This is a genomic window from Spongiimicrobium salis, from assembly GCF_043678055.1.
In the GTDB taxonomy this organism is placed as follows: Bacteria; Bacteroidota; Bacteroidia; order Flavobacteriales; family Flavobacteriaceae; genus Spongiimicrobium; species Spongiimicrobium salis.
The window spans coordinates 220,879-336,221 of record NZ_JBHEQA010000003.1; the positions used below are offsets into that span (position 1 = coordinate 220,879).

Sequence of the window (115,343 nt, forward strand, 5' to 3'; positions counted from 1 at the left end):
CCTTTGCCTTTCTTGTGGTATTTTTTGAATTCTCCTGCACTCGAAGTACTTGCAAAGGAGAAGTATACCAAGTCCCCATCAATGGCAATAACGCAAAAAGAACGGACATGAGCACGCCGAGAAGCAATCCCATAATTACGGGTTGCCATGCAAAGGACAAACTCACTTCAAAAGGAAGAAAGTCTTGTAGAATCAAAGGAAAAGATTGTTGCAATAAAAGTCCGATCAAGGTACCTATAATTCCTCCCAACAACCCCATACCTATAATCTGCAGAAGAAAAATAAAAAAGGTCTGTTTTCTACTTGCTCCCATACATTTCAATATGGCCACAGTAGCTAATTTCTCTCTAATGTAAATGTGCACCGAACTGGCTATCCCTACACAACCAAGAAGTAAGGCGATAAACGCGATTAAATTTAAAAACTTGCCCACATTGCCATAACGTTCCCCCATTTGCTGACTTGTAACCGTATGTGTATCCAAATCAGCATCTTCGGCATCCAAAATCGGATCTAAAACGGCATCCAACACTTCTAGGTCTGTAGTAGGTTCGGCCACAAAAAAATATTGATATTCCAAGCGACTCCCTACTTGTAAGAGTCCTGTTTCCTCTATACGGTCAAAAGGCATTAAAACAGGTGGGGCCACGGATGTAGATATGGCAGAACTTCCAGGTACAGATTTTAGTGCTCCGCTTATGGGTAAAATGGCATTCCCGATTTTGATACTATCACCAACTTTTAAATTGTATTGCAACATTACAGTGGCATCTACCAAAGCCCCTCCCTCTTCCTGATAGGTTTTGGCCGCGCTGATCGGCTCCGTGTCCAATTCTCCATAAAAAGGATATCCTCCTTCCATGCCTCGTATGCGCACCAATTTAGCTCCGTCATTTTTTGGAAATGCAGCCATAGAAGCAAAATTGACTTCCATGGCATCTGCTCCTCCCAAAGAGTCTATAATCCCTTGTACCCGTTCATTGGGAAGCTGTCGACTGTCAATAATGAAATCGGCCCCCATAAGGGCTTTGGATTGCGTTGCAATATTTTCCTTTAAGTTTTCACTAAAGGATTGTATAGATACTACGGCTCCTATTCCAAGGATGATCGATGCCATAAAAAGAAGAAGTCTACGACCACTGGCCTTCCCATCGCGCCAAGCCATTTTAAGCAACCATTGAAAACCCGCCTTTGAAGTTGTACTATATGCCGTCACAATTATATCGTACTTTCATTAACTACTATTCGTCCTCCTTTTAATCGTAAGATATGCTGTGTCCGTCCCGCAAGATCCAAATCGTGCGTAACAATGACCAATGTAGTTCCGGCCTCTTTATTCAATTCAAATAACAACTGGATGACTTTCTCCCCTGTTTCTTCATCCAAATTCCCGGTAGGTTCATCTGCAAATAGTATAGAAGGCTTATTGGAAAATGCCCTGGCCAACGCTACTCGTTGCTGTTCCCCACCAGAAAGTTGGGAGGGATAATGATGAAACCGATCTGCCAAGCCCACTTTATCCAACAACTCCATACTGGAACGAGAGGCATTTTTAACGCCCTGTAATTCCAAGGGAATACTCACATTTTCCAATGCAGTCAAGGTGGGGAGCAATTGAAAGTTTTGAAAAATAAACCCTACTTCCTTATTTCTCAATTGGGCCCGCTGATCTTCGTTTAAATCCTGTAAGGAAGTCCCACAAAGTGAAATACTCCCTGTTTCAGGTTTATCCAAACCGGCACATAGGCCCAATAAGGTCGTTTTCCCGCTTCCCGAAGGACCAACAATCGAAAACGTGGCTCCTGCATCTACAGCAAAAGAAATATCTTCCAATACTGTTAATTTTTTCGACCCGCTCGTATAGCTTTTTCCTAGGTGGTCAACGTTTAATATCTTTGACATCTAACTTATTTTCAACGAAAGGCAAAATAAGGAAATGATTTGAATATATACCACTTAACATGATACAGTCCTTCTTAAAGTTTCGTTATTTTTTTATGTTTCTACTTGCCTTATCCTGTAAGGATGCTACCGAGAAAAACGAAAATGTTACTACTAGCGTTGAGGGTGTACAAAAAGAAGCTTCTACCCCTACAAAAACAAAGACCATTCTTTTTTTCGGTGATAGCCTTACGGCTGGGTATGGTCTTGATCCGGAAGAAGCCTTTCCTGCCCTTATACAGCAACAGTTAGATTCGCTTCAACTGAAATATACCGTAATCAATTCGGGTTTAAGTGGCGAAACCACGGCCAGTGGCAAAAACAGACTGGAGTGGGTCTTAAACCAAAAAATAGATGTTTTTGTCCTAGAACTTGGTGCCAATGACGGACTTAGGGGTATTCCTTTATCGGAAACCCGTTTGAACTTACAACTCATCATCGATGCAGTTAAAGAAGAAAATCCTGAAGTCCAGATTGTATTGGCAGGTATGCAAATTCCTCCAAATATGGGCCAGGAATACACCTTAGAATTCAGCACTATTTTTCCTCAGCTTGCGGAGGCAAACAACATCCATTTGATTCCTTTCTTATTGAAAGATGTAGGAGGCATTCCCCAATTAAATCAGAGCGATGGGATACATCCCACCATTGAGGGGCATAAAATAGTAGCTACCAATATGTGGAAGACCTTAGGACCTATTGTCATGGAATAATTCCTAATTTAGGGCAATTTAAACAAGATATTGGGGTCTGGACAATTCTCTTTATAGAATTCAACATCCTTTTCAGCACACACTCCAGGGTAGTCTCCATGCATTCCCTCCATATCCACTATCAATTGAAAATGAAGATGGGGAGCATAATTCACGTTTACTTCAGGAGTCCCAAGACGAGCAATGGCAGCCCCCTGTGCTATTTCTTTCCCTATGTACAATTGATCCAAAGAATCCAGCGAAAGATGACCGTATAGGGTATGAAACTTACAGTTTGCATGTTCATGCGCTAAAATAATGGTAGGACCATAATCCCCTTTTTGGGAATTGTTCTTAAAACTATGCACTTTTCCTGCCATAGGAGCCACTATTGTAGTTCCTGCTTTTGCCCAAAAATCGACCCCTAAATGTATTGTCCTAGGTTCGGCATCCATCCCAGAGAAATTGGTGTTTCCTTGATAAAGATTACGCTTTTCCATATATCCGCCATATGCGACCAACGCCTTATTTTTCCGACAAACGGTATCTACGTATTTCTGACAAGATATAGGGTCGGTGATGTCAAAATCCGACAAGGCTAAATTTTGATTGGAAAGATCAATTGGAGTATATTTATCTAACTGTATATCAGCACTTAAAACGAATTTTCCCTTAATTTCACCAAGAACATCACGTAAGCAATTCATAGGATCAAATATAAGCTATCACTCCTTAAAAGTTGCAATCAACAACATTACCGTTCATCGAATATAAGGCTTCGAAATCATAATCTTTAGTAATAAAATGTAATTTAGATTCCTTGTTTTAAGGATATTACGAGAATTTTACTAAAAAAAACACGATTATGAAAAGCCCCTTATTTACACAAAAAAGTCCCAAACTTTTTGTTTTTTTGATGACCATCTTATGGTTTATTTCATGTGATAATTCTTCCTCGTTGGAAGAAGTTGTAATCTCAGATACGCCCACTGAGGAAGAAATGCCGCCAGAAGAAGAAACACCCCCACCTTCAGATACTACGAGCTTATTGCGCATTAATAGTGGTGGCGGTGAAGTTACTGTCGGCGACCGTGTGTTCCAAGCCGATCAATATTTCAGAGGAAATTCAGAACCTTTTACAAATCCAAGTGTTACCGCTATCGACGGTACCGAAGAAGATGAAATTTTCCTTACGGAAAGGAATGCGGAGATGGATTTGGAAAGTTTTGGTTATGAAATACCAATTACCGATGGAACGTATACTTTAAATTTATTTTTTGCTGAAATTTGGTTTGGAGCTCCCGATGGTGGCGCAGATGGCGCCGGAAACAGGGTATTTAACATCGATATTGAAGGAGAGACTCGACTAATGGGGTTTGACATCAATAACGAAGTTGGAACTACAACGGCCATTACACAGACATTTACCGTAAATGTGCAAGATGGTCGCTTAAATTTTGAATTGATCCCTTCCATAAACCGGCCTAAAATTTCAGGTTTTGAGATTATTGGTACCGGATCCATATTGGACGAGACCGCATCAGGTCCTTCTGACCCAGTTCGCATAAACAGCGGTGGAAATGAAGTTTCTTTCAATGGAGTTACATTTTTGGCAGACACCTATTTTATAGGAGATGGTGAACCTTTTAACAATCCAAGTGTAACAGAAATTTCCGGGACGGATAATGATCAAATTTATCTCACCGAACGCAACTCAAACAGAACTACAGGTTTTGGTTATGAAATTCCACTAAACAATGGAAATTATACCATCAATTTACATTTTGCAGAAATTTGGTGGGGTGCTCCCGATGGCGGTACCCCAGGTGGTCCTGGCAATAGAGTCTTTAGTGTAGCCATAGAGCGAGAAGTTCTTTTAATGGATTTCGACATCAGTGCAGAAGCAGGAAGCACGACCGCGATAGTAAAAACATTTGTTGTGGAGATACGGGATGGTTTATTGAATCTAGACTTTATTACCGATATTGACCGCCCTAAAATATCCGCAATCGAAGTTATTGGAAACCCATAAAAAACTTGTCATTCGTACACAATAACAAGTTGTGTATCAATACAATAAAAAAATCAGGAAATTAAAAAATTCAAGAGCAGCTTTGCTTTTAAACGAATTTAATTTCCTGATTAACCTATAAATTAACAAAATCTTCTTCTTTTTAGCTACTTTTGTTAATAACTATTAAATTATAGTTAATAAATCCCAATCCATTAGGCATGATACATTTCGAGTTTAAGAAATTTTACTGGATTTTAAGTATTGTATTTTTTACTATACTCGTTGCTTGTTCGGCTGATACGGATATTATGACATTTGGTGATGGAGTACCTCTGGAAGTACCTACCGACGGAGATACACCTTCGGATGATGAAACTCCATCCGATGATGACACGCCACCAGATGACGATACTCCGCCGGACGATGACACGCCACCAGATGACGATACTCCACCGGACGATGACACGCCACCGAATGATGATACACCTCCGGACGATGATATGCCTCCACCCGATCCTTCTTCACTCTTACGTATCAATTGTGGTGGTGGAGAAGTAAATTTTGGGGACCTAACGTATTTGGCCGATGATTTCTTTAGCGGAGGGGGTACGTTTAGCAACAGCAATGTCACCGATATCGCAGGAACCCAAATGGATGAAATTTATTTAAGTGAGCGCAGTGCTGATAGTGATTTGGGTTCTTTTAGATATACTATTCCCATTAGCAACGGCACTTATCAATTGGATTTGCATTTTGCCGAAATTTGGTTTGGAGCTCCTAATAGTGGCCCAGACGGACCCGGAAATAGAATCTTTGACGTTTTTATTGAAGGGGAATCGTTTCTTATGAATTTTGATATCAATAATGAAGTAGGCACAACAACGGCCACTATTCAAACCTTTACTGTTGAAGTGCAGGATGAACGTATGGACATTGTTTTTACCAGTAGTGTAAACCGTCCAAAATTATCTGCCTTCGAGATTATCGGAAATGGAGAATTATTGGAAGATGTTTGTGAGTTTACTCCGTTAGCAGACTCCGCACTTGAAAAATTAGAGGCCCAAAGTGCAGAAGTAAATGGCCGCATTTATGTTTTTGCCGGCTTTTTGGCCGACCTCATCATCACGGACGCCACCGAAATATATGATCCCAGTACGGATCGTTGGTTAAGTGGTGCTCCTATGCCTTTGGCGGTGACACACATGGGAACCACGGTAGTTCAAGATGAAATCTGGATTGTTGGTGGATTTGCCGGAGATCATCCAGGAGTTGCTACAGATCGCGTACAAATCTATAATACCGTTACGAATTCCTGGCGTGAAGGGCCTCCATTACCCAATCCAAGAGGTTCAGGAGCTGCTGTATACAATATGGGGAAACTCCATTTCTTTGGTGGTTTGTTGCCCGATAGAAATACAGATGTAGCTGAGCATGTTGTCCTTGACTTATCCGATCAGGCGGCAGGTTGGCAAGTAGCTGCTGATATGCCTGTAGCCAGAAACCATCATAGTGGCGCTAGTGTTAATGGCAAGGTATACGCCATTGGAGGGCAAACAGGGCATGACCTTAGTGTGAATGATAGGGATCTTTTACATGTCTACGATCCAGCTACGGACCAATGGACCCAATTGGCCAATTTGCCTTCTAGACGTTCGCATTTTGAGCCCGGAACTATTGTTCACAATAACAAAATCATCATTGTTGGAGGTAGGCGTGGGAATTTCTTTTTTGAAAATATCACCACCTATGACCCAGCAACCAATACCTGGTCTGAGAATTGTCCGCTCCCCAACAAGCTTTTGGCCCCTGTGGCTAAAGTTTTTGGAAATCAATTGATCATAAGTAATGGGGGTATTGATGGTATTAATGAACCACAAAATAGCACCATGTGGATTCCAATTCAGTAAGCACTTCGTGGTGCAGTGGCCTTTAACATTTTTTAACCTCTTATTCGTAAGGTTTACGGCCTTTGCCTACTAATTGTTAAAATACAGACAATGAAGTTGATCAAAATTACATTATTGACGGTCGCTGCACTATTTTCAGCAAGCTGTCAATCCAAAGCGAAACAAACTACGGAAATTGCCCAACATGCCAAAAAACAGGAAGTAAAAATCTCCGCACAGGATTTGCAACAATACGAAACGGCCTATTTTGCCAGTGGATGTTTTTGGTGTGTAGAAGCAATTTACGAAAGCGTAAAAGGGGTAAAAGAAGTAGTTTCTGGATATTCAGGAGGCACCGAAAAAAACCCAACTTATGAACAAGTGGGAGGTGGATATACCAGCCATGCCGAAGCTGTAAAAGTATACTATGACCCTAAAGTGGTTAATTTTACTGAATTGGTACAGGTGTTTTTTGGTTCCCATGATCCAACCACCTTAAATCGTCAAGGACCAGATAGAGGTCCGCAATACCGTTCGGTTGCTTTTTACAAGAATGATAAAGAAAAGAAAATCATTGAAGGCTATATGGCAGCTTTGGTAGAAAAAAATGTTTACGACAGGCCAATCGTTACCGAAGTAGTGCCGTTTACCACTTTTTACGACGCCGAAGAATACCATCAGGATTACGAAAAGAAACATCCTAACAATTCATATATCAGAGCGGTTTCTATTCCTCGATTGAAGCGGTTTCAGGAGAATTTTCCGGAGTATTTAAAGAAAGAGGCCCACTAGAAGAAGTATAGGAGTTAAAGTCATATGACCCAAGCTATAAAAATTACTGTTTTTATAGCTTTTTTTTGCCTCAAAGAAATTCACAAAATGCAAGTAAGGATGTCTTAAGGAGCTTTATTCTTTTAGCACTACATCGCTATATTTGGAATTTATTACGATAGATTTATCCGTATTCCGGGTTTTATAATATCCTTTGTGCAGTGTTTGATCACTTCCTTTTGTTTTGCTCAATACCAAACTTGCCGGACTGGATAATTTAGAGGCCGTGCCGTTCACATAAATAGTGAACGGCGCGGTGGGCAAGTTGCAATGTAATTCTCCATTTTCAATGTTGATGTCAACATCTTTAAAGTTTTTGGAGACATAGTTAATCTGTAAGGGTCCAAAATCATTTTGAATCAATGCACTCTGTAACAATCGATCAATAGTGACATGGGAGGAAGTAGCATCCAAAATTAAATTTTGTACCTCTTTTAACTTCACTTCCTCAGAATAGGCAGCTTTTAATTGCCCATAATTCCACTTTTCCACACTGATAGGCGAATATGAGGCTTCAATTTCTGTATGATCCCCATCAATGGCGTAAGCAAATAAACTGGCATAGGCTAAATTTGCTTTCATATTTTTGGTGTTTTCTGCCAACTTTACTTCTCCGTGGCGAACATTCATTTTTAAAGTGGTGGATTTTGGCATTTTTACCCTGACCGTCTTCTTAATTTTATGCTTTCTCTTCTTAGAAGGGTAATAGATTGTGCTAGGTGTATTCAGCAATAAGGTATCTACGTTTAACAATAGTTCGTGGACATTAGTGGACAAGCTATCTACATTGAAATACAGGGTATCAAGAGCACCTTTCAGGTATTTTTGTCGTTTTTTTAATTGTCTTTCCCTGCGTTTTACCAATTCTTCCCTGCGCTCCACATATGCTTTTCGCCGCTCTTTCTTACGTTCAAGCAATGCTTTTTTTCGTTCGGCCCTTAGTTTTTCATACCGTATGGCCTTCCTATTTCTCTCTTTTTTAACCTTGGCCTTATTCTCTTTCAATTCTTTGCGCACCGCACGTTGAATTTCCTTGAGTGTAGCTCCGTGTTCTTTCTTCCACTCCTCAAGATATTTATCCCCATGTTTTTCAAATTCCTTATAATCAAAACTGAAATCGGAAAGCGCACCCCAATCAAAATCCAGTTTTATATCAGGGAATTCATATACATCGAACACGCTTTCGTCTAAATCGGGCAATTCGGGAATCACAATATCGAATTTGTAATTTCCTTGATGATGGAAATCCCGAACAAACCAAGGGTTTTTCTTTCCACTGCGAATGCTTACTGTGCTGCTATTTCCCCAAATTTCAAATTTATTTTTTTCAAAATAGGAAGCAGCTTCGTCCTCTGACATTCCTTCTACCTCGATCGTAACCTCTACTTGTATTTGGTTTTTATCCCAAGTTTCAAATTCAATATCGGTATAGGTTGTGTTAATATCCAAAACGGCATTGGCGTCCACCTCAAAGCTTTCCTTAAAATTTTTCGTTTGCTTTTGAGCCTGTAGGCCATTTACAAAAAAGGATAGCAATAATAGGGTTATTCCTAAAGATTTATATGTCAACTGTTTCATTTCTTGATGATTTTAATTCGTTCAACTTCGCTTTTAACTGTTGTAACAACTGTAACCGTAATTGCAAGTTTTTAATCAAAGCGGTAATGGTCTGATCATTGGGGCCTATTTCATTCAATTCTTCATTCAATACTTCATAGTCTATATTGAGCTCTTTTAAGCGTTCCATAAAACTATCTACCAGAAGTTTGTTTTCTTCGGACACCTCCAATTGTGATAATTCAAGGCTGATATTGGCCACATAATAATTCTCAACTTTCTTAAGGTCGGGCGACAGATCACCCAAGGAAATCGTTTCATCCTCTTCCGCTGTTGTATTATTTACGACCTCCTCTTCGGGTTTCCCTTCCGTAGATGTCATTAATAAGATACCTCCAAGACTGATAAAGAGCACAAAAACCGCTGCAACTTTCAAGAGGCCACGATACGACCGCTTTTGCACTGGCAAATCGGCATCCAACCGATCCATAAACCGAGCCTCATGTCCTTCCTTCATGGAGAAATTCGTTTCTTTTTCCTTACCGAACATTTCCCTAAGATCCTGTCCCATATACTTTATTTTTAAGTAGTTCCTTTAAATGCCCTTTACCACGAAGCAAACGTGTTCTACAGGCCGTTGGTGTCAAGTCCAAGATTGCTGAAATTTCTTTATGATCATAGCCCTCCACCAAAAATAATTGAACAACGTACCTATACTTCTCTGGTAATTTTTCCATTGCAGATTTCACCTCCGCTATGGTTGTATCATCGGTAACCGTCCAATCTTCATCCTCTACGACATGCATATAAACTTCATTGAGTTCCACGTGCTGATGTCGTTTTGATTTTAAGAAATCGATACTCGTATTCACAACGATACGTTTTAACCAAGCTCCAAAACTCACATCACCTTTAAATTGATCTATCTTTTGAAAGGCCTTTACAAATGCGTCTTGCAGGACGTCTTCTGCATCATCTGTATTCTTCAAAAAACGCATAGCTACGCAGAACATCGCATCACAGTACTTCTTGTACAGTTTCAGTTGTGCTTTGCGATCATTTTTTTTGCACTGCGCTACTAAATCAATTTGAAACATGCTACTCGTTTCGTTGTTGGTTACAATTGTTATTCTTCTTAAAGACGATTCAAAAATTGTGATGTTGCAGAAAACAATTAATTTTATAAAAATTAATAAAATACGGGTATTTGAATCAAGTTACCATTAAAAACGATCATATCTCGCTTACTGTTTTGGATTATGGGGCCATAATTCAAAAAATGCAGATCAAGACACCTCAAGGAACCTATATAGAGGGGGTTTTAGGGTATGAAGATCCAGAAAATTATTTAATCGATCCTTTTTTTTTAGGGGCTTGTGTAGGTCGCTATGCCGGAAGAATATCAGATGGAGGTTTTACCCTTAATGGAAAAAAATACCCCTTATCCACGGAAAATGACGTACATCTTCATGGTGGAAAAAGCGGATTCAGTAAAAAATTCTGGACTATTGACCAAGTAGAACAGGGCCCTACCCCCTATATTAGCCTATCCTATCTAAGTGCGCATTTGGAAGAAGGTTATCCGGGGAATCTAAAAGTTAAAATTACCTACAAACTTGTTCGGAATGAGCTTCATATCATACAAGAAGCATATACCGATGAGACCACCGTTGTCAACTTAACCAATCACTCCTATTTCTCTCTGGACCCGCACCCCGCTATAGCGCATTATCAGATGAAGTTGGAATCCTCCCATATTCTCGAAACAGATGATCGTCTTCTCCCCACAGGAAAACAGATTCCCGTGAATGACTCCCAATATGACTTTCGTCAAGAAAGGAAAATTGGGAATACCCGCTTGGACACGCCCTTTGTTTTGGATAAGGTGCAAAAGGAAACGATTTCCGTTGCTTCCCAAAAATCAGGATTATCCATGCAAATTAAGACCAACCAACCCGCTGTGATCGTATATACCCCGAACAAACTTCCTGGGATTTGTTTTGAAACACAGAATTTTCCGGATGCCCCCAATAATGCCTCCTTTCCGTCATCGGTGCTTCACCCAGGGGAAACCTATAACAATACTAGTATATTTAAATTTGGTTTTATACATTAGATTATCCAGAAATCACAAAATACATCGCGTATGAAATTTTTAAAATGGACTTTGATCGTGATAGGGGTATTGGCACTTCTTTTCTTTTTTGTCATTGGCCCCTATATGAAAACGCAGACCAAAAAACATAGTCCCGAGCAATCGGCTACTTATGTTGATCAAGATTCAAAGCTTGATTTATTGGTGAATTATAACAGTCCTTCCAAAAAGGGAAGGGTCATTTTTGGGGAATTAGTGCCTTACGATCAAGTATGGAGAACCGGGGCAAATGAACCCACAACAATGACGACAAACAGCACTATCGCGGTAAAGGGAAAAAACCTCCCCGCCGGCACGTATTCCATATGGACCATTCCCAGGGAAAAGAAGTGGACCGTTATCTTTAATTCAAATATTCCCGATTGGGGCGTATCCTTGGGTGTAAATGGCATGGAGCCTTCTTGGGACGAAGCCCATGACGTGATCAAAGTGGAAGTTCCAGTGGAGGATTTAAAGGAGGTTGTGGAAAATTTTACTATCGATTTTACAGTAGAAGATCAATTGTACCTTACCTTGGCATGGGATACCACGAAAGTACGCGTCCCCATTAGCACAAATTAAATTTGGAAAATCAAAAGAACATAGGTACCGAAAGTGCTTCTAAAATACGTTCCTTTAGAAAGAAAAACCTTTCTGCAACTGCACTGGTGCAAGGCATTTTTGAGGGAGATAAAACGGCCTTAGGGAGAGCGATCACTCTAGTAGAAAGTACCAATGCAGCCCATTCAAAAAAGGCAAATACAATCATTGAAAAATGCCTGCAACAACAACATAAGAGTATACGAATTGGTATAACGGGTGTACCGGGAGTCGGTAAAAGCACCTTCATAGAGACTTTTGGAAAAACACTTACGGCTTTGGGTAAAAAGGTTGCCGTTTTAGCCGTTGATCCCAGTAGTTCCGTTACCAAGGGCAGTATCTTGGGCGATAAGACCCGGATGGAAGAATTGGTAAAAGATCCCAATGCCTTTATTCGCCCCTCCCCTTCCGGGGATTCCTTGGGGGGTGTGGCCCGCAAAACACGGGAAACCATTATTTTGTGTGAAGCAGCAGGTTTTAATATCATCCTAATAGAAACAGTTGGTGTTGGACAAAGCGAAACTGCCGTTCACAGTATGGTAGATTTCTTTTTGCTATTGAAACTGGCGGGGGCTGGAGATGAGCTTCAAGGTATTAAAAGGGGGATTATGGAAATGGCAGATGCCCTTGTCATCAATAAAGCGGATGGTGATAACCTAAAACGTGCTAAAATGGCAAAGGTAGAATTTACAAGAGCCTTACATCTATATCCTCCAAAGGTTAATAATTGGACTCCAAAGGTATTGGCTTGTTCCGCCATGGAGAAAACGGGTATTCTAGAGATTTGGGAAATGATTTCCCATTATATTGATGAGAATATATCCCTAGGTCACTTTCAACACAAACGCAATGAGCAAAACAGTTATTGGTTTTTACAGACGGTTGAAGATCGATTAAAACAACGCTTTTATCAAAATCCCAAAATTAAAGAAGCCCTGGATGCCTTGCTGGCAGAGGTTACCTCCAATACCTTGTCGCCTTTTCATGCAGCGGAAAAACTACTGGCCTTAGAACGCTCAAAATAATTTCTTTCTTCTTTCCTTGTATAAAACGATATTTTTCCCAGTTAAAAAAAAGACATTGGCTTTTATCATTTCAAGCTTCCGAAAAGAGAAAGTGGAATCGAAATAAAAATCCTAAATTTGCCCCATCGTAAATCCATTACATGAACCCAATTACTGATTCTCTCTTGTCCATTGTTGTACCCTTATACAATGAAGAAGACAATGTTGTTCTACTTACTCAGAAAATACATGAAAGCCTTAGGGGCTATCAGTATCAAATTATTTATGTAGATGACTTCTCCACGGACAATACTCGTAAAGTGGTGAAAGATATGCAAGATGAGAGGGTACATCTGGTGATTCTCAAAAAAAATTATGGACAAAGTCTTGCTTTAGCAGCTGGTATCGATCATGCCGAGGGAGAATATATCATTACCATGGATGGGGATTTGCAAAACGACCCCAGTGATATTCCCCAAATGTTGGAGCATGCCGTTAATGATGATTATGATGTGGTTACTGGGATTCGGCAAAAAAGAAAAGATTCCTTGGTTAAGAAAATACCTTCCAAAATTGCCAATTTTCTTGTTCGCCGTGTAACTAAATTGGATATCAAAGACAATGGTTGTGCTTTAAAGGTATTCACCAAAGATATTGCCAAAGAGCTGAACCTATATGGGGAAATGCATCGTTTTATTACCCTATTGGCACATCTTGAAGGAGGACAGATCAAACAAGTACCCGTAAAGCATCATGCAAGACATGCAGGAGTCTCTAAATATGGGCTTGAACGTGTTTTTAAAGTGGTGGCAGACATGATGTTGTTGCTCTTTATTCGCAAGTACTTTCAACGTCCTATTCATTTATTCGGAATCATTGGGGTATTGATGATTATCCTGGGCATCCTGATCAATACTTATCTCCTGATTTTAAAATTTGGCCTTGGAGAAGATATTGGTACGCGACCTCTTCTGGTTTTTGGTATGATGTTGATCCTTGCCGGTATTCAATTGTTCACCATAGGAATTGTGATGGAATTATTGATTCGCACCTACTACGAGTCGCAAAACAAACGTCCTTATCGAATCAAAAATATTGTGGTAGGTGGCAAAATATCGTAAAAAAGGCATTACCCTTCTAAAACTCCTTTTTAGCGCAGTACTGCTCTACTTTATCTTTACTAAAATACAATTAAAAGATATCGCAAGTACCCTAGAGGAAAGCGAGCTTTCCTTCTTGCTTTTGGCCTTAGTGTTTTTTGTACTTTCCAAAGCAATAGCTGCTGCCCGATTGAATCTTTATTTCCATCAATTGGCCATTTGCCTTACTCAAAAAAGCAATCTAAAACTGTATCTATTGGGTATGTTTTATAATTTGTTCCTTCCTGGGGGTATTGGTGGGGATGCCTATAAGGGTTATGTGATAAAGAAAAAATTTCAGGTCGCTACAAAAAAGGTGGTTGCCGTACTTATTTTAGATCGTCTCAGCGGCCTACTTTTATTATTCATCTATGCCTGTATGCTGATCTTTGGGTTGGAACCCCATCTTTTTGAGCACATTGAATGGCTTTCGGGAATGGCAATAGTCCTCGGAATTATTGTTTTTTGGTTTTTAAACAAGAGATTTTTTGGCTATGTTCTCCCTATTTTCTGGAAATCGTTTGGATACTCAGCATTGGTACAACTCGCACAGTTAGTCAGTGTTTTTTGCATTTTGAAAGCTTTGCACATTGAACTCTATACCCTTGCCTATCTATTTATTTTCCTGATTTCATCTATAGTGGCCGTATTGCCACTCACTTTTGGCGGTATTGGCAGTAGGGAACTTACATTTTTTTATGGAGCGGCTTGGCTTGATTTAGAGGAGAATACGGCCATAAGTATAAGTTTGGTCTTTTTCTTGATTACGGCATTGGTTTCTCTTTTTGGAATAGTCTACCATATGAAAAAACCCGCATTGCAGACAATATCAAAAATTCAGTCTTTAAACAACCCTTAATAAATGTGGATTAAATAACGCTTTCTAAGGACGCGATTCCTAGTTGCATTGTTTAAAAATTTTAACTGTAGGCGAGTTATTCTGAACTGATCTACTTCGTGTTCCCTATCCCAGTCAAATCCCTTTTCACGAAGTTCTTTACGTTCTTCTTCTGTAGTATAGACCCAGATACTGTGCATATCCTCTAAAGCTTCGGCAGAAATAATCTTTACCGGTTTTTTGTTGTAAAAATCAAGTGCCCAAGTATGTGCTTCGGATAATTTATAGATATTATCTGTTGAAATTTCTTCTTTTGCAATCACTTTGGCCATCGTTGAACCACCTTGATATTTTAATAGGGAAGGGTAAAAATGCAGGTTGAGTACCATATTCAAAAGAATGGCGCTATAGGCTGCTAGGGTGATAATTCTTAGGTAATAAGATTCCCTTTTTAAACTGTAATAGATGGCAATGACAGCCATACTTCCAAAAATTGCATAGTGCCAAATAGCCACCTTTTTAAAAACAAAAAATACAATGAATGCCGATACGATAAATACCAAGCTCAAAATAAAATATTGGGCTCCCAATATGAATTTAATACGCTTTTTTTTATCCAGAATATAAAGACTGTGCAAATAAGATGCCGCGAGTACGGCAAATAAAGGGATGGTGATATTTAAATAATGAGGGAGTTTAAACTGGGCAAAACTAATGATAATGAAGATTAACGTAATACCTCCCAAAGTCAAAAATTCGTAAACAGGGTTATGCTTAAATTTCAATTTAATGATCGCCTTGGCCCTATTGGCATAGGCAATAAGCCCAATGACCGTCCATGGTAGGAAAACCCATAAAAAGGTATGAAAAAAGAAGAAATAATCACTACTGTTCTTTCCAACCCCCTGACCACTGAGTCGTTCAAAACTTTGTTCCCAAAAAATAAAAAAGATTCCGCTGCGGTTTGTGGTTCCACGTATAATTTTTTCGGGGTGTAGGTCAAATTGAAGATAATAAGCATATAACATGGGAGCAATACTAAGACCAAAGACCACCAATGCGATTAAAACCTTCCAGTTAAGGAGTGTTTTCCACTTTCTGGTATAGGCTAAATGGCATAACAAAGGAAAGGCGATGACCAAAATAGCGATTTGCCCTTTGGTGGAAAAAGCTATCCCTGCTGCAAAGGCCCCTAAAACAATATGTTTTAGTCTTTTTGATTTGACGTAAGCCGCCAATTGCCAAATAGCCAAAATAGTAAAGCCAGTGAGCACTGCATCAGTACGCACATCTATATTGGACAATACAATAGTTTGGGCAGTAAGAAAAATTAGGGAAGCTAATTTCCCCACATCCGCGTTATATAATAATTTTCCCAATCCAAAGCAGCTATATGCACCGAGAATAGATGCTAGAATCCCTGGAATTCTATAGGCCCAATCGTGAAGTCCGAAGATTTTAAAGGATAAGGCCGCCAGCCAATAGTGCATATGAGGCTTGTCTAAATATTCTTCGGTTCCCTTAAATAGGTTGATGAAATCATTTTCCTGAAACATCCGCATGGCCATCACAGCAAACTGTGCGGAGTCATTTTCAAAAAGTATAGAAAACATTCCTGCTATATATACCAAAAAAACAAAAAGCACTAAAAACCAGTATCTGGTATTAGATATCATACTCTAAATTTCAGAAGTGCAAATATATACAACTTTACAAATAAATAACTTAAAAACAGTCCAATTACAATTCCGGTAAGCACATCCAAAGGAAAATGTACTCCAATGTATATTCTACTATACGAGACCAAAATCATCCATAAAAGAAGGAAAATTCCTAAATACTTAAATTTCGACCAAAATAGATGGACAAAGAAAAAAGCGATAGCCGTGCTATTTACCGCATGTCCGGAAAAATAACCAAATTTTCCTCCGCAGGAAGCTTTTACCAATCGCATAAGGCTATTGATTTCCGGGTCATGACAGGGCCTTAAACGAGCCACGCCATATTTAAAAAAATTAGCCAATCCATCAGTCGCAGTAATCATTAAAGCGACAAAAACAAGCATGATCACCGTTCTTTTTAGACCTAATTGCTTAAACGAAAAGAAGGCCAATCCCAGATATAAGGGAATAGAGTTCCACTTACCAGTAATGAACATCCAAAAACCATCCCAAGTGGTATTCCCAAGTCCATTGAGGTAAAGAAAGAGTTCCTTATCAAACTGTATTAATTCCTCCATTGAAAATCAATCTTCATATCGCGAAATTTCCCTATCATAAAAAGCTGTTGCCGCTGTAATAAGGGTTTCTGCTTCTTCAGATAGTTCTTTTTCATCTTCCTTTGAGAAATCTTCGAGCCATTCCACTTCATCGTTTTCCAAATTGATAATGAATCTTGGATATTCTGTGTGTATGATAAAAATTGCGGTGGGATAATCTGTATTATCCCCCAATAAAAACTTTGGAAACTCCATAATTCACATAATAAGGTTTATTCTTTATCCATTTCACTTCATCCGGGCGAATGGATCAATTTTTTGGTTAAATAATTAAATCGAATATACAACATAATGGCCGATGCCGTTAATCCGGCCAGCAAGCCAATCCATATTCCAGTACTTTTTAAATTTGTATGCAATCCTAAATAATAGCTTATAGGAAACCCTATCAGCCAATAGGCAATAAAGGTAATCACGGTTGGAATTTTAACGTCTTGCAGGCCCCTTAAAGCTCCGAGTACCACCACTTGTAATCCATCCGAGATCTGGAAGAATGCGGCCACCAGTATCAATTGTGCGGCCAAAAAAATCACTTCCGCATTATCCATTTGGTTAGCCACTTCAGAAGCATCAAGATACATAGTAGGCAACCCATTGCGGAATATCAAAAAGAGTGCTGCAAAAACTATTTCCAATAAAAAGGTGAGTAGAAAAATAGATTGCGCGATCCGTCTGAGATCTTCAAAACGCTTTAAACCTTTTTGGTTTCCTACCCGGACCATGGCCGCTACTCCCAGTCCCATACCGACCATAAAAGTCATGCTGGACAGGTTTAGGGCAATTTGATTTGCAGCTTGTGCATTTTTACCCAGAACACCACTCAACCAAATGGCCGCCGTAAAGATGGCCACTTCAAAAAACATTTGTAGAGCTGAGGGAAATCCTAACCCAATGATTTTTTGCATGACTTTTTTTTCAATATTCTTAAAATTGAATCGGGTAACGTAATCCTGGAATTTCTTCTTGCTTTTCAACAGACCCCAAATAAAAAGCACCATGATCAATCGTGATACCAGCGTGCCAATTGCCGCGCCTACAATACCCAATTTTGGAAAACCTAGCGCTCCGAAAATTAGTAAGTAGTTCAGAAGAATATTCACCACATTTGCTAAAATTGTAGCGTACATTGGGTATTTGGTTTGGGAAAGTCCTTCTGAAAATTGTTTAAACGCTTGGAAAATGATCAAAGGGACCAAAGAGAAGGCTACAAGGTCCAAATAAGGTAAGGCCAAATCTACCACTTCCGGTGGTTGCTTCATATAGTAAATCAATGGTTTACTCAAAAGGATAATTCCAAAAAGTACCAAACCCAAAACCGTGCACAACACCAGTCCATGCTTCAGGGCACTTTTTCCATTTTCCTTACTTCCGGCCCCATCAGCCTCTGCAACCAAGGGTGTGATCGCCGTAGAAAACCCTATGCCCAAAGACATGGCTATGAATACAAAACTATTCCCCAAGGATACGGCTGCCAGTTCTGCCGTACCCAGTTGCCCTACCATAATATTATCCGCAAAACCTACAAAAGTATGGCCCAGCATTCCAAGAATTACCGGAAAAGATAGTTTAAGGTTATAGCGAAATTCTTTGGTGTACTGCTGTAACAAGTTGGCGTATTTTTTAGCAGTGCAAAGATAGCGTATCCATACCGCTTCGAGAACATTGTATTTTGTTTTTATGGGGACTTTGATGAAAAGTGGGCATTTCGAATAAAGTTTCAAATTGATATCTTTACGGCTGTACAATTTGGATACCAATGAATGATATCGGCTTAGCCAGTAGTATAGGAATCATCACTGTTTTTATTGCTTTTCTTCTGGCCCTATTCCTGTTTACCCTTAAAACGGATAAAAAGTTAGGGAATCGGCTGTTTGCTTTTTTCCTTATTTTGATCGCATTGGATATCAGTGGTTGGGCCTTTCCCGAAGTCTTGGATACCAACTCCAACCTTACCTTGATCAAAAGCAACCTTATTTTTCTACAACTCCCCGTCTTTTACCTTCATATATTGGCCATGAGCTATATTGACTTTAAGCTCAAGACAAAACATCTTTTGCATGCCGTGCCCTTTGTAATTGCCAATATCATATTGATTCCTCGCTATTATAGTGTTGATGCCAGTGCGAAAATGGAATTTTTAAAGCGTAGCAAGGAAATGTGGGAGATACAGTTCTTTCATATTTTTATCCATCTTCAAATAGCCCTTTACCTGATCATCATATTCTTGCTTCTCCAAAAAATCCATAAGATCTATTTGGAAAATTACACCAATAGCGACACCAAAAGTTATTCTTGGCTCTTTAACATTACCGTATTTCTGGCACTATTTCATGGTCTGGCCCTTCTGAAAAATATTTTCAAATTTTCAACCTACGAAGCGGTAACGGAATGGATAAAAATAACACTTGGTGTTGCTGAGCTTCTTATTTTATGCTGGTACCTGTTTAAAGCATTGCAACATCCAGAGCTGTTCCGGAGCGTAGATTCCAAATTGCAATTGGTGGATAACATGCTCGATGAGGAAAAGAAGGTAATCGAGGTTGAGGATCAAAAAACCATAGATCGCCTTAGGGACCATATGGAAAAGGAAGCGCCCTTTCTGGATCCTTCCCTCACCTCAAAAAATTTAGCGGACGCCCTACAGCTACCGGTCAAAGAATTATCCATTTTGATCAATCATAAAATTGGAATGCATTTTTTTGATTTTGTGAACGAGTATCGCATCAAAAAAGCCATGGAAATTCTGGAGAATACCGCAAAAAGTGAGCTTACCATTTTAGAAATCTTGTATGAAGTAGGCTTTAATTCAAAATCTTCTTTCAATACTTCTTTTAAAAAATATACGGGCCTTACACCAACAGTTTATCGGAAACAACTTCAAAATCAACAAATTAACCAAAAGTCGAACGTCTCATAAATAAAAGTCGAACCTAGGTCATTTGTAGAAATGCGTTCGACTTTTTTTATTCCGTCGCAGCATTCGATCATCCTTTTCATATTTGCTCCGAATCCATTAAACATTCGTTATTATGAAAAACAACATTATTATTTTATTTATCTTTTTAAGTTTTGGCCACCTACTATCAGCACAATCCCCCAAAGAGAAAATACAGGCATTGCTTGATGAAATCCAAAAAGAACACCCCGAAACGGGAATCAGTATAGGTATTCGATACGAAGATAAAATTACGTACCATCATAGGGGAAACTTGGAAAGAAATGGCGCTGTGCCCATTGATGAATATTCTGTTTTTGAGATTGCCTCGATTACCAAATTATTGACTGGAAATTTAATCGCGCAAGCCATTCAAGAGGAAAAAATAAAGGCTACGGATTATATGGATGCCTATCTTCCCGCTGGATTTCAGTTGCAAAAGGGTATTCAGAAGAAGATACGTATTACGGATTTGGCCTCGCATCAATCTGGCCTTCCCGATATTGATTTTCCAAAACTTATTGCACAGAACCCGCAGCAACCGATACAGTCCATTACCAAGGATACCATCTACAAAATCATCAACGATTGTAATCGTTTGAAGGATTATGGCTCTTATCGCTATTCTACTGTAGGATTCGTACTATTGGGACAAATTCTGGAACAACTCTACGGCAAAAGCTACGAGGCGATCGTTAAAGAAAATATTATCGTTCCCTTACAATTGAAACGTACGTTGACCAAGGATTTCCAGGTGAAAAATATAACCCATGGCTATAATCTTGAAGGAGGGGAACAGGAACTTTTCCATTGGAACATTGTAGCTCCTGCAGGATTGATAAAATCCAGTGCTGCCGATATGATGACCTATCTCAATGCCATAAGCACGTCCAATGGTACTTTCCGGGAAGCGGCCATACTTGCCGAAAAGAAGTATTACCAAGACGAGAACATCATTATTGGCTTAGGACTCAATATTTTAGAAGACAGTTCCCATACGATCTATGCAAAAACAGGGGATTCTTTGGGGCAGTCATCAGTGATGGCTTATGATGGCAAAGGAAAGTGGGCAGTGGTTATATTGCTCAACCAACACAATTCCAAATTGCGCAGCGACTTGTTTAACGCCATTTACGAAATACTACAATAAACGACTTCTTAAGGTGGGCCAATGCCAATATCTTCATGGCCCGCCTATATTTTTTTGGCTTCTTCCCAATACACATCCATTTCTTCCAAAGACATTTCCTTTAAGGATTTCCCCAAATGTTTGGCCTGGGTCTCTAAATATTGAAAGCGTTTTATAAATTTCTTATTGGTGCGTTCCAAGGCATTCTCGGGATTAATATCGAGGAAACGGGCATAATTGATCATTGAAAAAAGTACATCCCCAAACTCTTCCTCCATGCGGTTTTTATTGGCAGTGTCCACTTCTTGTTTAAATTCCCGAATTTCTTCTTCTACCTTTTGCCAAACCTGTTCCGGCTGTTCCCAATCGAACCCTACTCCGGCAACTTTATCCTGTATTCTGTTCGCTTTTACCAAAGCAGGAAGGCTTTTAGGCACACCTTCCAATACACTTTTCTTACCTTCCTTGAGTTTAATTTGCTCCCAGTTTTGCTTTACATCTTCCTCATTTTCAACCTTAACATCACCATAAATATGCGGGTGTCTATTGATCAATTTTTCACAAATTCCATTAGCTACATCCGCAATATCAAAAGTATCGGTCTCTGATCCAATCTTAGCATAAAACACGATGTGCAATAAAAGATCGCCCAATTCTTTTTTTATTTCTTCCAAATCATCATCCAAAATAGCGTCTCCCAATTCGTAGGTTTCCTCTATCGTGAGATGCCGTAGGGTTTTCATCGTCTGTTTCTTATCCCAGGGACATTGGGCCCTCAATTCGTCCATAATAGTCAATAGGCGATCAAAAGCCGTGAGTTGGTGTTGTCGGGAATTCATCATTGGAAATATTTTTTCAAAAGTACAAATCTATATACTTTTTGACTTTCCCTTATTTCGCAAATGTTCCAAAAATTGTACATTCACAAAAAATACTTCGACGCAATATGAAATTGGCCTCTCTTCTTTTTTTTCTTTTGATGGTGTTCTCTTGTGCAAGGGAAGCAGCTTTTGAAGAAACACCGGTTTCCTTTGACCAGTATACCGTAGAACCGGGATTTGAGATACAGGCCTTGGCGGCAGAGCCTTTGATTGAGGCTCCCATCAATATTAGTTTTGATAATCAGGGGAGACTTTGGGTTCTGGAAATGCAGGGATATATGCGTTCTATTGAAGGCATTGACGAAGAAGCCCCTATAGGAAGGATTCTCATTCTGGAAGATTTGGATAAAGATGGACAGATGGATCACTCCAAAGTCTTTTTAGGGCATTTAAAATTGGCTCGAGCATTTGCACATGTATACAACGGTTTGCTCTATGCCGAACCTCCATATCTTTACTATACAGAAATCAAATCGGATGATACTCCCGGAAATACGATTGTCGTAGATAGCACCTATGCCGTTGGGGGCAATGCGGAACATCAGCCTAACGGCCTTGTGATGGGGATGGACAATTGGATTTATAGCGCAAAATCCAATAAGAGATATCGCATGCAGCATGGAATATGGAAAACTTCCATCACCTCGGCCCGTGGACAATGGGGCATTACCCAAGATCGTATCGGCAGGCTTATTTACAATAACAATTCCAATCAAGCTCAAGGGGATTGGACCTTTCCCAATATCTTAAATAGCAATGCAAGTTTTAAACCAAAAATTGGCATCAACAATCCATTGATTGCGGACCAACGCGTATATCCCAAACACGTAACGGTAGTCAATAGGGGGTATTTACCCCATATGCTCCATCCAGATGGAAAATTAAAAAACTTCACCAGTGCTTGTGGGCCACTCTACTATGAGGGAGATTTACTTCCGGAGGCCTATCAAGGGAATCTTTTTGTTTGCGCACCTGAAGCGAATCTGATCAAAAGAAATATTCTTGAGCATGGCCAACTGCGCATGACGGGAAAACAGGCATGGGAAGGCAAAGAGCTTCTCAGCGCAACGGATGAAGGTTTTCGTCCGGTAAACCTTCAAAATGGACCCGATGGAGGGCTTTATATTGTGGATATGCACAGAGGCATTATCCAACATAAAACCTATATGACCAGTTATTTACGGAAATTATATCTAGATCGTCAGTTGGATACCATCAAAGGAATGGGCCGCATATTAAAATTAACGACCATCGGAGCAAATTCCAACAATCCAATACATTTAGCCGAACTAGGGCCAGAGCAATGGGTAGATTCACTACAGTCTAAAAATATATGGATTCGGCAACGATCTCAACAATTGATTATCAATTCTGGAAGAACGCAATTCAAAACTGCTCTGGAAAACCTATTGGGTACCGCTCCGGATGAAGTCAGCAGAATTCATGCCTTATACAGTTTAGAAGGGCTCAACTTGCTCACCAATCAACATTTATCCCTCAAAGATTGGGGAGCTTATCCTGCCTTGGGAGCACATATCATAAAACTGGCCATACAACAAGGGCATGTATTCCCTAACGAAAGTCTTCAAAATATCTTGGATTATCGTCAAGAACAGTTAGATTATCATCTGGCTTTTTACCTATCCAAAACAATAAACAGAACCACCCTACCCTTTCTTCAAGAACTATTAAATCGCTATGAAGGCGAAGCTTGGTTTTTAGAGCCTATTTATGCTGGTATTTCAGAAAAACAAAATGTATTTTTGGAAGGAATTCTAGGATTTAAAGAAGTTAAAGATCGTATACGGACCATGCAGACTGAAAAAATTTCACCAAACAAGAGTATGGGATATAGCGATGGCCTGACACGCGGGGTACAACTCTACCGAAAGCATTGTGCTACATGTCATGGTCCTGATGGGGATGGTATTAAAGGGCTGGCCCCACCCTTGCTTCAATCGGAATATGTTTCAGGATCTACATCCAGGCTTGCTTCCATACTATTTTATGGATTAACAGGGCCCATAAAAGTTAACGGCACCTCTTACGATTTTCAAGCAGCAATGCCAGGTATCGGTGGGAATCAGGGTATTTCTGATGAAGAAATCAAGGATATTGGCAATTACATCAGAAATGCATTTACCACTGCCCCACAATCCTTGACCGTAAAAACAATAGACAGTCTGAGGCATTCTACAAGACCATTGGATCAGATGTACACTTCAAAAGAACTTCATGAAAAATATTAAGGGGGTATATGTGTTCTTTTTAGGTTTACTACTAGGGTCTTGTGCACAAGAAAAAGAGCCTTGGATAGCACTTTTTGATGGGAAATCTCTGGACAATTGGGAAATAAGGAACGGTACAGCTCCGTATAAAATTGTAGGTTCAGAAATTGTAGGAACAACAAAATTTGGGTCTCCAAATACGTTTCTCTGCACTAAAGAGCGCTATGGCGATTTCATTCTGGAATTTGAAGTCAAAGTAGATTCCAGTATAAATTCTGGAGTACAATTTAGAAGTCTCAGCCTTCCGGAATACCAAAATGGGAGGGTCCATGGGTATCAAGCAGAAATAGATCCTAGTGACCGTGCCTGGAGTGGTGGAATTTATGATGAAGGTAGACGAGGTTGGTTGTATGATCTTAAGAATCACCCAAAAGGGAAAAAAGCCTTTAAGAAAAATACCTGGAACCGATATCGTATAGAGGCCATTGGATCTCATATAAGCATTTGGATCAACGGTATCAATACCAGTAATATCATGGATAGTATGACGGATAGAGGCTTTATTGGGCTTCAAGTACACAGTATAGAAAACGCTAAGGATATCGGAAAGGAAATTCGATGGAGAAACCTAAGGATTATCACCGATCAACCCGAAAAATATGCCCTGAAAGCAGATGCCACCTTAAAAATTATATCTTTTAAATGAGCGTTGGCGCATCCTAGCATTACATCGTAATACAAAAAAAATCTTATGCAGATTCAAAAAAAACTTATTCTAGCCACTACTATTGCAGTCATAGGCTGTACTCCCACTTCAAAAAAAACAAATGAAGTGGTAAAAGTGGTCCAAAGTCCGCTTGCCGATAAGGAAATTATTGACCTCACCCATTCTTTTTCAGAAGAAACCATTTACTGGGTCACTGCCAAAGAATTTGAGTTGGAGGAAGTAGCCAAAGGCGATACTGAAAACGGGTATTTTTATGCCGCGAACAATTTTGCTACAGCGGAACACGGCGGTACACATATTGATGCTCCCATACATTTTGCGAAAAACGGGGAATCTACCGATGAAATCCCACTTTCAAAGCTCATAGGCGAAGCAATTAAAATAGATGTTTCAAAGAATGCCTTGGCCAATGTGGATTATCTTATCAGTATAGCCGATTTTAAAGCTTGGGAAGAAGAGCAAGGTACGGAAATCCCGGATGGAAGCATTGTATTGTTGGAAACGGGTTACGCCCAATTTTATCCAGATAAAATAAAGTATTTGGGAACAGATCAACGTGGTCCCGAAGCGCTGAAGGATTTACATTTTCCCGGACTCTCTCCAGAAGCGGCGAACTGGTTGGTCACCAACAGAAAAATCAGTGCCATTGGTATAGATACTCCTAGTATTGATTATGGGCAATCGCAACTTTTCCAGAGTCATGTAACCTTAATGACCAAAAACATTCCCGGATTTGAGAACTTAACCAATTTAGATCAATTGCCCAAAACCGGATTTCAAGTCATTGCCTTACCCATGAAAATCAAGGGAGGATCAGGAGGCCCATTGCGCATTATTGCCTTGAAGTAAAAACACAAACGTATCGGAATTAAATTATTTAAACGCAACAAATAAATGTCCTTAAAAGAGAAAAAACCTGCACTTGTATTAATAGATATCCAAGAGGGAATGGCCGGAGACCACCCGCATTGGGGAGGAAAACGCAACAACCCTGATGCCGAGCAGAAAGCGGCAAAGATCCTTGAAGCATGGCGGAATCTGAAACTTCCCATTTTTCATGTTCAACATAGTTCCAAAGACCCCAATTCCATGCTGCATCATTCCCATCCAGGCTTTGCTTTGCAGGAAATCACAAAGCCTTTGGAAGGAGAACCTTTGATCGTTAAGGAAGTGAACAGTGCTTTTATTGAGACCGATCTTCAAGAACGTTTGGATAAAGCGCATATAGATACCCTGGTTATTGTTGGTTTAACCACAAATCATTGTGTTTCGACCACCACGAGAATGGCAGGAAACTTTGGATATACCACATTTTTGATTTCTGACGCCACGGCTACTTATGACCGCATTGGGATTAATGGCGAAACCTATGAAGCAGAAATGATTCATTTAACAGCACTGGCCAATTTAAAAGATGAATTTGCTACCATACTAACAACGGATGTCCTGTTGAAAATGCTGTAAATTCCATAGGAGCTCGTAAGGTATAGCGGAATCGTGAGTCTATACTACTAAAGATGCTTATGTTGAAATGTTTTGGTAATTATCTCTTAGTGGGGATATCAGTATGCTGTTTGAGTGCTTATACGATCAATGATAATAGCGCGGAAAACTATGCTTACTACAGCGATTATTTTGTCTTTATAGCCGACGATGCCACTACTCCATTGGTCATCCCCTTGGATATTAATTGGTCGGTATCGGATACCGGCTATTCCAGTGAATTCAAAGCGTGGTATGGCACACCAAAAAATTGGCCTATTTCCTATCATACCGAAAACACTGCTGCTTCTCCTGCTAAAACCCCAAACGAATCTTGGGAGCATAAAAATGGCCCCTCTTTTCAGTTTGATTCGGTCCAAAGAAATATTACTGTAAAAATCAAGGGCGCTCCAAGGCTAGAAGTCACGGTTCCAGAAAAATCTACTTGGGTCCAAATGCCCGCAAAAAATACCCCTAAGGAAATTTATGGTTGCAGAACTACGGTAACCATAAAAACAAAAAAAAGAACAGGGTGGATGATCTATGAACGTATTCGTTGGACTAAAGAAACGGTACGGGAATTTGGCGATTTCGCTGCTTTTTTCTGGTTACCACTCATTGTAGACGGAGATTTTTATCATTTTGAACAACATCGGGGCGAACAAACTGCTACAAAATGGTCTTTGCAAAAGGAAAAAATTGTGGTGGAGACCCTTCCTTCTTTCACGTTAAACATAGTCCGAACGGTTAAGGATAGTCAAAGTGGGAGGAAAAATATTCCTAAAGAAGTGCAGCTCCTTGCAAAACCTTGGGATTTAGACCTTATGATGAGGAGCAAAGGGGAACAAGTAGGATATGGTGCAAAATTTCCCAATGGATTGGCGTATTATCGGCAAAGTCTGCTCACATCCACCAAAAGTTCTAGCCAAAAGGGTTATGGAATGTTAGAACTTATTTTAGAGGATGATTAATTGTATTTAGTATCTTTAGAGGCAGATAACTCCATACCATGAAAAATAGATTCCTCATAGCAGTGCTTTTTGCACTATTTTTTATTTCCTTTTCCCAAGGACAAATGGCTGCCGGTGTTTCCCAAGATCGCTTAGAACGCTACGATGACTTTTTGAATCAAGAAGTGAAAAGCGATAATATTGCCGGTGCCATTTCCTACGTTATGCGCCGAGGGGAAGTTGTACACCAAAAAACCTATGGATATAGTGATATTGCCGCTAAAACTCCCATAAAGCAGGATCAAATAATGCATATGATGTCTATGACCAAACCTATTATTAGTGTGGCCTTCATGATGTTGTACGAGGAAGGACATTTTTTCCTCAACGATCCCGTTTCAAAATATTTGCCCGAATTTAAAAATATGAAAGTTGCCAAAGACCTTTCCGAAGGGATAAACGGCACAACATCACCAAGTAACAAGGAGATTAGCATTCTTCATCTACTAACACATACTGCTGGTTTTTCGCATGGATTAGGTCCAACTAAATTAGATCAAGAATATAGAAACACCCTGTATTTTAAACCTTATGCTTCTATTGATGAACGCGTTTCGGCCATGTCCAAACTTCCTCTTGTGGGGAACCCCGGAGAACAATGGTATTATAGTGCTTCTCCAGATGTATTGTCGGTATTGATCGAAAAGTTCTCGGGGATGTCCACTGCCGAATTTCTCGAAAAACGCATTTTTGCCCCACTGGGAATGAAGGATACGGGTTATAATATTAAAAAGAATGCCCAGGACAGATGGATGCCCGTATACAACAAAGATGCTTCCGGAAAACTAATGCAATCTCCCAATCAGTTGCCTGTAGAGGGGAACGTAATATATTCGGGCACACATGGATTGTTTTCCACCGCAAAGGATTATATGACTTTCTGCCAAATGCTGTTGAACAAAGGAAAATGGAAAGGGAAACAATTCTTGGGCCGAAAAACCATTGAATTGATGACTTTAAATCATGTAGGAGATCTATTCACAGGCGACGGCCAAGGCTATGGCCTTGGTGTAGGGGTCACTATTGATGTTGCGGATGGAAAGGCCTTGGGTTCGGAAGGGCATTATTACTGGGGAGGAGCATATTCTACCTATTTTTTTATTGATCCCAAAGAAGAAATGATCGCTATTTTGCTCACGCAATTACAACCTTATAGCCGTTTCTATGAGCATAGATTTCGACAATATGTATATCAGGCCATCGTAGATTAGTTGATACTGTGGTAATATCCGAAACTATTTTGAACATGAAAAATACAATCTTCTTTCTTATTTGTTGTAGCATGACGCTAAATATAATAGCTCAAGAAATCATAAACGTACCTCATCAAAAATCCAATGAAGTGATTTGGGAAGGTGGCGAAAAAAAGTATCATTCCAATATTTGGAACAATGAGGTGGTCACCAACGTATCTGTTCCTACAATGAAAATGTTTAGACCCGAAGGGAAACCTAATGGAACTTCGGTAATTATAGCTCCCGGTGGAGGCTTATATGCCCTATCTATTGATAGTGAGGGAGAAGCTGTGGCAAAATGGCTCGTCAAAAAAGGGATTACGGCCTTCGTATTAAAATATCGTCTGGTCCCCACAGGAAAGGATGGCGTCCAAGAAATAACGGATGCTGCCCAGAACAACCCTTCAGAAATTGCGGTAAATGTGGGTAAAGTAATGCCCTTATCCATTGCAGACGGATTGGCCGCGGTTTCCTATGTTCGTGAGCACTCCACGGAATTAGGCCTCGCCTCCGATAAAATTGGATTTATGGGCTTTTCTGCAGGTGGCTCTGTAGCTATGGGTGTGGCCTATAATTATACCAAAGATACCAGGCCTGATTTCTTAATTCCCGTATATCCCTGGACCACAGCACTCCCCGTACAAGAAGCACCAGAAGATGCTCCTCCAATGGCCGTGGTTTGCGCTTCTGATGATCCGCTTGGGTTGGCCGCTGGTAGCGTAGCCCTATATTCTTCTTGGCTCAAAGCAGGAAAAAAACCAGAATTGCATTTGTATTCCAAAGGAGGCCATGGTTTTGGAATGAAAGGTGAAGGCTTTCCCGCTGCAAAATGGATTGAGCCCATTTATGAATGGCTAAAAGCGGAGGAATTGACCCTGGCCCAATGAAAAGGATATGGTAATGCTATTTTTAAATCTTAAAGCCCTTATTTTGTGAAGTACGCTGTTTTTTTATTTTTATTTTTTACTACTTGTATATACGCGCAAGGCTTTAAAGATGAAGTTCTTGCCATTCAAAAAAAATACGATACTATTTTAGATCGTTCAAAAGAGACCATTGTTTTTACGGGAAGTTCAAGTGTTCGTTTATGGCGAAGTCTGGAATCTGATTTTCCCAATCATCAGATCGTCAATTCAGGTTTTGGGGGATCACAAGCTTACGATCTTTTGCAATATACCCAAGAACTCATTCTACAATATCACCCTAAAAAAGTGTTTATTTATGAAGGCGACAACGATGTTTTTTCGCGTAAAAAAACGAAGGAAATCATTGCCACTACCCAAGAAATTATCAAAAAAATAAAAGCCCAGGATCAGAATACGGAAATCGTTCTGATTTCAGCGAAACCAAGTTTGGCCCGTTGGAAATTACGGCGGCGCTATAGAAGATTAAATAGAGCTTTTAAGGCATTATCAGAGACCGATGAACACATCACTTTTGCCAATGTATGGAACGTGATGTTGAAAGGAAAAGGAAGAAGGGTACGAAAGGATATTTTTGTATCCGATGGCCTACATATGAATCCCAAAGGATATGCACTATGGTATGACGTTATACGTCAATTTATGGATTAAAATCAATAGAACTCAACTTTAAACAAATTGCAAATGCTACATTCCAAAATTTCTAAGGCGCTTATGGTTATTATAGGAGTACTATATATAACGAGCTGTGAAGAAAATAAAAAAGTGGTGCTGAATTTTCCGGATACGGATCTGACCCAAGAAAGTATGATTCCCATGCCTTTGCAAATTAAGGCGACAAATTCTGCTTTTGCCTTAGATCAATTTACAGGGATTTATACTTCGGAATCTTCAGATGACCTTATAGCCGTAGGAGCTTTTTTGGCAGATAAGATCAAGTCCAAGACCAGTTTGCGCCTAGCGGTCAATGAAACCAATACCGAAACCGTTGACCGGGTAATTTTCATTCATCAATCTGAAGATGCAGCGTTCAAAAGTAAAGAGGGGTATCATTTGTCTATTGGAAAAGATACCGTAATGATTAATGCAAAAACAGCCGAAGGAGCCTTTAGGGCAGTTCAAACCATTCGCCAATTGGTTCCGGATGTGAGCAACGATACGATTACCGACCACAAAATGTGGCTCATTCCTACTGGAGATATTAAAGATGACCCTAACTTTGAGTATCGTGGCGCCATGTTGGACGTAGCCCGACATTTTTTTAGTGTGGAAGACGTAAAACGCTATATTGATCTACTTGCCTATTACAAAATCAACGTACTACACCTGCATTTGACAGACGATCAAGGATGGCGCATTGAAATAAAATCTTGGCCAAAACTTACGGAAATTGGCGGTAGTACAGAAGTAGGTGGGGAATCTGGAGGATTTTATACGCAGGAGGAATATACGGATATTGTAAATTACGCTGCGGAACGTTATATGATGATTATTCCCGAAATAGATATGCCAGGACATACCAATGCCGCCTCTGTTTCCTACCCTATTTTGAATGGAAACGGAAAAACACCCAAGCTTTACGAGGGAATGCGGGTTGGATTTAGCACTTTTGATGCCCGTAAGGATACCGTATATACTTTTATTGATGATGTAGTCCGGGAAATCGCAGCGTTAACTCCTGGCCCCTATTTTCATATCGGAGGCGATGAAAGCCATGTGACCAAAAAGAAGGACTACGTTCATTTTGTGAATAAAGTGGAAAAAATTGTGGAAAAACATGGCAAGCGAATGATTGGTTGGGATGAAATTGCCAATACGGACGTTAGCGCCAATTCAATTTCCCAATACTGGTCCAGCAAGGAAAATGCCCAAGCTGCGGTAAAAAAGAAGATGAAAGTCATCCTTTCCCCTGCAAAAAGAGCTTATCTGGATATGCAATACGATTCTTTGTCCAAACATGGACTGCATTGGGCTGCTTATATCCCGGTCGATGCAGGGTACCAATGGACGCCTGAAGGCTTCGATGATATTCCTTTAGATCAGATTTTGGGCATTGAAGCCCCTTTATGGTCCGAAACCATTAGTGATATTCATGAATTGGAGTATTTAGCATTCCCCCGAGTCATTGGATATGCCGAATTAGGGTGGTCTACCGAAGAAAACAGGGATTGGGAAAACTATAAAGTGCGCTTGGCCAATCAAGCTCCATTCCTGGATCGTATGGAAGTAAATTACTATCCTTCTAAATTGATCGATTGGAAAAAAAACAAATATACTTACGAGCCCATTCGAAAGGATTGAATGATTTCATGTGAAACAAAATTTAATATAATATCCAAACTTGCCCTATGAAAGTACGTGTTGCCGCAATAGCAATTTTAGCATTGATTGTAATGAGTTGTAATGATGAGAAAAAGAAGAAAGAAATGGACGATAATGCTGCTGTAAAAACAGAAAAAGGAGAAGGTGAATACCCATTTTATATTGGTACCTATACCGATGGTGATAGCAAAGGCATTTACAGATATGCCTTAAAAAACGATGGGTCTTTTCGCAAAATTGGTCTAGCAACCGCTTCCCAAAATCCTTCTTTTCTAAGCTTTAGTTCCGATGGCAATTATTTGTTGGCGGTCAATGAAATCCAAAATGAAGCGGGCATGGGAACCGTGGAATCTTACCAAATAAAAGCAGATACACTTACTTTTATCAGTAGAAGCCCATCTGCAGGAGCCCACCCTTGTTTCATCACCACCAATGAACAAGGTTATGTGCTTGTTGCCAATTATACAGGGGGCAATATCGGTTTACTACAAATGGCCGATAATGGTGTTTTAAGCGGACTATTGGATACACAAAACCATAAGGGAAAAGGTACAACGGATCGGCAAGAAGGCCCTCATGCCCATTCGGCATGGTTTGATAGTGATTCAAAGGTGGTTTCCATTGATTTGGGCACCAATGAGCTCTGGTTTTCGCAGTTGGATACTGCGCAAAAGAAATTAACCCCTTTGGATCCCAACACTTTGAAAATGGCCCCTGGCGCCGGCCCACGTCATCTGACTTTTCATCCGCAACAAGATTGGGCCTATGTCATTAATGAATTGAATGCCACAGTTACTTTAATCAAGAAAAATACGGTCGACACGTATGAAGTAATCGATAGTATAGGTACGCTTCCTGAGGACTACAAAGGAGAAAATAGTTGTGCGGATATCCATATTTCTGATGACGGGAAGTTTCTATACGCTTCCAATAGGGGGCATAATAGTATTGCGATATATCGCGTAAATGATCAGAGTGGAAAGCTTACTTTGTTGGGTCATGAATCTACCAGAGGGGATGGTCCGCGTAATTTTTCACTTTCCCCGGACGGGAGGTTTCTTCTAGTTGCCAATCAAAGGACAAACAATATTGTCTCCTACCGGAGGGATGCAGCAACGGGACTTCTCCGTTTTATAGCAGAAATTGATGCTCCCACACCTGTTTGTATTCTGTTTGATAAAATGTAAATCCTTAAAATACTAAACCCATTGTAGTAGCGTTAAAGCTTCTATGGTGGCAGGAAAAATAAGACAATCCAGAATTATCTTTTTCATCAGCTTGGGGGTGCTCTTAATAGCACTCACCCAAAAAACCTACTGTACTCCGGATTGTGGAAGTTATGGCTCTGGCTTTGTTGCCTTTGTTTTTGGGATACTCGGAATTTTCGTAGGAGGAGCCTATATTACATGGTTTGCCAACCCCTTTTTGATCTTATCCTGGTTATTCATTGGCAAAAGACCATGGGTATCTTTAGTGCTTAGTGGTTTTGCTTTAGCCATTGCATTTTCTTTTTTGCTGTACGATGAAATCATGATCAATGAAGCTGGTCATTATGGAGATATCATAGGATATGCCTTGGGATACTGGCTTTGGATCTGTAGTATTGGCATCATGTTCTTAGGAAGTCTGTTCTGCGTTGTACGCAAAAAATAGGATTTCTATCCACTTTAATATTTCCTTCCAATACCCCTGAAAACAGCCTATTAGTTTCACCTTTTCTAGGGTGTTCCCAAACACAATCTTCCTTCATCTTTGTAGTATAGTTAATCTAAAAATACAATGATGAAAAAAACAATTTTAAGAACAATGATGGCCCTTGCTGTGATGTTCGCAGTCGCTTGTAAAAATGAACCAAAAGCTACGTCTACGGAGGAGGGTAAATCCGAAAAAACGGAACAAAACAGTCCAACACAACAAAGCAAAGAGGAAACAGGTGAAGTGGAAAAAACCGCCCACACGCCCAGCTTTAGTAACAATGACGTACAGCAATACGTTAACGCCTATGAAAAATATATGGAAGCGTATAGAAAAGCTGTGGAAAATAAGGATATGACAGCCTTTGCGGCTTTGGGAACAAAAGGACAGGAACTGGCCACTATGGGACAGGAAATCGCAGGAAAACTATCTATAGATAAAGTGAAAAAATATACGGATTACATGACTGCCAAGGCTCAGGAGCTTCAAGACTTAAGTGCAAAAATAACACAGTAGGCTATCTTCCCAATACCACAAACTAAAAAACAGCTGTTGAAAAATTATTTTCCCAACAGCTGTTTTCTATAGTTCCATTCCCTATTTTTTAATTCCTAGAGACCCCATGGGGGTACGTATCCTTGCAGTCTAAAACTACGGTTTTAGCCTAAAATGGTTGTTGGTGAACGAACTTTAGAAAACCTTAAACTACCGTATGCTCAATTTACAAATCATATCCTAATCAGCTTACAATGAGACAATAAACAATTAAAATCTATCTATTTTAAATGGAAAATCAGTATATTTAGTAGGCCAACCTCATGCAAAGATGTTCAACCTGGTATATAAATCAAAGGTCAATCCTATTTTTGGACAAACTCAGATTCAAGATATGCTTGAAAAAGCAAGGGTATACAATACAAAAAATGGTATAAGTGGTTGCCTGCTATTTTATAAGGGAGAATTTCTGCAATATTTAGAGGGGAAGGAAGCCATGGTATTGGAACTTTTTGAAAAAATCAAAATGGACGAAAGGCATTCCGATATTCAGTTATTGTCCCAAAGTTTTATATACCACCGGGAATTTGATCATTGGTCCATGGCTTACGAAAATTTTTTAGGCGCAAATCATCAATTGGAGTACTTAAAAATTCTAATCAGTTCGTTCATAGATACTTCCCAAGAAGGAATAGATCCTAATCCCAGTACAAAGAGCTTTTGGGTCAGTGCCAAAAAATTATTGAAGTCCAGAAAAGATGGTATTGAATCCAAGAAGATAAAATAATGATTTAAACTTACAAATCATTAGGGCATAGTGCCTCTCATAGACAAAAACTCAAAGTTTTCCTAAATCAAAAAATGAATTCACTCTGTCAAAACAAGCTTGGCTGTAGCGTTCATTTTTGTAAGAGTATCCTAATATATCCTTACTACTCTTCTTCGGAGCTCACCACCGCTTTTTTTTCTTCGGTTTCCTTAGACGCTTCTTCGCTTGAAAAATCGGTAATACCCTGGTCGTGCAATAGATTATACCACTGAATTACTTTTTTGATATCACTGGCATAAACACGATCTTCATCATAATTGGGCAATACACTAAAAAAGTACTCTTCCAGTTCAATTTTTGGAGCTTTGTGTTTAATTGCCGTCTTTTCTCCTTTTTCTTTTTCCTGAATTTTTTGGAATACCTCAATCAATGGAATCTCCTCATCCAAGGTATATATGGCGATTTCCGAAAGTACGCTTACATTGTTTTTAAAACCTACGGTAACCTTTTTTCCGTCAATCAATGATTCCGCCACAAAACCCGTTCTGGTTTGTGTCATTAATCTATAAAGTCCCGGTTTTCCACCGATTGATAGTATTTTATCTAAGCTCATGCTGTAATTCTAAAATTATGGCGCAAAGATTGCGCTTTTATGGTAAATTAAAAACTTCTTTTAAGGAATTAACGGAAATCTTAACACATTAAAATTCTTGATTCTTTTTCAAAAAAATGAGAGTTATCGCGCTTTCTTCATATCAGGAAAACGCATGCGATAATCCACTCTAATCTTTCCTTTGGAAATATTGTTCAAACGTCCTTTTAACAGCCGTTTTTTCAAAGAAGACAATTTATCGGTAAACAAAATTCCTTCAATATGATCGTACTCGTGCTGTATCACACGTGCCAAAAGCCCGTCATAGGTTTCCGTATGCTCTTTGAAATTCTCATCGCAATAATTAATGGTCACGGTATCTTTTCGGGAAACATCTTCACGAACATCCGGAATACTAAGGCATCCTTCATTGAACGTCCACTCTTCTCCAGTTTCCTCAACAATATGTGCGTTGATGAATACTTTTTTAAAATTCTTGAGAAGATCTTGTTCTTCGTCCGATAAATCCTCATCATCCGAAAAGGGAGAAGTATCCACCAAAAATAAACGGATAGGGCGGCCTATCTGCGGAGCCGCCAAACCAACGCCACTTGCCTTGTACATGGTCTCCCACATATTTTCCAAAAGGCTTTCCAATTCTGGATAATCTTTTTGGATATCTTTCGCTACTTTTCGTAAAACAGGATCGCCATAAGCTACAATCGGTAATGTCATCTTTTTTATTTTCTATTTAGATATGCCTGTAAAATAATCGTTGCACTAATCTCATCCACAAGGGCCTTGTTTCTTCTTTGTTTTTTCTTCAAACCTCCATCCAACATGGTCTGAAAAGCCATTTTGGAAGTAAATCGTTCATCTTGCCTATGGATAGGGATATGGGGAAAAGCCTGAACCAATTCTTTTAAAAAGCCCTGAATCAAAACTTCCGACTCCGATGGAGCATTATTCATTTGTTTAGGTTCTCCCACTATGAAAGATGCTACTTTTTCCTCAAGGACATATGATTTTAAAAAATCCAAAAGCGTATTGGTCTTCACCGTTGTAAGCCCGGAAGCAATCAACTGCAGTTCATCGGTTACTGCTATTCCTGTTCTTACCTTTCCATAATCTAACGCAACAATTCTTGCCACTTGCATATTTTTGACAAAAATAAAGCATAAAATGTTATAAGTGTAAAATTGAAAGATGAATTCACTTTATACCCCGTATATTTGCCAAAATTTAATTGTTAGCTATGACAGAATTACAACAAATTATAGAAAAAGCTTGGGAAGATAGATCTCTTCTAAAAGAAGATGCTACCCAGGCTGCCATACGCGAAGTCATTGGTCTTATCGATGAAGGAAAATTGAGATGTGCCGAGCCAACGGCTGATGGATGGCAAATCAATGAATGGGTAAAAAAAGGTGTTGTGCTGTATTTTCCGATTCAAAAAATGGAAACCTTGGAAGCTGGTATTTTTGAGTACCATGATAAGATGCCCCTTAAAAGAGGCTATGAAGAAAAAGGGATTCGTGTGGTACCTAATGCAGTAGCGCGGCATGGAGCATATATTTCACCAGGAACAATATTAATGCCCAGTTATGTAAATATAGGAGCCTATGTTGATGAAGGCACCATGGTAGATACATGGGCCACAGTAGGGAGTTGTGCTCAAATTGGGAAGAATGTTCACCTCAGCGGTGGTGTTGGTATCGGTGGTGTCCTAGAACCTTTACAAGCGGCTCCTGTAATCATTGAGGATAATGCTTTCATAGGTTCCCGTTGTATTGTTGTTGAGGGAGTACGTGTAGAAAAAGAGGCAGTTTTGGGTGCCAATGTGGTTTTAACAGCTTCTACTAAAATTATTGACGTTACCGGGGATACGCCCGTAGAACGAAAAGGATTGGTTCCTGCAAGATCTGTTGTAATCCCGGGGAGTTATACAAAGAAATTTGCAGCTGGAGAATACAACGTTCCATGTGCTTTAATCATAGGAAAACGCAAAGAAAGCACCAACAAGAAAACCTCATTAAATGATGCCCTTAGGGAATATGACGTTGCCGTTTAAGCGGACAAGTCTTATACATGTCTTTTTAAAAAAATCCTTTCAAGAAATTGAAGGGATTTTTTATGCTCGCTATCGTTAAAATAGCCTTCTTTAAGAAGCAACCTTTTTGCTCCAAAAGTATCTAAACTATAGCATCAAAGTTAAAATTATAGTATGCTGATCAGGGTAAAATGTAAGAGTTTTATTTTTTAATATAATTTTTTCTCTTTTTTGCTGTTATAGTTTTAATAGTAGCTTAAATTTGTACCCTACAAGAAAAATGCAGACCCCAAAAGAAAAAATATCAGCCTTGATTATCACCTATAATGAGATAGGGTATATTGAGCGTTGTATTGCCTCTTTGGCCTTCGCAGATGAAATCATCGTGGTGGATTCTTATAGCACGGACGGCACCTATGAATACGTCTCGCAGCTTGAAAATGTTTCCGTCATCCAAAACCCATTTGACAATTTTACCTCGCAAAAATCTTTTGCCTTGAAACAGGCCTCCCATGATTGGATATTGTTCTTGGATGCCGACGAGGTCATTCCGGAAACATTAAAGTCAGAAATCTTGGCTACAGTACACCAAGATTCCCCACATGCCGCATATTGGTTCTACAGAAAATTTATGTTTCAAGATAAACCCCTAAATTTTAGTGGTTGGCAAACGGATAAAAACTATCGTTTATTTCGTAAAAGTCGGGCAAGTTTCTCCGATAAAAAAATTGTTCATGAAACCTTGGAAGTAAATGGTTCTTCTGGTATTTTAAAAGAAAAACTAATTCATTATTGCTACAAAGGTTATGAGGACTACAAGTCCAAAATGCTGAAGTATGGAAGACTTAAGGCCAAGGAGGATTTTTACAAAGAGAAAAGTTTTAATTATTTCGTTTTTGTCTTAAAGCCCTTATGGAAATTTTTTAACCACTACATTTTGCGCCTTGGGATTTTAGATGGCGAAAAAGGCATTACCATTTGCTACTTAAATGCATTGGGCGTGCTGGAACGCTATAAAGAACTTAGGCGTCTTGAAAACAAAAATGCACTTACGCATTATTTGATAATGCCATAATGCGTCCAAACACTATTTTCTTTTTTTGTGTCTTTTCGTATTGCCATATTTTTGGCAATGGATTCCGGAGTTTTGTATCCCCTTTTATGATCCAAGTGCACACAAACCGCACTGTATCGCAATTGCTTGGATTTGATTCCAAAATTAAATAAGCGCTCTCCCAGTTCTCTATCCTGTCCTCCGTATTGCATCCGCTCATCAAAACCATTGACATTCTCAATATCTTTTTTCCAACCAGAGGAATTATGACCGTTCCAACTGGCATTTGTAGGTGTAAAAGTGTTTAGTAATTTAGAAATAAAACCCTTTGAAGTCAGCTTGTTGTTTTTAAAGGTTTTTGGGATACCCTTTTCCTTCAGCCAAAGAATATTGAAACAACGTTGTTCCTCAATATCTTTTTGTGTTATGAGCTTTGAGATATTCATGGGAAGCATATAATACCCTCCTGAGATAAAATATCCTTTTTCTTTATTGATATAATGAACCTCAACAAAGTCTTCCCTTGGAATGCAGTCTCCATCGGTCATAATAATGTAATCCGCACTGCATGCCGTTACCGACTTATTCAAAATTCGGGATTTCTGAAAACCGTCATCCTCCTGCCAAACATGAACGATAGGGTAAAAAACTTCTTTTTGCAACTGTGTCAATACCTCCTTGGTTTTTGGACCGGACCCATCATCCGCTATGACCACTTCAAAATCCTTGAAGGTTTGATAGTTAAATCCCCACAGGACTTTCTTCAACCACTCTTCGGAATTATAGGTGCTTACAATAATGGATATCTTTGGTTGCTTCACAGTATCTTCTAATTGAAGGGACAAAAATATAAATATAAAAGCATTAAAACATATCTTTAATTTTAGTTGGGCTATATTTGGACATATTTTTTCGGAATAGGATTTAATTGAACTCATGAAAGTAAAAGAAATACCTACCTCTCTATTTCATACCTTACAGCTTTTGAGTCTTTCTACCAAAAAACTCAACCGTAGGACACATGAAATTCCCGTTGTGGTTTCTCTGGCTTCCATACCATCCAGATTACATATTGTGCATATCGTTATTCGGAGCTTGCTTTCGCAAAAAAGCCGTCCGGAAAAAATTATGTTATGGCTCCATGAAGATTTAAAAGACCGCATCCCAAAAAAACTTTCAAAACTAGAAGGGGATTGTTTCAAAATATATTACTCCAAACTCAGTTGTTCCCATAGAAAATTGGTACACCCACTAGAAGTTTATCCTGAAAAAGTCATCGTGACCTGTGATGATGATATGATTTATCGAAAAAATTGGCTCCGATTACTCTATGAAAAATATCAGGAAGATTCTGCTGTAATTTGGGCAAATCAAACGCGCGCTATAAGCTATACTGCAGAGGGAGAGCTTTTACCTTATAAAAAATGGCCCTTATCCCCTGTCAAAGGAGTCAATCCTATGGCTATTCTCCCTATTGGTGCCGGGGGTACATTGTATCCTCCGGAATCCTTGGATAAGGAAGTTTTAAATACGAATCTTTTTTTAAAACTTACGCCAAAGGCCGATGACCTATGGTTTAAGGCCATGGCACTAAAAAAAGGAACCATTTCCAAAAATACAGGTATCGCCGTAAAGCCTCCCATTCCAATCATTGACTCACAAAAAGAATCTTTAAAAAGTTCCAACATTGGCCATGATAAAAATAGAACGCAATGGCAGGCCGTCAGCACACATTTTAATCTTGTTCACCTCATAAAATAGCATGCAATGACCAACGAAATCAATAAATGTATAGAAGTACTTTCCAAAGGAGGACTTCTCCTCTACCCTACGGATACCGTATGGGGTATTGGTTGCGATGCCACCAATGCAGCAGCGGTTCAAAAAATTTACACCCTTAAACAACGGGCCAATACCAAGACCATGATTTGTTTGGTTGCCAATGATTTTATGCTTGAAAATCACGTAGAACAAGTGCCGGATGCCGCCTATGATATTATGGATATCAGTACAAAGCCCACTACAATTGTCTATGATAAGCCCAGAGGCATTGCGCCCAATCTTATCGCTTCGGACAACACTTTGGCCATTCGTGTCCCGAACTATAAGTTTTGCCAATATTTAATCAATAAATTCAAAAAACCCATTGTATCCACATCGGCAAATATTGCCGGAAAACCCACGCCAAAAACTTTCAAAGAAATTGATCATGCCATTTTAAAAGGTGTAGACTATGTAGTAAATTTGGACCGTGATAAAAAACCGGGCACACCATCAGCAATTATTAAGCTGAGTAATGATGGCACGGTAAAAGTGATTCGGGAATAACATGATGCAAGAACGCCACGAAGCGGCACTCCAAAATCCAATATTTTCAACAATTAAAGTAGCAGCAACTGCTTTGGCAGTAGATTGTTATGTCATTGGAGGTTTTGTACGCGATTATATTTTAAAGAGAGGTACTGCAAAAGATATAGACGTGGTAGCCGTAGGCAGTGGTATTGCCCTGGCCAGGGAAGTGGCAAAGCATTTGCCTGGAAATCCACAGGTATCCGTATTTAAGAATTTTGGTACGGCCATGATCAAATTAAATGATACCGAATTGGAATTTGTAGGCGCCCGGAAAGAGAGTTATCAAAGGAATAGCAGAAATCCAATCGTGGAAGACGGGAGTTTGGATGACGATCAGAAACGTCGTGATTTTACCATTAATGCCCTGGCCATATCCCTTAATGAAAAAGACTATGGCACGCTTCTAGACCCTTTCGATGGGGTATCGGACATCTCAGCCAAAGTCATACGAACACCTTTAGATCCCGGAATTACATTTTCCGATGATCCTTTGAGAATGCTTCGGGCCATACGTTTTGCCACGCAATTGAATTTTAAGATAGACGAAACAGCTTTAAGGGCCATTACCCAATATCACGATAGGATAAAAATTATTTCCAAAGAGCGCATTGTAGAGGAATTACACAAAATTCTAAGTAGCCCTAAACCTTCTATTGGTCTAGCCCTGCTGCACCAGACAAAGTTACTACAACATATTATGCCGGAATTGGTTGCGCTTCAAGGAATCGAAGAAATTGAAGGCCAACGGCATAAAGACAATTTTTGGCATACCTTGGAGGTTGTGGACAATATTGCACAACATACCAACGATGTTTGGTTGCGTTGGGCCGCCCTGTTGCATGATATTGGAAAAGCCCCTACCAAACGCTTTGATAAAAAAATTGGCTGGACTTTTCACGCGCATGAATTTGTTGGCGCCAAAATGGTCTATAAATTGTTTAAAAGGCTCCGTATGCCCTTAAATGACAAAATGAAATTTGTCCAAAAAATGGTATTCATGAGTTCTCGGCCCATTGTGCTGTCACAAGATTATGTAACGGATTCTGCGGTCCGAAGATTGATTTTCGATGCTGGCGATCACGTAGAAGATCTCATGACGCTCTGTGAAGCGGATATCACCACCAAAAACCCGAAGAAGCAAAAAAAATACCGAAACAACTTCAAGTTGGTACGCCAGAAAATCGTAGAAGTAGAAGAACGAGATCATATACGAAATTTTCAACCCCCCATCAGCGGAGAAGAAATTATGAAAACCTTCAAGCTGAAACCTTCCAAGGAGATCGGTATCATCAAAGATGCCATCAAAGAAGCCATTCTAGAGGGAGAAATCCCAAATGAACACGATGCGGCCCATGCTTATATGATTAAAAAAGGGAAAGATTTAGGGCTCACTCCGGTACCTGAATTGGAATAATACGTCTGAGATACAAGCAGTTGGTATTTAGGTATGAACTTCAGTCTTAAATGAATCCAATATCCACATCAATTTGGCTATTCTTATAAAAAGTTGACCCAATTACTTCCGTTTTAGTGTTTCGATGGTTACTTTTGAGTAACCATTAATTTTTTTTATAAACACTAATAACAGCCATGATGAAAATCGCTACGCCATAATACTTCAAAAAAAGCCTTGTACTTCATAAAAAAGGAAGGCTTTTACCTTTTCGGAAATTATAGAATAGGTTAGTTCCGTAGAAATTGCCTTGAAATGTTCAAGGTGTTTTTCTGCAAGTCACACATTATTTATCCAACGAATTTCGTCATTCAACTACAGAAAAGCGGCAATGACAACATTTTATCGTTAAATCAGTGGGTAAGCATGTACTTTTAGTTCTTTTATCGAGAACCGTTAACTACTCAAAACGCAAAATTTCTTTCTATGAAGATATGCACAATTTTCCCTAAGTTCAGAATTCATATTAGCATCTGCCTTTTCTTTCTTGCTTTAACAACAGCTTTTGGCCAAACTACGCCCACTTTTGCAGGGACACAAGGACCAACGCTATTGTCCGGAACAGATAGGACCACGGGCGCCCGATACCTCTATACCAATGTTGCCTTAAATGTAAATGGGGGCACTATCAATGCAGATGCAGTCCTTAGCATTATTGAAGTGAACAACATTACGATTGACAATGTGGATACCGCTTTGGGTGTTGACAATAGGTTTGAGCCCTCTACGACAACCACGGCCGCAGGAGGTTATGTAGAATGGGAAATTCTATTTGTAGAATCGGGCACGGCTTCTGCTACGGAAAATGGTGCCCCGATCTTAATAGATTCCTACACGCTTGAGGCCATTGATGTGGATGGTCAAGAATTTTTCGAAGTATTGGTTCCAGATAGTTTTACGATTGAAGGAGGAAATAGTCCAGTTCCTGCCGCTTGTCCCCAGCCTTCCAATGCTACGGACAATAGTGTTGGTTGTCCTTCAGATTTGGTCGCTTCTGTGAATGGAGACTTTATCCGTTTTCAGAGCGATGCCGATTTTTCGCAGGGGGTCCTTACGGCGCGCACGGAATATATTGTATCTGTAACCTACAATAACGTAAGTAGGGTACGCTTTCGCAATGGACAATCCATCGTCGGAAATTCAAGACAAAATTCAATCTCCTTCCTAGGAGAAGTCAACTTTATCAATCCACTAACAGTTCCTGTAAATACCCCTCCGGTTGTCATTGACAATAGTGGAGGACAAATGATACAGAACGTTACCCCTAATATTTCAAGAAATGTATTAAATGGATCTTCAGATGCCGAAGGAAATATCGATCTTGCGACAGTAATCCTTATCGACCCCAATGATTCTTCCAATACTGCCGTTGCAGGAGGAACTTTAATAGTTCCCGGTGTTGGATCTTATGCGCTCGACGCTTTAGGAAATGTTATTTTTACCCCTGTACCAACTTTTTCCGGAGAGGCCGTAGTTAATTTTAGAGTAGAAGATACCGCTGCCGCTTCTTCCAATATTGCCGCACTGCGAATTGTAGTTTTCGCCAATGCCGATGGAGATGGACTTTTGGATGCTGAAGATACCGATGATGATAATGACGGTATTCCAGATAGTGAGGAGGATACCAATTGCTTATTGGTCACTGATTTAAATACGCCCAACTTTACGGAAAATACCAATTTGGTCTCTGGAGGTGCTACGGGCACGGCTACACTTAATGGATTGGATGCCGGGGTCATTAATTTCTCTGCCAGTGTTGGGGGAACAGCAACTTGGAATGGCGGCATACAAATACAGAACAATCCCGCGGTGGGCGATTTTATCTTTGCCCAACCCCAGAATACAGACAATACAGGAACAGCCAATGTGGCAACCTATGTTTTTGACTTTACAACACCGATATCCAATTTTACTTTTGTCCTTGGCGGCCTGAACAATGATGACGAAGTCAGTATAACTGCAAGTATTGGAGGTACGCCAATTCCCATTGATGCCCAGAATTTCAGTGGCTTGGACGCTGGAATCGTGGTCACAGGCAATTCGGTGCGTGGGACAACATTTGACAATGACCCCAATCCCCTGATCAATTTATTTACAACCACCATTTTTGGTGCAGTGGACCAAGTGATCATTACTTCAGGAAAAGCCAATAACAATAATGGCAATGTCACTGTAGGCATGTATTCTTTTGGATATTGCACAGGAAGTGATGGTCCGGCAGATTTTGATAATGATGGTATCCCCAACTCTCAAGATTTGGATAGTGACAATGATGGAATACTCGACGTCATTGAAGCTGGAGGATCCGACCCGGATAATGATGGGATAATTGGTTCTGGTGTCATCACGGATACGGATGGGGACGGCCTTAGCGATATTGTAGATCCTGATGATTCCGGTACGCCGCTACCCCTTCCAAATACAGATAGCAATACTGGAGATCAAGCTGATTTCTTGGATATTGATGCCGATGATGATGGCATCCCTGACAATGTGGAAGCACAACCCACAGATACCTATATACCTCCAAGCGGAAGTGGTTCCGGGATTACCGATGTCAACGAAAATGGTGTTGATGATGTTTATGAAAATGGAGGAAATATCGGATTGACCCCAGAAAATACCGATGGAAGCCTACCTACCTCTGATACGATACCGGATTATCTTGACGACGATTCGGATAATGATGGTTTTGACGATGTAGATGAAGCCAATCAGGGAACTTTTAGTAATACGGATACGGATAACGATGGTCTTGACGATGGATTTGAAGGAGGTAATGCAAACGATCCTGAAGATGTTAATGATGAATTGGACACGGGAGCCATTGCTACGGAAAATGATGATGATCTAGACCCTAGTGAAGTGGATTTTAGAGCAGATTCCGATGCTGATGATGACGGTATTATTGATAATGTGGATTTGGACGATGATAATGACGGTATTCCAGATGTAGACGAAGCAGTTACTTGCCTTACTACAACAGACCTAAATTCTCCAGGCTTTGCCTTAAACACCAATTTTGCTACTGGCCCTACAACGCCGGTAGTGCTCAATGGCCTAGATAACGGTACTTTTGATTTCACGGCCGAAGTATCGGGAACAGCAACTTGGGATAATGGCGTGCAGATTCAAAACAATGCGGCCATAGGAGATTACATTTTTTTACAACCGGAAAACACTGATGATACGACCACTCCCAATGTGGCCATATACACCTTTGATTTCCCAGCCCCAGTTAGAAATTTTTCATTTGTGACTGGAGGTTTGAACAATAATGACCGAGTGACCATTACTGCTTTTATAGGAGGTGTACCCATTCCTCTGACCGAAGATAATTTTAGTGGTTTGGATACGGGAGTGTTCTCCGATGGAAATAGCGTTCAGGGAACGGTATTCGACAATTCTTTTGACCCTTTGATCAATATCTTTTCCACATATATTCCAGGAGAAGTCGATCGGGTGGTCATTACCTCTGGAAAAGCAGATGGAGTAGATACACAGGCTACCATTGGTTTATATGCTTTTAGTTATTGTTTGGCTGATCCAGATGCAGATTTCGATGGAGATGGCATTCCCAACACCCTGGACTTGGATAGTGACAATGATGGAATTTTGGATGTGATAGAGGCGGGTGGATCCGACCCCGATCAAGACGGTCGTGTCGGAACAGGCTCCATAAACGACAATGATATGGATGGTTTGAGCGATGAAGTGGATACTGACGACGGTGGCACTCCCTTACCGCAACCGAACAATGATTCTTTTGGAGGCCTGGATTATTTGGATATCGATGCCGATGATGATGGCATACCTGATAATGTGGAAGCCCAACCTACCGATAACTATATCCCCCCTAGTGGTACAGGTGCAGGAATTACCGATGCCAATGACAATGGTGTCGATGATGCCTATGAAAATGGGGGAGCTCTTGGACTCACCCCTGAAAATACAGATACTACGGATAGCCCGGATTACATCGATGATGATTCGGACAATGACGGACTTTCGGATGAAGAAGAAGCAGGTGAAGGAACTTTTCAAGGTACAGATGCCGATAATGATGGATTGGACGATGGCTTTGAAGCAGGGACCAACACCGATGGTCCTGATGTTAATGATAACCTAGATACTGGAGCTATTGGTACGGATAATGATGATGATGCCGACCCAGCTGAAGTAGATTTTAGAGGGGCTGTAGATTCCGATGGAGATGGTATTTCGGATATCACAGATCTGGATGATGATAACGATGGTATTCCCGATACAGAAGAATCCGATGGAAATGATCCCAATGGAGATGAAGATGGAGATGGTATTCCCAATTATGAAGATAATTTTGATAATGGTGATGGCGGTGATGGAAGTACAACGGATTACACGGATACTAACGGAGATGGTGTCCCGGATGTCTATGATGCTGATTTAGATGGCGTCCCCAATCATTTAGATCTGGATTCGGATAATGATGGAGTCCCTGATATTGTAGAGGCCGGAGGGGTCGATACAGATGGGGACGGTCGTATTGATTATCCAACACCTGGAGATCCAACTTCCTTGAACGATGGAAATGGAGATGGACTGGATGATGGCATTGCTACTACCCCCCTACCTGATCCAGATACGGATAGCGATGGTCTTCCAGATCGTATAGATCGAGATGCGGATAATGATGGGATTTCCGATGCGGTGGAAGCCGGAGCCGTTGATGCCAATGGCAACGGAATTCCTGACGGATTCAACGATGCCGATGGCGATGGTTTCAACGATAATTACGACACTGATAATGATAATGTACCAGGTACTGGAGATGGAGGTACCCCCCTACCTGATCCGAACACCGATGGAGATGGACAAAATAATCGCGTAGATCTTGATTCGGATAATGATGGTATTCCAGATGTGATTGAAGCTGGCGGTTCGGATCCCGATCAAGATGGTAGGATTGGAACAGGGCCCATAGCAGATGTGGATAATGATGGCTTAAGCGATATCGTAGATACAGATGACGATAATACCATGATCAATTTGGATGGTACGGGAACACCCTTGCCCACAGGTGATTTTGATGGGGACACTAGGCCGGATTATATCGATATTGATTCGGATAATGACGGTATTACCGATACCACGGAAGCTGGCGGTTCCGATGTTAATGGCAACGGTGAAATTGATGGTTTCACAGATGCCAACAATGATGGATTGGACGATGCTACGGCAACTACCCCCCTCCCCATTCCAAATACGGATAACAATGCTACGGATGGGCCTGACTATTTAGATATTGATGCCGATGATGACGGTATTGTGGACAATATTGAAGGACAATCCACAGCAGATTACACCCCGCCTTTGGATATGGATACGGATATGGACGGATTGGACGATGCCTACGATACCGATGATGGAGGTACTGCCATAATTCCTGAAAATACGGATCAAATGGATGCACCTGATTACTTGGACATGGATTCCGATAATGATGGTATCGATGATATTATAGAAGGATGGGATATTGATGGAGATGGTACTCCGGAAACCATTCCGGCCAATGCCGATGCAGATAATGACGGATTGGACGATGCCTTTGATACGGACGATGCCGACAACGATCCCACCAATGGGCAGGTTCCTACGGACTTCCCCGATGTACAACTTCCAGGAGGAGATCGGGATTGGAGGCAAGGCTTGGATAGCGATGGTGATGGTATTGATGATGATATAGATCTGGATGCCGATAATGATGGGATTCCCGATATTGATGAATCTGATGGCAACGACCCCTATGGAGATGAAGATGGAGATGGAATCCCCAATTGGGAAGATACCACAGATGATGGCGATGCCGGAGATGGAAGTACAACAGATTATACAGACAATGACGGCAATGGTATTCCGGATGTATACGATACGGATGGAGATGGCATTCCAAATCATTTAGACCTGGATTCGGACAATGATGGTATTCCTGATATCATTGAAGCAGGGGGAACGGATACCGATGGTGATGGACGTATTGACTATCCCGTCCCTGGAGACCCTACTTCCTTGAATGATGGAAATGGGGATGGATTGGACGATGATATCGCCACTACCCCTTTGGAAGACCCGGATTCCGATGGAGACGGTGTGGCAGATCGTGTAGATCTTGACTCGGACAATGACGGTATTCCAGATGTTGTCGAAGCTGGTGGCACGGATACCGATGGTGATGGTGTTTTGGATGGTTTTGTCGATGCCGACAATGATGGTTTCAATGACCTTGTAGATGCAGATAATGATACGATTCCAGGGCAAAATGATGGTGGCACTCCTTTGCCTAATCCCGATTCGGATAGCGATGGTGTAGACGATCGTATTGATATTGACTCAGATAATGATGGGATTCCTGATGTTACCGAGGCCGGTGGCCCGGATCCAGATCAGGACGGTAGAATTGGAACAGGTCCAATTACGGATGCCGATGGAGATGGTTTTGATGATAACATTGATACAGATGACAATACTACTCCTGCTCCTTTAGACGGTACAGGAACACCCTTACCTACCGATGATTTTGACAATGACGGCAGGCCCAATCATCTTGATATAGATGCGGATAATGATGGTATTACAGATGCTACCGAAGCCGGCGGTACTGATACCGATGGCAATGGTGAAATTGATGGTTTTATAGATGCCGATGGCGATGGATGGGACGATAATACTACAACAAACCCCTTGCCCATTCCCAATACGGACAATAACATGAATGATGGGCCCGATTATTTGGATATTGATGCCGATGATGATGGTATTGTAGACAATATTGAAGGACAATCCACAGCGGATTACACCCCTCCTTTGAATATGGATACGGATATGGACGGCTTGGACGATGCCTATGATACCGATAATGGAGGAACAGCCGTTATTCCTGAAAATACTGATCAAACCGATGTACCCGATTATTTGGACAGGGATACGGACAATGATGGTATTGACGATATTATAGAAGGATGGGATACCGATGGAGATGGTACAGCAGAAACCACACCATTGGGCACCGATGCCGATAATGATGGTTTGGACGATGCCTTTGATACGGATGACGCAGATAATGATTCTACCAATGGACAAACCCCTATTGATTTCCCCGATGTACAACTACCAGGAGACGATCGGGATTGGAGACAAGGTTTGGATAGTGACGGGGATGGTGTGACCGATGATCAAGAAATCACAGATGGTACGGACCCCAATGACCCTTGTAGCTTCTTGGAAGCAAGTATTAGTCTGCCGCAAACTGGGGCCTTCCTTCTTGCCGATTGTGATGGGGATGGTGTTACCAACGGAGACGAACTATCTGGACCAGATGGCGACCCTAACACGCCTGAGGACAATACGGATCCTTTTGACCCTTGTAGTTTTGACATCAATAGTATTACGCTAGCGCAAACAGGAGATTATCTTTTAGCAGATTGTGATGGGGATGGTGTTACGAATGGACAGGAGATCACCGATGGAACAAATCCTGAAGACCCTTGCGATTTTGTCCGGGACAATGTGACTTTGCCGCAGACAGGAGATTATCTTTTGGTGGATTGCGATGGCGATCAAATCTCCAACGGACAGGAGATTTTGGATGGCACCGACCCAGATGACCCCTGTGATTCCATAGGAGGTACGCCTCCGGCCGGGTCCAATTGTACCATTGAAATTGAAAATCCGATCATTACCCCAAATGGGGATAATGTCAATGATGAGTTCATAATCCCCAATATCGAACTATTTCCCAACAATACCGTTGAAATTTATAATCGCTGGGGCGTATTGGTGTTCCAAACCTCAGGATATAACAATAACACTAATGTTTTCAGAGGCTTCTCCAACGGTAGAGCAACCATAAGTCAGAATGAAGGTTTGCCAGTGGGCGTTTATTTTTATATCGTCAAATATGTAGACGGCAATCAGACCCGAACCGTGAATGGATATTTATATGTTAATCGTTAATCACAAATGAAAAGTCAAAAACGCATGAAAAAATATATCATTATTGTCTTATTGGCCATCATTGCCGTTGAAACGGTTAACGCGCAACAAGATCCGCAGTATACGCAGTATATGTACAATACCCTGGTGGTAAACCCTGCCTATGCGGGATCAAGAGGGGTATTGAGCATCAACGGCCTATACCGTTCCCAATGGGTGGGATTGGAAGGGGCTCCCGAAACCCAAACCATTAGTTTTCACAGTCCGGTTTCAAAACGCGTGGGTATAGGACTTTCTTTAGTGAACGATGAAATTGGGGAAGGCACTCGACAAGAAACCTATATCGATGCTGCCTTTTCGTATACTGTACCTACATCAGACACCGGAAAGTTATCCTTTGGATTGAAAGTGGGGGGTGAAATTCTCAATGTAGATTTTTCCCGATTGGCCAATGTGGGCATTGAAACCAATTTGACCAATGTTGATCGGAAATTCTCTCCCAATTTTGGGGCAGGAGTCTACTATCATACCAATAAATTCTATGCAGGTCTATCGGTTCCCAACATTCTGGAAACAGAACATTTTGACGATTCTGGACTTACCAATTCCTTTTTGGCATCAGAACGCATTAATTGGTATCTCATTACGGGATACGTGTTTGACCTCAACCCCAATCTAAAATTTAAGCCTGCCGTATTATTCAAAGCGGTCAATGGAGCTCCTTTACAAGCCGATCTATCTGCCAATTTTTTATTGAAAAATAAATTCAGTTTCGGTGCTGCTTATCGTTGGGATGCTGCTTTTAGTGCCTTGTTGGGTTTCCAACTTACCGATCAATTGAATATAGGTTTGGCCTATGACCGTGAAATTACAGAGTTGGGAGATACCGCTTTCAACGATGGTTCCTTTGAGGTCTTCTTGAGATATGAATTGTTCACCAGATACAAAAAAGTAATAACGCCAAGGTTCTTTTAAGCAAAATAGCATGAAAAAATATATGTATTCTATGTTCATCGGGTTGTTGTTTTCCGCAGCGCTAATGAACGCACAAGACAAGAAAACAAGAAAAGCAGATAGAACCTTTGATCAATATGCCTATACGGATGCCATTGTATCCTATGAGACATTGGTAGAACAAGGGTATGATTCCGAAACGATCTACAAACGATTGGGAGATGCCAATTACCTCAACGCCAACTATGACGAGGCTGCTGATTGGTATGGGAAACTTTTTGATGTAGAAGGGCATGTCATGGAAACGGAGTATATGTATCGCTATGCACAAACGCTAAAGTCCCTTAAAAAATATGACGAATCCAATACATGGATGGAGCGTTTTAGGATGTCACAAAAAGAGGATACCCGGGGCACGCTATACCAAAGGAACCTAGATTATCTGGAGGTCATTGAGAACAATTCAGGCAGGTATACTCTTAAAAAATTGGGTGTCAATTCAAAAGCATCCGATTTTGCACCTGCATTCCATGGTGAAGAAATTGTATTCTCTACCGCAAGGGATACCGGTATTGTAAGGCGAGCTGTTCATGCATGGAACGGGCAATCCTTTCTAAATTTGTATAAGGCCCCAGTCGCCCCGGATGGTAGTTTAGGGGAAGCTTCCAAATTTCCTAGACTGAACAAAAAAACACATGAATCCTCCACCGCCTTGACCAAAGATGGGAAAACACTCTATTTTACAAGAAACAATTCAAAAAACAATAGTTTTAAAAGGGATGAAAAAGGCGTAAGTCGATTGAAAATTTACAAAGCCACCTTGGTCGACGGCAAATGGACCGATATCGCTCCGCTTCCCTTTAACAGTGATGCCTATTCCGTAGCACATCCTAGTTTGAGTCCCGACGAAAAAAGATTGTATTTTGTCTCAGATATGCCAGGAAGTATTGGAGATTCCGATATCTTCATGGTAGAGATACTTGCGAACGGTACTTTTGGCACTCCAACAAACCTTGGTTCAAAAATCAATACCAAGAGCAAGGAGACCTTTCCCTATGTTACCGCATCCAATGTACTGTATTTTGCTTCAGATGGACGTCCTGGCCTAGGAGGCTTGGATATCTATGCCATGAAATTAGAAGATCTTGACAATCCGTATATCGTAAACGTTGGGAAACCGATAAATACCGAAGAAGATGATTTTTCCTTTATCATTGATGAAACAAGTGGTCGCGGTTACTTTGCCTCTAACAGAACAGGGGGGCAAGGCAGTGACGACATCTATGGTTTTAAGGAAGAAACTCCGATAGATTTAGAGTGCAATACCACAGTGGATGGTGTAGTGGTGGACAAAGAAGACCAAACTCCCTTGCAGAATGCCAAAGTGGCCATTCTTGATGGTGATGGTACTCTCATTGCAGAAACGACCTCCGATACCGATGGATCGTTTAGTTTGGAAGGAAATTGTAAAGATGGGCAATATCGCGTGTTGACCCTTAAGGAAGAATATAATGATGGAACCGAAAGCTATACTGTCATTGATGCCAATAACACTTCCGGGCTTATCATTTCCATGGAAAAAACCATTAAAAAGGCTCAAGAAGGAGAAGATCTGATCGCCTTTCTTGGTTTAAAACCCGTTCATTTTGATTTGGATAAGTCAAATATCCGACCAGATGCTGCAGAAATCATGGATCAAATTGTACAATACCTGAACCAATTCCCAGATTTGCGTATTGAAGTACGTTCCCATACCGATGTGAGGGCAAGTGCGGCTTATAACGACAGGCTTTCAAAGGAAAGAGCCGAAGCAACCATGGCTCATTTAATAGCACATGGCATTGCAGATGAACGACTTAGCGGACGTGGTTTAGGGGAAAGTGAATTGCTGAACGATTGTACATCTTCATCCAAATGTTCGGATGAGAGACATCAAGAAAATCGAAGATCTGAATTTATTGTGGTCCAATAGAACCCCTAGTAAGTCTGATGTTTACATCAAAAAATCAAAGCTTAGGTGTTAAAAAATAAATCAATGATCTGTTCGAGGAAAACCACAAAAGTGCCGTAATTTTGTAGTACTTTCTCTAGCAATCATTTTTTATGGAAAACAACTTCCTTAAGGCCGCAAAAATTTCATTGGTATTGGTGTACCTGGTCATTATTGCAGGTGCTGTGGTTCGTATGACTGGCAGTGGTATGGGATGCCCAGATTGGCCTAAATGTTTTGGATATTATATCCCTCCTACCGAAGCATCAACCTTGGAATGGGAAGCGAATAGAAGCTATCTGAAAGGTCAGGTTATTATCCTTAACGAATCCTTATGGGTTGCCAAAAGCGATTTTACCACGTCCACTTCCTATGATGCCACGCTTTGGGAGGCGTATACAAAGCACGATTATGCCATTTTTAATGTTTGGCATACCTGGATCGAATATATTAATCGGCTTTTCGGTGCCTTGGCAGGTTTGGCCACCTTGGCGCTGGCCATAATGTCTTTTCGCTTTTTTAAGAAAAGAAAAAAGATCGTGCTATTATCCTGGCTCATTGTATTTGCCATGGGATTCCAGGCCTGGTTGGGCGCTACGGTAGTATACTCGCTCTTAGCCCCAGTCAAGATCACTTTGCATATGGTCATGGCCTTAGCTATTGTTGCTTTATTGTTGTACCTGATTCATACGACCAAAACCGATAAAAAGCTCTTCATCCATGATGCTTTAACCAGCAACCTCTTGTTTCTGGCCCTCTTGTTAACCCTTGTTCAAATTATTTTTGGCACCCAAGTCAGGCAATTTGTAGACCATCAGGTAGACCTTGTGGGTGAACATTCAAAAAATTTATGGCTTCAAAAACCGGCAATTTCATTTTATATTCATCGCTCTTTTTCAGTTCTTGTGGTTGCCCTGAATCTCTTTTTAGCATATCGAATAGCCAAATTAAACCTTGGATATGGCAAGATAAAATGGGTGCTGGCATGTATCGCCATAGAAGTATTTAGTGGCATATTAATGTATTATGTGGATTTCCCATTTGGCACACAACCTTTACATTTAATCTTAGCTTCCCTCCTCTTTGCATTACAGTTTTATCTAGTATTGGAAGCGTTAACTTCAAAAAAGGAAGTTTAAGGGATAAACTTCAGATGACAGACTTCAAAGAATACTGATTTTCATTGGGATAGCAAATTGTTAATTTATCTTAATGTTTAAATCGATCTGCTGCCCAAAACTTTGTAACTTTGTGGCACCTAAACCTAGGTAAATGATTTATAAAATACGAATAATTCTAGATGCAGAGGACGATATCTTTAGAGATATTGAGATAGCGGCTGACAGTACGCTGGAGGATTTTCACAATAGCATTACCCAAGCTTTTGGTTTTTTGGGTAATGAAATGGCTTCGTTTTATATCTGTGATGAACAATGGAATCAAGGCGAGGAGATTGCATTGTTCGATATGGGAGAAGGTGGTACGGACCTTCGCCTAATGGCCGAAACACGCTTGGAAGACTGTGTTAATGAAGAAAGTCCAAAATTGATTTATGTCTATGATTTCCTTAGCATGTGGACCTTCTTTGTGGAGTTGGCCGATATTGTCGAGAAGGAAGACGGAAGATCTTATCCGAATATATTATTTAGTTTTGGAGAGGTTCCGGATGCCCCGCCCGAAAAAAAGTTTGAATCGGAAGCGCCCATGGATATGGATGATAATTTTGAAAATTATGACGATTTGGATTTTGATGAAAATTGGAATTAAAATCACTTGACTTCGTTGAGCATCCCCTCATTTACCCTTACATAAACAGCACAAATGATCAATCTTTACAGCACACAAATAGAGACAATTTCACTACATCGTGTAGGCAATAAAAATAAAGGAGAATCGGTTTTTTTATCCGCAGAACCTTTTCACCTCAATGATGAGACCACGGGTCTTCTCAAAGAATATTTCTTTAAACCTTTTCGGGAAAAAGAAGAAAACTACTTCCGTTTTAATCACGAAGTGGATTTGGATTTTAATGCTTTGAATAAGATTGCTATGGAGACCTTTGAGGATTCCTCAACAATCCATGCCAATTCAAAAAAAATAGCCACGCATTTATTTGAACAATCCAATCATCCCCATATCAAAAGTGGCGAAGTTTATGTAGCGTATTTAACCGGGGTACTTTTAGACAATGTAAAAGTAGATGCTATCGGTATTTTTAAGAGTGAGCTGAAACATGATTTTATTCAATTTGAAGAAAAAGGGAACAATTTAGATATCCTGATACAGCAGGGGATTAACATCAATAAACTGGATAAAGGCTGTCTTATTTTCAATACGGAAAAGGAAGAAGGATTCAAAATACTCTCCGTAGACAGTAACCGTTACGATACGAAATACTGGTTGGAAAACTTTTTGGGGGTCGATGCGCTTGCGGATGAAAACTTTTACACGAAGAATTATTTAAAATTCTGCCAGAACTTTGCCAAGGACGTTGTATTACCTGCCGAGGACAAGCAACAAGAGGTATTGTTCATGAATAAGGCTGTGAACCATTTTGCCAAAAACGATGAATTCGAGGAAACATCTTTTCTTAACGAAGTCCTCGAAAATCCAGAGTTAATTCCGGAATTCAAACATTATAAAGTAGAAAAGGGACCCAAATACAGTATCGAGGACGTTTCCAATTTTGATATCGCCAACAAAGCCGTATCCGATGCGCGAAAAAAAATAAAAAACGTAATTAACTTAGATACCAATATTCAGATAAAAATGGATTTTATCAATCCAGAGTCTGCAGAAAAATTCGTAGAAAAAGGATGGGATGAAGAACGTCAAATGTATTATTATTTGGTCTATTTCAATAAAGAAGAAAAGAATTGACCCTTGTTTTTTGACAAAGAATAGGATCCGTTATTTTTCGTAGAACTTCTTTTCAATGATTTGTTTCATACTCATATCCTGATAATTTCGCTTTACAAAATCCAAAGCAAGCGTCAGGATTTCTCCCATAGTATTGCATTTTTTGAATTTGAGGTCCAATGTCAACTCGTAAATATGATTTCTTAGCATAATGATATTGTCGCTCATCGAAATAACATCTTCCCTACAAATATCGATCAGTTCCTCAATTCTATTTTCAGAACTAATGATTCGTTTTGCCACAATCGATCGTTCTTCTATTTTATATTGATCCACAGAGCTTTTCTGCAATTTCTCTCGAACCAGTTCCACCATCAGGAAGTTTTCTTTAAAAAATTGAGGACGATACACTTTTAGTTTTCCTTCAAAACATTGTTGATCAAAATCTATAGCGCGTATTTTATACACCACATGATCAAAATCGTGTGTAGGTACAATAACATAATTATAAGATCGCATATCCCCCAGAAGTCGAATCATACAACGTTCATTGAACTTTACAAATTCCTTGGCCAGTTGCGCTTTTTCAGAAGCAGAACATTTTGGTAGCATCTCTTTGATAAAAACATCCCCGGGGATTCCGGCAATATGCTCCTCGATCAAGGTATCTTTATAAAGCAAAAAATTGAGATTGTAGGGAGATAACATATGCTCCAATTCCAAGCCATATACCCGAGAAGCATCCGTTTTTTTTACATAGAAATAGGTAAAATTATCGTTGAGAATGTTCCGTACTTTGATACGAAAGGGTTTGGAGTTTCCAAAGGTACAGTAATCTACGGCATCGATGTTCAAGTATTCAATAATGCGATCACTACCATCTGAATGGAGAATGGAATATACCTTTTTCAGGCTTTGGTCGATTTCCCTTCTTTCCACATCAGAATAGTATACCCTAACCCATAAAGTATCGATATCATTGGCATCATAAACCACAATAGAGCCAGAAAATCGCAAGAGATCTTCATAGAATATCGGAATTTCTATTTTGCGATTGTATTGATGTAAGTAAGCATCAAGTCGCTCAGAAATAGGATAAGCAGGCTTTTTTTTGGACATCAATTTATCTTCCATGGACCACGACTTTTTTTAATTACAGTTTCGCTGTAACAAATTAAGGATTTACTCGTCAACTATACTAGATATCAACTTAAAAAACCAACAGCTTGTGGAAACTATATTAAATGTAAACCACCTTACCAAAAAATTTGGCTATCTAACCGCAGTCAAAGACCTTAGTTTTAGCATTGAAAAAGGAAATGTTTATGGCATTTTGGGACCCAATGGAAGTGGCAAATCAACTACCTTGGGAATCGTACTCAACGTGGTCAATAAAACCCTGGGAGATTTTGCCTGGTTCAACGGAAACACATCTACTCATGAAGCATTAAAAAAAGTAGGCGCCATTATTGAACGACCTAATTTTTACCCCTATATGACGGCCGTACAAAACTTAAAATTGGTCTGTAAAATCAAGGAGGTTTCGGAAAGCAAAATAGAAGAGAAATTAGAACTTGTTGGCTTATTGGAACGTAAGAACAGTAAGTTTAAAACCTATTCTTTGGGTATGAAGCAGCGCTTGGCCATTGCTTCGGCCCTCTTGAACGATCCCGAAATTCTTATTTTGGATGAGCCTACCAATGGACTGGATCCCCAAGGGATACATCAAATTCGTGAAATCATTAAAAAGATTGCCGCTCAAGGCACTACTATTTTGTTAGCATCCCATTTATTGGATGAAGTGGAGAAAGTATGCAGTCACGTTATCATTCTCCGAAAAGGGGAAAAATTATATTCCGGCCGTGTAGATGGTATGTTGGCCAGTTACGGTTTCTTTGAACTGCGCACAGATGATAAGGATGCCTTAATGGAATTCTTAAAAAACAATACCAGTTTTGGAGAAATCAAGGCAGAAAATGGCTCGATCACTGCTTTTCTTAAGGAGGAGATGTCTCCTGCCGTATTGAACAAAACACTATTTGAGAAGGGCATTGTACTTTCGCATTTGGTCAAACGAAAAGAAAGTTTGGAAGAACAATTCTTGGAATTAACGAAAAACGCAGCCAACTAAAACCAATACCAATCAAAAAACCAACATTAGCATGATACGTTTATTACAAATAGAATATATAAAACTATGGAACAACAGGGCAAGTAAGGTGCTCATTATTTCCTATTTTGTCCTACTTACCTTTATTTCCTTGATTGCCGCCATTAAATTTGATATTGGCCCTATAAAATTTCACCTTGCCGAACTCGGGATTTTCAACTTCCCCTATATATGGCACTTTAACGCTTTTATTGCCGCTTTCTTTAAACTGTTTTTAGCAGTGGTCATTGTATCTATGATGGCCAATGAATATAGCAACAAAACCATTAAACAAAACCTCATCGATGGCTTGAGTAAATGGGAGTTTGTCTATTCGAAATTTTTGACCGTATTTTCCTTTGCAGCTATCTCTACCATTTTTCTTTTCTTGGTATCGCTCATTTTAGGCCTGGGCTATTCTGACTATAATGAAATTGGAATTATTTTTTCGGACTTGGAATACCTTTTAGCCTATTTTGTGAAATTGGTAGGCTTTTTTGCCTTCTGTCTTTTCCTGGGCGTCTTTGTAAAACGATCGGCTTTTGCCTTGGGATTCCTGATTTTGTGGGCGATTATTGAACAAATTGTTTTTGGACTTTTAGGTTGGAAAGTTACCTCTTGGGAAACAGCACAGAACATTAAGAATTTTCTTCCATTGGAATCCATGGCCAACCTGGTTCGCGAGCCATTTAGCAGGTTATCCGCTGTTCAAAATCTCGGGGAACAAATTGGGGAAAACTTCAAGTTTGACCATACGGTACACTGGTATCAAATTGCGGTGGTCCTTGTTTGGACGGTAATTTTTGTCTATTTATCGTATGCATTATTAAAGAAAAGGGATTTATAGTATATTGTCGGATAGAACCTATCTGACACATGCCTAAAAAACTAGTATTTATTCTTTTACTCTACCAATGTTTTTCATTTGCCCAGACCGCAAATGATTGCAGCAATGCGGTAGTAGTATGCGGCAATAGTACGATAGCTTCCAATGCCTCAGGTTTCGGCATCCAAGAAATACCAGCAGGTACGAGCTGTCTTGTACGAGGCGAAAACAATAGCCTTTGGTTGCAATTAAATATAGCAGTATCAGGAGATCTTGCCTTTGTATTAAGCCCCGAAAGTCCGAGTCTCAATGTGGATTATGATTTTGCCATCTTTGCACCCAATGAGTCTTGTGGCAATTTCAGCACTCCCATTCGCTGTTCTTCCACCAATCCAATAAGTGCCGGACAAACCTCTAATACTACAGGTTTGAGCACTACGGAAACTGATCTTACGGAAGGACCCGGGGCAGACGGTAATGGTTTTGTATCCGCCATTCCCGTGCAAGCTGGGGAAACCTATTTCCTTTTGATCGACAGACCTATTGGAGATGGAGGGTTTAGTTTGGAATGGACAGGCACTTCAGAATTTTTTGAGCCTCCCGTTTTTAATCCCCCCACTGATATTGAACTTTGTATTGCCGATGAAGATACTACGGTTGATCTTAGTGCTGTTTCCATTTCAATTACTACCGATCCAACCGCCATTGTAGAATTCTATACTTCTTTTGCGAATGCCTTTGATCGTGACAACGCTGTGACGGATTTGGCAAATTTCCCGGTAATGGCTGCTGAAGTCCCACTTTTTGCACGAGTTCAAGGCCTGAATGATTGCTTTGAAATTCTGGATTTCAGTATCATTTCAGAGAACTATATCGATCAGGATTTCGATACGGTAAATTGTGATCAAGATGGCAATGGTAGGGAAGGCTTTGATTTGGATGCCATTGCCAACACTATTTTCAATGCGTTAAACAATCCTACAGCGTACAATATTACATTTCACCTTGACGAAATCAGTGCGGATAATAGCACCGGGCAAATTGTAGGTACGCCTTTTGAAACTGGGGCAATCACGATATACGCAAGAATTGCCTTGGCAACAGATCCCAGTTGTTTTGTTAGTGTTCCTGTATTTCTTGATATTGTGTTGAGTCCCATTCCCATAAGTTCGCAGCTAATACAATGTGATATTGACCCAACAAATTCCACGGATGGATTTTCGGCACTAAACCTCAATCAGGTATTCTTGAATATTCCGGATATCGAAGATTTTGATTTCTTTTTTTATGAAACCATAGCCGATAGGGATGCCGACAACCCCATACCCAATCCCATTGGCTATATCAATACGATTCCTTTTAACCAAACCCTGTTCTATAGAGCCACAAATACAATAATCGGTTGTGAAAATTTGGGGGACCTTCAGATTCAGATACAGCCCACAACGGTAAGTTTAAACAACCAAAGCCCTTTCCGGAGTTGCGATATTAACCCTAATGATGCGGTACTGGAAGGTATTTTTGATTTAGAAGCTATCCGCACCGAGAATTATCCCGGTCTAGAAGCTGCTCTATATGCCACCCTAGAGGATGCCACTTTAGAAACCAATCCCCTTTCCGGGGATTTCACCACCACATCGACTACCGTCTTTGCCCGTTTGGAAAATTCCAATCAATGTCAGGGTGTTGAAGAAATTCAACTGGAAGTGGTCCCCACCCCTGTATTTATTTTAAATGACACCTTCTTTCTTTGTACCAACGACCCTCCGCTAACCATAAGTGGCCCTCCTGGTTTTGATACTTACAGGTGGCTACGAAACGTAAATGGTACGGAAGAATTGATTGAAACTGCGCAAATGGTCAATATTACCGAATTGGGGAGTTATACCCTAGAAGTAGGTTTTGTATACGATTTGGACCGAACTCCTTTTGTGTGCACCAATAGTGCTTCCTTTCAAGTGTTGCCTTCCAACAATGCCACAATTCAGGAAATAGAGGTATCCGATGTTTCAGATATCCAGGACAACAACACCATAGCTGTAAGCGTAAGTGGTGAAGGGGATTATGAGTTTTCCATTGATGGTCAAAATTATCAGGACAGCCCTTTTTTCGAAAATGTCCCGGCCGGCTTTATAACTGTCTTTGTTCGCGACAAAAGAGGTTGTGGCATTAGCGAGGAATTGGTTTCCGTAATTGGTTATCCAAGGTTTTTTACCCCAAATGGAGATAATGTCAATGATTTTTGGCAAATCTTAGGAGCCAATGAAATCTTTCAACCCAATACTTCCATTCATATTTTTGATCGTTATGGAAAATTATTGCAACAGTTAAGACCCGGCGATCAGGGTTGGGACGGAAAATTTAATGCCCGAGAATTGCCTTCTTCGGATTATTGGTTCAAAGTAAATCTTGAGGATGGTAGAGAATTTACGGGGCACTTCACATTGAAACGATAATATTGCACGCCGTATTAGCGGCTTCCTCCTTTGTAGTATTACAAGTATTATATTACTATTATTTCCTATTTTTTTATAAGATTTTTATTACATTTACTAAGCATTTTATTAGAAATAAAAACAATTGTCCCACAAGTTCCCCAAAATCCGCTGTTTTGAATCAAGATATATGCTTAAGATTATACGCTATTTCCCTTATTGGTTTTCTTTTTCTGGGAATCAGTGTGGTCCGTGCACAATCCAGTCATGATCCACAATATACGGATAAGATTATCCAGGAAATAAAGTCATCCGATGTCTTAGACAGTCCGGCACTTGAAAATGCATTGCTGGAGCGTGAATATTCCGATTCCGATTTTGTACATATATTTCTTGACATCGCACAATCCTTCTATAGGAATGGAGCGTATAAAAGAAGTCTAAATTATATTGACCAGGCCCTAATAAAGGCAGAAAAAACACAAGACTGGCAATTATTATCAGAAGCTTACTTAAAACAAGGCAATTCTTATCTTCTGAACTGGCAAAATCAGGATGCTCTGGAAGCTTATCATAAAGTTTTGGAAATTTCCAAAAACAGCAAAAACAAAGAAAAAGAAGTTATTTCCAAAGTCAATATCGGCATCATACGGAATCGAATGAAGCAGTATGAAAAAGCCATCCAAGAATGTTTGGAAGCACTTGAAACAGTTGATCATACGCTATTAAAAAATAGTAAGAACCATGTAAACCTCCTCACCATCATTAGCGAATCGTATCTGGGAATGGAATCCTACGATGAAGCCCTCCAATTTGCCAAAATAGGAATTCGAATAAGCCAGACAATAGATTACCCCAGAGGACTTATTGATTTATATACAAAAACGGGAGTGGTGCATTGCAAAGAAGAAGATTATACTTTAGGTTTTGAATATTTGGATAAGGCCCAACAACTTATCGCTTCAAAAAAAATAAAGGAGCAATACTTTCTTCAGAATATTCGCTACTACAGGGCGATGGCCTATCACGAACAAAGGGACTATAAAGAGGCCATTTCCCAATTGCTCCAATTTGTGCAGTACGCTAAGGGTAACCGTAGAAAAATAAAAGTAAGAACCGTTGAAGCCTACCGTCTCTTGGCTGATAGTTACAAACAATATGGCGACAAGGATAGTTCTATATTCTGGTATGATAAATATGTAAAGCTAAACGATCAATTTTTAGAAAGAAAATATGATCTGGTCAATAAAATTTACGAAACAGACACCCAAAAATTAGGGAATGAAATTGCCGTTCTAAAACAAGAACAACTACAGCAAAAAAAAAACAACACCTATGTGCTGGGTGTCGCTATTGCTATATTCATAGCCGCTTTGGTATTCCTTTTCTTTATTTTTAAGAAATCCAATTCCAACGGAGGAAAATCCAATAACAGTATCAACAATACAAATGATGAAGACAAAACGAATTCTCCTTCGCTACAAAATGCAAAAAATGCCAAAGAAATTGTAATTCATACGGATACAGTAGGCGATGTCCTTAGGCGATTGGAAAAACTGGAGCATCAAGAGTACTTCCTTGATTTGGAATGCAATCTCCGTACCATGGCAAAAAAAGTGCGGACCAATGCCACGTATTTATCTGTCATTATAAACAACCATAAACACAAAAAGTTCATTACCTATATCAATGACCTTCGCATCAACTATACCCTGGAAAGATTGCATAGTGATAAAAAATTCAGGTCATTCTCCATTAAGTCAATTGCCAAAGAAGTAGGCTATAAAAGTGATTATTCATTTGCGAAACATTTTAAATCCAAGACCGGGGTCAACCCTTCTGACTATATTAAAAACTTGGGGAAATTAGGTTCCGTATAGCACGCAAAATTTAGAACAACCACCCTATTTTGTTCAATTTTGGGTACTTCTTCTATCTTTCAACACCAACAAAAAGTATATTGAGTGGAGAAATATACAATAAACTTTAAGAGCAACAAGATGAAAAAAAAACAAATCAAAAAAATCGATCTAAAGAAATTTTCGATCGCGAAAATCACTAGTAAATCCATGCAAAGACTCCAAGGGGGCGACTGTATTCCTACGGAAGTCGGCCATACGGATTGGGTATGTCCGACAAGTCAAATTCCTTGATATAAAGTGATATCCCCCCTTAATATGGATTAAGGAACATGAAAGATGCGCCGCTTTTTTCTTTTAATGGAGGGCTATTGCTATGTACATCAAAAAGCACTACATCGCCCAACCAGATGCTGCCCTATTTTGTTCAATCTGGGACTATTGTGTTTTTAATTCTATAAATGGAACTCTAACTTCATCATTCCATTGTACCACTGGAACAATGGCACAAAAAGGGGGAACCGAAAACCTTGAATAGAGTAGGTATCTATTATTTTTAATGCACGATTTATGAAAAAATCATTGAAAAACTTAACGTTAAAAAAAGAAGTAGTTAGTAAATTACAAATGAAAAAAGTAAAAGGAGCCGGAGGAACACATTGCTGCCCTACCGATGGACCTTTAAATACTTGTCCTCCTCCCGGAGTGCAATGTTTCTAATTTATATTCATGGCGAAAGACATACGTCATTGAATAGTTAATTGCCATAATTATAAGAGTACCTAAAAGCTGTCTGTATCAAAGGCAGCTTTTTAGCTATGAATACTATGAAGAATGAACACCTATTGCGAAATAAGCTTGATGAAATCAATACTATTTTAGTGAATCATCAGTATGAAAACATGGATCTTGGAGTACTGACCGGGAGTGCTGGGATAGCCTTATTTCACTTTTACTATTCCCGTTTTTCACAAGAGGAAATTTCAGCAGACCTTGGAAGTATGGTCATTGCAGATATTATTCAAAAAATTAACGAAGGCTATGACATGCCCAGTTTTTGTACCGGAATTTCCGGAGCGGCATGGGTCATAGAACTGCTACTGGAAGAAGAATATATTGAACTCAACGCAGATTCCCTTTTAGCTATCCTGGATGATTATCTGATTGAGTTCCTGGCTATAGATCCCCACGAGAACTTTTATGATTTTCTGCACGGAGTTCTTGGGATTGGATTTTACTACCTTAAACGATACGAACGAACCCAGAATCTACAACTCAAAGAAAAATACAGACAGGTATTGCTAGATATTACGAGACTTTTAGACAATACTGCCACAAAAGATCAATGCGGCTTAAAATGGGAAAGTTACTTAATTAGAAGTACAGGGTTACGAGGTTATAATCTTGGTTTGTCCCATGGAATTTCCAGTATTATCAATTTTCTATCGAGACTCGTGAAATTTGATGATTTCAAAACGGAAGGATTTCCGCTGTTACAAGGCGCCACTTCTTTTTTAATGAGTTGTAGAAATGAAACCGGGTCAACTTCCACATCTTTCCCGGATTGGATCGTTGAAAACAGCAGCATTGATCAGAGTTCCCGCTTGGCCTGGTGCTATGGGGATTTAGGGATAGGCATTACCTTATGGCGTGCTTCTGAAGCTTTAAATGATGCTGTCATAGCTAAGGTAGCTATAGATACTTTGGTCCATGCTTCTAAACGAAAAAACCTCCATGAAGCACGGGTTATGGATGCAGGTTTGTGCCATGGGGCCTTCGGTATCATGCATATCTATAATCAAATGCATGAAAAAACAGCGCATCCAATCTTTAAGGAAACGGCAGAGTATTGGAAAGAACAGGCATTGGATATGGCCATTCATGAAGATGGCTTAGCCGGATACCAACAGTGGCGGGGTGATGGAAAAGAGCAATGGCGCAAGGAAACCAACCTTCTGGAAGGTATTGCTGGTATTGGTCTCTCCATAATGACTTATCTTTCTCCTTCCATGAACAAATGGGATCAATGTCTGCTCATCAACTGATGGGAACACGCAAACCCCTCAAAAACTAAGCAAAGGCATTGCATGGAACCCTTTTCCTTTTGTAACTTTAGTGCATGAAATTTAAAGTCGTTTCCGAATTTGAGCCTACAGGAGATCAACCCTCCGCTATAGCACAGTTGGTTGATGGAATAGAAAAACAAGAACCTTATCAAACCTTATTGGGCGTTACCGGTTCGGGAAAGACCTTTACTATGGCCAATGTTGTGGAAAAAGTGGAGCGCCCAACCCTGGTGCTGGCCCACAATAAAACTTTGGCCGCCCAATTGTATGCTGAATTCAAGCAATTTTTCCCGAACAATGCCATTGAATATTTTGTTTCCTATTATGATTATTATCAACCGGAAGCCTATATCCCTACATCGGGGACCTATATTGAAAAGGATTTGTCCATCAATGAGGATATTGAAAAGTTGCGATTGAGCACCACCTCTTCCCTGCTCTCGGGGCGTAGGGATGTATTGGTTGTAGCATCGGTTTCTTGTCTCTATGGTATAGGGAACCCTGTGGAATTTCAGAAGAATGTAATTTCCATTAAGAAAGATCAGATCATCTCCAGAACAAAGTTTTTGCATCAGTTGGTACAAAGCCTTTATTCTAGAACCACTGCGGATTTTAGAAATGGGAATTTTAGGGTAAAAGGGGATGTTGTGGACGTTTTTCCCAGTTATGCCGACCATGCCTATCGCATCCATTTCTTTGGCGATGAGATTGAAGAGATCGAAGCCTTTGATCCCCTCAAAAATAAAGTCATTGAAGTTTATCCCCAGTTGAACATATACCCGGCAAATATGTTTGTTACTTCCCCGGATATTCTTCAAAATGCCATTCATTTAATACAGGACGATCTTGTGGCTCAAACCGCCTATTTTAAGGAAATAGGAAAGCCCTTGGAAGCCAAGCGCCTTGAAGAACGCACAAATTTTGACCTTGAAATGATTCGGGAGCTTGGGTATTGTTCCGGCATTGAAAATTATTCGCGTTATTTGGACGGAAGGGATCCTGGTACCCGCCCCTTTTGTTTATTGGATTACTTCCCCAACGATTACCTTATGATCATTGATGAAAGCCATGTCACGGTTCCTCAAGTTCATGCGATGTATGGGGGAGATCGATCGCGAAAAGAAAATTTAGTAGAGTTTGGCTTTCGCTTGCCAGCGGCTATGGACAATCGTCCTTTGAAGTTTGAAGAGTTTGAAGCCCTACAAAATCAGGTAATTTATGTAAGTGCAACTCCAGCAGATTATGAATTACAACTTTCAGAAGGTGTTTATGTAGAGCAGGTGATACGACCAACAGGACTCTTAGATCCCATTATAGAAGTACGCCCTAGCCTTAATCAGATTGATGATCTGGTCGAGGAAATCCAGATTCGGGTAGAAAAAGATGAACGTACCTTGGTCACCACATTGACCAAACGAATGGCCGAAGAGCTCGCAAAATACCTCACTAGGATCAATGTGCGCTGTCGCTATATTCACAGTGATGTAGACACCCTTGAACGTGTGGAAATTATGCAAGATTTAAGAAAAGGCATTTTTGATGTACTTATTGGTGTCAACTTACTTCGAGAAGGTTTGGATTTGCCCGAAGTTTCCTTAGTTGCCATTTTGGATGCGGATAAGGAAGGCTTTTTGCGCAATGCCAGATCCCTGACCCAAACTGTAGGAAGAGCAGCACGAAACTTAAATGGTAAAGCCATTATGTATGCCGATAAAATTACCAGGAGCATGCAACAGACCATTGATGAAACCAACTATAGAAGGGAAAAACAAATGGCCTATAATACCGCCAATAATCTAGTTCCAAAAGCATTGAACAAAAGTTTGGACAGTGCACTTACGAAAAACTCCGTGTCTACCTATCATTTTGAAAAAGAAGCCATTCGTGCTGCAGAGCCCGATATGGAATACCTTACCAAAGAACAGACAGAAAAGTTGATTCGCGAGAAAAGAAAAGCCATGGAAAAAGCGGCCAAAGAATTGGATTTTATGAAGGCTGCCCAGCTACGCGACGAAATAAAAATGCTGCAAGAACAAGATTAAAGTTTTGCTTGAGTTAGGTGCATTTAATTTTATTGATTGTAAACAAGTTATTATTAAAATTTAGACATGTCTAAATTTTAATAATAATAGATTTCACCATAGTCCATATCCATGAAAAGCGCCCCATCCTAAGAAGGACAGAACGCTTTTCCAACTAACTAACTAATCAATTAAAAAAAACTGCTATGAAAATTATTATCCAATCGTAATTGCTCTTTTAGGCTTTGGCAATGCCTCTTCTTTTTTACGCAATACCACCTTTAATATCCCCGCTTCATAAGTCGCTTCAATACTATCTGTATCCACAGTTTCTGGCAAGGTAAACGCCCTATTAAAAGATACAAAGGCAAATTCCTGTCTTGTATATGTCTTTGCGGTCTCTTCTATTTCTTTTTGTTCCGAAGCAATGGTCAATATATCCTTATCTACTTCTATACGGAAATCTTCTTTCTTTCGTCCAGGAACAATGACTTCCAATTCAAAAGCCGCATCTACCTCTCTAATATTGACTGGCGGTTTTTTGTGATTTCTAGCCTCTTTTCCTCCGAACCAATCAGGTCCAAAAATCTCATCCATTAAAAAAGGTAAACTTGTATGATTTCTTTTTACGATACTCATGATACTATATTTTTTTATTAAACATTCATCTTTGATAGGCTAAAAGACAAATGTTATACCAATAAAAAATATGTGTCATTATGACATATTACCCTATCGAAATACTGTCAAATTGACAATATACTACCAAAACAAGGCCATAATTCGTTGAATCCTGACGAATTTAAATGCTCGTGAAAAAGAAAAAGGAGAGCTGTTAATTGTAATGTGCCTTAAAAATATCGATAAGCACATTGGGCGGAATAACTTTATCGGGATATTGATGCATGACGTATAAGACCTGCTCTATGGCCGATGGCGGCAAGCCCATTCCCAAGCCAATATTAAACAATTTATTGGTTTCCGCAATATGTTGTACCCGATCTACATTCATAAGTAAAACCAAACGGTGAAATTGAAGGATGCGCTCTAACTGGGATTTTGGCAATACCTTCTTGATCTTAGTATTGAATAGGCCATCAAAGGTTTTTTTATCTATCCCCAATTGCGAAGCCACTCCCAATAAGAAGCTATACTCCGGCTCTTTGACTGTTTTGTCCACCATGGCAAATACAATCATTTCGGATAAAATACTTATTTTTTCTTCGTAGCTACTCACCTGTTATAATTTAAGCGAATCCAATAGATACCATTTAGAATAACTCTTTAAACGCAAGTTTCGTATAAACATCAGCGAAAAATGAACGAAACCTCACTCAAATCATGGATTTATAATATCTTGCCAAAAAGAATATATATGACCAATAATGACATTCTAAAAAAACTTAGGGTAGCCCTAATGCTACGTGACGATGAAATTGTAGATATCTTAAAATTAGTGGATTTTAGAATATCCAAAAGTGAAGTCGGCGCATTATGTAGAAAAGAAGACCATCCTAATTATAGGGAATGTGGAGATCAAATTCTGCGTAATTTTCTCAATGGTTTGGTCATTCATTTAAGAGGAACCAAAGAAGCTCCAAAGAATCCAAAAGAAGTTTTACAAAAGAAGTTTGCAAACAAGAGAGATACATCCAAGTCGTCGAACTTTAAACCTAAAAACAAGAAAAGTCCAGATCTTAGCTATGTGAAGTATAAGAACAAAAAAAAATCCTGAGCTATCTCAGGATTTTTTTTGACTAAAACTATAAATTAAATAAGATTACCGCTTATTCCGTGATACGAACTGGAATAGTATATGTTTTTCCACCTTCTACATCAGCTCCTTCTACTTTTTGGTAATTCAATCTACTTTTTACGAAAGCTTCGAAAGATGCATTTTCAGTAGCTACAGACAATACAACAATCTCGTTTTCATCGTTCAAGATAAATTTAACCTTAGCAGTTAAATCAACCTCCTCGATCGTAAATGCATTATCTTCCAATAATTCTCCGATCTGTGCTGTAAGGTCTTTTCCTTCTACAGGATTTTTAGTTTCGGATACCTTCGCAAAAGTGTTCAATGTTGATAGCAATACAACGACTATCAATACTAAATTAATTTTTCTCATAACTTGTTTTTTTACTTTCTTTAATTTTTATTTCTTGACTAATTCTTAAAATAAGATACTTTTTATTAAATATAATTTATTAAAAATGCTTTTTTAACACTTTTTATTGACAATCTTATTTTTGACGGCACAAAAGTAATACAAAGTTTTTCATGAAAAATACGTTTTAACAAATATTTAGTGTCCCCAAAAAGTACCTTTTTCATAAGGCATAGTCGAATGGTTTTTTTACTAAGAAATTCATATTAAAAAATCACAAAAGGAAAAATAAAAAGCACTAAATCACCCCGAACTTTAGATAAAATGCAATGTTATTATTGTGTAAAGAAATGATCAAATAAAAAAAATCCTGAATTTCTTCAGGATTTTCATTCTTAAAACGGTTTTTTTATTCAGTCATCCTAACAGGTACTGTGTACATTTTACCTTCGCGGAAGTTTTCTGTTTTTACCTTTTGGTAGTTCAGTCTTCCTTTCACGAATTTCACTAAGGACTCGTCTTCCGAATCTACGGATAATACGACAATCTCTTGGTCAGAATTCAAGGTAAATTTAACATTAGCAGTCACATCGTGCTCTTCAACAATGAAATTATTACTTTCCAAAAGCGCCCCGATTTGAGCGGCTAATTGTCTGTTCGAAGGTTTTTTCTCCGTGTCTCCATTGTTAGCAAAGATACTTCCTGTCATTAGCAACATTGCAGCTGCAAATACTAAACTAAATTTTCTCATGATTGTTTTTGTTTTTTGATTATGATTATATTGATGATATATTTAAAAGACTGGCAAGGGATTAAAATGTTACATGATTTTTTTGTTTTAACAAATTTTTAATGTTCTCCCTTTTTTATTTCCACTGCAAAACTACATTCAAAAAGAAGATAAAAATAATGCGCAAAGCGAGTTTAACGCACATTTAAACTTCATAACCTTAAGGACATATTTCCATAGATAATAGAACGATCAATACCTTTGGACAAAAACTAAAGAAAAGGAAATAGCACGGGATAAATGCCCAATGAGGATATCGTTTCTTAAAGGTTTTTTTTGGTGTTTTAACCAAAAAGTAAGGAATATAATAAAAGGGCAATGTTATCAAAACATTGCCCTTTACTGTATTCTTTTGCTTCTGACTTAAGGTTCAAAAATGGGTCGCATGAACGACCTTTCGTAACTTATGATACATTTTGTATGCACGGCATACTCATAAGCTGCAATACATTCCGGATCCGACATGCTATCCCTTCTATACTTTTCATAATCTGCCAATGAAGGAAAACTGAACAAGGTTATTGCTTTATTGTTGGCCCCTTCATGCGGTAAAAAATATCCGTGATGCGTTCCTCCGTACTGATTGACCAAAGGAATCCACTTTTTAGCGTATATCTCGAATTCCTTTAGCTTATAAGGATCAATGATATAATTGACGTAACACGTAATCACAGCTAGGGTTTGTTATGCTAAAACAGCCTTTACCTTATCTGCTGCCTCTTGGAATTGCACTGCAGAATGAACGGCCAAGCCAGAATTATCAATAATCTCTTTTGCCAATTCGGCATTGGTTCCCTGTAATCGTACGATAATAGGTACTTTTATGGCATCTCCCATATTCTTATAGGCATCCACTACACCTTGTGCTACACGATCACAACGTACAATTCCACCAAATATGTTGATTAAAATTGCCTTTACCGCTGGATCTTTTAATATAATTCTAAAGGCCTCTTCCACTCTTTTAGCATCGGCCGTACCTCCAACATCCAAAAAGTTAGCGGGCTCTCCTCCTGCCATTTTGATCAAATCCATGGTGGCCATCGCTAAACCGGCCCCGTTTACCATACAACCTACATTACCATCTAGATCTACATAATTAAGGCCTACAGCTCTTGCCTCTACTTCAATAGGGTTCTCCTCACGCAGGTCCCGCATTTCGGCGTATTGCTTTCTTCTATACAATGCATTATCATCTATAGACACTTTTGCATCCACAGCCATAATTTTGTCGTCTGATGTTTTCAACACAGGGTTGATTTCAAACATACTGGAATCACTTTCTACATACGCTTTGTACAGTGCTGCGACAAATTTGGTCATCTCCTTAAATGCCATTCCGGACAGTCCTAGGTTAAATGCGATCTTTCTTGCCTGGAAAGGAAGTAATCCCGTAGCCGGATCAATTTCTTCTGTAAAAATCAAATGAGGCGTCTTTTCTGCTACTTCTTCGATATCCATTCCCCCCTCTGTGGAGTACATGATCATATTCTGACCTGTACCTCGATTCAGCAAGACGGACATATAAAATTCACTGGTTTCACTATCCCCAGGATAGTAGACATCTTCGGCAATCAACACCTGATGTACTTTCTTTCCTTCTGCCGATGTCTGGGGCGTAATCAAGTTCATTCCGATAATCTGTCCCGCCAATTCTTCAACTTCTTTCAAGTTTTTGGCAAGTTTTACTCCCCCACCTTTACCACGGCCTCCAGCATGCACCTGTGCTTTGATTACATGCCAGCCCGTTCCGGTTTCTGCGGTCAGCTGTTTGGCAGCGTCTACTGCCTCTTTTGCATTATGGGCTACAATACCTCTCTGGATACGTACTCCAAAACTTGCTAATATTTCTTTTCCTTGATATTCGTGAAGATTCATATATGCGATGTTTTATTCGGTTGCAAAAATAAAAAACCGATTGGATTTACACTAATGTATGGCACTAGAAAAACAAAAGATCTGTAGAGAAAGGGATTATAACTCAATATCCTTAAAATCCAAGGGGTCAAAATTTCTAAAATGTCCATTCATCGCAATGACCTTCTTTGTCCTATTGACCTCCTTTAAAATAGCAATGGTAGTAACTAAGTGATCTTGTAAAAATCGTAAACGTTCACTTTCATAGGTAATCTGCAGGAGTTGATGCTCTTGTTCAATGGACAATCCTATTTTATGGGCCAATGAATAACTGTTGAAGGTGGTTGGGTCAATATGCTTCAAGGGAACTTCCATCAACTGATACAATTCTTTGATCATTACAGTTACTTTTTCCTTTTGAGCCAAGTTTCCATCTTCTACATTTTCCAAAAATTGCACAATACCGCCAGCATAGAGCTTTTCGTCCATCTGCCTGTCAAAAGTAAGTACTTTAAAGATCCGTTGGGCAGAACAAATCACATCCATTTCCCCATTTTCATAGGTTTTCATGATTTCTACCAGCGTCATCTCTGTACCGTAGGCAAGGGTATCATTGATATATACCGGAATGCCAAAGGTCAGGGCCTCTTCCCTGCAGTCTTGTATAAGCTGCTTATAACGCGCTTCAAAAATATGTAGCGGTACCCGTTCGTTTGGAAAATAGACCGATTCTAATGGAAATAATGGAATCCTCATTGTTTTTTGTTTAAAAGTACGATACAGATAATTCAGTGGCAAGTGATATTGAATATACAATTTGTTTTATTTATAACAAATTGTTTTATTTTTAATGTTTCGACACTAATTTCTTGCCCACATCCTATAAGTAGTTTAATTTCGTCTAAAATTTTAAAGGCATGAAACATTCAGATTTACTACAAATCGCAAAAACCTATGGAGATCCGGTTTATGTATATGATTCCGAAAAAATAAGTAGTCAATTTAAACGATTGACCACGGCATTTAAGGGGGTCAAAAAGTTAAAGCTGAATTATGCCGCTAAAGCATTGTCCAATGTCAATATTTTGAGGTTGATGAACAGTCTAGGCAGCGGACTGGACACCGTATCTATCCAGGAAGTTCAATTAGGGTTGTTGGCTGGTTTTAAACCCGAATCCATCATCTATACCCCCAATGGCGTTTCCTTGGAGGAAATTGAGGAAGCAGCAGCTCTTGGGGTACAGATCAATATTGATAATTTATCCATCTTGGAACAGTTTGGAAGCAAACATCCCAATATTCCTGTTTGTATTCGCATTAATCCTCATGTTATGGCAGGAGGGAATTCCAATATCTCTGTAGGTCATATCGATTCCAAATTTGGTATCAGTATTCATCAGATCCCACATCTTTTGCGTATTGTTGAATTGACCAAAATGAATATCAACGGTATTCATATGCATACAGGAAGTGATATTTTGGATATCGACGTATTCCTTTATGCTTCAGAAATTCTTTTTGAAACAGCTAGAAACTTTGATAATCTGGAATTTATAGATTTTGGAAGTGGGTTTAAGGTTCCTTATAAAGAAGGGGATATTGAAACCAATATTGAAGAGCTTGGAAAAAAATTGAGTGCGCGCTTCAATGAATTCTGTGCCACTTATGGTAGGGAGCTAACGTTAGCTTTTGAACCTGGAAAATTCTTGGTAAGTGAAGCTGGACATTTCCTGGCAAAAGTCAATGTTGTAAAACAGACTACTTCAACTGTTTTTGCCAGTATCGATTCAGGTTTCAATCACCTTATTCGCCCAATGCTATATGGTTCCGAACATCGCATTACCAATATATCAAACACCAAAGGCAGAGAACGTTATTATTCTGTAGTGGGTTACATCTGTGAGACGGATACTTTTGGCAGCAATAGACGCATCAGTGAAATTTCTGAGGGCGATATTTTAAGTTTCAGCAATGCCGGAGCGTATTGCTTTACTATGGCCAGTAATTACAACTCAAGGTTTCGCCCTGCAGAAGTGCTCTGGCACGAAGGAAAAGCCATATTAATTCGCGAACGGGAAACTTTTGATGACCTGATCAAGAATCAAGTAGATGTGAAAGGTTTATTTACGCCAAAAAAACAAAAAGTAACGGCAAAATAACACCTACTTACCCAATAAAAAACAACACCTCCAAGGTCCTCTAAAGTATATCTTTTGTTGACCTTGGAGGTTTTTTCTTCACAAAAGTGTTAAAACGGATCTATTTGTCCCAATTTTAAGAAATAAATACATAAAACCTACGTTAGTTTTAGACCCATTATTGGACTAACAGCTAAAATATTTTTGTTATGAAAACCCCGATATCATCCGTATTGACTTTTGCCCTGACCTTCTTTTTTGGTCTTGCGACCCTTAGCTCTTTTGCGCAAAGCACCAAAGCCAACGCTTCGGCAGAGCATAAAGTACAATGGATGAGCTGGGACGAAGCTGCTTCCCGAGTCAAAACTGATAAAAATCCCAAAAAGATTTTTGTGGATGTATATACAGATTGGTGTGGATGGTGTAAAAAGATGGATAAAGATACCTTTCAGAATGGAGAGGTAGCGAAATATATGACCGAAAACTTCTATATGGTCAAATTGGATGGCGAAGGAAAAGATCCCATTGAATTCAAAGGCAAAACCTATAAGTTTGTTCCTTCTGGAAGAAAAGGGTATCACGAACTTGCGGCAGCACTTTTGCAGGGTAGATTAAGCTATCCTACCACGGTATTTTTAGATGAACAAATGAATATGCTTTCTCCTGTCCCTGGTTATCAAAAACCAGCACCTTTTCTACACATTGCACGATATTTTGGAGATAATGTGTACAAAGAAAAGAATTGGAAAGCTTACGATAACGCCAAATAAAGGCCCTTAAACCTTTTCTGCATACATTACCGTTTTATTTTGCCCGAAGTACTTCTTTGGACATATGCATGGTCACCAGCATGTTTGGAAGATCTACCACTTCAGCAATTTGTAAATCCCCAGCGAGAGAACATAGGGCATACGCCTCTTCTACACTAAGCCCATGATTTGCCTGTAAATAACGAACCATATACAAAGTTGCTTTTTTTGCCGCCTCATCTATGGTTGGCGCAAAACCGGTTGTTGCATAATATGCATCGGTTTCATATTGCGGTTCTTGAACAGTTTGGCCTTTGATCAATTCTATTTTATAAACAATACGTAAAGGAGTTTCAATGGCAGTTCCGCACACCTCTCCCAAACCTTGTGCCGCATGGCCATCGCCTATGGAAAAAAGACCTCCATCTACAAAAACAGGAAAATATAATGTGGTACCCTCTCCCATATTGGGATCGTCCATATTGCCCCCATTGGCCCTAGGCGGAATCGTATTGAGCAACTCGGTAGTCGCTGGAGCTACTCCCATTACTCCTGGAAAAGGGTTCAACGGTATGTCTATTTCCTCATTAAATGGTACGGTGGTTTTATCCTTCCCCAGGGCATAGGTTTTCAAATATTTAACGGACAAGGAATCCGATAAAAATCCAAATCCAGGAATAATGGCATTCCAACCCCAATCGCCCAATTCAATATCCAAAAGCGTAACTTTCAGCATATCGCCAGGTGCAGCCCCTTCCACGTAGACTGGCCCCGTAAGCGGGTGTATGGGCTCAAAATCAAGATTGTCCAAAGCATCTTCGGTGGAATCCAATTGAAATTGTCCATCACTGGCTTCTTCGGTATAGGCTTCTATAACCGATCCAGAAGGGACGGTCAATACAGGAGCTATTGTACTGCTAAATTTGTTATGCGTCTGTTCTTTAGTTAAGGTATATTGAATCTCATAGGTAGCTTCTTCACTCATGGCCACCTCCTCACCAACATCTTCGGTAGTCTGAACATTGGTTTCTTTACAACTCAGCACGAATACCGAAAGTATACATAACCCCCTTAGTAATCCATAGTACGATTTTTTCATTCCCATTTCGTTTAATTGAACAGGATGAAAGTACGGATTTTTAAGAAAAACTAAAAGTGATGAAACTTCCTTAGGTTACCTACTATAGTTTGGGGATTCTTTGGTGATAGTGACATCATGTGGATGACTCTCATTGATTCCACTGGCGGTAATCTTCACAAAACGACCTGTTTCTTTCAAGGTTTCAATGTCCTTGGCTCCACAATAGCCCATTCCGGCACGTAAGCCACCTACAAATTGGTGGATACTCTCGTACAACTCTCCTTTATATGGCACACGTCCTACAATTCCTTCTGGGACCAATTTTTTAATATCGTCCTCCACATCCTGGAAATAACGGTCTTTACTACCATGCTTCATGGCTTCCACAGAACCCATACCTCTATAGGATTTAAATTTACGCCCTTCATAAATAATGGTTTCCCCAGGAGATTCTTTGGTTCCGGCCAATAAGGACCCCAACATTACCGTATCTGCTCCAGCTGCTATGGCTTTAGGAATATCACCGGTATAGCGAATACCTCCATCGGCTATGACCGGAACACCAGTACCTTTTACAGCAGCTGCCACTTCCAACACTGCCGAAAATTGTGGAAAACCAACACCGGCTACCACTCTAGTGGTACAAATAGATCCAGGACCTATTCCTACTTTTATAGCATCTGCCCCTGCTTCCACAAGATATTTTGCCGCTTCGCCTGTTGCAATATTTCCAACAATGACATCCAATTGCGGAAATTTCTTTTTGACTTCTTTCAAGACATGCACCACGCCTTTGGTATGTCCATGGGCCGTATCGATCACCACAGCATCCACACCAGCATTGACCAATGCCTCTGCCCTGTCTACAGCATCCGCAGTAACTCCTATGGCAGCGGCAACTCTCAACCTTCCATAGCCATCTTTATTCGCAATAGGCTTTTGGGTAAGTTTTGTGATATCCCGAAACGTAATCAACCCCACCAATTTATCATTGGCGTCCACTACAGGGAGTTTTTCAATTTTATTTTCTTGAAGAATGTCTTCTGCCTGCGTCAGGGAAGTACCTTCCCCCACCGTAACCAAATTCTCTGAAGTCATTACCTCAGCAATAGGTCGATCATTATTTTTTTCAAAACGAAGATCTCTATTTGTCACAATGCCTATTAGCTTCCCGTTTTCGTCCACAATTGGAATTCCGCCAATCTTGTGCTCCTTCATATTTGCTTTGGCATCCCGCACTGTAGCTTCTAGGGGCAGAGTCACCGGATCAATGATCATACCACTTTCCGCACGCTTTACCTTGCGCACTTTTGTAGCCTGTTCTTCAATGGTCATGTTTTTATGTAAGACCCCTATACCCCCTTCTTGTGCGATAGCGATAGCCATTCTGGATTCTGTCACGGTATCCATAGCCGCGGAAATAATGGGCACATTGATCGTGATATTCCTTGTAAATTTTGTCTGAATATTTACTTCTCTGGGAAGTACTTCAGAATAGGCGGGGACTAAGAGTACGTCATCATAAGTGAGACCTTCTCCAACGATTTTATCTAGGTGGGCTTTCATGTGCAATTAAAGATTAATTGCGTGCAAATATACAGCTTTTTTTAATGGATATCGGATTATTCTCAGATATCCAGATAAAACCCAAATGAGTTGATCAAAGGACATTCCAATACAGGAAATCGAGCACCCCAAAAGCTGCTCTAATCCTGTATCCTTATCTATTGTAAATCGTTAAAGCTATTCGTAATTATTCCCCGGACAACTGTTTGGCATATCCTTTTCGGACCTCGCGTGTCCATTGAATTAAAGCCTCTTTTTCTTCTTCGGATAGATTTCCGTGCGTCCAGGTATATTCGCTCAAAGGCATTTCTCCTTCTTCCACCTCTTCGATCAATTCATCCAATTTGTGATCTTTCTTCTTCAGGGAATAGCCTTCCCATTTGGAAAAATTCAAATGCTCGTTCCCTTCCTCAACATGATCGTGAATCCATAAGGAAATAGGTGCTACTTCGGCATACCAGGGGTAGGTGGTTTTATCGCTATGGCAATCGTAGCATTTTGTTTCCAAAATGGCTGTGATCTCTGCAGTAGGTTGTGTGTCGGCTACAAAAGCGGCAACATCCCTATATTCTGCATCATTTTTTTCTGGACGATACAATTGAAGGCCAATTAATAGTACCAATAAAACAACAGCGATTTTCTTTACGATTTTCATGATGGTATACTTTAGATTTCTGGTTTAGAATTTAAATTGCAAGGTACTATAAAATGTTCTTGATTCCGCAGGAATAATTCCAGGTCCCGGATATCCCGTGGCCCGTCTGGTAAAATAACTGTTATCCAAGAGGTTATTGATGCCCGCTTCCAATTTCCATTTTTTATAGGTATAAGATAGCGATAGGTCCAAAATATCATAGGCTGGTATGGTTCCCTCTATTCCCCTTTGATTATCATTAACGTCCTGAGGGGCATTGGTCGCATCCGTGAACTGTTCCGAGAGATAGGTATACTGCAGGCTTCCCAAGAAATTTCCATAGCCAAAGGAAAGTCCTGTTTTCAGATTCACCTTTGGAATAAACTCCACATTATTGCCTTCCACATTGATCTGATCCGAAGATAAATATTCAGATTCCGTAAGGGCCAAATTTAAGAAGACATTCCATTTCAATTTTTCGATTCCCGGGAATACAATTTTTTTAAGGTTTAAATCTCCAAAACCTTCCAGACCGTAGTTGAGCGCTGTTCCTATATTCCCCCTGAAACGTACGATTCTTCCGGTTTCCACTTCTTCTCCGAGCGCATTGACACGCGTTTCACTGCGTAAAATTTCCCCAAGTCGGTCATCATATAAGAGCGCAAAGGCACCTACATCATAAGAAAGCACCTCTCCTACTCTTCCTCTTAATCCCAAATCTGCAGTAAAGCCATCTTCATCGGAGATATTGGGATCTACTTGAAAGGAAGGGTTTATCACTCTAATATCATTAAAGGTCACCGATCTATAGTTCTGTGAGAAATTGGCATACAACTCGGCACTGGGATTAAATTTATAGGACAATCCAAGGCCAAATAAAAAGAAGTTTCGTTCAAAAGTTCTGTTATCGGGGATTTCTGCGTTCAACAATGGATTTCCGGCAAGATCTAGTACAATATTCCGAAAACTTCCTTCGCTCTGCGTTTTTATGTATTCGAATCTAAACCCAGGGGTAATGGAAAACTTCTCCGAAAGCTGAAAAATATTCTCTCCGAACAATACCAAATTCAAATTTGGAAAATTAAACTCGGATTGGCGTTCAAAATTGGGGAATTCATCATCCCGAAACTGAAAATCTGGTCCCAAGCCATTGCTTCCAGGTCCCTGACGTTGATCATTATCTGTTTGATAATACTTGGATCCAAGCAATAGTACCGCATCTTGTTCTTTGATCTTATACCGTGTCAGCAGGCGGGCCTCCGCACCCCAGTTCTTAAAATCATCGACCAGCAACTCCCTAGGTTCGTTTAGGTCATCTGGTTGGGAAACCCTATTGGTTCTAAATCCAAGGGCTTTCCGGGAAGCGTCCAGTGTAAAAAGATTCAAACTAAAATCTGTTTTGGGCGAAAATCGATGATCTAACTTTAAAGAAAACAATTTCCAATCTACATTGAACCAATTTCTACTGCGATTGCTGAAGGTAGGATCTTCTAAGAATTGGGCGTCCGTAAGTCCTCCGGGTTGTTTGGCCAAATAATTGAGAATAGTTGCCTCAAAAGTCAATTTGGTCTTGTCTGTAAATTGATATCCAAAATGCCCGTAATAATTTCTACTGTTAAAGTCAGAATTTGGACGGAAGCCACTTCCTTCTTTATAGTTGAAATAGGTATAATAACTAAATTTCCCTACGGTGCCACTTAAGCTGTTAAAACTGGTGAATAAATCAAAAGAACCTACAGTTTGCCTACTTATCCATTCTATTTTCTTTTGGGGATTAGGTTGCTTTAATTTAAAATTCACAAGCCCTCCAAACTGGGGTCCATATTGCAAAGAAGCAGCTCCACGCACTACCTGTATCTGGCTCAAAGCCTCAGCAGGAGGTGTATAATAGCTTTCCGGGTACCCCAGGGCATCTGCACTAATATCATAGCCATTTTGCCGTGTGTTAAAATTGGCTGTCCGGTTAGGATCCAATCCTCTTCCCCCAATATTCAATTGGAGGCCCGCATCTCCATTCTCGTAAATATTTAAGCCCACCACTTGACTATAAATCTGCCTGGGGTTACTAGTCGCCAAATTCGCGGTAATCTGATCCAATAGCACCACTTCGCTTTTCTTACCTGCATAAATGGCCGTCCCCTCTACTTTTTTCAGTTGTTTTAAAGCGAACACCCGTTCACGTTGTTGGGTTAAGACCACTTCTGACAATTGTTCGCTCAAAGCTTCCAATTGCAAATTGAGAACCGTTTGATCCGTAACCGTAACTTTCAATTCCTTTACTTCATATTCAAAGGCAAAGACAACCAAGGTATATTCTCCATTGGGAATCCCATCGATCAAAAAAGAACCGTTGACGGCTGCCTGTTCCAGGCGTTTAATTTCTTTAAGATAAACTTCGGCCCCATCTACCCCTTTTCCTTCTGCATTGCTAACAACTCCTGAAAGACTTCCTTGGGCAAAACTCACTGTTGTGATACACAGCGCGAGTATAAAACTTCTAAATTCCTGTAATGACATCATTGAATGGCAATATCCACTTTTTAGGTTTAAATGATTCTTTTTCTTTGGTCAAATCTACGTTGGGATCTATATACGGTCTGCTCAACCTACCATTGAGGGCCACATAATTTTCCACATAAATGGCAATATTTTTATATCCCTTCTTTTGATATTCCTTCTCCAGGAAATGGGCATATTCCAATATAAAATCGGGTTGAAACGACATTTGTTTTTCCTGAAATTTGGTCAAATAGGCCGTATTGTCCACATAGAACCAGCGTTGGGTATCCTTGTCCACAATCTTGAATTGGGCGTATCCGGATTTTTCCATGAGCATTACCCTCCAGGAAAAGCGATATCCTTCTTCTGTCCAAAAGAGTTCTCCGGGATATAACAGATAACGCCAAGGCATAATCACTTGAATACTGAAAAAAAGAACGATCACAGCAAATTTTAATTGATTCACCCCCTTATTTTCCATAATCAATTTCAGTCCGGTATCGAATCTTTTTTTGTGAATCCTGAACCATTTTGAAAACCAACCCAATACTTTATGATGAACGTTCGCATCAAAAAAGACTAAGGCCGAAACAATCATAATATAGGGAAACATCCCAATGGGAAAGAGTACGCGGGTCAGGACATGGAACACGACCACCAATACAAAAGCCGCGATCCGTGTTCTACGCCAAAACAATAAAAAGGGAATGCAAAGATCGTAAATGGCACCGATCCAACTAAATGCATAGTGCACCCATTTTTCGCCCATATAGGCCCCTAGAATAGGAACATCAAATTTTGAGGGCAACCATATTTTTAAGGGCATGGCGTCCCATAACCAATCGGAGTTCAATTTGGCCAATCCTGCATAAATATAGACCAAGGCCAAAAGTAATTTTATACTGTCCGTAGTCCAACGTGGCACACTAGAAAAAGGCTTGCGTGTGCTTCGTTTCGCATCTACGGAAAAATAGGAGTTTGCCGGCAGAAATATCATTAAAAAACTAAGGAGGCTGATAAAATAATAATGATTGAGATAGGTGGTCTTATCCATGAGCTCGATATAGGTAAAACTCAGGAAGAAGACAGTGATAGCCCACTTATAACGATATCCAAGTGTAATAAAAAGGGTTGATAGGGCACAAACCGCAAAAATAAGGTAGGTAAATGTTCCCAGAGGCTTTACCCATTCAAAGCCGTAAAAAGAAAAGTGAAATCGAGGCTGTAGGTATAATTTTTCAATCCACCCGTAGCTCCAAAAGCGAATAATGCTGATAAACATCAAAATTCCAAAAAAAATACGAAAGACCGCTAATGGTGCGGCCTCCGTATAGGTATTTAAATATGATGTTATCCGTTCTTTCATGAATTAATCCCCATCAGCGTCCACAAAATCAACACTGATACTCAAGGCAGAAACCATATCCACTTTCATTAGTGGAACCACGCGCTGTACTTCATCATAGGCCGTAAGCATCTGTACTGGCGGATTGTTATTTTCAATCTCATCCCGAAACTCTCCCAAACCATTGACCATAGTACGAGCCAAGTTCAATTGATCATTGATGATATCCCCGAGATTTTCCCCATCTTTCACCGCATTCAAAGCTTCCAAGTAATCGAACAGACTTTCCCCGTTCTGACTGGAACCAAAATGCCTTCCATTGAAGAAATCCTGAACGGCATCCAAGCCTTCCAAAAAGAAAACCTTTCCTCTATCGGACTGATAAAAAGCCTCCAGGGTATTTGGTGCCGGGGTTCCAGAAAAAACCCCTAAAGGAATTCCCATTTTCCCTGCTCTCAAGAATTTTTCATAATAAAAAATATAGTCATTCACCATGCGGTCTACAGAAGCTGTTGCCGAAGAGCCGTCATTATTCACAAAAGTATCCCGAAATCCATTCTGCCATTCTCCCAAAACGCCATTGGAAAGTGTGCTCATATCAGCAATAATATCTTCCAAGTAGGTAAGGTAATTCCCTTGTCCCAATAGCGCAACGATCTCAGCATCGGTATCGGCACTCCCATTGATCAAATAGTCAATGGCAGGAAAACCTTTGGTATCCCTATTGGAAGGTAAAGAAAGATTATATCCGCCATTGGCAATATTACTTTCTATATCCGATACACTGGTAGGGTAGGTATTAATATTTAAATGTAAACCTATATCCTCGGCAGGGCCATTTTCAAAAATTGATGCAGGTTGCCAGGCCAAGTAGGCATCGGACCAGGCTGTGCGGAATGCTGCCAGCGTAGTTTCATTGGTATCTGCAGTGAGATTTTGCAACGCATTTTGCAAGCTTACCAAACTGGTAGTAAAATTAGTATAGGAAGGAATAATGATATTGTCTGCCCAATTGGCCAGCATTGCACCCCGGTCAAAAACCACATTGGTCGGAGGCGTCACTCCTCCGGAACCTCCACCAGTATCATCATCGCCACCCGAGGAACAAGCCCATATAGATACGGACAGGACAATCAAAGCTACATAATACCAACTCCTTTTCATTTTCTTATTTTTATTTATTCTAATTAAACGATGCAAATATAAGCATAGGAATGGGATTCCCTATAAAGAATCCCATTCTTTTTTATGGTTCAATTTTGTATTTACTCCGTACTTCCAGCTTGGGCTACTGTAAAGTCAAACTTAGCCGCAATGGCTTCAGAAATCGCATCCAAAGTCTCAGAAGTCAAATCCCAAAGTCCGTTGGGACCATCGGCAAGAAGATCTGCCAGGAAACCATTCACTTCAGTCCTTGTAAAGAATGGACTGTTGGTTCCGGGCATTCTTGTAAACTGTAGGCTATAGATAAAACCATATCCTTCGGATAAGTCGTGGAATCCACCTCCAAAATCATCATTTTCCAGAGCCAGTTTTCCTTGTTGTAGGTAGAATACTGCTCTAATGGCCACTACCTCAGATATTTTTTGTCTTAAAATGGTAGCTTGCTGATCTCTAAGTTCATAATCATTAGCTACAATAGCTGCTCTACCTAATTTATAGGCTTGAAAAATATCATCTGCGATACCCGCAAAATCAGGATCATTCTCTACTCTTCCAATATATTTGTTCAAGAAGCTATCATCATCCCCAATGGTTGGGTTCGGATTGGTTAAATCTTGAGCGGTACCATAAGCGTAGCCATAAGCTTCATCCCAATCGTGTTCCATACCGGTGTAAGGGTTATCACCTTCCAATACTAAATTATCATTATCGGCCCTGTTTGTTCCAGCATCCAAGAAATCCGCACTGATATAGTTGTTTAGGATCTGATCTACCATCAAAGCACCGATCAACGACTTATTAAAGACTTGGTTGAATTCCAGTCCGTTGGCCGCTACATAGCGTGTAGAACTTCCATCGGCCAATTGCCCGGCTACTCCAGCACTTGCAAGATTGTTAAAGTTTGGAAATACATCATTTACCTGGGTCTCGATCCATCCATCAAATTCAGCTCTAATTTCTGCTTGCACAGTAGCATTGGAAGAAAAGAAATCATTGGAAGCCGCTGTTTTTCCGATGACATTCTTATCAGATGCATTCAAATCAGCATCCTCAAAATCGGCATTTCCTTCTTGATGGGTAAACTGTGCACGTAAGCGTTCCAGGGTCTCTGAATCGTCCCTTAAACCTGAGAGAAGTTCTTCTCCCATAAGGATGCGTGTAGTCTGTCCACTAAAACTCACCGTAGAAACTCCATCTCGTTCAAATACAAAGTTGGTAGGGTTCTCTATTCCAGTTTCACATGGTGTACAGGATGATCCGCCACAGTCCACACCGGTTTCATCCCCGTTCATAATACCATCACTACAACTAGCTGCTACCGGATCAACTCCTCCATCATCATCTGAAGAACATGCCTCTAGTACCACAAGTGCTGTTATAACAAGGAAAAACTTTTGAATTCGCATTTTATTTTTATTTAGATTGATTATTAATAATTTTATTTGACCGCAAATTTAAAGGACAAATTGAATTACACAAAGTTTATTTGTATTAAATCTAAATAAAATTAAAGAATTAACATTTTGGTAATATTTGATCAAAAAAAGAAGAAAATCACAATCAGTGATACGCAGAAAAGAGTTCCGTGGCCTTGTTATAAGCGGCTTCAAATACCATCCAGTTTACATTGGATTCCGCCTTTATAGCGGTAAAGTGGGAAAGCATTTTTTCCGTGGGCATATTCCCGGTAAGTTCATCCTTGGCCATTGGGCAACCTCCAAATCCCTGTATAGCCCCATCAAAACGCCTACAACCTGCCTTATAGGCGGCATCTACTTTTTCATGCCATTTACTAGGGGTGGTATGCAAATGTGCTCCAAATTCAATTTCGGGATATTTTGGAATCAAATTGGAAAAAAGATAATCGATCACCTCCGGGGTAGAACTCCCTACGGTATCGGACAGTGATAGGATTTTGACGCCCATTTGCGCCAAACGCTCCGTCCACTCTCCTACGATTTCAACATTCCAAGGGTCGCCATAGGGATTTCCAAACCCCATGGATATATAGGTCACCACTTCTTTTCCACAGGCATCGGCAATGTTCAAAATCTCCTGCAAGGTATCAATGGATTGTGCGATGGTCTTGTGCGTATTTCGCATCTGGAAGTTCTCTGAAATAGAAAATGGATAGCCCAAATAGCGTATGGGTTCATGTTTGGCAGCATCCTGTGCTCCCCGTACATTAGCAATAATAGCCAATAATTTACTTTTAGTATTTGAGAGGTCCAATTGTGCCAATACCTCCGCCGTATCTACCATTTGGGGAATGGCCTTGGGCGATACAAAACTCCCAAAATCCAAGGTATCAAAACCGCATCCTAATAGGGACTGGATATATTTTACTTTTTTTTCCGTAGGGATAAACATTTTAATGCCTTGCATGGCATCTCTGGGACATTCTATGATTTTTACGGTATTCGGCATTATTGTCGCTTTAATGCGTGGCTTGCGATTGCCACAATTCAGCTAGGATATCCCTTCCATTCTTCTTCTTTCCTTACAACGCTAACTTTCGATACAAAATTACTATTATTTATCTGATAATTATAGGTTCATTATAGCTTAAGAAGTTTTGACATGTAACCTACTGATTCAAGGCTTTCAAACCCTAAATTACAACCCTAAGCATTGCCCTTTTCTTATTTTATTTTTTTCGCACTCGCATAAAAATCACAAAGCTTTGCCCCTCAGCATAGCTCGGATAAAGTGATATTAAAACCTACAAAGGGTGCATCCCGAGATAAACTATTTTTCCTCCATGCTTCGGAGGACAGCCTTATTAATGCGCTTGATCAAAGCCGGTCCCTCGTAGACAAAACCTGTCCATAATTGGATCAAATCCGCTCCTGCCTCCAATTTTTCCAGGGCGTCTTCAGCAGAATGTATTCCCCCAACACCAATAATGGGAAAAGCCTTGTTGCTTTTCTCCGCTAAAAACCGAATGACTTCGGTACTTCTTTGGGTCAATGGTTTTCCGCTCAGCCCTCCATTTTCTTTGGTCAAAAGAGCATCAGACCGTAAATTGTCGCGAGAAATGGTCGTATTTGTAGCAATGACCCCATCGATCTTACTTTCGGTAACAATAGTAATAATATCCAAGAGTTGATCGTCATTTAAATCTGGGGCTATTTTTAGAAGAATAGGTTTCTCCTTGCTGTTCCTGGCTGAGGCAACCTCCACATTCTTCTTCTTAATGGCCCGCAAGAGGGCGGTTAAAGGTTCTTTATCCTGTAATTCCCGTAATCCGGGAGTATTTGGGGAACTGACATTGGCAACAAAGTAATCTACATGATCGAAGAGCGCCTCAAAACAAATCATATAATCATCGATAGCTTGGGCATTTGGTGTTACTTTATTTTTTCCAATATTCCCGCCAATAAGCACTTTATGATGCTTTTTTAAGTTCTTCACCGCTTCCAGAACTCCTTCATTATTGAATCCCATCCTATTAATAATTGCCTTATCCGCTTTCAATCGGAACAATCTCTTTTTGGGATTTCCGGCTTGTGCTTTAGGGGTAAGTGTTCCTATTTCCACAAAACCAAAACCGAAATCGGCCAACTCATTGTACAATTTGGCATTCTTATCAAAACCCGCTGCCAAGCCCACCGGATTTTTAAACTTCAAGCCAAATACCTCCCGCTCCAATCGATGATCATTGAGCGCATAACAGGCTCTAAAAAGTCCAGATAAACCTAATTTGGACATCATTTTAATCATTGAAAAAGAAAGGTAATGCACTTTTTCAGGGTCCAATAAAAAAAGAAGGGGTCTTATGAATCGGGTATACATCTATTTGAAAAATTTGCACAAAAATACAAACTAGGATGCTGTGAACTGGGATTCTCAAACTATTTTATTTAGAGGAAGCAGAAAAAATCATTCAGGATCTTTCTTGTTTTCAGGAGATTGCGGAATAGGCTCCCGAAGGGCTTCAAAGCAAAGCGCCTTGTAACGTTCGTACTGACGTTCATTAAAAACATTGATCAGCTTTGTATCATATGCTATGGACATTTTAATGAGCTTCTGCTCCAAAACATCATGCTTGGCAGCTAGGCGCGATAATTCTTCTTTTGTACTCTGGGGTTCCGTTTCAAAAAGTGTTTTGATTTCGGTTTCAATTTTTTCCACCTCTACTAACAAAGCCTCCCTCCATTCACCCAATTGGGCAATTTGTTCTTCGTTCAATTGAAAAATCTGGACAATGGTAGCGGCATCGCCTGTGCCGATTCCCAAAGCACATTCTTGGGAATATCCTGAGGCATTGAAAAACAAAAAAGCGAAAAATGTGCCAACTAATTTCAAATTCATGATGCTAATTTAGACAAAGCTATAGTACTATTTATATAAACAGTATTTTTGAACAAAAAGTATATTCATGCAGCATCTTATTGATCGTTTTATAGGGTATATCACCGTGGATACCCAAAGTGACCCAAACTCCCAAACTACACCCAGTACTGAAAAGCAATGGGATTTAGCCCATAAATTGGTAAAAGAACTCAAAGAAATTGGCATGCAAGAGGTTAGCATTGATGAAAATGCCTATATCATGGCCAGCCTACCCAGTAATTGTAATCATCCTGTCCCTACAATTGGCTTTATCGCCCATTTTGATACAACTCCTGATTTTTCCGGAACTAATGTGAATCCACAAATTATAGAACAGTACGACGGGAAAGACATCGTTCTCAATGCTGAACAAAACATTGTATTATCTCCCGATTATTTCGAGGACTTATTATTGTATAAGGGAAAGACTTTGATTACTACCGATGGGACGACACTTCTAGGTGCAGATGATAAAGCGGGCATTGCAGAAATCATGACAGCCATGGAATATTTAATTGCCCATCCGGAAATTAAACACGGGACCATTAAAGTAGGTTTTACTCCGGATGAAGAAATTGGCCGTGGCGCCCATAAATTTGATGTAGCCGCTTTTGGAGCCGACTGGGCCTATACCATGGATGGAAGTCAAATTGGGGAGTTGGAATATGAAAATTTCAATGCAGCCGGTGCAAAAGTAAGTATTAAAGGAAAGAGCGTTCATCCTGGCTATGCCAAAGGAAAAATGGTCAATGCCATTGGGATAGCCAATGATTTTATGAGCTTGCTTCCAAAGGGAGATGTCCCCGAGCGCACTTCTGGAAGAGAAGGATTTTATCATGTGTACCATTGTGAAGGTGCTATTGAACAGGCAACCTTAGCGCTTATTATCCGGGATCACGACAAAGACAAATTTGAAGAGCGCAAGCAGCAGTTAAATGACATTGTGCAGAACCTTAATGATCGCTATGGGAATTGTGTTACTTTAGATATGAAAGATCAATATTACAATATGAAGGAAAAAGTAGAACCGGTACTTCATATTGTTGATATTGCCAAAGAAGCCATGGAAGCCATTGGCATCACTCCCATTATTAAACCTATTCGAGGAGGAACAGATGGCTCCCAACTCAGTTATATGGGGCTTCCTTGCCCAAATATTTTTGCCGGAGGACATAATTTTCACGGTAAATACGAGTATGTTCCCGTAGAAAGTATGCAAAAAGCAGTTGAAGTTATCGTAAAAATTTGCGAAATTACTGCTTCTAGATAAAGACAAACCTATGGATGTTAACACAAAAATAGCGGCTTATTACGAAAAACCACATCCCTATAAAGAGGGAATTGCAGTATTACGATCCCTTATTAAGCAGACTGAGCTGGTAGAGACCTATAAATGGAATTTTCCGGTGTACACCATCCAAAACAAAAATATTATAGGAATATGTAGGTTTTCCCAACATTTTGGGATTTGGTTCTTTAATGGGGCTTTACTAACGGATCCAAAGAAGGTTTTGCAAAATGCCCAAGAAGGTAAAACCAAGAATATGCGGCACTGGAAATTCATCCACATGGATGACATCAATTCCGAGGAAGTGCTCGCTTATATTGAGGAAGCTATAGCCAATCAAAAAAAAGGTATTCTTCCTGAGAAAAAGGCGGTCTCCAAACCCACAAAACCAGTCATCCCTGCCCTATTAAATACCGTTTTAGCAGGGAATTCGGAGATAGAAAAAGCCTTCTTTTCGTTAAGTCCCTATAAACAAAAAGAATATTGCGAATATATTTCCGAAGCTAAACAGGAGAAGACCAAACAATCGCGCTTGAAAAAAATAACGCCTATGATTTTGGAGGGGAAAGGGCTGAATGATAAGTATAGATAATAAAAAAGCACTGATAAAGATCAGTGCTTTTCTTATCCAGTTTAGCGGAATCACTTTTATTTCTTCTCTACGGCAGGAGCATTTAATTTTTTACTCAGCTCCATAGAAATGGCCGAACGATCAAATTTAATTTTTCCTGCCATGGTTTCAACCACGCAAGAGAAATCCTTATCGTTTAGGTCCACTATTTTTCCATACATACCACTTTTCGTAATAATACGATCTCCTCTTTTGAGTTCTGCCGTAAATTTCTTCTCATCCTTTTGTCTTTTCATTTGCGGGCGTATCATGAAAAAATAGGCTACCACAAAAATCAAGATCATAGGAAGGAAAGTTCCCATTTCTCCCATCTTATTCTTCTTCTACTTATTTTACCGGTCCTACTGGAACGGCATCTTTAGGATTTACAAATGCCTTTATTCGAATAATTTCCGAGCCTTTGGCTGTATTGGCTGTAACCGTAATGGTCTTGGTGACTTGATTTTGTCCAGAACCGTTGAAACGTACCAACAACTCTCCCGTATCTCCAGGAGCAATTGGTCCATTGGGTTTTTCAGGAACCGTACATCCACAAGTACTTTTGGCATCGGTAATGATTAAAGGGGCATTCCCTGTATTTGTAAATTTGAACACGGTTTCTTGTGGAGTACCTTGTACAATACTTCCAAAATCGTGTTCTGCCTTTTCAAAGCTCATTACGGGCAAGCTTTTTGCCGCTTCGTCTCTTTTTGCAGCAACATCTACATTGGCCGATTTAATTTTTTCACTTGCCGCATTTTCCTTACAGGAAACAAAAGCAAGGGCCATAAGTAAACTAAGGCTTAGGGTTATTCTTCTCATGATAATTTGGATTTTAAATTTATTGTAAAATTAATAATTATTTATTTATAACAATCCCCTCCCCATTTTTTTTAGTTTTCCATTGCCTTTGTACTCTTTCACGAGTTTATCCAAAATACCATTAATGAAAATACTACTCTTAGGGGTAGAGTATTCCTTGGCAATTTCCAGGTATTCATTGATCGTTACCTTTTCGGGAATCGAAGAAAATGTGAGCAATTCACATATGGCCATCTTTAGAAGAATGCCATCGATATCGGCAATACGGTCTTTATCCCAATTTGGCGTTTTTCCTTCAATCTCTTTCTCCCATTCCGCATTCTTTAAAAGTGTCTTGTCCAACAGCTTTTTGGCAAAATCCATATCTTCTTGATCCTTTAAGAGAGCGGGCAGCAAATAGGAGGCATCTTTATTGACCCCTATTTTCTTCAATAATTTCAGAAGAAAGGTATTCACAATAGGAATATCGTCTATCCAGGTTAATTTATCATCTTCAAAATAATCGTAGATTTTTTCATTAGGCGCAATCACCTCTTTAAAAAGTTGGGCAATCAATTTTTGATCTTCCCCATACGAACTTTCTGGGGTAGCCATATACTCCTTATATAAGGAATGCTCCGTAATATCTTTATAGATAATATTGACATACTCTTCATTGAGATACCAATCCTGTAATTTTCTTTTGGACAATTCCTCCTTTAAACGCTGATTTTCTACAATTTGGAGCAAGACTTTGTTCTGGATGAATTTTTCCTTGTTGGGGTATTGGTCTGCAGCTGTGGTCAAGTATTTCTTAGAAGATAATTTTAATTGTTGCGTGGATTTTTTGTGGAGTTCCACAAGGAGGCTCAACATTAACAGATACAAGGTGTACATGCTATCAATGCTATACTTCAAAAACTTTTGTTGCTTTTCCAAAGAATCATCTTTTGATTGGGTAAGCGCATAGATACATTGCATTACTTTAACCCTTATATGTCTTCTTGTTAGCATTTTAAAGAACTTTTATTTGAAATGAATGAAATAAATACGCCGCAAAAGTAGTATTATATTTTCAATACACGACCTCACTTCTTGGATTATCTTATAGGTTTTATAACATTTGGTTTGCATGCAAACGCCTATCTTTGCATGATTGTAACTAAAAGCGCCGAACCGACTGCATGAAGGAACTCAAACACCTTAACAAATACTTCAAAAAATACTGGTTAAAATTGCTCATTGGTGTCATCATTACGGTGATTTCCAAAATTTTCCAATTGGTCATGCCTTCTTATGTGAATCGATCGATCCAAGTTATTGAGGATTCGATTCGAGAAGTGATCACAAAATCTGAGGCGGAGGCACTTCTTCTAGAATGCATCCTTATTATTGTGGGAGCTGCCTTACTGTCTGGTTTTTTTACTTTTTTAATGCGACAGACCATTATTAATGTATCGCGATATATTGAGTTTGACCTTAAGAACGAAGTTTTTAATCATTATCAATTTCTCAACCTCAGTTTTTATAAAAAAAATAGAACGGGAGACTTAATGAACCGCATCAGTGAAGATATCAATCAGGTGCGCCTGTATGTTGGCCCGGCCATTATGTATGGCACCAATACCTTGACGCTTTTTGCAAGTTTAATTCCATTAATGTTCATCAAAGCCCCTACACTGGCTGCATACACCCTTATTCCTCTACCTTTTCTGTCCATTTTAATTTATCAGATCAGTAAAATTATCCATAAACGGAGTACTAAAGTACAGGAATACCTTTCTCATCTCTCTACTTTTACGCAGGAAGCCTTTTCCGGGGTATCGGTCATCAAAGCCTATGGTTTAGAGCCCAAGATAAATGCAGAACTCCAAGGCCTTGCCTTGGAAGGAAAGGAAAAGAGCATGGCCCTTGCCAAAGTGAATGCTTGGTTTTTTCCTTTGATGATATTAATGATCGGAATCAGTAATATTTTAGTCATCTATATTGGTGGGAAACAATATATAAACGGGGAAATAGCCTCTATTGGTATCATTGCTGAATTCATTCTTTATGTAAATATGCTCACATGGCCCGTAGCTATTGTGGGGTGGTTAACCTCAATCATTCAGCGGGCAGAAGCTTCTCAAAAAAGAATCAATGAGTTTCTTAAAGAAGAACCCGAGATTAAAAATGAAATTGCAGAGGATACCCCGGTAAAGGGAAAGATCGAGTTTAAGGATGTAAGCTTCACGTATGACGATACCCATATTACGGCACTCAAGAAAATCTCCTTTACGATCAATGAAGGGGAAACGGTTGCCATTGTAGGAAAAACGGGATCTGGAAAATCTACGATCCTCGATCTGGTTGCTCGGTTGTATGATGCAACTAGCGGTACTATTTTCATTGATGGCAAACCTATTGAAGCCTTAAACCTCTACAGTTTAAGAGGAGCTATAGGTGCAGTACCCCAAGATGCCTTCCTTTTCTCAGATACCATTGGAAACAACATTAAGTTTGGGAAAGAAGATGCTAGCAAGGAAGAAATCATTGCAATTGCCAAGCAAGCGGTCGTGCATGAAAATATTCTTGGTTTCAACAAACAATACGATACGGTTTTAGGAGAACGAGGTATTACCCTTAGTGGCGGACAAAAACAGCGGGTTTCCATTGCCAGAGCCTTGATAAAGGATCCCCAAATCTATCTTTTTGATGATTGTTTGTCCGCCGTGGATACAGAAACGGAGGAAGAAATTTTGAATAATTTAAAATCGGCTTCGTACAATAAGACAACTATTATTGTTAGTCACAGGGTATCTTCTGCAAAAAATGCGGACAAAATTATTGTTTTGGATGAAGGTGAAATTATTCAAGAAGGGCCACATGAGGTTTTGACCAATTCGGAAGGCTACTACAAAGAGCTATATTTAAATCAACTTTCCGAGAAAGAAAACTAAAAAAAGTTGTTAGATTAGGTTTTTTTTTACACTTTTGATAGAATAATAGTTAATTAGGACAACTATAAAATTAGATGAAATGAGTGAAAAAGAAATAATGGACCAGGAAGAAATTTATTCCAAGGTTTTGAGAGCTGGAAGGAGGACTTACTTTTTTGATGTGAGGAGTACTAAAGCAGGTGATTACTATCTGACGATAACTGAAAGCAAAAAATTTACCCATGATGATGGTTCTTTCCATTACAAGAAACATAAGATTTACTTGTATAAAGAAGACTTTCATGCCTTTAAGGATAATCTGGATGAAATGATGAACTATATTATTGACGAAAAAGGGCTTGAAGTCATCTCTGAACGTCATCAAAGAGATTTCAAGAGAGAAGAGGATATTGCTTCTTCCAGTGAAAATACCACCAAAGATGCTACTACGAATACTTTTACGGATGTTGATTTTGACGACATTTAATCGAAGTACTTAAAATATGCCTAAACGACCCTTGCCAATTGAGGGTCGTTTTTTATTTTTATAGACTGACTAATTCCAATTAAAATGAAAAAAATTCTTGCGATTTTCGCTTTGATCATTGTACAATCTGTCCAAGGCCAACAAGCGTTTGACCTAAACTATTATCTTCCTCAGAATGTAGCATACGATGCTGCAATACCCACGCCAAAATCGGTTATAGGACATGAAATAGGAGAATGGCACGTAACTCATGACAAACTTATGTTCTATATGCAAACGCTGGCCAAAGCCAGTGACCGTATCAGCATAGAAAATCGCGGGACCACCTTTGAAGGAAGGCCTATTTTGTTACTAACGGTTACTTCCCCAAAAAATCATCAAAATTTAGAAGGGATACGAAGGGCGCATTTGGCACTTTCCGAAAGCGAGGGGAGCAACGCCAATGTCAACGAAATGCCCATTGTGGTGTATCAAGGATTTTCCATTCACGGGAACGAACCCAGCGGAGCCAATGCGGGCTTGGCCTATGCCTACTATTTAGCAGCGGCCCAAGGTCCTGAAATAGAGGCCATGCTAGATGAAATGGTTATCCTAATGGATCCCTGTTATAATCCCGATGGCCTACAGCGTTTTGCCTATTGGGCCAATACCAACAAGGCCAAAAATCTAAATCCCGATGGGAACGATCGGGAATATCACGAGGTATGGCCTGGAGGGCGTACCAATCATTACTGGTTTGATATGAATCGGGATTGGCTTCCTGTACAACTCCCTGAAAGCCGGGCCAGAATTGCTTCCTTTCACAAATGGCTCCCCAACATTCTCACCGATCATCATGAGATGGGGACCAATTCAACCTTCTTTTTTCAACCTGGGGAACCCACCAGAGTACATCCTTTAACCCCAAAAATTAATCAGGAATTGACAGCAGAGATAGGCACCTATCATGTTGATGCCCTAAATAAAATTGGTTCTTTATACTATTCGGAAGAGCGCTATGATGATTACTACTATGGCAAGGGTTCTACTTTCCCCGATGTCAATGGAAGTATTGGTATTTTATTTGAGCAGGCCAGTTCCAGAGGGCATATTCAAGAAAGTGAAAACGGTATTCTTACTTTTCCTTTTACGATAAGAAATCAATTTACTACGGCCTTGTCTACTATTGCCGCTGCTAAGAACATGCGCACCAAAATACTCAACTATCAGCGCACTTTTTATAAAAATGCTAAAAATGAAGCTTCTAAAAGCAAAACAAAGGCCATCGTATTTGGTGATGCCAAGGATGAGGCCAAGACATGGCATCTGGCTGAAATTCTAAATCGACATCAGATAAAATTCCATGAATTGGCCAAAGATGTTACCTTAAGTGGAAAATCCTATAAAAAGGGAAATAGCTATGTGGTTCCCATGAACCAAAAAAATCACCGCTTGATCAAAGCCATGTTTGAGAAACGTACCAGGTTTACGGATAGCCTGTTTTACGATATTTCTGCCTGGACCTTTCCGCTTGCCTTTAATCTAGATTATACCGAAGTAAATTCCCTCGCAAATGCAGGTTCAGAAATTACAGCCTTTGAGGCCCCAAAAGGGAGTATTGAAAAACAGAGCAATTATGCTTACTTATTTGAATGGAATGAATATTACACGCCTAAAGCCTTGAACAAAATTCTAAACAAAGGTTTACGGGCTAAAGTCGCCAAATCGCCTTTTTCCGTAGAAGGCAGAACTTATGATTATGGAACTATTATGATTCCTGTGCAAAATCAAAAATTAAATGCTACGGAATTACACCGTTTTCTGGAGCAGGTTGCGGAGGAGAGCAATATTGATATGCGTACGGTGGGTACCGGTCTCGCCCAAGGCATTGATCTTGGGAGTAATGACTTTGACCCTATCCGAAAGCGGGAAGTTGCTATTTTGGTAGGAAGTGGCGTTACCTCTTATGATGCGGGGGAAATTTGGCATTTGTTCGATCAGCGATACGATATGAAAATTACAAAGATCGACACCGAATATTTCAATAGAACCAACCTTGATCGTTACACCACTTTGATCATCCCCAACTCCTTCGGAGGTGCCTTAAATAGTAATGCCACAAAGAAAATAAAGGAATGGGTACGCGATGGGGGTACTGTGATTGGATACAGAAATGCCGTGGAGTGGTTCAACCGGAACGATTTTATGAAATTGGCCTTCAAAAAAGACACTTTGGTAGCTAAAGATATCGCCTTTGACCAACGTTCCGATTTTACGGGAGCCCAGGTTACGGGAGGGGCCATTTTTGAAGCCAAACTAGATCGCTCCCACCCTATTAATTATGGGTATAAAAATACGCGTTTGCCGCTATTCAGGAATACCAATATTTATATTAAACCCGATAAGAACAGTTATAACAATCCTATACAATACACCAATGACCCATTGCTGAGCGGTTATATCTCGGAAGAGAATTTGTCCTTAATCAAAAACAGTGTTCCCTTTCAAGTGCGTCGTATGGGAAGAGGAAGAGTCATTGCATTTACGGACAACACCAATTTCAGAGCCTTTTGGTACGGCACCAATAAACTCCTAATGAATGCCATATTCTTTAGTCAAATCATGTAGTAAAAATTTTAGATTTCATCAATAAAACAATACTATGGCAAGAACACCGAGCAATATGTTGGCCCTGGGCACCAAAGCCCCGGATTTCAACCTTCTTGATACCGTGGATGACACCCTAAAAACGCTATCCCACCTTAAGGGAGAAAAAGGCACCTTAGTGGCTTTTATTTGTAATCACTGCCCTTTTGTAATCCATATAAATCCTGAATTTTCATCACTTGCCAAAACCTATCAGGAACAGGGAATTGGTGTTATTGCCATCTCTAGTAATGATGTTGAAAATTATCCTCAAGATGCACCACACCTCATGAAAGAAGTGGCACAGCAAGAAGGGTATACCTTTCCCTACCTCTACGACGAAACACAGGAAGTGGCACGAAGTTACGATGCCGCCTGTACGCCAGATTTTTATTTATTCGATAAAGATTTGACTTTGGTCTATAGAGGGCAATTGGACGATTCCAGGCCCGGAAATGGAATTCCCGTTACGGGTATGGATTTGCGCAAGGCCATGGATGCCCTCCTCCATGGCACTCCAGTTTCCAACGAGCAAAAGCCCAGTATAGGCTGTAATATTAAATGGAAATAATTTCTTTTTGAATAAAAAGATGTATGAAAATTGACAAAAAAGAAGCCTTGCAACAATTGGGACAACAAGATTCCCCTTTTCTGGAATTGTTCACCCATGGCAGTCTCTCTATTGAAATTTACAAACCGAAGGGAGTGGATTTGCAGCAACCCCATAGTCGAGATGAAGTATACGTCATCATTGCGGGCACCGGGGAATTTCTAAATAATGGTATTCGAACAAACTTTGCTCCGGGAGATTTTTTATTCGTCCCTGCAGGAATACCGCATCGTTTTGAAAACTTTTCTCCTGATTTCAGTACATGGGTTATTTTTTATGGTCCTGAAGGTGGTGAGAAACCCTAATAAATTTTTACGATGAAAGTTTCTGTTGTTCCCTTGAATGCAGCTACGATTCCCATCTATATTGAAGTGGGTACAGCGGCCTACAATCAACACTATCTTCACCTTTGGAAAAATCAGGACTCCTCTCCCTATATTTTAAGCAGTTTTACAGAAGAAGTACTTCACAAAGAACTAAAGGATAGTACGAATGCCCACTATATGATTCATTATGGGGACAGGCCCGTAGGCATTCTAAAATTGATCGTTCATTGCCCGTTTCAGAACTACTCCGACAAAGAAGCTTTGCTGGTGCAAAAAATTTATATCCTCCATGAATATTCGGGAAAAGGAATTGGCAGTGCTACACTGGACTTTATAAAATCAAAGGCATTGGATTACGGCAAAAAAATCATATGGCTGGATACCATGAAAAAGGGACCTGCTTATTTTTTTTATCTTAAAAATGGATTCAAAGTTGTGGGCAGTACCTCTTTGGATTTGCCATCGGCCCTAGACAGCGAAAGAGATATGTATCAATTGCTTTTGCCCATAGAAATTTCATCGAATTGAACAAGCTGGCTTCATTTCCACCCCTTCCTTTTTAATACGCCTTCAATATGTGCATAATGATGACTTCCATGCCAGGCATATTTTCCAATATTTTCTGCCAAACTAACCACCGTATTTCCTTCGGGATGAATAAATTCATTTTTCAACTCCTCCGCACTCAAACCTTTTAAAAAATATACCAGTTTGGCATGCACCACTTTTAAGTGATCCAGGGATAATTGTATGGGAGCCGTGCGTGCATCGAACAAATTGGACCATCCTTTTTCCTCATAGGGCTTTATCACAGGTTTATCTTCCGTAAGTGCCCATTTAAAGCGGATATAACTGTGATGATGGCTATCTGCAATATGATGAACCAGCTGTCGTATCGTCCAACCTTCTGGTCTATACGGGGTCTCCAACTGATCTTCGGACAAGTGGGACACTACATCCCGAACTTTTTGTGGTAATTCCTCTAAAATAGCGATCCATTCTTTAATCTGATTATCCGTAATCGTTTCAGGGGATTCAAATTTCCCAATTGGATAACGTAGTTGTTCCAAAGTAGCATTTTCCATAGGTTAAAGATACTAAAGTTTCTATGGATCCGCTTTCTTAAAAAAGGAAATCCCTTTAAATTTTAATACAGTTTTAACCTTTAAAAACCCCATAATTTCCCAAAGGCATTAATTTTGTAAAACCCCCTTATTTTTGGAGGGTAAAACAATTAATACACTTAAAAAAAGACATATGGCAACTTTACGATTGGGCGATACAGCGCCAGATTTTACAGCAGACAGTTCCATTGGAACCATAAATTTATATGACTATCTAGGAGAAGGCTGGGGAATTTTATTTTCCCATCCCGCAGATTTCACCCCGGTATGTACTACCGAATTGGGTACTGCAGCGAAATTCAAAGAGGAGTTTGCCAAAAGGAATGTAAAAATGATTGCATTGAGTGTGGATGGTGCCGAATCGCACAAGGAATGGATCAAGGATATCAATGAGACGCAGCAGACTACGGTTAATTTTCCGATAGTTGCGGATGAAGATAAAAAAGTTTCGGATTTGTATGATATGATCCACCCAAAAGCCGATAATACGCTTACCGTACGTTCCGTATATATTATCGCGCCAGATCGGACCATAAAATTAATGCTTACCTATCCGGCATCTACGGGACGTAATTTCTATGAATTACTTCGTGTTATTGATTCCTTGCAATTGACAGCATATCACAAGGTAGCTACTCCAGCCAATTGGGAACACGGACAGGATGTTGTTGTTAGTCCTGCCATTGCGACAGAAGATGCTAAAGAAATTTTCCCAAAAGGAGTAGAAGAAATAAAGCCTTACCTAAGGTTGACACCAGATCCTACGGCTTAAACATTAGTTAACATAAAGAAAACATGGTTAAAAAGAGTGGTTTAAGAATTAAACACTACCTTTGTGCCTAATTAATTTTTTATATTTATACTAATGAGTAAAGGAACAGTAAAATTCTTCAATGATTCCAAAGGATATGGTTTCATCACCGAAGACGGATCGAACGAGGAACATTTTGTACATGTATCAGGATTGATCGATGAAATTCGTGAAGGTGACGCAGTAGAATTTGAACTACAACAAGGAAAAAAAGGATTGAACGCAGTAAACGTTAAAGTACTTTAACTAGCAGGTTATTATATCTTTTTAAAGACACAAAAGCCTTGACCATCTGGTCAGGGCTTTTTTTTATCTACAGATAAAAAAATCGACATCGCTTTTGATAAAATTAAATTTTAAAAAAAGGAATACTTTTTAAAATATTGTAATTATCTGTTAATAAAGTATTTACAAACTAAAAAAGCTTCTTTTTTCTTCCTTCATTATTTATTCGTAAAATCTTACGCAACCCTTTTCCCAAATAGTCGTCTATACCATAAAAGGACATTTTTTCCCAAAACAAACCGATATGACCACATTCTTAAGCCTCCTATTTTTATTACTGTCCCTGAATCTCGTTCTTATCTTAAGAAAAGAAAGTCGCAGGAATATCATACGGTAAGCATTTAAATGTTAAAAAAGTAGGGTTGAAGGCAATCTTGTTGTTCCATTATTAGAAACACGGTTCATTTTAGTGTTCATAGAAGTACCATTGCATAACCAATACATTACCATTTTAACGAGTACTTATGGTCTCTTTTTTTAGCATCTTCTTGGTTTTATTAGTCATGAATATTTTTGTGATGATTGCCCCTGCTGGAAATTCTAAAAAAGCATTGAAAAAGGCCTTGCTTCCAAGGCCTTTATATTTTTTTATTTTAGTGTTGTGCTATTGTACCGCCTTGAGCGCATCTATATTTCCCCATCCATAATCCCTACTCCTATTGGGGTATAGTTCTGCCGAAGTTTTTAGCTTGTTAAGCACATCATCCCGGCTCCAATTGGGATGCTTAGCCCATACCAAAGCAGCTATCCCTGCAGTAGTGGCCGTTGCTACAGAAGATCCCCCCACATAGTCCGAAGCCCCATTCGCATGCCCTAAAACAGGGATATGATTGTTATTTGAACGTTCCATAATCACTGTAAAGTCAATTTTTCTTCCTTTGTGGCAAGCATCGCATTCATCATAACCTGCTCCTTCTTCGATCCCGGTCACTGCAACAGTTTCACTCATGGATGCGGGAAAAATAACTCCTACAAAATTGGTAAAAGAAGTAGATGTCCCTCCTGCGCAGAAAATTAATTTTCCACGACCGTGGGCAAAACGAATGGCATCTTTAATACGGTTTACCGAAAAAATATGTCCCATAGACATGGAAATGATCTTTACATCGGCCCGGTTGCCTAGAGCCGTAATTGCCCTGGCCACACCACGTTGCTCCTGATATCCATCGAGAACCACATTCTTTGCAGCTCTATAACTAATTAAATTAGCATTATAAGCTACACCTACAGGCAGTCCCCTATCATTTCTAGGGGCAGTGGCCGCAGCAGTCATACTTGTGCCATGACCACATTGATCATTGGGTCCATCCGTTTTTCTGGACCAAGGCCAGGGGGAATTGATATACGTTCCAAAGCGTTCCACTCTTCTCCCAGAAGAGAACCCATTGTTAAAACTACTTCCCAATAAAGATTGATTGGGAGAAATGCCCGTATCGACTACGCCAATGGTAATACCTCTTCCTGTACTAAAGCTCCATGCATTATTGATGCGATGTAAGGGAAAATTCCACGGCATCCTCGCATTGGGCGATATGGTAGTAAAATCAGCCGTTTCCAAATTTTCTCCTTCCAATCCACATCCCGATCCGCCACCTTTGTTGGTAGTACCCTCCTGAAAGTATTGATATCCAGCAGGCTCAAGATAACGTAAGTCACTATTTTTTCGCAATGCAATTATGGTCTCTAATTTGGTCACCTTAAAGTCCATTACCGTAAGAAATTCATCATCATGAATTAAAATATCCTCGGACTCCTGCTTTTGTTGATTTCCTTCTTCATATTCGCTTCCGGTAACCAATTGTACAAGCTCCTTTCTTGCCAATTGATGGGTACTAGTATTCTTATTGGAAAAATCCCCTTCACCATTCCCATATCCCACGGTGAGGATATTATTACCTTGAATCACGGCACTCCAAAGTAGTTGATCAGAAGCATCATTCCAATTAAAATCGCCTGTAGTACGTATACTTTTCTCTATGGTCTGGTTAATCTCTTCTTTACTCAGAAGGCTTTGAGCGCCAGTTTCAATTTCCGTTTCCGGATTTAATTCAGCATCTAGGGCGTCTTCCGAACAGGAAAGGTTCCACAGCATTATAAAACATAACCCCTGTAGTAAAATTCTTCTCATAAATTAGGTTTTTTGGTTAAATAAAAGTTAAATATATTTATTATTTCACAAAAAAACGATGCCTTTTATAAGAATTCGATAAAATTTTGTTTAAAATAATCTCGTACTTATCATTGGGCTATGGAGATCCTATAATCGCATTTGCCATAATCCAGCACAAAAAAAATGCTTTCCCAAAATGGAAAAGCATTTTTAATATACAGTATAGGGATTTGTTATTGCACCCCCATCAATTCAACGTCAAAAATCAACGTGGCATTTGGTGGTATCACTCCTCCGGCTCCAGCACTTCCATAGGCTAAGTTGGAAGGAATTACAAAACGGGCCTTATCTCCTACTTGTAGTAAAGCAATGCCTTCATCCCATCCTGGAATGACCTGCCCTACTCCCAATTGAAAATCAATGGGCTGATTTCTTTTAAAGGAAGAATCAAAAACCTGTCCATCGGGCAATGCTCCTTCATAATGCACGGAAACCTTCTGTCCTTTTTCGGCTTTTGCCCCACTTCCTTTTTGAATGATTTTATATCGTAAACCACTTTCCGTAGCTTCGAATCCCGCTGCAATCTTATCCAATGCCGCTTCTTGTCTTGCTTTTTCTTCGGCCAAACGTTTTTCTCTAGAACCTTCAAATGTACGGAAAGCTTCCACTGCATTCCAATTTTCCGCCTCACTTCCCACACGTACAATTTCCAAGGAATCGATAAGATCATTCTGGGCAATGGCATCTACGACCTCCTGCCCTTCGGCAACGTGTCCAAAGACCGTATGTTTATTATCTAACCATGGTGTGGGGACATGGGTAATGAAAAATTGACTCCCATTGGTTCCAGGACCTGCATTGGCCATGGACAATACCCCAGGCGCTGAATGCTTGAGTTCTGGGTGGAATTCATCATCAAACTTATATCCTGCATCTCCCGTTCCCGTTCCCAAAGGACATCCGCCTTGAATCATAAAATCTGGAATAACCCTATGAAATTTAAGGCCATTATAATAAGGTGTTCCCTGAGGTTTTTGCGTATTTTCCAAATTCCCTTCGGCCAAGGCCACAAAATTACCTACCGTACCAGGGGTTTTATCATGTGTCAGTTTTACTAAAATCTCCCCTTTGGAGGTATTGAATTTAGCATAGATTCCATCTTGCATAATGCTTGTTTTAAATGAGCTGCAAAGGTATGGATTTTTGTTTGTTTTTTACTTCGGCTTGGCAAAGTAAAAAAACGGGAAAGGGAGTCTTGTTTTTGTTAAAATTGACTTATGGGGAGAGTAATTTCAAAACCACATAAGAATTTCTATATATCTGCGTTAAAGTAGTACAAAATAGCAGTGCCCGATTTATGAAATGGTTCTATTTTTTTGTTACAACATTCCTTCACACCCAAGAAATATGGGCTTGCTGGCCTATTGCCCCAACTAAACCATTCCAAACCTACTCCAGATGCATTTAAGATTATTCGTACTTTTTTTATTGCTATGGACGACATTGCTCAAGGCACAGACCATCACGGGATTACCCAAGATTTCCAAGGATTCTACGGCCACTGAGATCAATGTTTTACTCGATAGCTTGGAACGTAGAATGCGACAGGAATTTTATAAAAACAATTTTGCCATTCTCCTCAACTATGGAGATACTGCCCTGTCCCTAGCACAAAAAGTTGGAGATCAAAACCGCGCTTTGGTCGTTTCCCGCTATATCGGAAATACGTTTGCACGAATGAACGATACGGTGCGTGCTAAAAAAGTGCTCCAGAAAAATCTACAAGAGGCCAAGTTGATCAAAGATTCCATTATCATTGCCAATGCCACCATAGATTTAGGGAATCTTTATATTGTACAGCAACAGAACGATAAAGCCCTATACTATTATAAAATGGCTATCCCCTTGATCAGGAAACAAGGCAATGCGCGAAGTGCTTTTGTAGTTCACAATAATGTGGCGGAAATTTACCTCAATAAAAAAGATACCAATAACGCGGAGGCACATATTGATACCTTAACGAAACTCATTGCCGATAATGAATTCGGCGCCCTCCTGATCGCCGCTTATCATCTTCTCAAAGGTCGACTTTACTTGCTTAAAAACAAGCCCGATGATGCCATCGCTATCTTTAAAGAGAATATTGCCCGATCCGAAAACGCGAATTATGTAGATGGTACCCATGATACCTATAAATACTATATGGAAGCTCTTATTCTCAAGAAAGACTACGAGCAATTGCATTACGTACGGCAAAAATATGATATCCTTAAGGACGAAAAATTTGAAATAGAAAAAGCCAAGGCTCTAGAAGCGGTCACTTCCAAGATGAATGTAGATCAATTTAAGCAAGAGCTAAAGGCCAAGAATTTGGAAAACGAGCTGAATCGGCAAACTGCGGAAAGAAGTAAGATTTTCCTTTACATCGTGATATTCGCTTCGCTCATATTATCCACCTTTATCATTATTCTACTTATTTCCGTTCGCAAAAGAAAAGAATTGGTGGCAACGCTGCGAGAAAAAAACAAGCAATATCTCATTGCTAAGCAAAAAACGGAAGAATTATCCAAAGTAAAGAGCAAATTCTTATCGACCATCAGTCATGAATTGCGGACACCCCTTTACGGAATTATTGGAATTTCTTCTATTTTAATGGAAGATATCAAGCTCAAAAAACACAGTGAAGATATTAACTCTTTAAAATTCTCTGCGGATTATCTCTTGGCGCTGATCAATGACCTATTGCATTTGAACAAGTTGGATGCCACCAAGGATAAAAAATTGGAACATCATCCCTTTCAGCCCAGAATATTAATTTCCAATATTGTGAATTCCTTTGAATTCATGCGATCCCAAAACAACAATACCTTTGACATCATCATTGATGAAGACATTCCCACTTTTATTATGGGAGATCGCGTAAAACTATCTCAGATATTAATGAACCTGATTGGGAATGCCTGTAAATTTACGGAGGAAGGTACCATCACTATTGAAGTGACCCAAAAGATAATCAGCGGTGGATATGTTGGTTTAAATTTCCGCATTTCGGATACCGGGATTGGAATTTCCGAAGAAAAGCAAAAGACCATTTTCGACGAATTCACACAGGATACCAATAAAACCAATTTTGCGGGAACTGGTCTAGGACTGGCCATTGTGAAAAAATTATTGGACTTACATAAGGCAGATATTGTGTTGGAAAGTAGCCCGGATACGGGTACTACCTTCAAATTTTCTATTGAATATGCGATTTCGTCCCCAGAAGATCACCGTATTGTGGAGTCCGAAGACAAAATTGATAAAGCCATTGCGGGCAGTCATATTTTGGTAGTAGACGATAACCGTATCAACCAATTGGTCACAAGAAAGATCTTGGAAAGAAACGGATATGTCTGTTCTATTGTAGATAATGGAAAAAAAGCGGTAGACATTGTCCAAAAAGAGGTGTTTGACCTTATTTTAATGGATATTAATATGCCGGTGATGAATGGCTTGGACGCCACGGCACTGATACGCAAAGCCAATATCAAAACACCTATCATTGCCTTGACCGCTATAGATTTGGAAAAAATTAAGCGCAATATCTACACTACGGGCATCAATGATGTTGTCATTAAACCTTATGACGTTAATGTATTCCTGGATACCTTGAAACGCAACTTTGTGCAGACCATTAAGATATAATTACGGATTCTGTCTCCAATTCATCCTTAGGATAAACAATGGTAATATCTATACATCTCAAAATCATCCTATTAAACATTTGTCGTTAATATTATTTAGATTAAATTAAAATAAGCTTGGAAAACTCGTTTTTTGCTTCTAGATTTGCTTCTCTATTTTAAATCAGTCTAAATAAACATTATAATGAAAAAACTAAGAATTCCGCTGTATCTAGCAGTTATAGCATCTGGACTTATCATTTATGCTTGTAATTCCGATGATGATGCTGGAGGAGGTACTACGAATCCACCCGTGAATGCTATTCAAGCGTCAGCGGTAATTGAAAATTATGCCAATTTGGTTTTTACCAATTATCAGGCGGCTTTTGACGCAGCTACGGCAATGCAAACAGCGCTTAGCGCGTTTACCGATAATCCTACCCAAGAAACTTTTGACGCAGCAAAGACTGCCTGGTTGGCGGCCCGTGAGCCTTACGGCCAAACCGAAGCCTTCCGCTTTGCCAGCGGACCAATTGACGATGCTGATGGACCTGAAGGTTTATTAAATGCATGGCCATTGGATGAAAACTATGTAGACTATGTGGAAGGCAATCCCAATGCCGGAATCATCAATGACCCCATAAGTTTCCCAACTATTGATGCAGCTACTTTGGAAGGATTAAATGAAGTAGGTGGAGAAGCCAACGTCAGTGTTGGTTATCACGCTATTGAATTTTTACTTTGGGGACAAGATAATACAGACCCTATAGACCAAATGGCAGGACAGCGTCCTTTTACTGATTTTGTTGATGGTGGTACAGCGAGTAATCAAGATCGTAGAAGAATGTACGTCAATGTTTGTGCACAATTGATTCTTGATAACCTACAATCCCTATTGGACGAATGGGAACCGGGAGGTTCCTATAGAACCACTTTTTTGGCTTTGGATGAAAATACGGCCTTGCGTAATATCTTAACCGGTATCGCTACCCTTTCAAGATCGGAATTGGCAGGAGAACGCGTATTTGTGGCTTTTGACAATCAGGATCAGGAAGATGAACATTCTTGTTTTAGTGATAATACGCATCGCGACCTTCGATTAAACTTAGCCGGGATAGCCAATGTATATCGTGGAAGTTTTTCTTCCGTGAATGGCGCTTCCTTGGAAGATCTGATCACTCAGGCAGATGCGACACTGGGCGCAGCAATTACGGCACAATTGGAAGCTGCCGAAACGGCAACGGAAGCTACTGCAATTCCTTTTGATTTTGCCATTTCTTCGGCTGAAACAAGGCCAGATGTGCTAACTGCGGTTAACGCACTACGCGCTTTAGGCGATCAATTTGTTGCCGGGGGAACAGCCCTTGGCATTTCCGTATCCTCAGATTTACCTGAGTAAATAGAAGTGCTTTACCTTATTAAAAAATAGGAATCAGAACCTGAAATTTCGGGTTCTGATTTTGTCATTCAATATGCCATGGATAGTATTGCTACATTAAAGTATATTATTTTTTTCAGTCTAATTGGTTTATGTACCGCTTGTCAAGGAGATGATGATACCATCGTATCGCTGACTCCTGAACAAAACGAACAATTTTCGGGCGGGGAAACTACTATTTTTGATACTTCTCCCAACGCCTTTGGTTTTCAGGCTCCAAACCTCGATCAGGAAAACGGATTATTTTTCTTTACCGGAAATTCCTTGTTCAATCAAAATTGGGTAACCGCACCGGCTTCCACTACGGCGCGTGATGGCTTAGGCCCGCTATTCAACTCCCGCTCTTGTTCTGGATGTCATTTTAGAGATGGACGCGGACGCGCTCCGGATTTCGACGGTGAGCTTTCCTCTGGTTTGCTATTTCGTTTAAGTATTCCAGGTAGGGATGCCTTTGGAAACAATCTCCCAGATCCCAATTACGGCGGACAGTTTCAGGATAATGCTATTTTAGGTATCGATCGTGAAGGAGCTATCCAGGTAACCTATACCCCCTTGGAAATGACATACCTGGACGGAACTACGGTCAGTTTAAGACAACCTAACTACGCTTTTTTATCCCTAAACTATGGTGATTTCTCCGGAACGGTACAAATATCTCCACGAGTAGCCAATCAAATGATCGGCCTTGGATTACTTGAAGCTATTCCCGAAAATACGATTCTCAGTTTTGCCGATGTCAATGATGCCAATGGGGATGGTATTTCAGGGAAGCCCAATTTTGTATACGATATAATGTCACAATCCATGGCATTGGGGCGTTTTGGCTGGAAAAGCAACCAACCTAATCTGCAACAGCAAATTGCTGCGGCCTTTGCGGGAGATCTTGGAATCACTTCATCTTTATTTCCCGATGAAAATTGTCCGCCTGGTATCGATTGTACTACGGTACCCAATGGGGGAACACCGGAAATTACAGATGAAAATCTGGGACGCGTCACCATCTATTCAAGTACCTTGGCTGTTCCCGGTCGTAGAAACTTTGATGACCCGGAAATTTTAGAAGGTAAAGCTTTATTTGAGCAAGTGAATTGTGTGGCATGTCATATTCCCACTATGCAAACAGGCTCCCACCCTATCCCAGCTCTTGAAAATCAAACTATTAGGCCTTATACAGACCTTCTTTTACACGATATGGGGCCTGGGCTAGCGGACAATGCACCAGATTTTGATGCTACGGGAACAGAATGGCGCACTCCTCCACTATGGGGAATTGGTCTTATTGAAACGGTAAACGGACATTCTGATTTACTGCATGATGGCCGTGCGCGAAATGTAGAAGAAGCTATTTTATGGCATGATGGGGAAGCTTCCCAAGCAAGAACATCATTTATGGCCCTTACGACAACAGAAAGAACACAACTTATCAATTTTATTAAATCGCTTTAATATGCATACATTGTTTCGCAAAAAACATATAATTCTCTGCGGCATCTGTGCCTTCGTAGGGTTACTCTTCTTGGCAAATTGCAAGAGTGATGACAACTCCTCTAATCTTAATGATACGGAAGCCTTATTAAGAGATCAGCTCACCAATGTTTTCAGTAATGAAATTGTAAGCTTGAATGCCAATTTTATGGAAAGGGCCAGTACGTTACAAGAGGCCGCGGAAGCTTTTCAAAGGGAATCCACCCTTCAAAATCTGGAAAATGCGCAAGAACAATGGCGTAACCTTCAATTGGTTTGGAAACAATTGGAATTATATGACTTAGGCGATGTTGGCAATTCTTTTATTGCTTTTGAAATCAACCGATGGCCAAGCAATACTTCTCGTATTGAAGATAATATAACGGGTACAACAGAACTGAATGAGGCTTTTATTGCTTCTATTGGGTCTTCTTCCAAAGGAATATCCGGGGTAGAATACCTACTTTTTCCTTCTGAGGAAGGACAAGACATATTAGGTTCGTTTACTGGTTCCAATGGGGATCGAAGGTTACAATACTTGGTAGCCATGACCCAAAATTTGACCACCAAAACCTCCGAATTAAATGATTTATGGAATACTTTTTCTCCTACTTTCACAACCGCCTTAGAGAGCAATATTAGTGGAAGTCAAAATCAATTGGCCAATGCCATGATCAGTTTATTAGAAGAAATAATCGTATCTAAATTGGGGAGAGCTTTGGGAGATAATAATGGAGGTACTATAATTACTTCCCAACTGGAGGCATTCCGAAGTACGTTTTCCAAAGAGATTATTCGCCAGCACCTTACAGCGCTCCAACGCACTTATCAAGGAGAATTCGGTGCCGCGTCAACTATAGGATTTGACGATTTTATATTAAGGTTGGAACAACAGGCCTTAGACCAACGTATTCAAGATCAATTTACCGTTTGCCGTAATGCGTTGGATCGTATTTCCGGTAGCCTTGCCGCCGAACTTGAAACCAACCCTGATGCTGTTGCTGCCGTACGTACCGCATTTAGAGATTTATTGGTGTTGATTCGCGTAGATATGTCCAATCTTTTGGGAATCGTAGTTACTTTTAATGATAGTGATGGGGATTAAATCCTAATTCCCAAAAAGCAGTTATCCTTGTATTACCGCCAATGACAGGGAGAATCCTAAAGAAACTACGGCTCTCATTTAGGAAAACTCCCTATCTGGCAGTAACGTTTAAAACGCACAGTCTACTCTTATAATCCTTAAAAATTGGGTATTGTAAAAATTAAATCATTCACAATTTTTGATGTTAATCTAAGCTGCTCAATGAATGGCCTGTAACTTTAGCAAGGCCTCGGATTTGGAATTCACATTGAGTTTGAGGTATATGTTTTGGATATGAAAATTCACAGCACTTGTGGTCACAAAGAGTTTATCCGCAATGGTCTTATACGTGGCTCCTTGACATAAGTAATCAATGACTTCATTTTCCCGATCGGAAAAGAAATCCCGGGTCTTCCGCTGAAACATGGATATTACTTTCCTCGCAATGTCATTACTCATTACCGCTCCTTCATACTTTATGGAGTTAAAAGCATGATGCAATCTTTCCGCGTTGATCGGTTTGGTCAAATAACCACTTGCACCATTTTTAAAGGCTTTTTTCACCATTTCAAAATCACTTTGATCACTGATCATAATAATTTTTGCCTTCGGATTTTTCTTTTTGAGCATTTTAATGCCTTCAAGGCCAGAGATGTCCGGAAGTGCCATTTCCGATAAAATAATATCGGGCCGTACTTCCTCTGATTGCGCCAAGGCCTCCTCTATAGAAGCATAAATACCTTTTAACTCATAGTCATTGTACTTTTCAAAATAAAGGGCGTAGGTGTTGTGAAATAACCGATCATTATCGATTATAACAATTTTTAACATGTTAGATGTCATAATGAATACAATTTTAGATTAGGGATATAAAAAACCTCCGGAGCATCAATTCCGGTTTTAGAAAAAGAAATAAACGCGTGGGGATTGCATGTATTATGGAACAGTACCTATACGAACATCAAGGCATAATGTGCCCTAGGGTGTATAGCTTGTATACCATATTTCTCAAATATGTTTGTAAAGTATATGCCCAGATGACCTAAGCTACTTTATGGGGATACATTTGAAAAACAGCTACGCTTACCATTTTCAGGATACGAAATACGTTATGTAACAGGCCCGCTAGGTGGTGCCTTGAAATACTAAAGTATGGGATACTAATAGTGCGCCTTTCCGTTTGTAGATTTTCGGATAGCATTCCATTTGAGGAATACTATTTGCGCTTTTTTTCGTGTTGAGGTTAAGATAAGATTTCATGCAGTGGGGGTTAAGTTTTACAATACTGATTATCTTGCAAGCTGGGATAAATGTAGTAAAAGCTTTACTAAATCCTTCTTAAAAACGCTTTTTTTCGTTCAAATGCACTTTTTAATTACCGTATTCCAGCCCAATTTTTCAACTAAATAAACTAATCTTATATTAATCCCCACATCTAGAATATTCAACTGGGCTGGGAGATACACGGCAATTTAAATACCCTAATCCTCAAAGGTATTGTTTACGATAACCGAGCTATTGTCGGCAACTTCCATTATCCATTTTTCATCTTGATATTTACCGTCTAAATTGGAAGCATAAGCTTGTTTTGCCTCTTCTTTTACATTAAAATCGGCCAAATAAACATAGTGTAATCCGTTTTCTTTATTGTAAAACTTCTTCGCATTAAGTCCTCTCGATTTCAATTTCGCCATAAAGGCATCCAAATATTTTTTGGTCTTATACACATTGGCTACCATATAGTATCCAGAATTAACACCTTGAATATTGGATTGGTCTAAAACTTTAATCGGTAGTTTTTTGATTTCTTTGGTTGCAGTCTTAGCGACTTTCTTATTTGCACTCTTATGTGTATTCTTGTTTAAACGTACGCTGATATCTTGTCTTGCCATCATATTCTTTGGTTGTTGGCTGTTGGAAGCCAAGACTGTATAATCCGGACCATTGGAGGGTTGCTGTTGCAGCGATTGCTTAATATCACTTCTCAAAATCCGTACAATGGCTTCAAATTTGCGCTCAATGGCTGCAGATCTTGCCGCTTCCAAAGAATCTTGTCTTAGCATTAGTTCATCTAAAATGAGGCTGTTTCTATAGGCAAGGGCATTGGGATCGCCGGCCTTCACTTCATTCGCGGTCAACGCATCTTTTTCCTCCATCAATTTTAAGATCTGCTCTTCATAATTTCTAATGATCTGATCTACTTTTTTATCTTGTGACGTTCCAACCTGTGCATTGATATTGGTATTCCCTTGTTTAAAGGTATAGGCTAGGGAAACCTCATGGTTCCATCCCAAATCCACATTCTCTTTGGTAACATCTTTCTCTAACAAATACCCCAAAGACATTCTCTTACTCAGGTTAAAACCAAGTCCCATAGAAGCCCCATGCTCATCATTAAGACTGGTTTGCAACCATCCAAACTTTGGCACATTCAATAATAAGGCTCCGGTATAGGCCAAATCTCCATTTTGATGTTGTCCAACCTGAACGAAGGGTACCAATTTTGCGTCTGCAAAAAAGCCTCTAGCACCTAAAAAATTATGGGTGTACTGTACAGATGCCCTAATATTCTCTGTATTCAATCCGGTTTGAAACTCATTGGTGGACTGGTTGTATTTGAACAAGTTTTGAGCGTATACCCCAAAATCAAATTTTCCTACGGAAAGGGTAACTCCCGGTTGCACAGCAAAATTATTTTCCTTTCTGGATTCCAAAATTTCGGTGTCGTTGTCCTCCGCAATAACCCTACTTCTATCTATTCCCTCATTGTAATAGGTGACATTGGTTCCAAAAGTCAACCTACTCTTCAATCCCAGAGGGACCGCCGTTGCGTAATTGGCATTGAACCCAAATTCCTGAAAAATTCCGGAAGTCTGACTATATACACTAACTCCCAAAGCAGTGCGCTCATTGATTCTATTACTAAAAGCCAGCAAATAATTTTGATTATTATCTTCAAACGTAGCATATTCATTTCTATGCAGGATATTTAGATATGATCTATCCTCTCGCACCAATGAAAATGTGGGGTTGATCAAGAATCTATTGAAGAACAATTGATTGTGATAATTGCTTTTAGAGCCAGAACTAGGCGCTACTTCTTGCTGTCCATGCGCCTTTTGTACACATACCATGGTATACAAGAGCACAAAAAGAGCCGTTTTATGTAAAAGTGAGATTGTAGGTTTCATCACATGAGAATTAAAATTAATGGGGATTGTCGTATTCCGTTGTTGTACGGAAGAAGTACAGCGTTATTTGTGGGGTGTTGTACTTAGGGTCTAATCATTACTTTATGAAAGCGTGTCTTGTCTTTTGGGTCACTCATCTTCAAAAACGGAAGTTGTGTAATCTACTTTCAATCCGTTCCCGAAAGCCGCTAGAAAATCGTATTCCTTTTCCTGGGTCGGAGTCCTTCTTTTGCTATTGTCATAGGAGAATGCCACCGGACGAATATTGGCATTGTTCCTTCCTCTGTTGGACATCACATATCCCATACCTTCTTCACTCTTTAAGAAAATGGAATATTCGTCTTTTTCACTATTGATATGACTTCCTAAATTTACGGCCAGACCAACATGGCGCTGTCCTACTTGAGCCATATACAAATCGAGTCCTCCATAGCCTTCACGACCTTCAGAAGCAAAAACCAAGGTGCCATCACCGATAATACTAGGATGAACATCATTCTTTTTTGTATTCACTTTTTTACCTAAGTTTTTGGCTGTTCCAGCACGCCCTTCTTTATCGATATTGGCAACATAGATATCGTATTTCCCATAGGTTCCTGGCATGTCTGAAGTGAAAAACAAGCGTTTTCCGTCATCCGAGATTGCAGGATGCAAGGCCGAATAGTTCTTAGGACATAATGCCACTTCTTGCACATTGGTCCATTCTTCATTTACTTTTTCGGCACGGTATATTTTATGTACCATTTGTTTTTTAGAGAATAGCCCATATACAGGCTTAACATAGGTAGTTTTACTAAAATAGGCGGTATTTCCATCTGCAGTCATGGCTATTGGGGATTTATAAGCCTTGTCATTGAGCCCCATCCCGTTCATAGATAACATGGCATTGTTCACCTCACGCTGGTGTTCCATGGCCACTTCTCTCTTCTGTTGAAAATTAAATTCTTTAAACCTTGGGTCGTACGATTTCTTTTTTACTTGATAATCTGCCCTGATCTGTTTCTTCCAATTGATTTTAATACCACTATTGGAGGCTATGGTGCCATCGATCATTTGTTGAGCATGGTTATAACGCTTTTGAAGTCCTTTCTTTAAAAAACCTTTTCCATTGACTTCCATAAGCTTGTCATACCAGAAGATGGCCTTAGCATATTTTTCCATCAAAAAATTAGCATTTCCGAGGTCTTCAAAGATTTCTTTATCCTTGTAACCCATACGCTTTAATTCTTGATAATGTTTCGTATTGGTACTCATTTCCGAATTATCCATACTTTGTTGTCCTAGCATGGAAAACGAACAACAAAAGAGTGCGATCAAACACCCTAGGGTCATTCTATTTTGCATTGTCTTTTTCATTATATAAGATTTTGGGATTTTAACTTTGCTAAAGGTCTGTAAACATTTTCAAAGCTTTATTAATAAAAATTCATAGGTTTTTGTTTTTTACCCTATTTTTATCAAAAAAAACGCTAATTATCAACGAATTACGCAAAATCGACCAATGCCTAAAAAAAACGATAAAATGCAAATTGTTGATTTTACCACAGAGGAATGCCAACTATTTGTTATACAACCTATTGTACTCTTCGGTGAATCCTCAACAATAATCCATATCTTTAAATACCTCTTTTTTTATAGTGGTAGCTTAAAAGAAATTGTACGGTACTATGGAAAAACATTTTAGGTTGGACAATACCACATTTGAAAGACAATTTAAAATTTGTCAACTCCCTTCTGAATTATTTACCCATGAGGCCCATCTTCGTTTGGCATGGATACATATTAAGCGCTATGGATATGATCAAGCACTGATAACCGTTCCCACGCAGTTGCAAAACTATGTTTCCGCTTTAGGCGCTGAAGAAAAATATAACACTACGCTCACCATTGCCGCAATAAAAGCTGTTTATCATTTTATGTCTAAAGCCAAAACCACAGATTTTGCAGGGTTCATTCATGAGTTTCCTGAATTAAAATACCAATTCAAGGCACTAATACAAGCACACTATAGCACGGACATCTTTAATGATGAAACCGCAAAAAAAACTTTTTTAGCCCCTGACCGATTGCCATTTGATTAATTCAATAGATACTGAAGATGCTGAAAAAACTTGTCTTAACGCTAGCTTTCATTGGCCTCATCATCGTAGGAATACGATATATCCCACAACTTTTGAATACCTCTTATCTTTTTATGAGCGACAAAGAAACCGTACTATCCGTAAAAGAAAAATACGGAACAGCCGCCCAAGACCGTTTGCAACCTAAGCTTGAAGCAAGCGGTTTTGATAGCATTCCCCCTGAAATAGCATTGGTTGCCTTGAAAGAAGAACGGCTATTGGAACTCTGGGGGCAGAGAAATGGGCAGTGGGTAAAAATAAAGCAGTACCCTTTTACACAGTTCAGCGGGCAGTTGGGGCCAAAATTAAGGGAAGGGGACAAACAAATTCCTGAAGGCGTTTATACTATTGCGTATTTAAATCCCAATAGTTCGTATCACCTCTCCTTAAAGGTAGACTACCCCAACGCCTTCGATCGTGCCAAAGCCCAAGCGGAGGGGCGTCGTAATTTAGGGGGCGATATTTTTATTCACGGAAAAGCCGTCACCATAGGTTGTATTCCCATTGGTGACCGGGCCATAGAGGAGGTATTCCTTGTGGCGAGCCACGCATTGGATAATACCATTAAGGTCATTATCAGTCCGGTGGATTTCCGATTGGGGAAAGCATTTCCCGAAATAGAAGCTGTAGAATGGGAAAAAGAACTTTACGAGGATATTCAATTGGCTCTGGAAGCCTTTTCCACATAAGGGTCTTTATGCCATTATAAAATTTCACTTATACTGCCGCATTTAAGCATTGCGT

Annotated in this window: 105 protein-coding genes (2 of these 105 only partly in view); 62 read left to right on the top strand and 43 right to left on the bottom strand. The window is 39.7% G+C overall.

Going from position 1 to position 115,343, the window contains the following annotated elements; genetic code table 11:
• Both ACEXOE_RS15770 and ACEXOE_RS15775 read right to left on the bottom strand, forming a co-directional pair.
• Window positions 1-1,165, bottom strand: partial view of an ABC transporter permease gene (locus tag ACEXOE_RS15770; RefSeq protein ID WP_394750088.1) — the beginning only. Its footprint begins 1,334 nt before the window's first position; the window shows 1,165 of its 2,499 coding nt (coding positions 1-1,165); the start codon lies at window positions 1,163-1,165; the stop codon falls past the left edge of the window.
• Window positions 1,166-1,218: 53 nt separating this feature from the next.
• Window positions 1,219-1,902, bottom strand: coding sequence for an ABC transporter ATP-binding protein (locus ACEXOE_RS15775; RefSeq protein WP_394749800.1), 684 nt, complete (start codon window positions 1,900-1,902; stop codon window positions 1,219-1,221).
• A gap of 62 nt (window positions 1,903-1,964) precedes the next feature.
• Here ACEXOE_RS15775 and ACEXOE_RS15780 point away from each other — a divergent pair, with 62 nt between their 5' ends.
• Complete coding sequence (locus ACEXOE_RS15780) at window positions 1,965-2,654, top strand: arylesterase (RefSeq protein WP_394750089.1); 690 nt, start codon at window positions 1,965-1,967, stop codon at window positions 2,652-2,654.
• Between the two features lie 8 nt (window positions 2,655-2,662).
• On the opposite strand, the gene ACEXOE_RS15785 is transcribed toward ACEXOE_RS15780, so the two are convergent.
• Window positions 2,663-3,340 carry a peptidoglycan DD-metalloendopeptidase family protein gene (locus tag ACEXOE_RS15785; protein ID WP_394749801.1) on the bottom strand — a complete coding sequence of 226 codons (678 nt, stop codon included), beginning with the start codon at window positions 3,338-3,340 and terminating at the stop codon, window positions 2,663-2,665.
• Window positions 3,341-3,498: 158 nt separating this feature from the next.
• Between ACEXOE_RS15785 and ACEXOE_RS15790 the strand changes: the two genes are divergently transcribed.
• From ACEXOE_RS15790 to msrA, 3 genes are all read left to right on the top strand, one after another.
• On the top strand, window positions 3,499-4,665 hold the full coding sequence (locus tag ACEXOE_RS15790) for a malectin domain-containing carbohydrate-binding protein (protein WP_394749802.1): 1,167 nt from the start codon (window positions 3,499-3,501) through the stop codon (window positions 4,663-4,665).
• A 200-nt stretch (window positions 4,666-4,865) separates the two neighbouring features.
• Window positions 4,866-6,554 carry a Kelch repeat-containing protein gene (locus tag ACEXOE_RS15795; RefSeq protein WP_394749803.1) on the top strand — a complete coding sequence of 563 codons (1,689 nt, stop codon included), beginning with the start codon at window positions 4,866-4,868 and terminating at the stop codon, window positions 6,552-6,554.
• A gap of 90 nt (window positions 6,555-6,644) precedes the next feature.
• Entirely contained in the window at window positions 6,645-7,325 is a 681-nt protein-coding gene (gene msrA, locus ACEXOE_RS15800) for a peptide-methionine (S)-S-oxide reductase MsrA (RefSeq protein ID WP_394749804.1), read from the top strand.
• A 114-nt stretch (window positions 7,326-7,439) separates the two neighbouring features.
• On the opposite strand, the gene ACEXOE_RS15805 is transcribed toward msrA, so the two are convergent.
• Genes ACEXOE_RS15805 through ACEXOE_RS15815 form a run of 3 tightly spaced genes read right to left on the bottom strand, consistent with a single transcriptional unit; the run spans window position 7,440 to window position 10,018 of the window.
• Window positions 7,440-8,942, bottom strand: a complete 1,503-nt coding sequence (locus ACEXOE_RS15805; RefSeq protein WP_394749805.1) for a hypothetical protein — start codon at window positions 8,940-8,942, stop codon at window positions 7,440-7,442.
• On the bottom strand, window positions 8,923-9,492 hold the full coding sequence (locus ACEXOE_RS15810) for a hypothetical protein (RefSeq protein ID WP_394749806.1): 570 nt from the start codon (window positions 9,490-9,492) through the stop codon (window positions 8,923-8,925). Before ACEXOE_RS15810 ends, ACEXOE_RS15805 begins: the two co-directional genes overlap by 20 nt.
• Entirely contained in the window at window positions 9,476-10,018 is a 543-nt protein-coding gene (locus ACEXOE_RS15815) for an RNA polymerase sigma factor (protein ID WP_394749807.1), read from the bottom strand. Before ACEXOE_RS15815 ends, ACEXOE_RS15810 begins: the two co-directional genes overlap by 17 nt.
• 110 nt (window positions 10,019-10,128) lie before the next feature.
• Here ACEXOE_RS15815 and ACEXOE_RS15820 point away from each other — a divergent pair, with 110 nt between their 5' ends.
• From ACEXOE_RS15820 to ACEXOE_RS15840, 5 genes are all read left to right on the top strand, one after another.
• A complete protein-coding gene (locus ACEXOE_RS15820) occupies window positions 10,129-11,037 on the top strand; it encodes an aldose epimerase family protein (protein ID WP_394749808.1) in 909 nt (302 codons plus the stop codon).
• A gap of 30 nt (window positions 11,038-11,067) precedes the next feature.
• Complete coding sequence (locus ACEXOE_RS15825; RefSeq protein WP_394749809.1) at window positions 11,068-11,637, top strand: DUF2911 domain-containing protein; 570 nt, start codon at window positions 11,068-11,070, stop codon at window positions 11,635-11,637.
• A 2-nt stretch (window positions 11,638-11,639) separates the two neighbouring features.
• Window positions 11,640-12,680, top strand: coding sequence for a methylmalonyl Co-A mutase-associated GTPase MeaB (gene meaB / locus ACEXOE_RS15830; RefSeq protein ID WP_394749810.1), 1,041 nt, complete (start codon window positions 11,640-11,642; stop codon window positions 12,678-12,680).
• A gap of 140 nt (window positions 12,681-12,820) precedes the next feature.
• Entirely contained in the window at window positions 12,821-13,780 is a 960-nt protein-coding gene (locus ACEXOE_RS15835; RefSeq protein ID WP_394749812.1) for a glycosyltransferase family 2 protein, read from the top strand.
• On the top strand, window positions 13,764-14,657 hold the full coding sequence (locus ACEXOE_RS15840; RefSeq protein ID WP_394749813.1) for a lysylphosphatidylglycerol synthase transmembrane domain-containing protein: 894 nt from the start codon (window positions 13,764-13,766) through the stop codon (window positions 14,655-14,657). The genes ACEXOE_RS15835 and ACEXOE_RS15840 overlap by 17 nt, the downstream gene beginning before the upstream one ends.
• Here ACEXOE_RS15840 and ACEXOE_RS15845 read toward each other — a convergent pair.
• Genes ACEXOE_RS15845 through ACEXOE_RS15860 form a run of 4 tightly spaced genes read right to left on the bottom strand, consistent with a single transcriptional unit; the run spans window position 14,654 to window position 18,521 of the window.
• A complete protein-coding gene (locus ACEXOE_RS15845; protein WP_394749814.1) occupies window positions 14,654-16,312 on the bottom strand; it encodes an ArnT family glycosyltransferase in 1,659 nt (552 codons plus the stop codon). The two genes, ACEXOE_RS15840 and ACEXOE_RS15845, sit on opposite strands and share 4 nt — an antisense overlap.
• A complete protein-coding gene (locus ACEXOE_RS15850) occupies window positions 16,309-16,875 on the bottom strand; it encodes a phosphatase PAP2 family protein (protein ID WP_394749815.1) in 567 nt (188 codons plus the stop codon). Before ACEXOE_RS15850 ends, ACEXOE_RS15845 begins: the two co-directional genes overlap by 4 nt.
• Before the next feature lie 6 nt (window positions 16,876-16,881).
• On the bottom strand, window positions 16,882-17,109 hold the full coding sequence (locus tag ACEXOE_RS15855) for a hypothetical protein (protein ID WP_394749816.1): 228 nt from the start codon (window positions 17,107-17,109) through the stop codon (window positions 16,882-16,884).
• 38 nt (window positions 17,110-17,147) lie between these two features.
• Window positions 17,148-18,521 carry an MATE family efflux transporter gene (locus tag ACEXOE_RS15860; protein ID WP_394750090.1) on the bottom strand — a complete coding sequence of 458 codons (1,374 nt, stop codon included), beginning with the start codon at window positions 18,519-18,521 and terminating at the stop codon, window positions 17,148-17,150.
• Window positions 18,522-18,670: 149 nt separating this feature from the next.
• Here ACEXOE_RS15860 and ACEXOE_RS15865 point away from each other — a divergent pair, with 149 nt between their 5' ends.
• Together ACEXOE_RS15865 and ACEXOE_RS15870 are read left to right on the top strand one after the other, a co-directional pair.
• Window positions 18,671-19,831: a helix-turn-helix domain-containing protein gene (locus tag ACEXOE_RS15865; RefSeq protein WP_394749817.1), complete on the top strand. Its 1,161-nt coding sequence runs from the start codon at window positions 18,671-18,673 to the stop codon at window positions 19,829-19,831.
• 112 nt (window positions 19,832-19,943) lie between these two features.
• Entirely contained in the window at window positions 19,944-20,999 is a 1,056-nt protein-coding gene (locus ACEXOE_RS15870; protein WP_394749818.1) for a serine hydrolase domain-containing protein, read from the top strand.
• Window positions 21,000-21,043: 44 nt separating this feature from the next.
• Here ACEXOE_RS15870 and mazG read toward each other — a convergent pair whose 3' ends face one another.
• The gene (mazG, locus tag ACEXOE_RS15875; RefSeq protein WP_394750091.1) at window positions 21,044-21,817 is read right to left on the bottom strand and encodes a nucleoside triphosphate pyrophosphohydrolase; all 774 of its coding nucleotides are present in this window, start codon (window positions 21,815-21,817) and stop codon (window positions 21,044-21,046) included.
• Between the two features lie 107 nt (window positions 21,818-21,924).
• Between mazG and ACEXOE_RS15880 the strand changes: the two genes are divergently transcribed.
• From ACEXOE_RS15880 to ACEXOE_RS15940, 13 genes are all read left to right on the top strand, one after another.
• Complete coding sequence (locus tag ACEXOE_RS15880; RefSeq protein WP_394749819.1) at window positions 21,925-24,108, top strand: DUF7133 domain-containing protein; 2,184 nt, start codon at window positions 21,925-21,927, stop codon at window positions 24,106-24,108.
• On the top strand, window positions 24,095-24,793 hold the full coding sequence (locus ACEXOE_RS15885; RefSeq protein ID WP_394749820.1) for a 3-keto-disaccharide hydrolase: 699 nt from the start codon (window positions 24,095-24,097) through the stop codon (window positions 24,791-24,793). The genes ACEXOE_RS15880 and ACEXOE_RS15885 overlap by 14 nt, the downstream gene beginning before the upstream one ends.
• A 45-nt stretch (window positions 24,794-24,838) precedes the next feature.
• Window positions 24,839-25,663 (top strand): cyclase family protein, encoded by an 825-nt coding sequence (locus ACEXOE_RS15890; RefSeq protein ID WP_394749821.1) that lies wholly within the window; start codon window positions 24,839-24,841, stop codon window positions 25,661-25,663.
• A gap of 45 nt (window positions 25,664-25,708) precedes the next feature.
• Window positions 25,709-26,278, top strand: coding sequence for a cysteine hydrolase family protein (locus ACEXOE_RS15895; RefSeq protein WP_394749822.1), 570 nt, complete (start codon window positions 25,709-25,711; stop codon window positions 26,276-26,278).
• 59 nt (window positions 26,279-26,337) lie between these two features.
• Window positions 26,338-27,267: a hypothetical protein gene (locus tag ACEXOE_RS15900; RefSeq protein ID WP_394749823.1), complete on the top strand. Its 930-nt coding sequence runs from the start codon at window positions 26,338-26,340 to the stop codon at window positions 27,265-27,267.
• Between the two features lie 38 nt (window positions 27,268-27,305).
• Window positions 27,306-28,517, top strand: coding sequence for a serine hydrolase domain-containing protein (locus ACEXOE_RS15905; protein WP_394749824.1), 1,212 nt, complete (start codon window positions 27,306-27,308; stop codon window positions 28,515-28,517).
• A gap of 35 nt (window positions 28,518-28,552) precedes the next feature.
• Window positions 28,553-29,428, top strand: coding sequence for an alpha/beta hydrolase (locus ACEXOE_RS15910; protein WP_394749825.1), 876 nt, complete (start codon window positions 28,553-28,555; stop codon window positions 29,426-29,428).
• Between the two features lie 45 nt (window positions 29,429-29,473).
• Window positions 29,474-30,115: a GDSL-type esterase/lipase family protein gene (locus ACEXOE_RS15915; protein WP_394749826.1), complete on the top strand. Its 642-nt coding sequence runs from the start codon at window positions 29,474-29,476 to the stop codon at window positions 30,113-30,115.
• Between the two features lie 33 nt (window positions 30,116-30,148).
• On the top strand, window positions 30,149-31,765 hold the full coding sequence (locus tag ACEXOE_RS15920; protein ID WP_394749827.1) for a family 20 glycosylhydrolase: 1,617 nt from the start codon (window positions 30,149-30,151) through the stop codon (window positions 31,763-31,765).
• A gap of 47 nt (window positions 31,766-31,812) precedes the next feature.
• Window positions 31,813-32,973 carry a lactonase family protein gene (locus ACEXOE_RS15925; protein ID WP_394749828.1) on the top strand — a complete coding sequence of 387 codons (1,161 nt, stop codon included), beginning with the start codon at window positions 31,813-31,815 and terminating at the stop codon, window positions 32,971-32,973.
• Window positions 32,974-33,016: 43 nt separating this feature from the next.
• On the top strand, window positions 33,017-33,439 hold the full coding sequence (locus tag ACEXOE_RS15930) for a hypothetical protein (protein WP_394749829.1): 423 nt from the start codon (window positions 33,017-33,019) through the stop codon (window positions 33,437-33,439).
• A gap of 126 nt (window positions 33,440-33,565) precedes the next feature.
• Window positions 33,566-33,997: a hypothetical protein gene (locus ACEXOE_RS15935; protein ID WP_394749830.1), complete on the top strand. Its 432-nt coding sequence runs from the start codon at window positions 33,566-33,568 to the stop codon at window positions 33,995-33,997.
• A gap of 310 nt (window positions 33,998-34,307) precedes the next feature.
• On the top strand, window positions 34,308-34,763 hold the full coding sequence (locus ACEXOE_RS15940) for a BLUF domain-containing protein (protein WP_394749831.1): 456 nt from the start codon (window positions 34,308-34,310) through the stop codon (window positions 34,761-34,763).
• Window positions 34,764-34,908: 145 nt separating this feature from the next.
• Here the strand turns inward: ACEXOE_RS15940 and ACEXOE_RS15945 are convergent, their stop codons facing one another.
• From ACEXOE_RS15945 to ruvX, 3 genes are all read right to left on the bottom strand, one after another.
• Window positions 34,909-35,358: a DUF5606 family protein gene (locus ACEXOE_RS15945; RefSeq protein ID WP_394749832.1), complete on the bottom strand. Its 450-nt coding sequence runs from the start codon at window positions 35,356-35,358 to the stop codon at window positions 34,909-34,911.
• 123 nt (window positions 35,359-35,481) lie between these two features.
• Complete coding sequence (gene def / locus ACEXOE_RS15950) at window positions 35,482-36,072, bottom strand: peptide deformylase (RefSeq protein ID WP_394749833.1); 591 nt, start codon at window positions 36,070-36,072, stop codon at window positions 35,482-35,484.
• 5 nt (window positions 36,073-36,077) lie between these two features.
• Window positions 36,078-36,488: a Holliday junction resolvase RuvX gene (gene ruvX / locus ACEXOE_RS15955; RefSeq protein ID WP_394749834.1), complete on the bottom strand. Its 411-nt coding sequence runs from the start codon at window positions 36,486-36,488 to the stop codon at window positions 36,078-36,080.
• Between the two features lie 104 nt (window positions 36,489-36,592).
• Between ruvX and ACEXOE_RS15960 the strand changes: the two genes are divergently transcribed.
• Entirely contained in the window at window positions 36,593-37,408 is an 816-nt protein-coding gene (locus ACEXOE_RS15960) for a 2,3,4,5-tetrahydropyridine-2,6-dicarboxylate N-succinyltransferase (protein ID WP_394749835.1), read from the top strand.
• Window positions 37,409-37,667: 259 nt separating this feature from the next.
• Window positions 37,668-38,462, top strand: a complete 795-nt coding sequence (locus tag ACEXOE_RS15965; RefSeq protein WP_394749836.1) for a glycosyltransferase family 2 protein — start codon at window positions 37,668-37,670, stop codon at window positions 38,460-38,462.
• Here ACEXOE_RS15965 and ACEXOE_RS15970 read toward each other — a convergent pair.
• Window positions 38,444-39,262 (bottom strand): glycosyltransferase family 2 protein, encoded by an 819-nt coding sequence (locus ACEXOE_RS15970; RefSeq protein WP_394749837.1) that lies wholly within the window; start codon window positions 39,260-39,262, stop codon window positions 38,444-38,446. The genes ACEXOE_RS15965 and ACEXOE_RS15970 overlap by 19 nt on opposite strands.
• Before the next feature lie 115 nt (window positions 39,263-39,377).
• Between ACEXOE_RS15970 and ACEXOE_RS15975 the strand changes: the two genes are divergently transcribed.
• The 9 genes from ACEXOE_RS15975 (at window position 39,378) to ACEXOE_RS16015 (ending at window position 56,041) form a co-directional block, all read left to right on the top strand.
• Complete coding sequence (locus tag ACEXOE_RS15975) at window positions 39,378-40,202, top strand: zinc-binding alcohol dehydrogenase (protein ID WP_394749838.1); 825 nt, start codon at window positions 39,378-39,380, stop codon at window positions 40,200-40,202.
• 6 nt (window positions 40,203-40,208) lie between these two features.
• Window positions 40,209-40,769 (top strand): L-threonylcarbamoyladenylate synthase, encoded by a 561-nt coding sequence (locus tag ACEXOE_RS15980; RefSeq protein ID WP_394749839.1) that lies wholly within the window; start codon window positions 40,209-40,211, stop codon window positions 40,767-40,769.
• 1 nt (window position 40,770) lies between these two features.
• Window positions 40,771-42,207: a CCA tRNA nucleotidyltransferase gene (locus ACEXOE_RS15985; RefSeq protein ID WP_394749840.1), complete on the top strand. Its 1,437-nt coding sequence runs from the start codon at window positions 40,771-40,773 to the stop codon at window positions 42,205-42,207.
• Between the two features lie 465 nt (window positions 42,208-42,672).
• Window positions 42,673-50,238 carry a T9SS type B sorting domain-containing protein gene (locus ACEXOE_RS15990; RefSeq protein WP_394749841.1) on the top strand — a complete coding sequence of 2,522 codons (7,566 nt, stop codon included), beginning with the start codon at window positions 42,673-42,675 and terminating at the stop codon, window positions 50,236-50,238.
• 24 nt (window positions 50,239-50,262) lie between these two features.
• Complete coding sequence (locus ACEXOE_RS15995; protein ID WP_394749842.1) at window positions 50,263-51,192, top strand: PorP/SprF family type IX secretion system membrane protein; 930 nt, start codon at window positions 50,263-50,265, stop codon at window positions 51,190-51,192.
• A gap of 10 nt (window positions 51,193-51,202) precedes the next feature.
• Entirely contained in the window at window positions 51,203-53,143 is a 1,941-nt protein-coding gene (locus ACEXOE_RS16000; RefSeq protein WP_394749843.1) for an OmpA family protein, read from the top strand.
• 131 nt (window positions 53,144-53,274) lie between these two features.
• Window positions 53,275-54,300 (top strand): COX15/CtaA family protein, encoded by a 1,026-nt coding sequence (locus tag ACEXOE_RS16005; protein ID WP_394749844.1) that lies wholly within the window; start codon window positions 53,275-53,277, stop codon window positions 54,298-54,300.
• Window positions 54,301-54,433: 133 nt separating this feature from the next.
• Window positions 54,434-54,928 (top strand): IS1096 element passenger TnpR family protein, encoded by a 495-nt coding sequence (locus tag ACEXOE_RS16010; protein WP_394749845.1) that lies wholly within the window; start codon window positions 54,434-54,436, stop codon window positions 54,926-54,928.
• A gap of 54 nt (window positions 54,929-54,982) precedes the next feature.
• Window positions 54,983-56,041 (top strand): nucleoid-associated protein, encoded by a 1,059-nt coding sequence (locus ACEXOE_RS16015; RefSeq protein ID WP_394749846.1) that lies wholly within the window; start codon window positions 54,983-54,985, stop codon window positions 56,039-56,041.
• A gap of 30 nt (window positions 56,042-56,071) precedes the next feature.
• Here ACEXOE_RS16015 and ACEXOE_RS16020 read toward each other — a convergent pair whose 3' ends face one another.
• Entirely contained in the window at window positions 56,072-57,154 is a 1,083-nt protein-coding gene (locus tag ACEXOE_RS16020) for a hypothetical protein (protein WP_394749847.1), read from the bottom strand.
• Between the two features lie 94 nt (window positions 57,155-57,248).
• Here ACEXOE_RS16020 and ACEXOE_RS16025 point away from each other — a divergent pair, with 94 nt between their 5' ends.
• The 8 genes from ACEXOE_RS16025 to uvrB all read left to right on the top strand — a co-directional run bounded on the left by ACEXOE_RS16025 (window position 57,249) and on the right by uvrB (window position 67,397).
• Window positions 57,249-58,151, top strand: coding sequence for an ABC transporter ATP-binding protein (locus ACEXOE_RS16025; RefSeq protein WP_394749848.1), 903 nt, complete (start codon window positions 57,249-57,251; stop codon window positions 58,149-58,151).
• A gap of 31 nt (window positions 58,152-58,182) precedes the next feature.
• Entirely contained in the window at window positions 58,183-59,016 is an 834-nt protein-coding gene (locus ACEXOE_RS16030; protein WP_394749849.1) for an ABC transporter permease, read from the top strand.
• A 29-nt stretch (window positions 59,017-59,045) separates the two neighbouring features.
• Complete coding sequence (locus ACEXOE_RS16035) at window positions 59,046-61,451, top strand: T9SS type B sorting domain-containing protein (RefSeq protein ID WP_394749850.1); 2,406 nt, start codon at window positions 59,046-59,048, stop codon at window positions 61,449-61,451.
• 155 nt (window positions 61,452-61,606) lie between these two features.
• Window positions 61,607-63,310, top strand: a complete 1,704-nt coding sequence (locus ACEXOE_RS16040; RefSeq protein ID WP_394749851.1) for a helix-turn-helix domain-containing protein — start codon at window positions 61,607-61,609, stop codon at window positions 63,308-63,310.
• A 120-nt stretch (window positions 63,311-63,430) separates the two neighbouring features.
• Window positions 63,431-63,583, top strand: a complete 153-nt coding sequence (locus tag ACEXOE_RS16045) for a TIGR04149 family rSAM-modified RiPP (RefSeq protein ID WP_394749852.1) — start codon at window positions 63,431-63,433, stop codon at window positions 63,581-63,583.
• 276 nt (window positions 63,584-63,859) lie between these two features.
• Window positions 63,860-64,009: a hypothetical protein gene (locus ACEXOE_RS16050; protein WP_394749853.1), complete on the top strand. Its 150-nt coding sequence runs from the start codon at window positions 63,860-63,862 to the stop codon at window positions 64,007-64,009.
• A 98-nt stretch (window positions 64,010-64,107) separates the two neighbouring features.
• Window positions 64,108-65,334, top strand: a complete 1,227-nt coding sequence (locus tag ACEXOE_RS16055; protein ID WP_394749854.1) for a lanthionine synthetase C family protein — start codon at window positions 64,108-64,110, stop codon at window positions 65,332-65,334.
• 74 nt (window positions 65,335-65,408) lie between these two features.
• A complete protein-coding gene (gene uvrB, locus ACEXOE_RS16060) occupies window positions 65,409-67,397 on the top strand; it encodes an excinuclease ABC subunit UvrB (RefSeq protein WP_394749855.1) in 1,989 nt (662 codons plus the stop codon).
• A gap of 195 nt (window positions 67,398-67,592) precedes the next feature.
• Here uvrB and ACEXOE_RS16065 read toward each other — a convergent pair whose 3' ends face one another.
• Both ACEXOE_RS16065 and ACEXOE_RS16070 read right to left on the bottom strand, forming a co-directional pair.
• Window positions 67,593-68,015, bottom strand: coding sequence for an Hsp20/alpha crystallin family protein (locus tag ACEXOE_RS16065; protein WP_394749856.1), 423 nt, complete (start codon window positions 68,013-68,015; stop codon window positions 67,593-67,595).
• Window positions 68,016-68,211: 196 nt separating this feature from the next.
• Window positions 68,212-68,613, bottom strand: coding sequence for a TerB family tellurite resistance protein (locus ACEXOE_RS16070; protein ID WP_394749857.1), 402 nt, complete (start codon window positions 68,611-68,613; stop codon window positions 68,212-68,214).
• A gap of 138 nt (window positions 68,614-68,751) precedes the next feature.
• Here ACEXOE_RS16070 and ACEXOE_RS16075 point away from each other — a divergent pair, with 138 nt between their 5' ends.
• The gene (locus ACEXOE_RS16075; RefSeq protein WP_394749858.1) at window positions 68,752-69,111 is read left to right on the top strand and encodes a DUF1456 family protein; all 360 of its coding nucleotides are present in this window, start codon (window positions 68,752-68,754) and stop codon (window positions 69,109-69,111) included.
• Between the two features lie 52 nt (window positions 69,112-69,163).
• On the opposite strand, the gene ACEXOE_RS16080 is transcribed toward ACEXOE_RS16075, so the two are convergent.
• The 5 genes from ACEXOE_RS16080 to ACEXOE_RS16100 form a co-directional block, all read right to left on the bottom strand.
• Window positions 69,164-69,505, bottom strand: coding sequence for a hypothetical protein (locus tag ACEXOE_RS16080; RefSeq protein WP_394749859.1), 342 nt, complete (start codon window positions 69,503-69,505; stop codon window positions 69,164-69,166).
• Between the two features lie 388 nt (window positions 69,506-69,893).
• Window positions 69,894-70,235, bottom strand: a complete 342-nt coding sequence (locus ACEXOE_RS16085) for a hypothetical protein (protein WP_394749860.1) — start codon at window positions 70,233-70,235, stop codon at window positions 69,894-69,896.
• Window positions 70,236-70,637: 402 nt separating this feature from the next.
• Window positions 70,638-70,946: an NIPSNAP family protein gene (locus ACEXOE_RS16090; protein ID WP_394749861.1), complete on the bottom strand. Its 309-nt coding sequence runs from the start codon at window positions 70,944-70,946 to the stop codon at window positions 70,638-70,640.
• Window positions 70,947-70,958: 12 nt separating this feature from the next.
• A complete protein-coding gene (gene sucC / locus ACEXOE_RS16095; RefSeq protein WP_394749862.1) occupies window positions 70,959-72,152 on the bottom strand; it encodes an ADP-forming succinate--CoA ligase subunit beta in 1,194 nt (397 codons plus the stop codon).
• A 96-nt stretch (window positions 72,153-72,248) separates the two neighbouring features.
• On the bottom strand, window positions 72,249-72,887 hold the full coding sequence (locus ACEXOE_RS16100; RefSeq protein ID WP_394749863.1) for an LON peptidase substrate-binding domain-containing protein: 639 nt from the start codon (window positions 72,885-72,887) through the stop codon (window positions 72,249-72,251).
• A gap of 161 nt (window positions 72,888-73,048) precedes the next feature.
• Between ACEXOE_RS16100 and lysA the strand changes: the two genes are divergently transcribed.
• Window positions 73,049-74,290: a diaminopimelate decarboxylase gene (gene lysA, locus ACEXOE_RS16105; protein ID WP_394749865.1), complete on the top strand. Its 1,242-nt coding sequence runs from the start codon at window positions 73,049-73,051 to the stop codon at window positions 74,288-74,290.
• A gap of 188 nt (window positions 74,291-74,478) precedes the next feature.
• The gene (locus ACEXOE_RS16110; protein ID WP_394749866.1) at window positions 74,479-75,039 is read left to right on the top strand and encodes a thioredoxin family protein; all 561 of its coding nucleotides are present in this window, start codon (window positions 74,479-74,481) and stop codon (window positions 75,037-75,039) included.
• A 34-nt stretch (window positions 75,040-75,073) separates the two neighbouring features.
• Here the strand turns inward: ACEXOE_RS16110 and ACEXOE_RS16115 are convergent, their stop codons facing one another.
• The 10 genes from ACEXOE_RS16115 to ACEXOE_RS16160 form a co-directional block, all read right to left on the bottom strand.
• The gene (locus tag ACEXOE_RS16115; protein WP_394749867.1) at window positions 75,074-76,117 is read right to left on the bottom strand and encodes an acetamidase/formamidase family protein; all 1,044 of its coding nucleotides are present in this window, start codon (window positions 76,115-76,117) and stop codon (window positions 75,074-75,076) included.
• 75 nt (window positions 76,118-76,192) lie between these two features.
• Window positions 76,193-77,665, bottom strand: a complete 1,473-nt coding sequence (gene guaB, locus ACEXOE_RS16120; protein ID WP_394749868.1) for an IMP dehydrogenase — start codon at window positions 77,663-77,665, stop codon at window positions 76,193-76,195.
• Between the two features lie 187 nt (window positions 77,666-77,852).
• On the bottom strand, window positions 77,853-78,320 hold the full coding sequence (locus ACEXOE_RS16125; protein WP_394749869.1) for a heme-binding domain-containing protein: 468 nt from the start codon (window positions 78,318-78,320) through the stop codon (window positions 77,853-77,855).
• Between the two features lie 24 nt (window positions 78,321-78,344).
• Window positions 78,345-80,816 (bottom strand): TonB-dependent receptor domain-containing protein, encoded by a 2,472-nt coding sequence (locus ACEXOE_RS16130; protein ID WP_394750092.1) that lies wholly within the window; start codon window positions 80,814-80,816, stop codon window positions 78,345-78,347.
• Window positions 80,797-82,164 (bottom strand): HTTM domain-containing protein, encoded by a 1,368-nt coding sequence (locus tag ACEXOE_RS16135; RefSeq protein WP_394749870.1) that lies wholly within the window; start codon window positions 82,162-82,164, stop codon window positions 80,797-80,799. The genes ACEXOE_RS16130 and ACEXOE_RS16135 overlap by 20 nt, the downstream gene beginning before the upstream one ends.
• Before the next feature lie 3 nt (window positions 82,165-82,167).
• Complete coding sequence (locus ACEXOE_RS16140; RefSeq protein WP_394749871.1) at window positions 82,168-83,307, bottom strand: imelysin family protein; 1,140 nt, start codon at window positions 83,305-83,307, stop codon at window positions 82,168-82,170.
• Window positions 83,308-83,408: 101 nt separating this feature from the next.
• On the bottom strand, window positions 83,409-84,713 hold the full coding sequence (locus tag ACEXOE_RS16145; RefSeq protein ID WP_394749872.1) for a DUF4856 domain-containing protein: 1,305 nt from the start codon (window positions 84,711-84,713) through the stop codon (window positions 83,409-83,411).
• 154 nt (window positions 84,714-84,867) lie between these two features.
• Window positions 84,868-85,734, bottom strand: coding sequence for a hydroxymethylglutaryl-CoA lyase (locus ACEXOE_RS16150; protein WP_394749873.1), 867 nt, complete (start codon window positions 85,732-85,734; stop codon window positions 84,868-84,870).
• A gap of 321 nt (window positions 85,735-86,055) precedes the next feature.
• Complete coding sequence (locus tag ACEXOE_RS16155) at window positions 86,056-87,102, bottom strand: quinone-dependent dihydroorotate dehydrogenase (RefSeq protein ID WP_394749874.1); 1,047 nt, start codon at window positions 87,100-87,102, stop codon at window positions 86,056-86,058.
• A gap of 87 nt (window positions 87,103-87,189) precedes the next feature.
• Window positions 87,190-87,621: a hypothetical protein gene (locus ACEXOE_RS16160; RefSeq protein WP_394749875.1), complete on the bottom strand. Its 432-nt coding sequence runs from the start codon at window positions 87,619-87,621 to the stop codon at window positions 87,190-87,192.
• 67 nt (window positions 87,622-87,688) lie between these two features.
• Here ACEXOE_RS16160 and pepT point away from each other — a divergent pair, with 67 nt between their 5' ends.
• Complete coding sequence (gene pepT / locus ACEXOE_RS16165) at window positions 87,689-88,912, top strand: peptidase T (RefSeq protein WP_394749876.1); 1,224 nt, start codon at window positions 87,689-87,691, stop codon at window positions 88,910-88,912.
• A 10-nt stretch (window positions 88,913-88,922) separates the two neighbouring features.
• A complete protein-coding gene (locus ACEXOE_RS16170; protein WP_394749877.1) occupies window positions 88,923-89,522 on the top strand; it encodes a YdeI/OmpD-associated family protein in 600 nt (199 codons plus the stop codon).
• 56 nt (window positions 89,523-89,578) lie between these two features.
• On the opposite strand, the gene yajC is transcribed toward ACEXOE_RS16170, so the two are convergent.
• From yajC to nusB, 3 genes are read right to left on the bottom strand one after another with little or no spacing between them, the layout of a single operon-like run.
• Window positions 89,579-89,872, bottom strand: a complete 294-nt coding sequence (gene yajC / locus ACEXOE_RS16175) for a preprotein translocase subunit YajC (protein ID WP_394749878.1) — start codon at window positions 89,870-89,872, stop codon at window positions 89,579-89,581.
• Between the two features lie 16 nt (window positions 89,873-89,888).
• Window positions 89,889-90,362: a DUF1573 domain-containing protein gene (locus tag ACEXOE_RS16180; protein ID WP_394749879.1), complete on the bottom strand. Its 474-nt coding sequence runs from the start codon at window positions 90,360-90,362 to the stop codon at window positions 89,889-89,891.
• A 45-nt stretch (window positions 90,363-90,407) separates the two neighbouring features.
• Window positions 90,408-91,355, bottom strand: coding sequence for a transcription antitermination factor NusB (gene nusB, locus ACEXOE_RS16185; protein WP_394749880.1), 948 nt, complete (start codon window positions 91,353-91,355; stop codon window positions 90,408-90,410).
• Between the two features lie 170 nt (window positions 91,356-91,525).
• On the opposite strand from nusB, the gene ACEXOE_RS16190 reads away from it, so the two are divergent.
• From ACEXOE_RS16190 to ACEXOE_RS16215, 6 genes are all read left to right on the top strand, one after another.
• A complete protein-coding gene (locus ACEXOE_RS16190; protein WP_394749881.1) occupies window positions 91,526-93,280 on the top strand; it encodes an ABC transporter ATP-binding protein in 1,755 nt (584 codons plus the stop codon).
• A gap of 79 nt (window positions 93,281-93,359) precedes the next feature.
• Window positions 93,360-93,746, top strand: a complete 387-nt coding sequence (locus ACEXOE_RS16195; RefSeq protein WP_394749883.1) for a PUR family DNA/RNA-binding protein — start codon at window positions 93,360-93,362, stop codon at window positions 93,744-93,746.
• Window positions 93,747-93,830: 84 nt separating this feature from the next.
• Window positions 93,831-96,353, top strand: coding sequence for a M14 family zinc carboxypeptidase (locus tag ACEXOE_RS16200; RefSeq protein ID WP_394749884.1), 2,523 nt, complete (start codon window positions 93,831-93,833; stop codon window positions 96,351-96,353).
• Window positions 96,354-96,387: 34 nt separating this feature from the next.
• Entirely contained in the window at window positions 96,388-96,942 is a 555-nt protein-coding gene (locus ACEXOE_RS16205; RefSeq protein ID WP_394749885.1) for a thioredoxin family protein, read from the top strand.
• A 23-nt stretch (window positions 96,943-96,965) separates the two neighbouring features.
• Complete coding sequence (locus tag ACEXOE_RS16210) at window positions 96,966-97,286, top strand: cupin domain-containing protein (RefSeq protein WP_394749886.1); 321 nt, start codon at window positions 96,966-96,968, stop codon at window positions 97,284-97,286.
• Between the two features lie 12 nt (window positions 97,287-97,298).
• Window positions 97,299-97,835, top strand: coding sequence for a GNAT family N-acetyltransferase (locus tag ACEXOE_RS16215; protein WP_394749887.1), 537 nt, complete (start codon window positions 97,299-97,301; stop codon window positions 97,833-97,835).
• A gap of 11 nt (window positions 97,836-97,846) precedes the next feature.
• On the opposite strand, the gene ACEXOE_RS16220 is transcribed toward ACEXOE_RS16215, so the two are convergent.
• Window positions 97,847-98,392, bottom strand: coding sequence for a YfiT family bacillithiol transferase (locus ACEXOE_RS16220; protein WP_394749888.1), 546 nt, complete (start codon window positions 98,390-98,392; stop codon window positions 97,847-97,849).
• Between the two features lie 172 nt (window positions 98,393-98,564).
• Here ACEXOE_RS16220 and ACEXOE_RS16225 point away from each other — a divergent pair, with 172 nt between their 5' ends.
• Together ACEXOE_RS16225 and ACEXOE_RS16230 are read left to right on the top strand one after the other, a co-directional pair.
• Entirely contained in the window at window positions 98,565-99,203 is a 639-nt protein-coding gene (locus tag ACEXOE_RS16225) for a peroxiredoxin (protein ID WP_394749889.1), read from the top strand.
• A gap of 93 nt (window positions 99,204-99,296) precedes the next feature.
• Complete coding sequence (locus ACEXOE_RS16230) at window positions 99,297-99,488, top strand: cold-shock protein (RefSeq protein ID WP_394749890.1); 192 nt, start codon at window positions 99,297-99,299, stop codon at window positions 99,486-99,488.
• A gap of 643 nt (window positions 99,489-100,131) precedes the next feature.
• On the opposite strand, the gene ACEXOE_RS16235 is transcribed toward ACEXOE_RS16230, so the two are convergent.
• Complete coding sequence (locus tag ACEXOE_RS16235; protein WP_394749891.1) at window positions 100,132-101,655, bottom strand: S8 family peptidase; 1,524 nt, start codon at window positions 101,653-101,655, stop codon at window positions 100,132-100,134.
• A gap of 215 nt (window positions 101,656-101,870) precedes the next feature.
• A complete protein-coding gene (locus ACEXOE_RS16240; protein WP_394749892.1) occupies window positions 101,871-102,803 on the bottom strand; it encodes a peptidylprolyl isomerase in 933 nt (310 codons plus the stop codon).
• Between the two features lie 292 nt (window positions 102,804-103,095).
• Between ACEXOE_RS16240 and ACEXOE_RS16245 the strand changes: the two genes are divergently transcribed.
• From ACEXOE_RS16245 to ACEXOE_RS16260, 4 genes are all read left to right on the top strand, one after another.
• Window positions 103,096-105,324, top strand: a complete 2,229-nt coding sequence (locus ACEXOE_RS16245; RefSeq protein WP_394749893.1) for a tetratricopeptide repeat-containing hybrid sensor histidine kinase/response regulator — start codon at window positions 103,096-103,098, stop codon at window positions 105,322-105,324.
• A 183-nt stretch (window positions 105,325-105,507) separates the two neighbouring features.
• The gene (locus ACEXOE_RS16250) at window positions 105,508-106,701 is read left to right on the top strand and encodes an imelysin family protein (RefSeq protein WP_394749894.1); all 1,194 of its coding nucleotides are present in this window, start codon (window positions 105,508-105,510) and stop codon (window positions 106,699-106,701) included.
• 78 nt (window positions 106,702-106,779) lie between these two features.
• A complete protein-coding gene (locus tag ACEXOE_RS16255; RefSeq protein ID WP_394749895.1) occupies window positions 106,780-108,186 on the top strand; it encodes a di-heme oxidoreductase family protein in 1,407 nt (468 codons plus the stop codon).
• Between the two features lies 1 nt (window position 108,187).
• Window positions 108,188-109,309 (top strand): imelysin family protein, encoded by a 1,122-nt coding sequence (locus ACEXOE_RS16260; protein ID WP_394749896.1) that lies wholly within the window; start codon window positions 108,188-108,190, stop codon window positions 109,307-109,309.
• A 198-nt stretch (window positions 109,310-109,507) separates the two neighbouring features.
• On the opposite strand, the gene ACEXOE_RS16265 is transcribed toward ACEXOE_RS16260, so the two are convergent.
• The 3 genes from ACEXOE_RS16265 to ACEXOE_RS16275 form a co-directional block, all read right to left on the bottom strand.
• Window positions 109,508-110,131: a response regulator transcription factor gene (locus ACEXOE_RS16265; RefSeq protein WP_394749897.1), complete on the bottom strand. Its 624-nt coding sequence runs from the start codon at window positions 110,129-110,131 to the stop codon at window positions 109,508-109,510.
• A gap of 638 nt (window positions 110,132-110,769) precedes the next feature.
• Entirely contained in the window at window positions 110,770-112,479 is a 1,710-nt protein-coding gene (locus tag ACEXOE_RS16270) for a PorP/SprF family type IX secretion system membrane protein (RefSeq protein WP_394749898.1), read from the bottom strand.
• A gap of 129 nt (window positions 112,480-112,608) precedes the next feature.
• Window positions 112,609-113,835, bottom strand: coding sequence for a TolB family protein (locus ACEXOE_RS16275; protein WP_394749899.1), 1,227 nt, complete (start codon window positions 113,833-113,835; stop codon window positions 112,609-112,611).
• A 311-nt stretch (window positions 113,836-114,146) separates the two neighbouring features.
• Here ACEXOE_RS16275 and ACEXOE_RS16280 point away from each other — a divergent pair, with 311 nt between their 5' ends.
• The gene (locus ACEXOE_RS16280) at window positions 114,147-114,560 is read left to right on the top strand and encodes a hypothetical protein (protein WP_394749900.1); all 414 of its coding nucleotides are present in this window, start codon (window positions 114,147-114,149) and stop codon (window positions 114,558-114,560) included.
• Window positions 114,561-114,577: 17 nt separating this feature from the next.
• Window positions 114,578-115,288 (top strand): L,D-transpeptidase family protein, encoded by a 711-nt coding sequence (locus ACEXOE_RS16285; protein ID WP_394749901.1) that lies wholly within the window; start codon window positions 114,578-114,580, stop codon window positions 115,286-115,288.
• 14 nt (window positions 115,289-115,302) lie between these two features.
• Here the strand turns inward: ACEXOE_RS16285 and ACEXOE_RS16290 are convergent, their stop codons facing one another.
• On the bottom strand, window positions 115,303-115,343 hold the 3' end of the coding sequence (locus tag ACEXOE_RS16290; RefSeq protein ID WP_394749902.1) for an efflux RND transporter periplasmic adaptor subunit. The gene runs 1,723 nt beyond the window's last position; 41 of the gene's 1,764 nt are visible here — the last part of the coding sequence; its start codon lies beyond the right edge, outside the window; it ends in the stop codon at window positions 115,303-115,305.

Excerpts from the sequence above, each read along its gene's own strand:
- ACEXOE_RS15775 (WP_394749800.1), bottom strand. The coding sequence starts at position 1,902 with ATGTCAAAGATATTAAACGTTGACCACCTAGGAAAAAGCTATACGAGC.
- ACEXOE_RS15785 (WP_394749801.1), bottom strand. The coding sequence starts at position 3,340 with ATGAATTGCTTACGTGATGTTCTTGGTGAAATTAAGGGAAAATTCGTT.
- ACEXOE_RS15790 (WP_394749802.1), top strand. The coding sequence starts at position 3,499 with ATGAAAAGCCCCTTATTTACACAAAAAAGTCCCAAACTTTTTGTTTTT.
- ACEXOE_RS15795 (WP_394749803.1), top strand. The coding sequence starts at position 4,866 with ATGATACATTTCGAGTTTAAGAAATTTTACTGGATTTTAAGTATTGTA.
- msrA (WP_394749804.1), top strand. The coding sequence starts at position 6,645 with ATGAAGTTGATCAAAATTACATTATTGACGGTCGCTGCACTATTTTCA.
- ACEXOE_RS15805 (WP_394749805.1), bottom strand. The coding sequence starts at position 8,942 with ATGAAACAGTTGACATATAAATCTTTAGGAATAACCCTATTATTGCTA.
- ACEXOE_RS15810 (WP_394749806.1), bottom strand. The coding sequence starts at position 9,492 with ATGGGACAGGATCTTAGGGAAATGTTCGGTAAGGAAAAAGAAACGAAT.
- ACEXOE_RS15815 (WP_394749807.1), bottom strand. The coding sequence starts at position 10,018 with ATGTTTCAAATTGATTTAGTAGCGCAGTGCAAAAAAAATGATCGCAAA.
- ACEXOE_RS15825 (WP_394749809.1), top strand. The coding sequence starts at position 11,068 with ATGAAATTTTTAAAATGGACTTTGATCGTGATAGGGGTATTGGCACTT.
- ACEXOE_RS15835 (WP_394749812.1), top strand. The coding sequence starts at position 12,821 with ATGAACCCAATTACTGATTCTCTCTTGTCCATTGTTGTACCCTTATAC.
- ACEXOE_RS15845 (WP_394749814.1), bottom strand. The coding sequence starts at position 16,312 with ATGATATCTAATACCAGATACTGGTTTTTAGTGCTTTTTGTTTTTTTG.
- ACEXOE_RS15850 (WP_394749815.1), bottom strand. The coding sequence starts at position 16,875 with ATGGAGGAATTAATACAGTTTGATAAGGAACTCTTTCTTTACCTCAAT.
- ACEXOE_RS15855 (WP_394749816.1), bottom strand. The coding sequence starts at position 17,109 with ATGGAGTTTCCAAAGTTTTTATTGGGGGATAATACAGATTATCCCACC.
- ACEXOE_RS15865 (WP_394749817.1), top strand. The coding sequence starts at position 18,671 with ATGAATGATATCGGCTTAGCCAGTAGTATAGGAATCATCACTGTTTTT.
- ACEXOE_RS15870 (WP_394749818.1), top strand. The coding sequence starts at position 19,944 with ATGAAAAACAACATTATTATTTTATTTATCTTTTTAAGTTTTGGCCAC.
- mazG (WP_394750091.1), bottom strand. The coding sequence starts at position 21,817 with ATGAATTCCCGACAACACCAACTCACGGCTTTTGATCGCCTATTGACT.
- ACEXOE_RS15880 (WP_394749819.1), top strand. The coding sequence starts at position 21,925 with ATGAAATTGGCCTCTCTTCTTTTTTTTCTTTTGATGGTGTTCTCTTGT.
- ACEXOE_RS15885 (WP_394749820.1), top strand. The coding sequence starts at position 24,095 with ATGAAAAATATTAAGGGGGTATATGTGTTCTTTTTAGGTTTACTACTA.
- ACEXOE_RS15890 (WP_394749821.1), top strand. The coding sequence starts at position 24,839 with ATGCAGATTCAAAAAAAACTTATTCTAGCCACTACTATTGCAGTCATA.
- ACEXOE_RS15895 (WP_394749822.1), top strand. The coding sequence starts at position 25,709 with ATGTCCTTAAAAGAGAAAAAACCTGCACTTGTATTAATAGATATCCAA.
- ACEXOE_RS15900 (WP_394749823.1), top strand. The coding sequence starts at position 26,338 with ATGTTGAAATGTTTTGGTAATTATCTCTTAGTGGGGATATCAGTATGC.
- ACEXOE_RS15905 (WP_394749824.1), top strand. The coding sequence starts at position 27,306 with ATGAAAAATAGATTCCTCATAGCAGTGCTTTTTGCACTATTTTTTATT.
- ACEXOE_RS15910 (WP_394749825.1), top strand. The coding sequence starts at position 28,553 with ATGAAAAATACAATCTTCTTTCTTATTTGTTGTAGCATGACGCTAAAT.
- ACEXOE_RS15920 (WP_394749827.1), top strand. The coding sequence starts at position 30,149 with ATGCTACATTCCAAAATTTCTAAGGCGCTTATGGTTATTATAGGAGTA.
- ACEXOE_RS15925 (WP_394749828.1), top strand. The coding sequence starts at position 31,813 with ATGAAAGTACGTGTTGCCGCAATAGCAATTTTAGCATTGATTGTAATG.
- ACEXOE_RS15930 (WP_394749829.1), top strand. The coding sequence starts at position 33,017 with ATGGTGGCAGGAAAAATAAGACAATCCAGAATTATCTTTTTCATCAGC.
- ACEXOE_RS15935 (WP_394749830.1), top strand. The coding sequence starts at position 33,566 with ATGATGAAAAAAACAATTTTAAGAACAATGATGGCCCTTGCTGTGATG.
- ACEXOE_RS15940 (WP_394749831.1), top strand. The coding sequence starts at position 34,308 with ATGTTCAACCTGGTATATAAATCAAAGGTCAATCCTATTTTTGGACAA.
- ACEXOE_RS15945 (WP_394749832.1), bottom strand. The coding sequence starts at position 35,358 with ATGAGCTTAGATAAAATACTATCAATCGGTGGAAAACCGGGACTTTAT.
- def (WP_394749833.1), bottom strand. The coding sequence starts at position 36,072 with ATGACATTACCGATTGTAGCTTATGGCGATCCTGTTTTACGAAAAGTA.
- ACEXOE_RS15960 (WP_394749835.1), top strand. The coding sequence starts at position 36,593 with ATGACAGAATTACAACAAATTATAGAAAAAGCTTGGGAAGATAGATCT.
- ACEXOE_RS15965 (WP_394749836.1), top strand. The coding sequence starts at position 37,668 with ATGCAGACCCCAAAAGAAAAAATATCAGCCTTGATTATCACCTATAAT.
- ACEXOE_RS15975 (WP_394749838.1), top strand. The coding sequence starts at position 39,378 with ATGAAAGTAAAAGAAATACCTACCTCTCTATTTCATACCTTACAGCTT.
- ACEXOE_RS15980 (WP_394749839.1), top strand. The coding sequence starts at position 40,209 with ATGACCAACGAAATCAATAAATGTATAGAAGTACTTTCCAAAGGAGGA.
- ACEXOE_RS15985 (WP_394749840.1), top strand. The coding sequence starts at position 40,771 with ATGATGCAAGAACGCCACGAAGCGGCACTCCAAAATCCAATATTTTCA.
- ACEXOE_RS15990 (WP_394749841.1), top strand. The coding sequence starts at position 42,673 with ATGAAGATATGCACAATTTTCCCTAAGTTCAGAATTCATATTAGCATC.
- ACEXOE_RS15995 (WP_394749842.1), top strand. The coding sequence starts at position 50,263 with ATGAAAAAATATATCATTATTGTCTTATTGGCCATCATTGCCGTTGAA.
- ACEXOE_RS16000 (WP_394749843.1), top strand. The coding sequence starts at position 51,203 with ATGAAAAAATATATGTATTCTATGTTCATCGGGTTGTTGTTTTCCGCA.
- ACEXOE_RS16005 (WP_394749844.1), top strand. The coding sequence starts at position 53,275 with ATGGAAAACAACTTCCTTAAGGCCGCAAAAATTTCATTGGTATTGGTG.
- ACEXOE_RS16010 (WP_394749845.1), top strand. The coding sequence starts at position 54,434 with ATGATTTATAAAATACGAATAATTCTAGATGCAGAGGACGATATCTTT.
- ACEXOE_RS16015 (WP_394749846.1), top strand. The coding sequence starts at position 54,983 with ATGATCAATCTTTACAGCACACAAATAGAGACAATTTCACTACATCGT.
- ACEXOE_RS16020 (WP_394749847.1), bottom strand. The coding sequence starts at position 57,154 with ATGGAAGATAAATTGATGTCCAAAAAAAAGCCTGCTTATCCTATTTCT.
- ACEXOE_RS16030 (WP_394749849.1), top strand. The coding sequence starts at position 58,183 with ATGATACGTTTATTACAAATAGAATATATAAAACTATGGAACAACAGG.
- ACEXOE_RS16035 (WP_394749850.1), top strand. The coding sequence starts at position 59,046 with ATGCCTAAAAAACTAGTATTTATTCTTTTACTCTACCAATGTTTTTCA.
- ACEXOE_RS16045 (WP_394749852.1), top strand. The coding sequence starts at position 63,431 with ATGAAAAAAAAACAAATCAAAAAAATCGATCTAAAGAAATTTTCGATC.
- ACEXOE_RS16050 (WP_394749853.1), top strand. The coding sequence starts at position 63,860 with ATGAAAAAATCATTGAAAAACTTAACGTTAAAAAAAGAAGTAGTTAGT.
- ACEXOE_RS16055 (WP_394749854.1), top strand. The coding sequence starts at position 64,108 with ATGAATACTATGAAGAATGAACACCTATTGCGAAATAAGCTTGATGAA.
- uvrB (WP_394749855.1), top strand. The coding sequence starts at position 65,409 with ATGAAATTTAAAGTCGTTTCCGAATTTGAGCCTACAGGAGATCAACCC.
- ACEXOE_RS16065 (WP_394749856.1), bottom strand. The coding sequence starts at position 68,015 with ATGAGTATCGTAAAAAGAAATCATACAAGTTTACCTTTTTTAATGGAT.
- ACEXOE_RS16075 (WP_394749858.1), top strand. The coding sequence starts at position 68,752 with ATGACCAATAATGACATTCTAAAAAAACTTAGGGTAGCCCTAATGCTA.
- ACEXOE_RS16080 (WP_394749859.1), bottom strand. The coding sequence starts at position 69,505 with ATGAGAAAAATTAATTTAGTATTGATAGTCGTTGTATTGCTATCAACA.
- ACEXOE_RS16085 (WP_394749860.1), bottom strand. The coding sequence starts at position 70,235 with ATGAGAAAATTTAGTTTAGTATTTGCAGCTGCAATGTTGCTAATGACA.
- sucC (WP_394749862.1), bottom strand. The coding sequence starts at position 72,152 with ATGAATCTTCACGAATATCAAGGAAAAGAAATATTAGCAAGTTTTGGA.
- ACEXOE_RS16100 (WP_394749863.1), bottom strand. The coding sequence starts at position 72,887 with ATGAGGATTCCATTATTTCCATTAGAATCGGTCTATTTTCCAAACGAA.
- lysA (WP_394749865.1), top strand. The coding sequence starts at position 73,049 with ATGAAACATTCAGATTTACTACAAATCGCAAAAACCTATGGAGATCCG.
- ACEXOE_RS16110 (WP_394749866.1), top strand. The coding sequence starts at position 74,479 with ATGAAAACCCCGATATCATCCGTATTGACTTTTGCCCTGACCTTCTTT.
- ACEXOE_RS16115 (WP_394749867.1), bottom strand. The coding sequence starts at position 76,117 with ATGAAAAAATCGTACTATGGATTACTAAGGGGGTTATGTATACTTTCG.
- guaB (WP_394749868.1), bottom strand. The coding sequence starts at position 77,665 with ATGAAAGCCCACCTAGATAAAATCGTTGGAGAAGGTCTCACTTATGAT.
- ACEXOE_RS16125 (WP_394749869.1), bottom strand. The coding sequence starts at position 78,320 with ATGAAAATCGTAAAGAAAATCGCTGTTGTTTTATTGGTACTATTAATT.
- ACEXOE_RS16130 (WP_394750092.1), bottom strand. The coding sequence starts at position 80,816 with ATGTCATTACAGGAATTTAGAAGTTTTATACTCGCGCTGTGTATCACA.
- ACEXOE_RS16135 (WP_394749870.1), bottom strand. The coding sequence starts at position 82,164 with ATGAAAGAACGGATAACATCATATTTAAATACCTATACGGAGGCCGCA.
- ACEXOE_RS16140 (WP_394749871.1), bottom strand. The coding sequence starts at position 83,307 with ATGAAAAGGAGTTGGTATTATGTAGCTTTGATTGTCCTGTCCGTATCT.
- ACEXOE_RS16145 (WP_394749872.1), bottom strand. The coding sequence starts at position 84,713 with ATGCGAATTCAAAAGTTTTTCCTTGTTATAACAGCACTTGTGGTACTA.
- ACEXOE_RS16150 (WP_394749873.1), bottom strand. The coding sequence starts at position 85,734 with ATGCCGAATACCGTAAAAATCATAGAATGTCCCAGAGATGCCATGCAA.
- ACEXOE_RS16155 (WP_394749874.1), bottom strand. The coding sequence starts at position 87,102 with ATGTATACCCGATTCATAAGACCCCTTCTTTTTTTATTGGACCCTGAA.
- ACEXOE_RS16160 (WP_394749875.1), bottom strand. The coding sequence starts at position 87,621 with ATGAATTTGAAATTAGTTGGCACATTTTTCGCTTTTTTGTTTTTCAAT.
- pepT (WP_394749876.1), top strand. The coding sequence starts at position 87,689 with ATGCAGCATCTTATTGATCGTTTTATAGGGTATATCACCGTGGATACC.
- ACEXOE_RS16170 (WP_394749877.1), top strand. The coding sequence starts at position 88,923 with ATGGATGTTAACACAAAAATAGCGGCTTATTACGAAAAACCACATCCC.
- yajC (WP_394749878.1), bottom strand. The coding sequence starts at position 89,872 with ATGGGAGAAATGGGAACTTTCCTTCCTATGATCTTGATTTTTGTGGTA.
- ACEXOE_RS16180 (WP_394749879.1), bottom strand. The coding sequence starts at position 90,362 with ATGAGAAGAATAACCCTAAGCCTTAGTTTACTTATGGCCCTTGCTTTT.
- nusB (WP_394749880.1), bottom strand. The coding sequence starts at position 91,355 with ATGCTAACAAGAAGACATATAAGGGTTAAAGTAATGCAATGTATCTAT.
- ACEXOE_RS16190 (WP_394749881.1), top strand. The coding sequence starts at position 91,526 with ATGAAGGAACTCAAACACCTTAACAAATACTTCAAAAAATACTGGTTA.
- ACEXOE_RS16195 (WP_394749883.1), top strand. The coding sequence starts at position 93,360 with ATGAGTGAAAAAGAAATAATGGACCAGGAAGAAATTTATTCCAAGGTT.
- ACEXOE_RS16200 (WP_394749884.1), top strand. The coding sequence starts at position 93,831 with ATGAAAAAAATTCTTGCGATTTTCGCTTTGATCATTGTACAATCTGTC.
- ACEXOE_RS16205 (WP_394749885.1), top strand. The coding sequence starts at position 96,388 with ATGGCAAGAACACCGAGCAATATGTTGGCCCTGGGCACCAAAGCCCCG.
- ACEXOE_RS16210 (WP_394749886.1), top strand. The coding sequence starts at position 96,966 with ATGAAAATTGACAAAAAAGAAGCCTTGCAACAATTGGGACAACAAGAT.
- ACEXOE_RS16215 (WP_394749887.1), top strand. The coding sequence starts at position 97,299 with ATGAAAGTTTCTGTTGTTCCCTTGAATGCAGCTACGATTCCCATCTAT.
- ACEXOE_RS16220 (WP_394749888.1), bottom strand. The coding sequence starts at position 98,392 with ATGGAAAATGCTACTTTGGAACAACTACGTTATCCAATTGGGAAATTT.
- ACEXOE_RS16225 (WP_394749889.1), top strand. The coding sequence starts at position 98,565 with ATGGCAACTTTACGATTGGGCGATACAGCGCCAGATTTTACAGCAGAC.
- ACEXOE_RS16230 (WP_394749890.1), top strand. The coding sequence starts at position 99,297 with ATGAGTAAAGGAACAGTAAAATTCTTCAATGATTCCAAAGGATATGGT.
- ACEXOE_RS16235 (WP_394749891.1), bottom strand. The coding sequence starts at position 101,655 with ATGAGAAGAATTTTACTACAGGGGTTATGTTTTATAATGCTGTGGAAC.
- ACEXOE_RS16240 (WP_394749892.1), bottom strand. The coding sequence starts at position 102,803 with ATGCAAGATGGAATCTATGCTAAATTCAATACCTCCAAAGGGGAGATT.
- ACEXOE_RS16245 (WP_394749893.1), top strand. The coding sequence starts at position 103,096 with ATGCATTTAAGATTATTCGTACTTTTTTTATTGCTATGGACGACATTG.
- ACEXOE_RS16250 (WP_394749894.1), top strand. The coding sequence starts at position 105,508 with ATGAAAAAACTAAGAATTCCGCTGTATCTAGCAGTTATAGCATCTGGA.
- ACEXOE_RS16255 (WP_394749895.1), top strand. The coding sequence starts at position 106,780 with ATGGATAGTATTGCTACATTAAAGTATATTATTTTTTTCAGTCTAATT.
- ACEXOE_RS16260 (WP_394749896.1), top strand. The coding sequence starts at position 108,188 with ATGCATACATTGTTTCGCAAAAAACATATAATTCTCTGCGGCATCTGT.
- ACEXOE_RS16265 (WP_394749897.1), bottom strand. The coding sequence starts at position 110,131 with ATGACATCTAACATGTTAAAAATTGTTATAATCGATAATGATCGGTTA.
- ACEXOE_RS16270 (WP_394749898.1), bottom strand. The coding sequence starts at position 112,479 with ATGAAACCTACAATCTCACTTTTACATAAAACGGCTCTTTTTGTGCTC.
- ACEXOE_RS16275 (WP_394749899.1), bottom strand. The coding sequence starts at position 113,835 with ATGAAAAAGACAATGCAAAATAGAATGACCCTAGGGTGTTTGATCGCA.
- ACEXOE_RS16280 (WP_394749900.1), top strand. The coding sequence starts at position 114,147 with ATGGAAAAACATTTTAGGTTGGACAATACCACATTTGAAAGACAATTT.
- ACEXOE_RS16285 (WP_394749901.1), top strand. The coding sequence starts at position 114,578 with ATGCTGAAAAAACTTGTCTTAACGCTAGCTTTCATTGGCCTCATCATC.